General features: G+C 67.5%; 107 protein-coding genes and 1 riboswitch (1 of these 108 only partly in view). Of the genes, 37 read left to right on the top strand and 70 right to left on the bottom strand.

The features are described 5' to 3' along the window. Together AC5WS7_RS10010 and AC5WS7_RS10015 are read left to right on the top strand one after the other, a co-directional pair. Positions 1–1,283 carry the 3' portion of a malate synthase G gene (locus AC5WS7_RS10010; RefSeq protein WP_495954136.1) on the top strand. 901 nt of this gene lie to the left of the window's left edge, so 1,283 of the gene's 2,184 nt are visible here — the last part of the coding sequence; the start codon falls outside the window, past its left edge; its stop codon occupies positions 1,281–1,283. Positions 1,284–1,392: 109 nt separating this feature from the next. Beyond that, entirely contained in the window at positions 1,393–2,373 is a 981-nt protein-coding gene (locus AC5WS7_RS10015; RefSeq protein WP_495954137.1) for an esterase/lipase family protein, read from the top strand. A 3-nt stretch (positions 2,374–2,376) separates the two neighbouring features. On the opposite strand, the gene AC5WS7_RS10020 is transcribed toward AC5WS7_RS10015, so the two are convergent. The 4 genes from AC5WS7_RS10020 to AC5WS7_RS10035 all read right to left on the bottom strand — a co-directional run bounded on the left by AC5WS7_RS10020 (position 2,377) and on the right by AC5WS7_RS10035 (position 5,989). Then, complete coding sequence (locus tag AC5WS7_RS10020; RefSeq protein ID WP_495954138.1) at positions 2,377–2,682, bottom strand: DUF3349 domain-containing protein; 306 nt, start codon at positions 2,680–2,682, stop codon at positions 2,377–2,379. A 263-nt stretch (positions 2,683–2,945) separates the two neighbouring features. Next, positions 2,946–3,239, bottom strand: coding sequence for a hypothetical protein (locus tag AC5WS7_RS10025; protein WP_495954139.1), 294 nt, complete (start codon positions 3,237–3,239; stop codon positions 2,946–2,948). Between the two features lie 11 nt (positions 3,240–3,250). After that, on the bottom strand, positions 3,251–4,447 hold the full coding sequence (locus AC5WS7_RS10030) for an inorganic phosphate transporter (protein WP_495954140.1): 1,197 nt from the start codon (positions 4,445–4,447) through the stop codon (positions 3,251–3,253). A 231-nt stretch (positions 4,448–4,678) separates the two neighbouring features. After that, positions 4,679–5,989: a lipase family protein gene (locus AC5WS7_RS10035; protein ID WP_495954141.1), complete on the bottom strand. Its 1,311-nt coding sequence runs from the start codon at positions 5,987–5,989 to the stop codon at positions 4,679–4,681. Positions 5,990–6,416: 427 nt separating this feature from the next. Here AC5WS7_RS10035 and AC5WS7_RS10040 point away from each other — a divergent pair, with 427 nt between their 5' ends. From AC5WS7_RS10040 to AC5WS7_RS10055, 4 genes are all read left to right on the top strand, one after another. Beyond that, on the top strand, positions 6,417–6,539 hold the full coding sequence (locus tag AC5WS7_RS10040) for a hypothetical protein (protein WP_495954142.1): 123 nt from the start codon (positions 6,417–6,419) through the stop codon (positions 6,537–6,539). 58 nt (positions 6,540–6,597) lie between these two features. Further along, complete coding sequence (locus tag AC5WS7_RS10045) at positions 6,598–7,158, top strand: HNH endonuclease (RefSeq protein WP_495954143.1); 561 nt, start codon at positions 6,598–6,600, stop codon at positions 7,156–7,158. Positions 7,159–7,183: 25 nt separating this feature from the next. Next, on the top strand, positions 7,184–7,444 hold the full coding sequence (locus AC5WS7_RS10050) for a WhiB family transcriptional regulator (RefSeq protein ID WP_495954144.1): 261 nt from the start codon (positions 7,184–7,186) through the stop codon (positions 7,442–7,444). Between the two features lie 112 nt (positions 7,445–7,556). Next, positions 7,557–9,221 (top strand): VWA domain-containing protein, encoded by a 1,665-nt coding sequence (locus tag AC5WS7_RS10055; RefSeq protein WP_495954145.1) that lies wholly within the window; start codon positions 7,557–7,559, stop codon positions 9,219–9,221. A gap of 71 nt (positions 9,222–9,292) precedes the next feature. Here the strand turns inward: AC5WS7_RS10055 and AC5WS7_RS10060 are convergent, their stop codons facing one another. From AC5WS7_RS10060 to AC5WS7_RS10135, 16 genes are all read right to left on the bottom strand, one after another. Beyond that, a complete protein-coding gene (locus AC5WS7_RS10060; protein WP_495954146.1) occupies positions 9,293–10,396 on the bottom strand; it encodes an MSMEG_0565 family glycosyltransferase in 1,104 nt (367 codons plus the stop codon). 29 nt (positions 10,397–10,425) lie between these two features. Further along, positions 10,426–11,274: a carbon-nitrogen hydrolase family protein gene (locus tag AC5WS7_RS10065; protein ID WP_495954147.1), complete on the bottom strand. Its 849-nt coding sequence runs from the start codon at positions 11,272–11,274 to the stop codon at positions 10,426–10,428. 125 nt (positions 11,275–11,399) lie between these two features. Then, on the bottom strand, positions 11,400–12,845 hold the full coding sequence (locus AC5WS7_RS10070; protein ID WP_495954148.1) for an MSMEG_0567/sll0787 family protein: 1,446 nt from the start codon (positions 12,843–12,845) through the stop codon (positions 11,400–11,402). Between the two features lies 1 nt (position 12,846). Beyond that, positions 12,847–13,905, bottom strand: coding sequence for an MSMEG_0568 family radical SAM protein (locus AC5WS7_RS10075; RefSeq protein ID WP_495954149.1), 1,059 nt, complete (start codon positions 13,903–13,905; stop codon positions 12,847–12,849). Next, the gene (locus AC5WS7_RS10080) at positions 13,902–15,194 is read right to left on the bottom strand and encodes an MSMEG_0569 family flavin-dependent oxidoreductase (RefSeq protein ID WP_495954150.1); all 1,293 of its coding nucleotides are present in this window, start codon (positions 15,192–15,194) and stop codon (positions 13,902–13,904) included. Before AC5WS7_RS10080 ends, AC5WS7_RS10075 begins: the two co-directional genes overlap by 4 nt. Beyond that, complete coding sequence (locus tag AC5WS7_RS10085; protein ID WP_495954151.1) at positions 15,191–15,496, bottom strand: MSMEG_0570 family nitrogen starvation response protein; 306 nt, start codon at positions 15,494–15,496, stop codon at positions 15,191–15,193. Before AC5WS7_RS10085 ends, AC5WS7_RS10080 begins: the two co-directional genes overlap by 4 nt. Continuing rightward, the gene (locus AC5WS7_RS10090; protein ID WP_495954152.1) at positions 15,489–16,385 is read right to left on the bottom strand and encodes a carbon-nitrogen hydrolase family protein; all 897 of its coding nucleotides are present in this window, start codon (positions 16,383–16,385) and stop codon (positions 15,489–15,491) included. Before AC5WS7_RS10090 ends, AC5WS7_RS10085 begins: the two co-directional genes overlap by 8 nt. 30 nt (positions 16,386–16,415) lie before the next feature. Beyond that, positions 16,416–16,940, bottom strand: coding sequence for an MSMEG_0572/Sll0783 family nitrogen starvation response protein (locus tag AC5WS7_RS10095; protein WP_040823293.1), 525 nt, complete (start codon positions 16,938–16,940; stop codon positions 16,416–16,418). Positions 16,941–17,128: 188 nt separating this feature from the next. Next, positions 17,129–19,960 carry an aminomethyl-transferring glycine dehydrogenase gene (gcvP, locus tag AC5WS7_RS10100; RefSeq protein ID WP_495954153.1) on the bottom strand — a complete coding sequence of 944 codons (2,832 nt, stop codon included), beginning with the start codon at positions 19,958–19,960 and terminating at the stop codon, positions 17,129–17,131. A gap of 165 nt (positions 19,961–20,125) precedes the next feature. Beyond that, positions 20,126–20,221, bottom strand: a riboswitch (glycine riboswitch). Positions 20,222–20,348: 127 nt separating this feature from the next. Continuing rightward, positions 20,349–20,522: a CsbD family protein gene (locus tag AC5WS7_RS10105; protein WP_495954154.1), complete on the bottom strand. Its 174-nt coding sequence runs from the start codon at positions 20,520–20,522 to the stop codon at positions 20,349–20,351. 98 nt (positions 20,523–20,620) lie between these two features. Then, complete coding sequence (locus AC5WS7_RS10110) at positions 20,621–21,232, bottom strand: MerR family transcriptional regulator (protein ID WP_067894457.1); 612 nt, start codon at positions 21,230–21,232, stop codon at positions 20,621–20,623. A 151-nt stretch (positions 21,233–21,383) separates the two neighbouring features. Beyond that, positions 21,384–21,857 (bottom strand): bifunctional nuclease family protein, encoded by a 474-nt coding sequence (locus tag AC5WS7_RS10115; RefSeq protein WP_040823298.1) that lies wholly within the window; start codon positions 21,855–21,857, stop codon positions 21,384–21,386. Positions 21,858–21,940: 83 nt separating this feature from the next. Continuing rightward, entirely contained in the window at positions 21,941–22,741 is an 801-nt protein-coding gene (gene ftsR, locus AC5WS7_RS10120; protein WP_495954155.1) for a transcriptional regulator FtsR, read from the bottom strand. Positions 22,742–22,754: 13 nt separating this feature from the next. Further along, a complete protein-coding gene (gene odhI / locus AC5WS7_RS10125; RefSeq protein WP_040823302.1) occupies positions 22,755–23,231 on the bottom strand; it encodes an oxoglutarate dehydrogenase inhibitor Odhl in 477 nt (158 codons plus the stop codon). Positions 23,232–23,407: 176 nt separating this feature from the next. Next, positions 23,408–23,806 (bottom strand): glycine cleavage system protein GcvH, encoded by a 399-nt coding sequence (gene gcvH / locus AC5WS7_RS10130; protein WP_495954156.1) that lies wholly within the window; start codon positions 23,804–23,806, stop codon positions 23,408–23,410. A 48-nt stretch (positions 23,807–23,854) separates the two neighbouring features. Next, positions 23,855–24,481, bottom strand: a complete 627-nt coding sequence (locus AC5WS7_RS10135; RefSeq protein WP_495954157.1) for a CDP-alcohol phosphatidyltransferase family protein — start codon at positions 24,479–24,481, stop codon at positions 23,855–23,857. Positions 24,482–24,635: 154 nt separating this feature from the next. On the opposite strand from AC5WS7_RS10135, the gene AC5WS7_RS10140 reads away from it, so the two are divergent. Then, a complete protein-coding gene (locus AC5WS7_RS10140; protein WP_495954158.1) occupies positions 24,636–26,330 on the top strand; it encodes a GMC oxidoreductase in 1,695 nt (564 codons plus the stop codon). A 388-nt stretch (positions 26,331–26,718) separates the two neighbouring features. Then, a complete protein-coding gene (locus tag AC5WS7_RS10145; protein ID WP_495954159.1) occupies positions 26,719–27,591 on the top strand; it encodes a nuclease-related domain-containing protein in 873 nt (290 codons plus the stop codon). On the opposite strand, the gene AC5WS7_RS10150 is transcribed toward AC5WS7_RS10145, so the two are convergent. After that, complete coding sequence (locus AC5WS7_RS10150) at positions 27,573–28,214, bottom strand: phosphatase PAP2 family protein (protein WP_495954160.1); 642 nt, start codon at positions 28,212–28,214, stop codon at positions 27,573–27,575. The genes AC5WS7_RS10145 and AC5WS7_RS10150 overlap by 19 nt on opposite strands. A gap of 57 nt (positions 28,215–28,271) precedes the next feature. Continuing rightward, positions 28,272–30,191 (bottom strand): acyl-CoA dehydrogenase family protein, encoded by a 1,920-nt coding sequence (locus AC5WS7_RS10155; RefSeq protein WP_495954521.1) that lies wholly within the window; start codon positions 30,189–30,191, stop codon positions 28,272–28,274. A 278-nt stretch (positions 30,192–30,469) separates the two neighbouring features. On the opposite strand from AC5WS7_RS10155, the gene AC5WS7_RS10160 reads away from it, so the two are divergent. Further along, complete coding sequence (locus AC5WS7_RS10160) at positions 30,470–31,873, top strand: threonine/serine exporter family protein (protein WP_495954522.1); 1,404 nt, start codon at positions 30,470–30,472, stop codon at positions 31,871–31,873. 29 nt (positions 31,874–31,902) lie between these two features. On the opposite strand, the gene AC5WS7_RS10165 is transcribed toward AC5WS7_RS10160, so the two are convergent. The 4 genes from AC5WS7_RS10165 to asnB all read right to left on the bottom strand — a co-directional run bounded on the left by AC5WS7_RS10165 (position 31,903) and on the right by asnB (position 37,817). After that, positions 31,903–32,664 (bottom strand): TetR/AcrR family transcriptional regulator, encoded by a 762-nt coding sequence (locus tag AC5WS7_RS10165; protein ID WP_495954161.1) that lies wholly within the window; start codon positions 32,662–32,664, stop codon positions 31,903–31,905. Positions 32,665–32,688: 24 nt separating this feature from the next. Next, on the bottom strand, positions 32,689–33,915 hold the full coding sequence (locus AC5WS7_RS10170) for a cytochrome P450 (RefSeq protein ID WP_495954162.1): 1,227 nt from the start codon (positions 33,913–33,915) through the stop codon (positions 32,689–32,691). 204 nt (positions 33,916–34,119) lie between these two features. Then, a complete protein-coding gene (locus AC5WS7_RS10175; RefSeq protein ID WP_495954163.1) occupies positions 34,120–35,682 on the bottom strand; it encodes an FAD-dependent monooxygenase in 1,563 nt (520 codons plus the stop codon). A gap of 290 nt (positions 35,683–35,972) precedes the next feature. Then, complete coding sequence (gene asnB, locus AC5WS7_RS10180) at positions 35,973–37,817, bottom strand: asparagine synthase (glutamine-hydrolyzing) (RefSeq protein ID WP_495954164.1); 1,845 nt, start codon at positions 37,815–37,817, stop codon at positions 35,973–35,975. Between the two features lie 461 nt (positions 37,818–38,278). On the opposite strand from asnB, the gene AC5WS7_RS10185 reads away from it, so the two are divergent. From AC5WS7_RS10185 to AC5WS7_RS10195, 3 genes are all read left to right on the top strand, one after another. After that, complete coding sequence (locus tag AC5WS7_RS10185; RefSeq protein WP_495954165.1) at positions 38,279–38,944, top strand: biliverdin-producing heme oxygenase; 666 nt, start codon at positions 38,279–38,281, stop codon at positions 38,942–38,944. Positions 38,945–39,274: 330 nt separating this feature from the next. Beyond that, a complete protein-coding gene (locus tag AC5WS7_RS10190) occupies positions 39,275–41,278 on the top strand; it encodes an SDR family oxidoreductase (RefSeq protein WP_495954166.1) in 2,004 nt (667 codons plus the stop codon). A 156-nt stretch (positions 41,279–41,434) separates the two neighbouring features. Next, a complete protein-coding gene (locus AC5WS7_RS10195; protein ID WP_495954167.1) occupies positions 41,435–43,123 on the top strand; it encodes a bifunctional metallophosphatase/5'-nucleotidase in 1,689 nt (562 codons plus the stop codon). Here AC5WS7_RS10195 and AC5WS7_RS10200 read toward each other — a convergent pair whose 3' ends face one another. The 3 genes from AC5WS7_RS10200 to AC5WS7_RS10210 all read right to left on the bottom strand — a co-directional run bounded on the left by AC5WS7_RS10200 (position 43,124) and on the right by AC5WS7_RS10210 (position 46,148). After that, positions 43,124–44,053: an alpha/beta fold hydrolase gene (locus tag AC5WS7_RS10200; RefSeq protein ID WP_495954168.1), complete on the bottom strand. Its 930-nt coding sequence runs from the start codon at positions 44,051–44,053 to the stop codon at positions 43,124–43,126. It abuts the gene before it with no gap. 87 nt (positions 44,054–44,140) lie between these two features. After that, complete coding sequence (locus tag AC5WS7_RS10205) at positions 44,141–45,031, bottom strand: expansin EXLX1 family cellulose-binding protein (protein WP_495954169.1); 891 nt, start codon at positions 45,029–45,031, stop codon at positions 44,141–44,143. 115 nt (positions 45,032–45,146) lie between these two features. Next, positions 45,147–46,148 carry a zinc-binding alcohol dehydrogenase family protein gene (locus tag AC5WS7_RS10210; RefSeq protein ID WP_495954523.1) on the bottom strand — a complete coding sequence of 334 codons (1,002 nt, stop codon included), beginning with the start codon at positions 46,146–46,148 and terminating at the stop codon, positions 45,147–45,149. Between the two features lie 66 nt (positions 46,149–46,214). On the opposite strand from AC5WS7_RS10210, the gene AC5WS7_RS10215 reads away from it, so the two are divergent. Beyond that, positions 46,215–47,066 carry an LLM class F420-dependent oxidoreductase gene (locus AC5WS7_RS10215; RefSeq protein WP_495954170.1) on the top strand — a complete coding sequence of 284 codons (852 nt, stop codon included), beginning with the start codon at positions 46,215–46,217 and terminating at the stop codon, positions 47,064–47,066. A 65-nt stretch (positions 47,067–47,131) separates the two neighbouring features. On the opposite strand, the gene AC5WS7_RS10220 is transcribed toward AC5WS7_RS10215, so the two are convergent. The 8 genes from AC5WS7_RS10220 to xylA form a co-directional block, all read right to left on the bottom strand. Next, the gene (locus tag AC5WS7_RS10220) at positions 47,132–48,727 is read right to left on the bottom strand and encodes an AMP-binding protein (protein WP_495954171.1); all 1,596 of its coding nucleotides are present in this window, start codon (positions 48,725–48,727) and stop codon (positions 47,132–47,134) included. Positions 48,728–48,803: 76 nt separating this feature from the next. Next, positions 48,804–50,030: a cytochrome P450 family protein gene (locus AC5WS7_RS10225; RefSeq protein WP_495954172.1), complete on the bottom strand. Its 1,227-nt coding sequence runs from the start codon at positions 50,028–50,030 to the stop codon at positions 48,804–48,806. Then, positions 50,027–51,310, bottom strand: coding sequence for a cytochrome P450 family protein (locus AC5WS7_RS10230; protein WP_495954173.1), 1,284 nt, complete (start codon positions 51,308–51,310; stop codon positions 50,027–50,029). The genes AC5WS7_RS10225 and AC5WS7_RS10230 overlap by 4 nt, the downstream gene beginning before the upstream one ends. Continuing rightward, positions 51,307–51,924 (bottom strand): GTP-binding protein, encoded by a 618-nt coding sequence (locus AC5WS7_RS10235; RefSeq protein ID WP_495954174.1) that lies wholly within the window; start codon positions 51,922–51,924, stop codon positions 51,307–51,309. Before AC5WS7_RS10235 ends, AC5WS7_RS10230 begins: the two co-directional genes overlap by 4 nt. Next, positions 51,905–52,276: a DUF742 domain-containing protein gene (locus AC5WS7_RS10240; protein WP_495954175.1), complete on the bottom strand. Its 372-nt coding sequence runs from the start codon at positions 52,274–52,276 to the stop codon at positions 51,905–51,907. Before AC5WS7_RS10240 ends, AC5WS7_RS10235 begins: the two co-directional genes overlap by 20 nt. A gap of 10 nt (positions 52,277–52,286) precedes the next feature. Then, a complete protein-coding gene (locus AC5WS7_RS10245; protein ID WP_495954176.1) occupies positions 52,287–52,697 on the bottom strand; it encodes a roadblock/LC7 domain-containing protein in 411 nt (136 codons plus the stop codon). Continuing rightward, positions 52,694–54,154 carry a sensor histidine kinase gene (locus AC5WS7_RS10250; RefSeq protein ID WP_495954177.1) on the bottom strand — a complete coding sequence of 487 codons (1,461 nt, stop codon included), beginning with the start codon at positions 54,152–54,154 and terminating at the stop codon, positions 52,694–52,696. Before AC5WS7_RS10250 ends, AC5WS7_RS10245 begins: the two co-directional genes overlap by 4 nt. Before the next feature lie 450 nt (positions 54,155–54,604). Beyond that, a complete protein-coding gene (gene xylA, locus AC5WS7_RS10255) occupies positions 54,605–55,771 on the bottom strand; it encodes a xylose isomerase (RefSeq protein WP_495954178.1) in 1,167 nt (388 codons plus the stop codon). A 116-nt stretch (positions 55,772–55,887) separates the two neighbouring features. On the opposite strand from xylA, the gene xylB reads away from it, so the two are divergent. Then, on the top strand, positions 55,888–57,339 hold the full coding sequence (xylB, locus tag AC5WS7_RS10260; protein WP_495954179.1) for a xylulokinase: 1,452 nt from the start codon (positions 55,888–55,890) through the stop codon (positions 57,337–57,339). 232 nt (positions 57,340–57,571) lie between these two features. After that, positions 57,572–58,834 (top strand): ROK family protein, encoded by a 1,263-nt coding sequence (locus AC5WS7_RS10265; protein ID WP_495954180.1) that lies wholly within the window; start codon positions 57,572–57,574, stop codon positions 58,832–58,834. On the opposite strand, the gene AC5WS7_RS10270 is transcribed toward AC5WS7_RS10265, so the two are convergent. Next, positions 58,831–59,493 (bottom strand): hypothetical protein, encoded by a 663-nt coding sequence (locus tag AC5WS7_RS10270; protein WP_495954181.1) that lies wholly within the window; start codon positions 59,491–59,493, stop codon positions 58,831–58,833. The genes AC5WS7_RS10265 and AC5WS7_RS10270 overlap by 4 nt on opposite strands. A gap of 380 nt (positions 59,494–59,873) precedes the next feature. Between AC5WS7_RS10270 and AC5WS7_RS10275 the strand changes: the two genes are divergently transcribed. Continuing rightward, positions 59,874–60,236 (top strand): DUF1304 domain-containing protein, encoded by a 363-nt coding sequence (locus tag AC5WS7_RS10275; protein ID WP_495954182.1) that lies wholly within the window; start codon positions 59,874–59,876, stop codon positions 60,234–60,236. A gap of 30 nt (positions 60,237–60,266) precedes the next feature. Here the strand turns inward: AC5WS7_RS10275 and AC5WS7_RS10280 are convergent, their stop codons facing one another. Genes AC5WS7_RS10280 through AC5WS7_RS10295 form a run of 4 tightly spaced genes read right to left on the bottom strand, consistent with a single transcriptional unit; the run spans position 60,267 to position 63,429 of the window. Next, positions 60,267–60,818 carry a GNAT family N-acetyltransferase gene (locus AC5WS7_RS10280; RefSeq protein ID WP_495954183.1) on the bottom strand — a complete coding sequence of 184 codons (552 nt, stop codon included), beginning with the start codon at positions 60,816–60,818 and terminating at the stop codon, positions 60,267–60,269. A gap of 54 nt (positions 60,819–60,872) precedes the next feature. After that, entirely contained in the window at positions 60,873–61,634 is a 762-nt protein-coding gene (locus AC5WS7_RS10285) for an SDR family oxidoreductase (protein WP_495954184.1), read from the bottom strand. 32 nt (positions 61,635–61,666) lie between these two features. Beyond that, positions 61,667–62,848 carry an NADH:flavin oxidoreductase gene (locus tag AC5WS7_RS10290; RefSeq protein ID WP_495954185.1) on the bottom strand — a complete coding sequence of 394 codons (1,182 nt, stop codon included), beginning with the start codon at positions 62,846–62,848 and terminating at the stop codon, positions 61,667–61,669. Next, a complete protein-coding gene (locus AC5WS7_RS10295; protein WP_495954186.1) occupies positions 62,845–63,429 on the bottom strand; it encodes a TetR family transcriptional regulator in 585 nt (194 codons plus the stop codon). The genes AC5WS7_RS10290 and AC5WS7_RS10295 overlap by 4 nt, the downstream gene beginning before the upstream one ends. Positions 63,430–63,792: 363 nt before the next feature. On the opposite strand from AC5WS7_RS10295, the gene AC5WS7_RS10300 reads away from it, so the two are divergent. The 6 genes from AC5WS7_RS10300 to AC5WS7_RS10325 all read left to right on the top strand — a co-directional run bounded on the left by AC5WS7_RS10300 (position 63,793) and on the right by AC5WS7_RS10325 (position 72,257). After that, positions 63,793–65,151: an MFS transporter gene (locus AC5WS7_RS10300; RefSeq protein ID WP_495954187.1), complete on the top strand. Its 1,359-nt coding sequence runs from the start codon at positions 63,793–63,795 to the stop codon at positions 65,149–65,151. 103 nt (positions 65,152–65,254) lie between these two features. Next, on the top strand, positions 65,255–65,731 hold the full coding sequence (locus AC5WS7_RS10305) for a helix-turn-helix domain-containing protein (RefSeq protein ID WP_495954188.1): 477 nt from the start codon (positions 65,255–65,257) through the stop codon (positions 65,729–65,731). Between the two features lie 267 nt (positions 65,732–65,998). Beyond that, on the top strand, positions 65,999–66,463 hold the full coding sequence (locus AC5WS7_RS10310) for a hypothetical protein (protein ID WP_495954189.1): 465 nt from the start codon (positions 65,999–66,001) through the stop codon (positions 66,461–66,463). 189 nt (positions 66,464–66,652) lie between these two features. Further along, positions 66,653–67,417 carry an amino acid hydroxylase gene (locus tag AC5WS7_RS10315; RefSeq protein WP_495954190.1) on the top strand — a complete coding sequence of 255 codons (765 nt, stop codon included), beginning with the start codon at positions 66,653–66,655 and terminating at the stop codon, positions 67,415–67,417. Continuing rightward, entirely contained in the window at positions 67,414–71,355 is a 3,942-nt protein-coding gene (locus AC5WS7_RS10320; RefSeq protein WP_495954191.1) for an amino acid adenylation domain-containing protein, read from the top strand. The genes AC5WS7_RS10315 and AC5WS7_RS10320 overlap by 4 nt, the downstream gene beginning before the upstream one ends. Positions 71,356–71,525: 170 nt before the next feature. Next, positions 71,526–72,257, top strand: coding sequence for an O-methyltransferase (locus AC5WS7_RS10325; protein ID WP_495954524.1), 732 nt, complete (start codon positions 71,526–71,528; stop codon positions 72,255–72,257). Positions 72,258–72,413: 156 nt separating this feature from the next. Here AC5WS7_RS10325 and AC5WS7_RS10330 read toward each other — a convergent pair whose 3' ends face one another. The 4 genes from AC5WS7_RS10330 to AC5WS7_RS10345 all read right to left on the bottom strand — a co-directional run bounded on the left by AC5WS7_RS10330 (position 72,414) and on the right by AC5WS7_RS10345 (position 76,154). Continuing rightward, positions 72,414–73,343, bottom strand: a complete 930-nt coding sequence (locus AC5WS7_RS10330; protein ID WP_495954192.1) for an alpha/beta fold hydrolase — start codon at positions 73,341–73,343, stop codon at positions 72,414–72,416. A 942-nt stretch (positions 73,344–74,285) separates the two neighbouring features. Beyond that, on the bottom strand, positions 74,286–74,768 hold the full coding sequence (locus AC5WS7_RS10335; protein ID WP_495954193.1) for an SRPBCC family protein: 483 nt from the start codon (positions 74,766–74,768) through the stop codon (positions 74,286–74,288). Then, positions 74,765–75,100 (bottom strand): ArsR/SmtB family transcription factor, encoded by a 336-nt coding sequence (locus tag AC5WS7_RS10340; protein WP_495954194.1) that lies wholly within the window; start codon positions 75,098–75,100, stop codon positions 74,765–74,767. The genes AC5WS7_RS10335 and AC5WS7_RS10340 overlap by 4 nt, the downstream gene beginning before the upstream one ends. 139 nt (positions 75,101–75,239) lie before the next feature. After that, positions 75,240–76,154: a hypothetical protein gene (locus tag AC5WS7_RS10345; RefSeq protein WP_495954195.1), complete on the bottom strand. Its 915-nt coding sequence runs from the start codon at positions 76,152–76,154 to the stop codon at positions 75,240–75,242. 401 nt (positions 76,155–76,555) lie between these two features. Here AC5WS7_RS10345 and AC5WS7_RS10350 point away from each other — a divergent pair, with 401 nt between their 5' ends. Further along, on the top strand, positions 76,556–77,446 hold the full coding sequence (locus tag AC5WS7_RS10350; RefSeq protein ID WP_495954196.1) for an alpha/beta fold hydrolase: 891 nt from the start codon (positions 76,556–76,558) through the stop codon (positions 77,444–77,446). 396 nt (positions 77,447–77,842) lie between these two features. On the opposite strand, the gene AC5WS7_RS10355 is transcribed toward AC5WS7_RS10350, so the two are convergent. Further along, positions 77,843–78,499, bottom strand: coding sequence for a hypothetical protein (locus tag AC5WS7_RS10355; protein WP_495954197.1), 657 nt, complete (start codon positions 78,497–78,499; stop codon positions 77,843–77,845). Between the two features lie 214 nt (positions 78,500–78,713). Between AC5WS7_RS10355 and AC5WS7_RS10360 the strand changes: the two genes are divergently transcribed. Then, entirely contained in the window at positions 78,714–80,327 is a 1,614-nt protein-coding gene (locus tag AC5WS7_RS10360; protein ID WP_495954198.1) for an alpha/beta fold hydrolase, read from the top strand. A gap of 157 nt (positions 80,328–80,484) precedes the next feature. On the opposite strand, the gene AC5WS7_RS10365 is transcribed toward AC5WS7_RS10360, so the two are convergent. Further along, complete coding sequence (locus AC5WS7_RS10365; RefSeq protein ID WP_495954199.1) at positions 80,485–81,204, bottom strand: MerR family transcriptional regulator; 720 nt, start codon at positions 81,202–81,204, stop codon at positions 80,485–80,487. A gap of 41 nt (positions 81,205–81,245) precedes the next feature. Continuing rightward, positions 81,246–82,670: a serine hydrolase domain-containing protein gene (locus AC5WS7_RS10370; RefSeq protein WP_495954200.1), complete on the bottom strand. Its 1,425-nt coding sequence runs from the start codon at positions 82,668–82,670 to the stop codon at positions 81,246–81,248. Between the two features lie 125 nt (positions 82,671–82,795). Between AC5WS7_RS10370 and AC5WS7_RS10375 the strand changes: the two genes are divergently transcribed. After that, positions 82,796–83,611: an AraC family transcriptional regulator gene (locus AC5WS7_RS10375; protein WP_495954201.1), complete on the top strand. Its 816-nt coding sequence runs from the start codon at positions 82,796–82,798 to the stop codon at positions 83,609–83,611. Between the two features lie 8 nt (positions 83,612–83,619). Here the strand turns inward: AC5WS7_RS10375 and AC5WS7_RS10380 are convergent, their stop codons facing one another. The 3 genes from AC5WS7_RS10380 to AC5WS7_RS10390 form a co-directional block, all read right to left on the bottom strand. Next, complete coding sequence (locus AC5WS7_RS10380; protein ID WP_495954202.1) at positions 83,620–84,483, bottom strand: TIGR03619 family F420-dependent LLM class oxidoreductase; 864 nt, start codon at positions 84,481–84,483, stop codon at positions 83,620–83,622. A gap of 72 nt (positions 84,484–84,555) precedes the next feature. After that, complete coding sequence (locus tag AC5WS7_RS10385) at positions 84,556–84,933, bottom strand: MerR family transcriptional regulator (protein WP_495954203.1); 378 nt, start codon at positions 84,931–84,933, stop codon at positions 84,556–84,558. A 155-nt stretch (positions 84,934–85,088) separates the two neighbouring features. Further along, complete coding sequence (locus AC5WS7_RS10390; protein ID WP_495954204.1) at positions 85,089–86,810, bottom strand: hypothetical protein; 1,722 nt, start codon at positions 86,808–86,810, stop codon at positions 85,089–85,091. A 72-nt stretch (positions 86,811–86,882) separates the two neighbouring features. Here AC5WS7_RS10390 and AC5WS7_RS10395 point away from each other — a divergent pair, with 72 nt between their 5' ends. Further along, positions 86,883–87,056 carry a hypothetical protein gene (locus AC5WS7_RS10395; protein ID WP_495954205.1) on the top strand — a complete coding sequence of 58 codons (174 nt, stop codon included), beginning with the start codon at positions 86,883–86,885 and terminating at the stop codon, positions 87,054–87,056. A 157-nt stretch (positions 87,057–87,213) separates the two neighbouring features. Here AC5WS7_RS10395 and AC5WS7_RS10400 read toward each other — a convergent pair whose 3' ends face one another. Then, the gene (locus tag AC5WS7_RS10400) at positions 87,214–87,774 is read right to left on the bottom strand and encodes a TetR/AcrR family transcriptional regulator (RefSeq protein WP_495954206.1); all 561 of its coding nucleotides are present in this window, start codon (positions 87,772–87,774) and stop codon (positions 87,214–87,216) included. 97 nt (positions 87,775–87,871) lie between these two features. Between AC5WS7_RS10400 and AC5WS7_RS10405 the strand changes: the two genes are divergently transcribed. Beyond that, a complete protein-coding gene (locus AC5WS7_RS10405; RefSeq protein WP_495954207.1) occupies positions 87,872–88,306 on the top strand; it encodes a DoxX family protein in 435 nt (144 codons plus the stop codon). Positions 88,307–88,392: 86 nt separating this feature from the next. Here the strand turns inward: AC5WS7_RS10405 and AC5WS7_RS10410 are convergent, their stop codons facing one another. Together AC5WS7_RS10410 and AC5WS7_RS10415 are read right to left on the bottom strand one after the other, a co-directional pair. Next, positions 88,393–89,976: a GMC family oxidoreductase gene (locus AC5WS7_RS10410; protein ID WP_495954208.1), complete on the bottom strand. Its 1,584-nt coding sequence runs from the start codon at positions 89,974–89,976 to the stop codon at positions 88,393–88,395. A gap of 91 nt (positions 89,977–90,067) precedes the next feature. Continuing rightward, complete coding sequence (locus tag AC5WS7_RS10415; RefSeq protein WP_495954209.1) at positions 90,068–90,916, bottom strand: oxidoreductase; 849 nt, start codon at positions 90,914–90,916, stop codon at positions 90,068–90,070. A gap of 76 nt (positions 90,917–90,992) precedes the next feature. On the opposite strand from AC5WS7_RS10415, the gene AC5WS7_RS10420 reads away from it, so the two are divergent. After that, positions 90,993–91,610: a TetR/AcrR family transcriptional regulator gene (locus AC5WS7_RS10420; protein WP_495954210.1), complete on the top strand. Its 618-nt coding sequence runs from the start codon at positions 90,993–90,995 to the stop codon at positions 91,608–91,610. A gap of 577 nt (positions 91,611–92,187) precedes the next feature. Here the strand turns inward: AC5WS7_RS10420 and AC5WS7_RS10425 are convergent. The 3 genes from AC5WS7_RS10425 to AC5WS7_RS10435 all read right to left on the bottom strand — a co-directional run bounded on the left by AC5WS7_RS10425 (position 92,188) and on the right by AC5WS7_RS10435 (position 94,038). Next, positions 92,188–92,610: an organic hydroperoxide resistance protein gene (locus AC5WS7_RS10425; RefSeq protein WP_495954211.1), complete on the bottom strand. Its 423-nt coding sequence runs from the start codon at positions 92,608–92,610 to the stop codon at positions 92,188–92,190. Position 92,611: 1 nt separating this feature from the next. Continuing rightward, positions 92,612–93,061, bottom strand: a complete 450-nt coding sequence (locus tag AC5WS7_RS10430; protein WP_495954212.1) for a MarR family winged helix-turn-helix transcriptional regulator — start codon at positions 93,059–93,061, stop codon at positions 92,612–92,614. A gap of 107 nt (positions 93,062–93,168) precedes the next feature. Then, positions 93,169–94,038: an NmrA family NAD(P)-binding protein gene (locus AC5WS7_RS10435; protein WP_495954213.1), complete on the bottom strand. Its 870-nt coding sequence runs from the start codon at positions 94,036–94,038 to the stop codon at positions 93,169–93,171. A 95-nt stretch (positions 94,039–94,133) separates the two neighbouring features. Between AC5WS7_RS10435 and AC5WS7_RS10440 the strand changes: the two genes are divergently transcribed. Together AC5WS7_RS10440 and AC5WS7_RS10445 are read left to right on the top strand one after the other, a co-directional pair. Next, positions 94,134–94,718 (top strand): TetR/AcrR family transcriptional regulator, encoded by a 585-nt coding sequence (locus AC5WS7_RS10440; protein ID WP_495954214.1) that lies wholly within the window; start codon positions 94,134–94,136, stop codon positions 94,716–94,718. Positions 94,719–95,160: 442 nt separating this feature from the next. Further along, the gene (locus AC5WS7_RS10445; protein WP_495954215.1) at positions 95,161–95,658 is read left to right on the top strand and encodes a beta-class carbonic anhydrase; all 498 of its coding nucleotides are present in this window, start codon (positions 95,161–95,163) and stop codon (positions 95,656–95,658) included. A 196-nt stretch (positions 95,659–95,854) separates the two neighbouring features. Here the strand turns inward: AC5WS7_RS10445 and AC5WS7_RS10450 are convergent, their stop codons facing one another. From AC5WS7_RS10450 to AC5WS7_RS10475, 6 genes are all read right to left on the bottom strand, one after another. Then, positions 95,855–96,625, bottom strand: coding sequence for a hypothetical protein (locus tag AC5WS7_RS10450; RefSeq protein WP_495954216.1), 771 nt, complete (start codon positions 96,623–96,625; stop codon positions 95,855–95,857). A gap of 92 nt (positions 96,626–96,717) precedes the next feature. Next, positions 96,718–98,103, bottom strand: coding sequence for an ABC1 kinase family protein (locus AC5WS7_RS10455; RefSeq protein ID WP_495954217.1), 1,386 nt, complete (start codon positions 98,101–98,103; stop codon positions 96,718–96,720). A 182-nt stretch (positions 98,104–98,285) separates the two neighbouring features. Continuing rightward, positions 98,286–99,284, bottom strand: coding sequence for an alpha/beta hydrolase (locus tag AC5WS7_RS10460; RefSeq protein ID WP_495954218.1), 999 nt, complete (start codon positions 99,282–99,284; stop codon positions 98,286–98,288). 131 nt (positions 99,285–99,415) lie between these two features. Next, on the bottom strand, positions 99,416–100,636 hold the full coding sequence (locus AC5WS7_RS10465) for an esterase/lipase family protein (RefSeq protein ID WP_495954219.1): 1,221 nt from the start codon (positions 100,634–100,636) through the stop codon (positions 99,416–99,418). A gap of 337 nt (positions 100,637–100,973) precedes the next feature. Beyond that, positions 100,974–102,017 (bottom strand): alpha/beta hydrolase, encoded by a 1,044-nt coding sequence (locus AC5WS7_RS10470; protein WP_495954220.1) that lies wholly within the window; start codon positions 102,015–102,017, stop codon positions 100,974–100,976. Positions 102,018–102,492: 475 nt separating this feature from the next. Beyond that, positions 102,493–103,884, bottom strand: coding sequence for a lipase family protein (locus AC5WS7_RS10475; protein ID WP_495954221.1), 1,392 nt, complete (start codon positions 103,882–103,884; stop codon positions 102,493–102,495). Between the two features lie 507 nt (positions 103,885–104,391). On the opposite strand from AC5WS7_RS10475, the gene AC5WS7_RS10480 reads away from it, so the two are divergent. Together AC5WS7_RS10480 and AC5WS7_RS10485 are read left to right on the top strand one after the other, a co-directional pair. Further along, positions 104,392–105,222, top strand: coding sequence for a hypothetical protein (locus AC5WS7_RS10480; protein ID WP_495954222.1), 831 nt, complete (start codon positions 104,392–104,394; stop codon positions 105,220–105,222). Between the two features lie 440 nt (positions 105,223–105,662). Further along, positions 105,663–105,914 carry a hypothetical protein gene (locus AC5WS7_RS10485; protein WP_067894314.1) on the top strand — a complete coding sequence of 84 codons (252 nt, stop codon included), beginning with the start codon at positions 105,663–105,665 and terminating at the stop codon, positions 105,912–105,914. A 113-nt stretch (positions 105,915–106,027) separates the two neighbouring features. Here AC5WS7_RS10485 and AC5WS7_RS10490 read toward each other — a convergent pair whose 3' ends face one another. Together AC5WS7_RS10490 and AC5WS7_RS10495 are read right to left on the bottom strand one after the other, a co-directional pair. Beyond that, entirely contained in the window at positions 106,028–106,918 is an 891-nt protein-coding gene (locus tag AC5WS7_RS10490; protein ID WP_495954223.1) for a Sco1979 family transcriptional regulator, read from the bottom strand. A 92-nt stretch (positions 106,919–107,010) separates the two neighbouring features. Further along, positions 107,011–107,244, bottom strand: a complete 234-nt coding sequence (locus AC5WS7_RS10495; RefSeq protein ID WP_051193176.1) for a DUF397 domain-containing protein — start codon at positions 107,242–107,244, stop codon at positions 107,011–107,013. A 434-nt stretch (positions 107,245–107,678) separates the two neighbouring features. Between AC5WS7_RS10495 and AC5WS7_RS10500 the strand changes: the two genes are divergently transcribed. The 4 genes from AC5WS7_RS10500 (at position 107,679) to AC5WS7_RS10515 (ending at position 109,678) form a co-directional block, all read left to right on the top strand. Beyond that, positions 107,679–107,876, top strand: coding sequence for a hypothetical protein (locus tag AC5WS7_RS10500; protein WP_495954224.1), 198 nt, complete (start codon positions 107,679–107,681; stop codon positions 107,874–107,876). A 125-nt stretch (positions 107,877–108,001) separates the two neighbouring features. Beyond that, entirely contained in the window at positions 108,002–108,283 is a 282-nt protein-coding gene (locus AC5WS7_RS10505; RefSeq protein WP_495954525.1) for a hypothetical protein, read from the top strand. 61 nt (positions 108,284–108,344) lie between these two features. Next, positions 108,345–108,911 carry a TetR/AcrR family transcriptional regulator gene (locus tag AC5WS7_RS10510; protein ID WP_495954225.1) on the top strand — a complete coding sequence of 189 codons (567 nt, stop codon included), beginning with the start codon at positions 108,345–108,347 and terminating at the stop codon, positions 108,909–108,911. 119 nt (positions 108,912–109,030) lie between these two features. Continuing rightward, positions 109,031–109,678 carry a hypothetical protein gene (locus AC5WS7_RS10515; RefSeq protein ID WP_495954226.1) on the top strand — a complete coding sequence of 216 codons (648 nt, stop codon included), beginning with the start codon at positions 109,031–109,033 and terminating at the stop codon, positions 109,676–109,678. Here AC5WS7_RS10515 and AC5WS7_RS10520 read toward each other — a convergent pair whose 3' ends face one another. Together AC5WS7_RS10520 and AC5WS7_RS10525 are read right to left on the bottom strand one after the other, a co-directional pair. After that, a complete protein-coding gene (locus tag AC5WS7_RS10520; RefSeq protein WP_495954227.1) occupies positions 109,679–110,581 on the bottom strand; it encodes a class I SAM-dependent methyltransferase in 903 nt (300 codons plus the stop codon). A gap of 34 nt (positions 110,582–110,615) precedes the next feature. Continuing rightward, positions 110,616–111,830 carry a PucR family transcriptional regulator gene (locus AC5WS7_RS10525; RefSeq protein WP_495954228.1) on the bottom strand — a complete coding sequence of 405 codons (1,215 nt, stop codon included), beginning with the start codon at positions 111,828–111,830 and terminating at the stop codon, positions 110,616–110,618. A gap of 379 nt (positions 111,831–112,209) precedes the next feature. On the opposite strand from AC5WS7_RS10525, the gene AC5WS7_RS10530 reads away from it, so the two are divergent. Continuing rightward, on the top strand, positions 112,210–114,207 hold the full coding sequence (locus AC5WS7_RS10530) for an APC family permease (protein WP_495954229.1): 1,998 nt from the start codon (positions 112,210–112,212) through the stop codon (positions 114,205–114,207). Here AC5WS7_RS10530 and AC5WS7_RS10535 read toward each other — a convergent pair. After that, positions 114,191–114,448, bottom strand: coding sequence for a hypothetical protein (locus AC5WS7_RS10535; protein ID WP_495954230.1), 258 nt, complete (start codon positions 114,446–114,448; stop codon positions 114,191–114,193). The genes AC5WS7_RS10530 and AC5WS7_RS10535 overlap by 17 nt on opposite strands. A 119-nt stretch (positions 114,449–114,567) precedes the next feature. Then, the gene (locus tag AC5WS7_RS10540; protein WP_495954231.1) at positions 114,568–115,272 is read right to left on the bottom strand and encodes a histidine phosphatase family protein; all 705 of its coding nucleotides are present in this window, start codon (positions 115,270–115,272) and stop codon (positions 114,568–114,570) included. Positions 115,273–115,343 lie beyond the last annotated feature (71 nt).

Genomic DNA, 115,343 nt, shown 5'->3' on the forward strand with positions numbered 1-115,343 from the left:
CCGAAGAGGTCAGCAAGGGCGGCAAGACCTTCACCCGCACCATGAACCCGGACCGCGTCTACACCGGCTTGGACGGGAAAGACGTTGTGCTGCACGGTCGTTCGCTGCTGTTCGTGCGCAACGTCGGACATCTGATGACCAGCGACGCGATCCTGGACGCCAACGGCGACGAGGTTCCCGAGGGCATCCTGGACGCGCTGTTCACCTCGCTCACCGCGATGCACAGTCTGCGCGGCGAGGCCAAGGTGTCCAACTCGCGCACCGGTTCGGTCTACATCGTCAAGCCCAAGATGCACGGCCCGGACGAGGTCGCCTTCACCAACGAGCTGTTCGCCCGCGTGGAAGGTGTGCTGGGCCTGCCCGCCAACACGCTCAAGGTCGGCATCATGGACGAGGAGCGCCGCACCACGGTCAACCTGAAGGCCTGTATCGATGCCGCCCGCGACCGTGTCGTCTTCATCAACACCGGCTTCCTGGACCGCACCGGCGACGAGATCCACACCTCGATGGTGGCCGGGCCGATGGTCCGCAAGGCCGATATGAAGAAGCAGCAGTGGATCGCCTCCTACGAGGACTGGAACGTCGACACCGGCCTGAGCGCGGCGCTGCCGCACAAGGCCCAGATCGGCAAGGGCATGTGGGCGATGCCGGATCTGATGCACGACATGCTCGAGCAGAAGATCGGCCACCCGCGTTCGGGCGCCACCACCGCCTGGGTGCCCTCCCCGACCGCGGCGACCCTGCACGCCACGCACTACCACCAGGTGAACGTGTTCACCAGGCAGGCCGAGATCGCCCGCGGCGGCACCCGTGCCACGGTCGACCAGATCCTGGAGATCCCGCTGGCCGCGAACCCGAACTGGTCCGCCGAGGAGATCGCGAACGAACTGGACAACAACTCCCAGTCCATCCTCGGCTACGTGGTCCGCTGGATCGATCAGGGCGTCGGCTGCTCCAAGGTGCCGGACATCAACGATGTCGCGCTGATGGAAGACCGTGCGACCCTGCGCATTTCGAGCCAGCTGATGGCGAACTGGCTGCGGCACGGCATCGTCACCGCCGATCAGGTCGTGGCCAGCCTCGAGCGGATGGCCCCGGTGGTCGACCGGCAGAACGCCGGGGACGCGAACTACCGTCCGATGGCTCCGGACTTCGCCGCCAGCGTCGCGTTCCAGGCCGCGAAGGAACTCATCCTCGAAGGCTGCGACCAGCCCAACGGCTACACCGAGCCGATCCTGCACCGGCGCCGTCGCGAGGCCAAGGCGCTGGCCGCCAAGGGCTGAGTCTCGAAACGGGCACCGAACCAGCCACAACCGGGACACAACCCCACCGATCCCCCGGCCGAACGCCGTTCGGCCGGGGGATCATCGGTGTCCGGGGGAAGGCGTGGGCATGGGTGCGATCCGGAAACTTCTGTTGTGCGTCGGCGCCGTGTGCGCACTCGCGTGCGTCGGCGCACCCGCGGGTGCGGATATCGGCTCCGGCCTGCCCCTGCCCACCCGTGGCGTCGACGGCACGCCACCCGGTGCGAACGACTGGAATTGCGTTCCCGCACAACAACATCCACGACCAGTCGTATTGCTGCACGGTACCACCGACAACGAGGGCGCGTGGGCGGCGCTGTCGCCGGAACTGGCCGCCGACGGGTACTGCGTCTACACGCTGGACTACGGCCGGGACACCAGCACGGCGGCCGACGCCGCACTCGGCGCGATTCCGGGCGTCTACGGTCTGGGCGACATCGCCGCCTCCGCCGGCGAGGTCGCGGCCTTCGTCGAGCGGGTGCTCGCAGCGACCGGGGCCCGTCAGGTGGACCTCGTCGGCCATTCCCAGGGCGGTCCACTCGCCCGGCAGTACCTGCGCTTCGACGGCGGCGCCGATCCCGCGAATCCGGCGCGGAACCGGGTAGCGCATCTGATCACCCTCGGCGGGACCAATCACGGCGTCCCGCTGCCGGGCCTGGCCGCACTCGGCATCACCGGGGCGGCCCTGGAGCCCGGCACACTCCCCGGCAGCGCGGCCCGGACCCTGATTCCCGTCGCGGCCCTGCAGCAGGTGGCGGGCAGCGACTTCCTGACCCGGCTCGACGCGGGCGGCGACACCGAACCGGGCGTCGCCTACACCGCGATCGCGACCCTGTACGACATCACCGCCATACCGCCGCAGGCCACCTTCCTGACCGCCGGTCCCGGCGCGAGCGTCCGGAACGTCTGGGTGCAGGATTTGTGCCCGGCCGACATCGTGGAGCACGAGATGCTCCCCTTCGATCCCGTCGTGCGCCATCTCGTCGAAACCGCCCTGGACCCGGCCTATCCGGCCGGTCATCCGGTGCCGTGCCCCGGCCGGGAGGCGAGCCGGCCGGTCTCGAGGTGAGCGTTACCTCTCCGACCAGTCGTCGTCGACGGGCCAGCCGTTGGCGATCAGGTGCGAACGGACGCGGTCGAGATCGGATTCCCGGGGCAGCTCGTCGGTGATCTCGGTGATCACGACCCCGGCGTCGACCCGATCGGCGGGCAGCGCGCCGGCCTCGATGAGCGCGTCGGTCACCTGACGGATCTCTTCCTTCGTCAGACGCCGCGCCAGCAATGCCAGCAACGGAATGTAATCGTGCTCCGGGACGCCCTGCGGATAACCGGCCCGCAACCAGTCCACGATCTTCGTCACCATCTCGGATAAGGCCATGCTCTACCAGTTCTGTCGGGCCGGGGCGGATACCGCTTCGTCTGTCCGTCCCGCCGGCCACGGCACGGCCGGGACGGCGACTGCGCTGTCATCGTCGTGCCCCGGCTACGTGAGCGCAAGCCGGGGCACCTGCCGCGATCGTTATGCGCGCCAACCGATTACACGAGTTGGGCCGGGGCCACCGTAACGGTGTGCCCCGGCCGGCCGGAACGACAGACTCATCCGATCGCCGGGCCAGGTCCAGCTCGCCCGGCGATCGCTCGTCACTTCTTCGGAGGCTTCGCGCCGAACAATTGGACGTCGAAGGTGTGGCTGATGAAATCCTTTGCGATGTAGATGATTCCGAGCAGCACCGCGATCAGCACGATCGCGAAGCACACGTACGCGACCGCCTGGAAGACGGTGTTGCGTCCCCCCGGCGCACCGTTGACGGTGGCGGTCTCGATCGACCAGAACCGCACCCCGATCGAGAAGATCAGCGGGATACCCACACCGAGGAGCAGTGCGATCAAGGTCACCTCGCCGAGCGAGGTCGCAATGGCGTTGAAGGTATGCATCGGAACCTTCCTCAGACGGCCGTGGTGGCTTTGTCGGCGGTGGCGACCTCGGACGGCGGGGTGAGCCCGCCCTCCCAGTCCTCGTTGACGTTGCTGGTGTCGACCTTGTTCTTCCGCGAACGCAGGTAGATGTAGCCCGATGCGGCGACCAGGATCACCGCGTCGATCAGCACGCCACCCAGTCCGGGAACCAGGTCGGTGATACCCCAGCACACCGCGCCGACCAGTGCGGCCAGCGGCAGGGTGATCACCCAGGCCACGGCCATCCGGCCGAGCACGCCCCAGCGCACCTCCGCGCCCGGCTTACCCAGGCCGGTGCCCAGGATGGAACCCGTCGCCGCGTGCGTGGTGGACAGCGGCAGACCGAACTGCGCCGAGGTCAGGATGATCGCCGCCGAGGACGCCTCGGCCGCGAATCCCTGCGGTGCGTCGATTTCCACCAGGCCCTTGCCCAGGGTCCGGATGATCCGCCAGCCGCCCAGGTAGGTGCCCAGCGCGATGGCCAGCGCACAGCAGACCTTGACCCACAGCGGGATCTCCTGGCTGTTGTTGGCCGAGCCGTACGCGACCAGGGCCATGAAGATCACGCCCATGGTCTTCTGCGCGTCGTTGGTGCCGTGTGCCAGCGAAACCAGTGCGGCCGAGCCGATCTGGCCGATCCGGAAACTCTTGCGCACCTTGACCTCGTCCGAGGTCTTGGTCAGCCGGTAGACGATGTAGGTGCCGATACCGGCGACGATCGCCGCGACGATGGGCGCGAGCAGGGCGGGGACGACGACCTTGTTGATCAGCCCGGTCTTCTCGTTGCCGGTCCAGATCACACCGGACACGCCGAGGGCGGCCATCGCGGAACCGATCAGCCCGCCGAACAGCGCGTGCGTGGAACTGGACGGGATGCCGAACAGCCACGTGATCAGATTCCACAGGATGCCGCCGACGAGACCGGCGAACACGATCTGCAGCAACGCCATACCGTGCACATGGTCGATACGTAGCAACCCGGACGAGACTGTCTTGGCCACCTCCACCGAGAGGAACGCGCCGATCAAATTCAGCGCACCGGACATCGCCACCGCCGTACGCGGCCCCAGCGCACCCGTGGCGATCGAGGTCGCCATCGCGTTCGCGGTGTCGTGGAAGCCGTTCGTGAAATCGAAGGCCAACGCCGTGACTATAACTATGAGAAGGACAATGAGTTCTGCGCTCACTCGACCAGTTTCGTCCCGGCAAGCCCCACCCACCACCGCACGGCGAGCTGTTCACCTGACGTTCAGCTGATCATCCACTTGTGGTGGTACGGCGGAGTGCCGCAGGTCACGTGATGCGTCATCATGACGTGCGTAGTGTAGTTCATCCACCGGTGGTTCGGGTCACCTCGACGGCACCTTCGCGCCGCGGCTCGACGGCCGCGCGGTGTCCGCCGAACACCGCGCGGCAGTTCAGCATTCGTCCGGTGCGGGCACCGCCCGCAGCCGCTGATCCAGCCAGTCGATCAAGCCGGGCCAGCCGGTGTCTCCCGCCAGGAAGTGCTCGCCGGGGACGTCGCGGTAGATCGCGGTCACGCCCAGGGCGCACTGCTGGCGGTACAGTTCGCGGGCTCCCGCGGCCGGGATCCAGAAATCCTGCGCGCCGTTGTACACCAGCAGCGGCATGGCCGATTTGCGCGCCGAGATGTCGGTGGCCTCGAACACCTTCTGCGCCACCGCACTGTGCAGCGGATCGGCGATATTCGCGGCGATATCGATCGGCGGCGTGATCACGCCGGGCACCTCGATCAGATTCATGCACACGTTCCGCAGCGATGAGGTCGTCACCTGCTGGGCCAGGTTGTTCATCGAGGCGAGGACCTCGGGATGCTCACGCCCGATGCCGAATACCGCGGCCATGAAGACGCCCGTGGCGATATTGGCGTTCATCGTGGTCGAGAGCATCCGGTAGTCGGCCGGCACGCCACCGAGCGCGGCGCCGACCGCCGATGCCGCCAATTCCGGTGCGTACTCGGACATCAGCACCGCCGCGGCCCGCGTCGCGATCGCACCGCCGGAGTACCCCGTCATCGCGAACCGGCCCGAACCGAGTTCGCCGGGGAACAGCTTGCGCGCACCGCGAATGGCGTCCAGTACCGCGTGCCCGGCCACATACGGTTCGGCATAGGCCATGTCCGGGCCCTCGTGATCCGGAACGAGCACCGCGTATCCGCGCAGTACGGCCAGTTGCGTCAGCGGCGGGAAGAAGTCGGCGCTGTTGGTATTGGCCGAATAACCGTGCGCGAGTGTGTAACTCGGCGTGCACTGCCGTCCCAGACCATCGATCGCCAGATTGTTCACCAGCATCGGCCGATCCCCCGGACCGGCCCACGCCGCGGCGGGCAGTACCAGCGAGGCCGTCGCGAAGGTGGGCTCGCCGTGCGCGCCGGTGGTGCGGAACTTCAGCTGCAGCACCTGGCGCACCGGCACCGTCAGCAGCGGTGCGGCCGTCGCGGTGACATCGCGGGTCTCCACGACGTCACCGGGCGCCAGGCTCGCCAGGTTCGGCGGCCGCACATCGAACATCGGATCACCGATGTCGGACGGCAGTACCGCGGCGCGCAGAGCCTCCGGATCCGTTGCGGCACTGGACGACCGAGCCTGAGCGGAGGCCTTGGGAACCGACGTCGGCTGGGTGAGTTCCGGACGCGGCACCACCGCATCGATCCACTGTTGCAGATCGGTGATGCCGAGCCCGTGCGGCACCGGAATCGTGGGTATCACAGGAGGATCGGGCGGCTGTGCCCGCGTGACAGCGGCGACACCGCCGCAGGAGACGACAACGGCCAGAACGACGACACACCGAGCCCACACGAGCCACCCCGCAATCCATGCGTACCGAAACGACGGCGGTGGCACCAGCTTCCAACCCCGTGCCACCGCCGCGAATTATGCCGCCGATCGTATAGCTCCCCAGGCCGGAGAAATCGGCGTTTCTCGACACCGTGACCGGATCGGATCCGGAAACGTATGCGGGAATAGTTCCGGCGCGCGGCACGTTGAAATCGGCGGCACACAGAACCGTCGCGTGCGAAAAAAATGACCCGACAGCGGTGGTAACGCTGTGTCACCATGAGGACGATGTAACAACCGCCTCGGCCTGTTTCCGGCCGGGGCGCGACTTTCGGCGAATACGGAGAGGAGGTGGCCGATGCCTTCGATGAATACCGATGTCCCGCAGCAGTTCTGCGTGTTCCGGGAACGGTTGTCGAACAGCCTGTCGCGTGATGCGCACAAGGGCATCACGTTCGGCCGCCTCACCGTCGTGGCCTGACCGCGCCCTCCCCGATTCCGACCCGAAATCCGCATTTTCACGAAACATGGTGACGCCCATGCCATTCCATCCTGCCGCTGGCGCGGCCATCGACCCGGACAACTGGATACACACCGAGGTGCTGGTGCTCAACGCCTCCTACGAGGCGCTCACCGAGGTCGGCGCGGACCGCGCCGTGGTGCTGCTGATCAGCGACGCCGCGGAAATCGTCGTCGAGCGCGCGCCGCGCTTCCCGATCCGTTCGCAACACGTGGAAATCGCACTGCCGGAGACGATTCGGCTGCGCCGCTACGTCTACCTCGAGCATCGGGTCCTGGTGCACGACGAAAGCCGAGCCACGCTCGCGGGCGTGCTGCGCCGCGATGCGCACCGGTGCGGGTACTGCACGGGGTGGGCCCGGACCGTCGACCACATCCTCCCGCGCAGCCGGGGCGGCACGAACACCTGGTCCAACCTGATCGCCGCGTGTGCGGACTGCAACACCCGCAAGGCCGATCGCACGCCCACCGAGGCGGGCATGCGACTGCTGTGGGAGCCCAAGGCGCCCACCGATCTGGCCCGCGCCCAGCGGCAGGTCTGGAAGAGCCTCGCGACCACCCATCTGACCAACACCACATGACACAGCACACACGAGGAGTTTCGCCATGACCAACGCAGTGCAGGAGCCGACCCTGATCGACCTGTTCCCGCTCTCGGACGCCAAGGACTGGCAGGCCGCCGCCTGCCGGGGTGACCCGAACCACGACGCGTGGTTCCCCTACCCGTCGCAGGACTTCGCGTACGCGCGCGGAATCTGCGCCGGGTGCCCGATCCGGCGCGCCTGCGGCGACTTCGCCACCCGAACCGGTCAGTCCGGCGTCTGGGGTGGCCACGAGTACGATCGCGGCCGGATGATCCGGGAGTGAGGAGCCGCCCCGGCATCACCGGATGCCGGGGCTGTGACCCGCGTCACCGGCCGCCGGGCCCAGCATCGGGCGCGCGAAGCGGCACATATCGGGTGCTCATACACTGAGCGTCGTGGGTACACATCGCAGCATCGGCGGAACACGAGGCGTCAGCAAAGGTTTGGTTATTTCCGTGGTAGCGGTGCTGTTATTCGCGGTGGCCGTCGTCGGCTGGTTCTGGCTCGGCCGCCACTCCGCGGCCCAGAACCGCAATGCCGCCGCCGAATGCGTCGAGGGTCCCGCGACCCTGGCCGTCACCGTCGATCCGGCCGTCTCAGGGCCCGTACGCAGCGCCGCGGACAGGTTCAACGCCACCAAACCCCACGTTCGCGACCACTGCGTCACCATCTCGGTGAACCCGCAGCCCTCGGCGGCCATGGTCGCCGGATTCACCGCGAAGTCCTGGGACACCAAATTGGGCGCACCGCCCGCGCTGTGGATCCCGGACTCCTCCCGCTCGGTACAGTCCATGCGCATCCCGGGTGTGATCGAGGGCACTCCCGAACCCGTCGCGGTGAGCCCCATCGTGCTGGCCGTGCCGGATCAGCTGCGCCAGGCCCTCACCACCGCCAAGACCTCCTGGGCCGACCTGCCCACGCTGCAGACCTCGATGAGCAAACTCGGCCTGGGCAGCTGGGGCGGGCTGCGGATGGCTCTGCCGGGCGGGGACGGCTCCCTGGCCGCGGCCACCGCCGTCGGCGCCGCGGTCTCGGGCTCGGATCCGCTGACCGACGACTCCGCGCACTCCGGGCAGGTGATCTCGGCGATCTCCCGCCTGGCGCAGAACGCACCGCAGTCCGCCGACGTCGCCAGCGCGATGAACACCGTCGCGACCTCTGCGGGCAATGCCGCCGCCGCACCGGTGCACGCGGTCGCGGTTACCGAACAGCAACTGAAAGCCAATGGCGGCCTTGCCGAATACCGTCCCGCCGGGTCGGCGCCCGTCGCCGATTTCCCGGCCGCACTGCTGACCGGATCGTGGGTGGATCAGACGCAGCAGGTGGTCGCCGGAATGTTCGCCGACTACCTGCGGGCCCCAGCGCAGCAGCAGCAGTTCACCGCCGCCGGCTTCGGCGCCGCTGCGCCGCAACCCGCCCAGGTTCCCGCCAAATCCGTTCTCGAACAGGTCCATTCGGTTCTGGCCAACCCGGTGCTCGGCGTGCAGTCGACAGTCCTGATCGACACCTCCGCGGCGATGGCCACGAACGACGGCACGATGACGCGGCTGAACAACACCGTCGGAGCCGTGGAGTCGACCCTGGACACCATGCCCGCCGACTTCGGCGTGGGTGTGTGGACCTATGCGGGCGATTCCGGCGGCAGTCCCTATCGCATCGTCTCCAAAACCGGGCCGCTGACCGACCAGCATCGTTCCGAACTGGCTCAATCGCTGGGCAGTATCTCCGCCACCAGCTCCCAATCGGACCACGCCTATCCGGCGCTGGAGGCGGCGTACAAGAGCGCGGTGAGCGGATTCGCCTCGGGCCGAACCAATTCCGTACTGCTGATCACCAGCGGCCCCAACGACAACTCCTCGGTCACCGGACAGCAGCTGATCGCCGACCTCACCGCCGACCCCTCCCACCACGTCCGCGTCGACGTCATCGTCATCGGCGGCCAGGGCGCGGCGACGCTGCAAACCCTCGCCCAGAAGACCGGCGGCACGTACACCAAGGTCACCACCTCCGACGATCTGTCCTTCGGCACCGCGGTCAACAAGGCCCTCACCACCCCCTGACCGTCGGTGTGTCCTCGCCGGTGAACACCGCCCCGGGCACATCCGCCGGCGAGACGCCGGGCGGGGGCGGGTCATGCAGCGCCGGACAGCGCGTGCGTGCGATAGAAGTCGAGATGTGCGCGGGCCGCGACATCCCAGGTGTGGGCGGCCGCGAGCGCGAATCCGGTTGCGGCGCGGGCCGAATCGGCAACCAGCGCCTCGGCCAGTCGATCCGCGAGGTCGGCGACGTCCACGGCGTAGCCGACGGTGTCGCCGAACACTTCCCGAAGCACCGGTAGATCACGTGCCACCACGGGACGGCGAGCGGCGAGCGCCTCCATCGCGGCCAGGCCGAATCCCTCCTGCACGGACGGGAAGGCGAACACGTCGCAGGCAGCGACCAGCGCGGGCAGATCGTCGTCGGCGACGGCGCCGAGCACTACCGGTTCGATCCCGAATTCGCCACGGCGGCGGTCGAATTCCGCGCGATAGTCGCGGTAGTCGAACAGGGTCTCGCCGCCGGCGAAGACCAGGGCCAGATCCGGGCGGCGCCGGCGCAGCAGCCGATAGGCCTCGAGCAGATCGATACTGCCCTTGCGTGGTTCGATCCCGCCGACGGCGAGAACGTAGGGCCCCAGGCGGTCTCGCCACCGCCGCCGGGCCGCGGTGGCCCGCGGCGTCGAAGCGGCGGCCGCGGCGAACCGGTCGGCCCGCACGCCGTTCGCGATCACCGTCGGCTCGAATCCCCACCCGGCCCGCACCTCGTCCGCGACCGCTCGCGATACGCAGATCCGCGCATACGGTGCGGCGATCGCCCGCTCGTGACACTGCGCCAGCACCGGAGTGGTGAAGTGATCGAGATGGTGGATGGTGCGCACGCATCGGCCGACCGCGTTGGCACTGATGCAGTCCTGCGCGTGCACCACGTCGTACTCGGCGGCGGAGAAATTGTCCCGCAGCGCCTCGATGGAGCGCACGATCCGGTCCGCGACCTGCTCACCCGGCACCTCCGGGAACGGCACCAGCCGCAGTCGCACCCGGTCGTCCACCGCGCGGAAGAACCCCTGGTCACCGCCGCGCGCCAGCGACCAGACCGTCACCTCCACACCGAGATCGGTCAGCGCCTCGGCCAGGTTCAGGGTGTGCACCACACCGCCGCGCGGTTTGGTCGAATAGGTCAGCAGGGCCACTCGCACGGCACGCCTCCTCCTGGTTCAGCGGTGAATCACCTTGTACGAGAAGGTGATTCGAGCAGATACGTATCGGTCCGGCGCTCGGCGAGGTGGTCGAGAACCCGCCGCGCCCGGACTATCTCGGCCTCGACGTCGACGGTGGCCACGGCCAGCCCGCCCTTGGACCTGGTGGTGGCGAGAATGTCACCGCCCGGACCGACCACCTTCGCCTGGCCGAGGAACCGCAGCTGGCCCTGCACTCCGGTCTGATTCGAGGACACCACGAAGACCTGGTTCTCGGCGGCTCGTGCGCAGTCGTACAGGTCGAACAGCCGGGACTGACGGTCCGCGGGCAGCCGGGCCGCGCGATCGGTGACGCTGGCGGGCCAGGCCGACAGCGCCGCGATGACGCTCGCGCCGTCGAGAGCGAGGGACCGCGCCGACTCCGGAAAGGTCTTGTCGTAGTCGATCAACATCCCGAGCCGGCCGACCGGGGTGTCGAACGCGCCGAAGACATCTCCCGCCGCATACGCCAGATGCTCTCCGGCAGGCTGATGCACCTTGCGGTGGGTGCCCAGGACGCCGTCCCCGCACAGGCACACCGCGGTGTTGTACCGCAGGTCACCGGCCGCTTCGGCATATCCGACGCATACCGTCACCGGACCGGCCGCCGCGATCAGGGCGGCTATCTGCGGACTGTTCGGATCGAGCGCCGGGGGCAGGTCGTCCAGCGCCGGACTGCGCAGATCGCCGAGGTATCCGCCGAGCGCCGCGTCCGGGAACACCAGCAGGTCGACGCCGTCGCGCACAGCGGCTTCGATCAGCCCCAGCGCCTTGTCCACCCCGCGTTCCAGATCGCGGCCGAAGTGGCCCGCGACCGCGCCCAGTGTCACCATCGGCATATCCGCACTCCTCGTCCGGCAGCGTCGTCCGACCAACTCCCGTCGACCATCCTGCCCCACCATTTCGCCCCGTCGTGCACTCCTCCAGCAGCGTCGACGGCCCGGCGGGCGATCGTCCGACCGCGTCAGGCGGCACCGAGACCGGTCACGCCGGAGTCGAGTGCCACCGTGATCGTGCCGTCCGGCCAGCGGAACCGGACACCCGGTTCCGCGGTCAGCCGTCCGCACGCCGCGGCGGTGAGCGGGGCCGGAACCGTGTGCACGGGTTCGGGATCGGCGACGATCATGGCGAACCCGGGGAAGCACCCGAGCCACGCGCCCATCGAGGCCCCGGCGGGCCGCGGGATCGCCGCGATGTCGAGTTCGGCACCGGTGCCCGACGCCTCGGCGAGCATGCCCAGTGTTCCGGCCAGGCCCGCCATGCTGACATCCTTCGCCGCCGCCGGACGCAGCCGCCCGATCACCTCCGCCATGCCCCGCAGTTCGCCGCCGCTGCGCCGACTCGTACTGTCCCACTGCCGATCTCGGTATCCCGGCCGCCACTGGCCGCCGAGATCGGCGATCAGCGAGACCCGGTCCCCGGCCTTTCCGCCGCCCGCCCGCACCGGCGCAGGCGTCGTCCCGAGCGCGGTGACCGCCAACGCCGCCGGTACGCCGAGTTGGGTATGCCCGCCCAGAACCGGCACGTCCCAGGCATCGGCGGCTCTGGCCAGACCGCGCACGATCCGGTCCAGCTGCCCCGCGGTGGGTGCGGCAACCGCATCGAGCAGACCGACCGGGCGCGCACCCATCGCCGTGAGATCGTTGACGTTCACCAGCACCGAACACCAACCCGCCCACTCCGGATCACGTTCGACCATCGACGGCAGGATCGCATCGCACGCCGCGACCACGTCCGTCCCCGGCACCGGAGCACCGTCGTCGCCCCGGAACCCCTTGGGGCCCAGTCCATCCGGTTGCCGCAGAAACGGTGTGAGCAACGTCCCGAGCGGAGCCTTGGTGGCCTCGACGGCGCGTCGCACGAGCCCCACCGGCCACCGCATGCGGCGATGCGCGCGGCCGCCCACGACCGGCCCGGGACCGGTGTCGTCCCAACCCAGATGCCGGAACAGGGCCACGTGACGGTCCTGCACGGTGGCGTCGAAACGCAGCGCACCGGCCGATTCGACATGCGCGCACGCCGCACGCACGAGTGCCGCACCGATTCCCCGGGCGTGCCGGCTGTCCACGACCGCGAGCCTGCTCCCCGACCACCAGCCGATATCCGCCCCGGTGGCCGGGTCACGATGCGAGACCAGCCGGACCCCGCCGAGCACCACGCCGTCCGGTGCCACCGCGACCAGGGTGATCGTCTGCGGGTCGGCATCGAACTCGTCGAGATCCGATCGCGGGAAGAGCTTCTGCCGCTCGACGAATTCGCGATGACGCAGGCGCAGATGGTCCCGCCGGGTGCGTGCGTCCGCCACGGTGACGAGGAATTCGGGTCGCCGGGCGGGCGGCTCCCCCGCCAGGATCGACAGAGCCGAGGCCGGCGCTGCCGGAGAAGCCGAATACGAAGTGCCGTCGAGCATGTCAGGCTCCCATCACCTGAAGCAGGCTGCACGCACCGCAGGCCGCGCAGCCGGCCTGCTGTGCGGATCCGCGCATTCCGATGCGCCGCAGGTGCTCCGCCACCGCGCGGGTCACCCGTTCCAGCACTGCCGGATCCGGCGCCGTCGCCCGGTCGACGTCGACGGCCAGGGTGCCCGCGTGCGGACGGAACGGCACCACGAAGGGATACACCCCGGACTCCGCCAATTCGATTGCCCCGGTGACCAATTCGTCCGGATTCTCACCGAGGCCGACCAGCAGGTAGGTCGACACCCGGTTGCGGCCGAACACTCGCACCGCCTCGCTCCAGGCCCGGCGGTACTCGGCCAGTGGCACGGTCGCCTTGCCCGGCATCCACCGCCGCCGCACCGCGTCGTCGAGCGACTCGACGTGGATCCCGATGGCATCGGCCCCCGCCGCTCGCAGGTCGGTCAGGACCGACAGATCCGCGGGCGGCTCGCACTGCACCTGAATCGGCAGATCCGGAACCGCCTCCCGCACCGCCCGCACGCACCGGGCCAGATGACGGGCCCCGCGATCCGCCCCCGCCGAGGTGCCGGTCGTCATGACCATCTGCGTCACGCCGTCCAGATCGACTGCGGCGCGGGCGACTTCGGCGAGTTCACCGGGTTGCTTGACCGCGGTGGTGGCTCCGGCGCGCAGCGATGCCTCGATCGAGCAGAATCGGCAACGCTGATCCTCCCGGTATCGGATGCAGGTCTGCAGCACCGTGGTCGCGAGCACGCTGCGGCCGTGCAGCTTCGCGATCTTCTCGTAGGGCACGCCGGCGGCCGTGGTCCGATCGTAGAACCGCGGCCGCTCCACGGCGGTGACCTCGACGCCGGTATCGGTGCCGTCGAACAACACCCGGTCGCCGTCGAAGACGTACGGGCTGTCCGGATTTCGCGGCACCGCGGCGGGCAGGCCGTCGATCAGCAGGTGACCGTCGTCGCTCGGCCCGGCCCCTCCGGTGCGGTGCACCGGTGGCGTGCCGCGAATGCCGATGAGCGTCAGATCCACTCGGGTCGAGGGGGTGTTCACAATCGAACTCCGTTCTCGGGCAGGGCATCCGGCACCGTTGCCGAGGACAGCGTGGTGACGACGGACTCGGCGACGTATCGCGCATCCCGGTCGATGCCCAGGAAACGTCCCGAACCCCACGTGTGCATCCAGGGCAGACCGACGAAGCTCAATCCGGGCACCTCGGTGATGCCGCGGGTCTGCATCGGACGACCGCCGCCATCGAATGCGCTCGCCTCGATCCAGCGGTAGTCGGGCCGATAACCGATGGCCCACACGATGCTTCGCACTCCCGCCGCGGCCAGATCGAGCCCGGTCGGATCCGCGGCGGGGGCCCAGACCGGCTCGTAACGAGACGGCGGCGGCGCGTCGATCCCGGCGTCCTCGATATAGCGATCGATATCCGAGCAGATCGAGTTGTACACCGAATCGGCCCGATCGAGTGCCGCGGTCAGCGAGGGAGCGAAGGCCAGCTCGGTGTCCTTGCCGCCGACGAGCCTGCCGTACAACGTCATTCCCTCGACCGCGAAGCGGCGCAGATCCACGTCCCGGCCGCCGTCGCGACCGGTGACGTAGTGGTTGGTCTTCTCCTGTGCCGCCTTACCGCCCGGATACTGCTGGGCGGGTGTGTCGTACACGCCCATGTCGGCGAGCCAGGTCATGCAGTCGCGGCCACGGTAGCGCCGCGCCACCCGCGGTGCGCCGCCGACGGCGAGGTGCACCGACCGGCCCGCCAGATGCAGATCCTCGGCGATCTGCGCGCCGGATTGCCCGGTGCCGACCACCAGCACGGCCCCGTCGGGCAACTGCTCGGGATTGCGGTACTGCTCCGAATGCAGCTGCGCGACAGCGGGATCGATCGCGGCGGCGAACGGCGGCAGGATCGGCAGCGGATATCCGCCGGTCGCCACGACCACCTGTGCGCAGCGGAGCGACTCGACACCGGACGCGGATTCCAGCGTCAGCTCGAAACCGTCCGCGGTACGGCGTAATCGACCGACCTTGGTATGCGTGCGCAGTGGTGGGTCGAAGGTGTCCAGCCATCCGGCCAGCCACTGCACCACCTCGTCCCGGGTCATGAACCCGTCCGGATCACCGCCTTCGTAGCGGTAGCCGGGCAGTCGGCAGTGCCAGTTCGGGGTGACGAGTGTGAAGTTGTCCCAGCGAGTGTCGGACCAGGCGTGCATCGGCGTCCCGGATTCGACCACCAGATGCTCGATCCCGGCCCGGCCCAGATACCAGCTGACCGACAGCCCGGCCTGCCCCGCGCCCACTACCACGACCGGAACGTGATTCGCCGCCGTGGTCATGACGGCGTCCGCTCGGGTAGCGGCGGTTCCAGTGTGAGGACCTCCACCAACGCGTCCGCCGGGAAAGCGCTTGCGGCGAAGCGGATCTGCGCCGCGGTGGCCCGAGCCGAGGTGCAGGCGAACCCGAACTTCGCCCGCACCCGCTCGGTCGCGTGGTCCAGTGCGGTGATTGACCGGTGCACGAAGTCGCCGACGGTGTATTGCGTTCCGGCCGTGAGGAAGTCGTGAACGACCAGACTCGGCGAGTAGTAGCCCACCGGAGCGCCCTCGGGCCACCGGACGGTGAACGTCATCTCAGGCATGCGCGATCTCCCGCCAGGCAGCGGCTGCGGTGTCGTCGGCGACCAGCGGCCCGTACACGTCCGGCCGACGATCCCGCAGGTGGAACATGCCCGCCCGCATGGCCGTGAACGTGCCATCGACATCGACCTCGGCGACCGCCAGTCCGCTGTCCAGGGCGGTCGTGTCCAGGACGTTGCCGCCCGGGTCGACGATCTTGGCATTGCCCACGTATCGCAGCGAGCCGAAGCTGCCCGACTGATTCGACGCCACCCAGAACACCTGATTGTCCAGTGCCCGAGCGGTATCGAACAGATTGAACCGGTAGGTCCACCGGTCGTCCTGCAGGTTCTCCGCGGTGGCGGTACGGGCCGCCGGCCACGCGGACAGACTGGCGATGATCTCCGCTCCGCCCAGCGCCATCATGCGCGCGGCTTCGGGAAATGCCTTGTCGTAGCAGATCTGCAAGCCGATCCGCCCGACCGGCGTATCGAAGATGCCGTAGCCGTCACCAGCCGCATAGGACATGTTCTCACCCAACGGCTGATGCACCTTGCGGTAGCTGCCGTAGATCCGTTCCCCGTCCAGCAGAACCGCCGCGTTGTACCGGGTTTCGCCGTCCTCGCCCAGTTCGCAGAAACCGATCGCGACGATCATGTCACCGGCTATTTCGCGGACCCGGGCGAGTTCGGGGCCGTCGAGCCGGATCGCCGGGGGCAGTGAGCGTGTCGTGGTCTTGACGGTGTCGCCGTGATTGCCCAGGCTGGACAGATAGCCGCCGATCGCGGCCTCGGGAAAGACCAGGAAATCCACACCGCGACGCCTGGCCCGCGCGACGAAATCGGCGATGGTGGCGAAATTCTGTTCCAGATCCCGGGTGAAGTTGGCGGCAACCGATCCGATGGTGACCATGTTGTACCTCGTTACCGAAGAAATACGGGATCACACCATGTAGGTGGAATTGATGATGGCGCCCTTGCGCGCGTAGTGGATGACCGCGTCCTGCACGTCCAGTGGATGCGCCGGGACGACACCGGTGATCAGATCCTCTTCGCGGGCGCCGTGCAGGGCCAGGCCGAAACGGCAGCAGAACACCGTGCCACCTTCGGCGATGAAGGTCGCCAACGCGTCGTTGATATTCTGCTCACCGGGGAATCCGGAATCACCGGTCTTCGGAAATCCGCGGGTGGCGAGGCAATTCAGCGCACCAGGTCCGTAGAAATAGATCGCCGACTCGAACCCCTTCCGCAGCGCACGGGTGGCCTGCAGAACCGCCACGAACGCCACCGAGGATTCGTGGGCGATACCGTGCACCAGGGTGAAATAGCTCTCCCCGTTCTCGGCCTGGTAGTCGGGGAATATCTTCGTGCCGCCGTACAGATTCGAACCGGCGGGCAGCGAGGGGTGTGGAATCTCGGCGAGGGACTTCTCGATATTCTCGGTGATGGTGGCGTCGAATACGGACATGGGGCACTCCCGGAATGGTGGAGAACGGCTACAGTTAGATTTCACGCTCGCCGTATTGCGCAATGGTTACCGATGGAATAAATGCCCCACCGAATTCTGTAACATGGTGTGCCCCAGGCCCTCTCCGGCCGAATGACGCCGGCTGTGCCGCGCAGTCCGCGAACCGGAGAGGCGCCGGGTGTGCTCGATCAGTCGGTATAGGCGTCCAGCGGCGGGCAGGAGCAGACCAGGTTGCGGTCGCCGTAGGCGCCGTCGATGCGGCGGACCGAGGGCCAGATCTTGGCGCGGGCCGCGGCCAGACCCTGTGGGTAGACCGCGGTTTCGCGGCTGTAGGGGTAGGTCCATTCACCCACGAGACAAGCTGCGGTGTGCGGGGCGCCGCGCAGCGGGCTGTCCGCGACGGGCCACACGCCCGCGGCGACCTGGTCGATCTCGCCCTTGATGGCGATCATCGCGTCGACGAACGCGTCCAGCTCCTCGAGATTCTCACTCTCGGTTGGCTCGACCATCAGCGTGCCCGCGACCGGGAAACTCATCGTGGGAGCGTGAAACCCGAAGTCCGCCAATCGTTTCGCCACATCGTCCACGGTGACGCCGGTGCGCTTGGTGATCTCGCGCAGATCCAGAATGCATTCGTGCGCGACCACGCCGTCCGCACCCGTGTAGAGCACCGGGAAATGCGAATCGAGCCGCCGCGCAAGGTAATTCGCCGAGGCGATGGCGGTCAGCGTGGCGCGGCGCAGCCCGTCCGCGCCCATCATGCGGATATAGGCCCAGGTGATCGGCAGAATCGAAGCCGAGCCGTACCGGGCGGCGGACACCGCGTGTGAGCCCGTTTCGAGCGGGTCGCCCGGCAGGTACTTCGCCAGATGTTCGCGCACAGCCACCGGGCCGACGCCCGGACCACCGCCACCGTGCGGAATACAGAAGGTCTTGTGCAGGTTCAGGTGTGAGACGTCGCCGCCGAAGCGGCCCGGACGGGCAAGTCCGACAAGGGCATTCAGATTCGCCCCGTCGACGTACACCTGGCCGCCCGCATCGTGCACCAGGGCGCACAGCTGCGCGACCTCGTGCTCGTACACCCCGTGCGTGGACGGATAGGTGATCATGATGCAGGCCAGCCGATCGGCGTGGTCGGCGATCTTGGCACGCAGATCGTCCAGGTCGATATCGCCGTTCTCGCGGCACTTCACCACTTCCACGCGCAGCCCGGCCATCGCCGCCGACGCGGCATTGGTGCCGTGCGCACTGGAGGGAATGAGGCAGGTGTCGCGCCGGGTGTCGCCGCGATCGAGGTGATAGCGCCGAATCGCCAGCAGCCCAGCGTATTCGCCCTGACTTCCCGCATTGGGTTGCAGGCTGACCCGGTCGTATCCGGTGATGGCCGCGAGCCACGCCTCCAGATCCTCGATCACCCGCAGCATGCCGGGGACATCCTGAACGGGAGCGTACGGGTGCAGGCGGGCGAATCCGGGCCAGGTGATCGGTTCCATCTCCGCGGCCGCGTTGAGCTTCATCGTGCACGATCCGAGCGGAATCATGCTGCGGTCCAACGCGATATCCTTGTCCGAGAGCCGGCGCAGATAGCGCAGCATCGCGGTCTCGGTGTGATACCGCGTGAAGGCCGGATGCGTCAGATACTCCGACCGCCGGTCCTCGATACCCGGCAGCGGCGCGCGTTCCGAATCCGCTGTCGCACCGAAGGATTCGAGCACGATACCGACATGTTCGGCGGTGGTGGCCTCATCACACGCCACCGAGACGTGGTCCGCGTCGACCAGGCGCAGATTCACCCCGCGCCCGTGCGCCTTACCGACCACGGCCTCCGCGCCGCCGGGCACCCGCACCAGCACGGTGTCGAAGAACCGTTCGTGCACAACGGCTTCCCCGAGTCCAGCGGCCAGGTCCTCGGCGTGCCGGTGCACCTGGCGCGCGATCGCGCGCAATCCGTCGGCACCGTGATACGAGGCATACATCGCCGCGACGATCGCCAGCAGCACCTGTGCGGTACAGATGTTCGAGGTGGCCTTTTCCCGGCGAATGTGCTGCTCACGGGTTTGCAGCGCGAGCCGGTAGGCGGTGCTGCCGTCGGCGTCGACGGACACCCCGACCAGGCGGCCCGGCAGCTGGCGCGCGTGCGGGGTGCGCACCGCGAGATAACCGGCGTGCGGCCCGCCGAATCCGAGCGGCACACCGAAACGCTGTGTGGTGCCGAAACATACGTCCGCGCCCTGTTCACCCGGTGGCGTGATCAACGTCAGCGCGAGCAGATCCGCGCCGGCGGCCACCAGCGCACCTCGCTCGTGCGCGGCCTCGATCAGCGCGGTCCAGTCCACGATGCGCCCGGACGCGCCGGGGGTCTGCACCAGCACGCCGAAGAATTCACCGTCCGGCAACCGGGGCGGGCTCGCGGGCATGTCACTGCTCAGATCCGCCTCGACGATCTCGATACCCAGCGGTTCGGCGCGGGTGTACAGCACGGTACGGGTCTGCGGGAACAGATCGGCGTCGATCAGCAGCCGCGCGGACTTGTTCGCCCGATTCGCCCTGCGCAGCAACGTCATCGCCTCGGCGGCGGCGGTCGCCTCGTCCAGCATGGACGCGTTCGCCACCTCCATACCGGTCAGGTCCGAGACCATGGTCTGGAAGTTCAGCAGCGCTTCCAGGCGTCCCTGGCTGATCTCCGGCTGGTACGGCGTGTACGCGGTGTACCAGGCCGGATTCTCGATCAAATTACGCACCAGCACCGGCGGGGTCAGCGTGTCGTAATAGCCGAGCCCGATCATGGAGGTCGCGACGGTGTTGGCGTGCGCGAGTTCGGCGAGTTCGGCGAGCACCTCGTGCTCGGACGCGGCCGGAGGCAGCACACCGAGCCCGGTATCGGCGGCCGGGTCCAGGATCGCGGCGGGAACGGCGCGTCCGGCCAGCTCGTCCAGCGAGCGCACGCCGGCGACGTCGAGGATATCGGCGAGGGCGGCGGAATCGGGACCGATATGACGGTCGGCGAAGGGACGGGTCACGGCAGCTCCCAGGGGTCGGGCGGGCGTCGACGGGGCGGGTCGACAACGTCGGGCCCTCCCCCTCTGTCGTGGCGCCTGAGAGATTCGGGGCACGCGCGCGGCGGACCTTTTCCCCATGGGCGGCTGGTCCGCATTGTGTGCGGCCAGCTCTTTCCAGAGGCGCCCACTGCCCGCACGGTCCCTTGTGCCTGAGAGATTGACGGGGAGGTGCTGCTCCTTCGGCGCCCGGGACGGTACCCGGAACTCTCCCGCACGGCATCGGCGCACCGTCAGTCTAGTCGGACGTGTGTGTCACCTGTGTTTCCGCCCTGGGTCGGGCTGCGTCGCCCGATACACGCCGATGGCCGGCCACCCGAGAACGGGCGGCCGGCCATCGGAAAGCATTCGATCAGTTGTCGAAGGCGTCCTTGACCTTCTCGCCGGCATCCTTCAGATTGGATTTGGCCTGATCACCTTTACCCTCGTTGCGGGTATCGCGATCACCGGTGGCCTCGCCGAGCTTTTCCTTCGCTTTGCCGGTCATCTCGTCCAGCTTGTTCTTCGCCTTATCGGTGGCACTCATCATGCACTCCTTCCGGTCTGGGCGCTGACGTATCCGGCTCTACCCGGCACCACCGCATCGAAACCCGGACCCGGAGATCGCCACCGGCGCGGACCGGATCAGCCGGTCTTGCGGTTCTCCCGAACCTTCCGGCGGAACGCCAGCTCGTCCTCGGGGCGCTCGGAAGCGGTGTGGCTCTCGGCCCGCTCGGCCGGGAAGGCCGCGATCGCGCCGGTCAGCTCCCGCATCGCGCCGCTGACCGCGATACCGAACACACCCTGCCCGCCCTGCAGTAAATCGACGACCTCCTCGGGCGAGGCGCATTCGTATACCGTCGCGCCGTCGGAGAACAGGGTGATACCCGCCAGATCCTCGACCCCGCGGCTGCGCAGGTGGTCCACCGCGATGCGAATGTTCTGCAGCGAGATCCCGGCGTCGAGCAGGCGCTTGACGATCTTCAGAACCAGGATGTCCTTGAACGAGTACAGCCGCTGGCTGCCCGAACCGGTGGCGCTGCGAATGGACGGGACCACGAGGCCGGTGCGGGCCCAGTAGTCCAACTGCCGATAAGTGATTCCGGCCACCTGACACGCACTGGGCACCCGGTAACCAACCAAATCGTCGGGCACCGTGTCGTCGGGGAACAGTCCGGGCTGTACCACCGCGGCGGACCGCGCATGTTCTGCCGGGGCGGGCCGCGCCTGAGATGTCTGCTGCGGTTGGTCTCCCACTGACTACTCCCTCACTGCATCGCCGAAGAGAACAACGGCCTAACTGTCGAGGCTACTCCCCCGATTGTCTCGGCAGCACAGGCATCGAACCAAACTCCGCGCGCGGCGTGTTTCTCGACCTCAACTAGAGGTCGAGGGCACATTCCGGGGTCTAACTGTCGGTCGCCTTGAAGTCGTCCGGGGAGACCGATTCGAGGAACTCCTTGAACTTCTCGACCTCGTCCTCGCGCTCGTCCGGCATCACCAGCCCCGCCTCCTCGAGCACCGGCTCCTCGGCGTAGATCGGGCAACCGACCCGCAGCGCGATGGCTACCGAATCCGAGGGACGCGCCGAGATCCGCAGATCGTTCTCGAACACCAGGTCCGCGTAGAAGGTGCCCTCCTGGAGATCGACGATCCGGACCTCTTTCAGGGTGTGCCCCAGATCGTGGATCAGGATCTTGATCAGGTCGTGGGTCAACGGGCGAATGGGTGTGACGCCCTCCTGCTCGAGGACGATCGCCGTGGCCTCGGCCTGGCCGATCCAGATGGGTAGGTACCGGTCACCGGCCACCTCACGGAGCAACAGCACGGGCTGGTTCTGGGGTTGCTCGACGCGGATGCCGATCACACGCATTTCAGTCATGACTCGCCACTGCCTCCCATACTCGCGGCCCGTCCAGCGTGCCACTACGAAACCGGCCGTATCACCGAGTCTAGGCGAAGATTTCAGCCGCCGAGGGCAGCGCGCACCGACGTCTTCACCAGGCTGGTGTGCAACGTCAGCGAGAGCGCCGCAAGTTCGCGGACAGTTTCCTCCGCGCGAGCGCGCGCATCGGCGTCCCGGCTCTTGGCGATGGGGGCCACGATCTGGGCGATCATCGCCGCCTCGCGATCGGCGGCCAGTTTGAAGGCCCGTAGATGCCGCGCTTCCAAACCGAATTCGCTCATCGCCTTGGCCGCGCGCGCCAGCGTCACGGCCTCGGTGTCGAAGTATCCGGCCGCGCCCGGAGTGATCAGGTTCGCGCGGATCAGCTCGGTGAGGAATTTCTCATCGATACCGGCCTGCTCGATCAGATCCGCACGGGTGATACGGATTTCGCTGTCGAACCGGAGTTCGTCCGGTGTCACCTCACCGGGCACGACACCCAGCCGCCGGGGCGGGGTCAGAGCGCCGGCGGGGCGGACGGACTCGGGCGCACGCCCCGTCCCGTCGACCCCGTCCGCCCGGGCGCGCGCCTCGCGCACCCCGAGCGTCGCGGCACCGCTGTCGATCGCCTCGAGCTGCTCCTTGATCACCTTCAACGGCAGGTACTGATCGCGCTGCGCGGTCAGGACGAACCTCAGCCGCTCGACGTCCGCGACCGAGAACCTGCGGTAACCCGAAGGCGTGCGCTCCGGGCTGACCAGCCCCTCGGATTCGAGGAACCGGATCTTCGAAATGGTGATGTCCGGGAAATCCGGACGCAGCAGATCCAGCACGGAGCCGATCGACATCCCTCCGCGGGTCCACTGCGCAGCGCCTGTCATCTCGTACCGGCTCCTACAGTGCGCCTGCCGCATCGCTCGCGGCGGGGCGCGGACCGGTCAGGAAGACCAACCGGAACTTGCCGATCTGCACCTCGTCACCGTTCTGCAGCTCGGAGGAGTCCACCGGTTCGCGATTGACGTAGGTTCCGTTCAAGCTGCCCACATCCACCACCTGGAAGGTGTCGTCGTCCTGCCGGAACTCCGCGTGGCGCCGGCTGACGGTGACATCGTCGAGAAAGATGTCGCTGTCGGGATGACGCCCCGCCGACGTGGTCGGCTGATCCAACAGGAACCGCGACCCGGCGTTCGGGCCGCGCTTGACCACCAGGAGGGCAGCACCCGCGGGCAGGCCCTCGACACCCTGCACCGGCTGTTCGCCGGTCTGCTCACCGGAGCGCGACGCGTCGACCTCGTTGAGGAAGTCAGCGCGGAATACCGACGTCGTCTCGGCCGCGCTCTCCCCGTAACCCGGGTCTTTGTTCTCGCTCACCCTTGCTCTCCTCCTCGAACCGATTATCCGTACAAGCATCCGATTCCGGATTCCATCACCCAGCGCGACCGGCTGTCGCGCCCTTGGACATTCCGGCACCGGTCGCCGGCACATCTGTTGGCATTGACCGTACCCTGCCAGGGCGATCCCGTGCAGGTAGAACTGTGAAGGCCACTTCAGCCCCCGATAACTCCTTGATAACCTGCGGCATCGAGCAGTTCACCGAGCGTTGCGTCCAGTGCCGCGGCGTCGGAAACCTCCAGCTCGAACATCCAGCCCTCGCCGTACGGATCACTGTTGAGAGTCTCCGGCGTGGAATCCAGAACCTCGTTCACCGCAACGACTTTCGCGCTCAACGGGGAGTAGATGTCCGAGACGCTCTTGGTGGATTCCACCTCCGCGATGCTGTCCCCGGCCGGTGCGTCGCTGTCCAGCGCGGGCAACTGTACGAACACGATGTCGCCGAGCTGCTGCTGGGCGTAGTCGGTGATGCCGACCAGCACGCGCGTGGGACCCGTGCGCCGGACCCACTCGTGCTCCTCGGTGTAGCGCAGATCCTCGGGAAGGGCGGTCAATGCTCATGTCCTTTCACGGGGCGTCCTTTCACGGGCGTGGCGATCACTCTAATCGCGGGGTGCGACAGGCGGTGTGGCCGGGATGGTCCGGGCCACCGCGAGGGCCTTGCCGAGGTAGAGCAGTCCCGTCCAGACATAGACGGCCGTGCCCCAGATCAGGAATGCCCAGCCGAAGGCGCGGCCGAAACCTGCCAGCGGCCAGTGCATCTCGCCCGCCAGCAACCACGGCAGCGCCGACATCAACGCGAACGTCGCGGCCTTGCCGAGATAGATCACCTCGGGCGGATCGAGGTGGCGGCGGCGGTAGATCGGCAGGGTCGCGGCGAGGATCAGATCGCGCCCGATCAGCACGACCACGAACGGCCACGGGAGAATTCCGCGCACCAGCAGGCCGAGCACCGTCGCCACCAGATACAACCGGTCCACGAACGGATCCAGCAGTGCGCCGAGCCGTGAGTACTGATCCAGCAACCGGGCGAGTTTGCCGTCCAGATAATCGGTGACGCCGCTGGCGATCAGCAGTGCGAACGCCCACCCGTCCGCCCGCACGGCCAACAGCAGCCAGAGGAAGACCGGCACCCCGATCAGCCGCAGCACGCTCAGCACGTTGGGCAGGGTCAGGACGCGGTCCTCGCGCCGCGGGGCCGGTGGGGCGCCACCGGATTGGCTCGTCACAGCCTGTTGCTTACCCGAATCGGCCCGGTGTCGCCATTCGGGCACGCCGGACGGGGTGCGCGAGATGTTCCGGGCCGAGTTCCGCGCCGGCGCGGCGGTGAGGAGAATGATGCCGAAAGCGTTTCATGCGATGTGCTCGTTCGGAAGGAAGACCATGCCCGACTTCGATTACGACGTCGTAGTGATCGGCTCCGGGTTCGGCGGCAGCGTGAGCGCGCTGCGGCTGACCGAGAAGGGCTACCGGGTGGCGGTCCTGGAATCCGGTCGGCGCTGGCCTGCCGAGGCCATCCCCAACACGAATTGGAATGTGCGCAAATCGATCTGGGCTCCGCGCCTCGGCCTGACCGGTCCGCAGCGGATCAGCGTGCTGGGCAAGTGCGCGGTGTTCTCCGCCGCCGGGGTGGGCGGCGGTTCGCTGATCTACGGCAACACCCTCTACGAACCGCTGCCGAACTTCTACGAGGACCGGCAGTGGGCGCACATCACCGATTGGCGCAGCGAGCTCGCGCCCTATTACGACCAGGCCAAGCGCATGCTCGGCGTCGCCCAGAATCCGCGCACCACGCCGGCAGACGAGGTCATCCGCTCGATCGCCGACGATCTTGGCGTCTCGGACACCTTCCACCCGACCGATGTCGGTGTCTTCTTCAACGAACAGGATCCCGGCACCGAGGTCGACGACCCGTACTTCGGCGGCGCCGGACCGCGCCGCAGCGGCTGCGTCCACTGCGCGCGCTGCTTCACCGGCTGCCCGCACAACGCCAAGAACACCACTCCGACCAACTATCTCTACCTGGCCGAACAGGCCGGAGCGCACGTGTTCGAACTCACCACCGCGAGCAAGGTCCGGCCGATGATCGGCGGTGGCTATGCCATCGAGACCCGTCGCTCGGATCGCTGGATCCGCAAGCAGCGCAAGACATTCACCGCCGAGCAGGTGGTGTTCGCCGCGGCCGCGCTCGGCACCCAGAAGTTGCTGCACAAGATGCGCGACGAGAAGGTGCTGCCGCAGTTGTCCCCGCGGCTGGGCGAGCTCACCCGCAGCAACTCCGAGGCGATCCTGAACGTGGTCAGCCGAGACCGGCGTGATTTCGCCGAGGGCATCGCGATCACCTCGTCGATCCACCCCGAACCGGATACCCACATCGAGGTCTGCCACTACGGCAAGGGCCAGAACGCGCTGTTCCCGATGTCGGTCCCCATCGTGGACGGCGGCGCGTTCCGGTTCCTGCGCTTCCTGCTGGCCATATTCGCCCGGCCGATGGTGTTCCTGCGCAGTCTCAACGCCCGGCACGCCTCGGAGAAGTCGGTGATCCTGCTGGTCATGCAGTCGCTGGACAACTCGCTCACCTCGTTCCGGCGCTGGGGCGGCCTCAAGACCAGGCAAGGCACGGGCGCGCCGAATCCGACCTGGATCCCGATCGCGCACGAGGTCGGCCGCCGCTTCGGCGAGAAGGTCGACGGCGATGTGCACGGCCTGGTGATGGATGTGTTCAACATCCCGGCGACCGCGCACTACATCGGCGGATGCGTCATCGGCGAAAGCCCCGACACCGGCGTGATCGACCCGTACCAGCGCGTCTTCGGGCATCCGGGCCTGCACATCGCCGACGGCTCCGCGGTCACGGCGAACCTGGGCGTGAATCCGTCGCTCACCATCACCGCGCAGGCCGAACGCGCGATGGCGTTCTGGCCCAACAAGGGCGCCCCCGATCCGCGCCCGGCCCTGGGCCGCCCGTATCGGCGCATCGACCCCGTGGCCCCGATCCAGCCGTCCGTCCCGGTGTGGGCCCCGGGCGCGCTGCGGCTGCCGATCACTCCCGCCGGGCCCGCCGTGCCCACCGCCTGACCGAAAGCTTCGGGCGGGCAACACATCTTGCCGAGAGCCGACGGCATCGGAGGCGAGACCGGAACTCTCCCAACTTCATACGCGACCGATCCGAGCACAGCGTTCCGGAAGAGCCGGTGCCGTCCACCACAACCGCTCGAAATTCCCACTCTCCCAACTCGATACGGGCACCCGGACGCAGGCGAGGCGTGCGCTGCCGGGTGACCGGCCGAGCCCGCGTACACGGCCGAAGCCCGCGAACCGGGCGCACGGGAGGGGTGAAAACACCGAAGTCGCGCGGCCGCAACCGGACACAGCGGCGAATTGAACTCCCCGATCCCGCGCGGGCGCTTATGCTTTGCGGTGACGAGTATCGACGGGAAAGGGCGGGTCGCCAATGCTCGTGCGCGTGCAGAGTTCCGCGGGGACGCAAGCCGAGCGGGTGCTGATCGACTGGCTGCGCACCTGGAAGGGGCCGGGTGATCCGCACGGCGTCGCCATGGTCAATTGCAGCCTGTTCTTCGACAATCGGCTGCACCAGTTCGACGCGATCGTCTGGACGCCGACCGGCTGCGTGATCATCGAGGCCGAAGCACTCGTGGAGCGGGTGTCCGGGGAACTGGAAGTGCCGCTGGACGGCCCCTGGCGGGTCGGCAGCCAGCTGGTCACCCTGGAGGGCGGCCGGAGCAACCCACTGGACGCGTCGCGGGAGCACACCTACGCGTTGCAGGCCTGGCTGGCCGAGCGCGGGCTCGGGCAGCGAGTGGTGCAAGGCCTGGTGCTGGTCGTGCCGCCGCAGGGATCGAATGTGCGGCTGCGCCAGCTGTGGAGCGATCCCGGGCTCCAGGTGGCGATCGGCGATCGGCATCTGGCCGAATACCTGCACGCCCTGGCATCGCTGGGCCGTGCGCAGTGGACGGCCAACGATGTGGCGATGGCCTTTCGCGGGCTCAATCTGCTGCCCTATCTGCCGTCGCCGCAGGATCTGGTCGCCGAGGGTTTCGGCGGTACGGTGGACACCACGCTGTGGCGCGGCGGACCGCAGCAGGCGCAGGCCGAGGCCTTCCGCGAGGAGATGGCCGATTCCGAAGCGGCCGCGGCCAGGCCGACCTCGATGGCCATGCCCTGGTACAGCCCGTGGCAGCTCTATCCCAACGAGCCCGGCGAGATGGATCTGCGCCAGAGCGTCATGCGGGCGTTACTCGCGGTCGGAATGCTCGTCGCGGTGGCGTGGGTGCTGTGGTTCGTGATCACCGCGGCCATTCAGTTCGGGCCGGGCTGAACACGTTCCGGATTCCACCGCAGCGCGCCCGGGAGCGCCGCGTACATCGCGGTCACCAACGCGAGCGCGATGGCGGCGCCACCGAGCATATCGGTCGGATAGTGGTAGCCGGAACCGACCATGCCGATCGCGATCGACGCCAGTAGTACCAGAGTGAGCACCGTCGCGCCGATCCGGAGCCGGGGCGTCGGCACGATCAGCACGAAAGCCGTTGCGATGGCGACGAATTGCACGGTGTGGCCGCTCGGGTAGGCCAGGTAGTGGTGAAGATGCCGGTGCCACACGTATTTCAGCGCGTAGGTGTTGATCGCGACGACGAGTTCCGGTGCCACGAGCAGGAATCCGGCGCGCCACCAGTCCCGGCGCCACGCGTACCAGAGCACCCCGATCAGCAGTACGGCCAGTGCGACGGGCGCGTCGCTCGGCGTCACCGAGACCGTGTAGACGGTGTGATGCGTATCGAGGGCGGAATGAATCCGGTCGTCCACGACGCGATCGAATCCGGTCGGCCCGCCGCCGGCCGGAAAGGCCAGCGGCAGCAGGACGGTGATCAGGACCCCGAGAAACACCACCGTCGCGAGCGGAACGACCCGATAGGACGGCAGAGCGGACACGCGTTTCACGGCACGACCTTATCCGCGCCCGCCCGCGTCGCCGTGCGGCGGTTTCACCCCGCCGGCTCATTCCCCCTGGTGCGAACTCGCATCGTCCAGCAGGGCGGCGCGCAAAGTGCTCTCGGGCACGCCCAGGGCCTCGACCAGGGTCAGCGCGTGCGGGCGCAGCCGGTCGACGAGTTCGTTGACGCCGCGGCGCACGAGTTTGGCCCGCTCCACCGACATGAACCGGTGCATGATGTACCAGGCCTGGTTCTGTTCCAGCGTGGAGTAGACGTACAGATCGCAGACGGTCTCGGCCAGCGCGCGGGCCTGCTCGTCCTCGATGTCGGCGATGCCCTCGATGAACGTCTCGAGTATCAACCGCTCGATATGCGCCTCGCCGGCCATCAGGATGTGGTCCTGGGCATTGTTGAACGCCTCGAACGGCCCGGTCTCCTGGGCGCGGGCGCGCAGCCGGTACGCGGCGGTGCGCACCAGATAGTCCTCGCGGTCGGCGAACAGCGCCAGCTGCACCTCGCGACGGGACAGATCGCCGTCTTCGAGCGAATCGCCGCCGCGGTCCCGCAACCGCTGAATCAGTTGGCGCACACCGGAACTCTCCCGCGCGACGTCCAGTGCCATGGTCGCGGCGAATCGCACCCAGCCCAGTGCGTCCAGATCGCGCACCTCGTCGGCGTAGGCGGTGAGCAGCTCCTTGGCGACCAACTGGGTGAGCACCACGTTGTCGCCCTCGAACGTGGTGAACACGTCGGTATCGGCCTTGAGCGTCACCAACCGGTTCTCGGTGAGATACCCTGCGCCGCCGCATGTTTCGCGGCACTCCTGGATGGCCCGGGTGGCGTGGCGGGTCTGTGCGACCTTGAATCCGGCCGCGCGCTTCTCCAGCGCGCGCTGGGCTCCGGGATCCAGATCCTGGCCGGTCTGCACCAGATGCATCCGGCGGACCAGATCGTTCTGCGCGAAGGACAGCGCGAACGCCCGTGCCACATGCGGCAGCAATCGACGCTGATGACTGCGGTAATCCAGCAGGACGACCTCTTCGCCGGTATCGGGGTCTTCGAACTGACGTCGCCGCTCGGCGTAGCGGATCGCGATGCTCAGCGCGACCCGCGCGGCCGCCGCGGCCGCACCGCCGACGCTGATCCGGCCGCGTACCAGCGTGCCGAGCGTGGTGAAGAAGCGCCGGCTCGGATTCTCGATATCGGAGCTGTAGGTGCCGTCCGGGGCGACGTCGGCGTACCGGTTGAGCAGGTTCTCGCGCGGAATGCGGACGTGGTCGAACCGGATGCGGCCGTTGTCGACGCCCGGCAGGCCGCCCTTGAGCCCGCAGTCCGAGGTCGTCACGCCGGGCAGATCGTTGCCGTCGGCGTCGCGCAGCGGCACCAGGAAACAGTGCACTCCCCTGCCCTCGCCACCGGTGATCAACTGGGCGAACACCGCCGCCATCCGGGCGTGTTCGGCCGCGCCGCCGATGTAGTCCTTGCGGGAGGATTCGGTCGGGCTGTGCACGACGAATTCCTCGGTCGCCGGATCGTAGGTGGCGGTGGTCTCGAGCTTGGCCACATCGCTGCCGTGCCCGGACTCGGTCATGGCGAAGCAGCCCAGCAGATCCAGCGACATCAGCCGGGTCACCACGTCCCGGTGGCGTTCGGTGCCCAGATTCTCCACCGCACCGCCGAACAGCCCCCACTGCACACCGCTCTTCACCCACAGCGACAGATCGGTGTAGGCGAGCATCTCCAGCCCCGTCACCGCACCGCCGGGATCGGCGGTACCGCCGTGCTCGCGCCGGAATCCGAGTTCGGCCATACCGAATTTCGAGACCAGGTGCATCTGTTCGAGCACCCGCGCCCGTGCCTCGTGACAGTCCAGGTTCGGATCCGCGAACAGACGCTCGTCATCCAGTCGCGGCCGTACCTGCTCGCGCACCTCCCGCCAAGGACCGTCGAGCGCCGCACGAAGGATTTCCGCTGTCTGATTCACGGGATTGGCCATTCCCCGACCCTAGCCACCTAAACCGGCCGCGCCGGGTGACCGGGCTCACCGTGCGGATGTGCCGGGGTGTTCGCGTGGCCACAGATCTGCGAGCCAGGCTGACACGAGGGGCCGGCACCCTTTACCTTGCTGTGTGTGAGGGTACGGAATACCGCCGCACCGTCTGCCGGGCAGGTGCGGACGTGAGTGAGCAACTCGAGACCGAGGCCGTGGAGGAACCGGAGAGCCCGCGGCCGCGTCGACGCTGGCGGCGCGCGCTCGACTGGGTGACCGACCGGATCGTCGCCGAGCGCATCGCCACCGTGGACGCGGTCGTCGAGGCGCCGGCTCCACTGCAGCCGATCGATCTGTCCGACGACGCCGCCGTGACGCAGGTGATGGAACTCGCCGAACGGGTCGGCGAGGTCGTACTCGCCTCGGGAACCGCGGTCACCGATACCACCACCCAGGTCGAATTCATCGCCGCCACATACGGTTTGTCGCAGTGCGATATCGACGTCACCTACAACTCGATCCGTATCTCGGCCGATCGCGGCCCCACCATGCCGCCCGCGTCCACCATGCGAGTGGTCAACTACCGCACCCTCGACTTCACCCGCCTCGCCGCCGTCGACCGGCTCACCCGCCGGATCCGCCGCGAGGTGGTGCCGCCCGAGGTGGCGCACGCCGCGCTCGACGAGATCACCACCGCTCCGCACCCCTACAACCGCTGGGTGGCGACCGCTGGCTGGGCGCTGCTGGCGGCGGCCATCGGCCTGCTGCTGGGCGGCGGCCCGATCGTGGCCGCGACCAGTTTCGTGGCGACCGCCGCGATCGACCGCACCAACCGGGCGCTGAACTACCGCGGACTGCCCTCGTTCTTCCAGGCGATCGTCGGCGGCGCGATCGCGACCGTACCCGCGATCCTGCTCGCCACCTTCGCCGGGCGGGTGGAGACGAGTCCGTCGTTGATCGTCGCGGCCGGAATCACGGTGCTGCTGAGCGGATTACAGCTCGTCGGCTCGGTCGAGGACGCGATCACCGGCGCACCCATCACCGCGGCGGCGCGCATGCTGGACCTGCTCATGATGACCGGCGGGATCATCGCCGGGGTCGCGCTCGCGCTGCGGGCCGCGGACATGTTGCACGCGGTCGCGCCGTCGATCGATATGAATTCCTCGGCCAACATCACCAACCTGCCGCTCAAGCTCATCGCCGGCGCCGTGGCCTCGCTGGCCTTCGCGCTCGCGTGCTACGCCGAACGCCGTGCACTCGCCGCGGCGGCGGTCAGCGGCGCCGCGGCGACGCTGTGCTACCTGCTGGTGCAGCGGTCCAGTTTCGGGCCGGTGATGTCCTCGGGTGTAGCCGCCTGCGTGGTGGGTCTGGCCGGTGGTCTGATGGCCCGCCGCGCGCTGACGCCGCCGCTGGTCGTCGCGGTTGCCGGAATCACCCCGTTGCTCCCGGGTTTGAGCATCTACCGGGGGCTTTCCGCGCTGCTCAACGATCAGCAGGCCACGGGCCTGAATCAAATGCTCGCCGCGTTCGGCGTCGGCTGTGCGCTCGCGGCCGGGGTCACCCTCGGTGAGTGGGGCGCGCGGTTCCTGCGGCGGCCGCGAATTCTGCTGCGCTTCCGCGGGATTCACCCGCCGACGTTCGCCACGGGCGAGATGCCGAGCGTGCCGCCGCCGTGAGCCGGCCTCGTATTCGGTTGCCGCGCTCCTCAGGCCCCGATGCTGCGCGCCAGATCCTCGAGCGTCGCGTCGAACAAGATGTCCGGATCCCGCACGGCCATCGGGTAATTGCCGAAGACCTCCAAGGTGACGTGGCCGTAGATGCGCGCCCAGAAGGTGGTCATCAGATAGGTGACGCCCAGGTCCAGCTTCTCGGCCGGGAACTCCTGGCCCGATTCGGCGAGTACCTCGAGCAGGTCGGCCTGGAATCGCTTCAGATCCGGGCACAGTGCCTCCGGGATCACCTCGGCCGACGGGGTCACGATGTCGTAGGTGGTCAGCAGCAGACCGGCCGCCTGCAGGAAGATGCGGCCGAAGGGTTCGTCGAATTGCCGCATGGCACTGGTGTTCTCCCCGGCGGGCGAGGCGAACACCAGGGTGAACTCGGGGGCGTGGTCCAGCGCCCAGCGCCGGAAGCCGCGGCATACGGCCAGGAGCTGCACCACGCCGTCGTCGGGGAGTTCGGCGACCTGCTGGGCGAGTTCCTCGGCCAGATCCGCGCAGATGTCCCGGCGCAGGGTCGCCACGAGATCCTCGCGCGAGGCGTAGTAGCGGTACAGCGCCGGGGCGGTGATGCCCAGTGCCCGCGCGATCGCGCGCAGCGTCACCGCCTCCGGACCCTGTTCCGCGAGAAGGGATCTGGCCACCCGCCGGATGTCCGCGTCGTTCACCGCGGGCGCCCGCCCCCGGCGCGCGGGGACGTGGGCGGTGGCTTGTCCACTGATCGACCGGGGCCCGTTGTGGTTGGGCACGTTACCTCCTCCGGGCCCGACCGCTCATTCGTAAGCAACCTGCCAGCTCTTGATTCCGTTCAACCACCCTGAGCGTAGCCGCACCGGCTCGGAGATTTGACGCAGGTTCGGCATCACGTCGGCGATGGCGTTGAAAATCAGGTCCAGTTGCAGGCGGGCCAGATTCGCGCCGACGCAGTAGTGGGTGCCGGTGCCGCCGAATCCGACGTGCGGATTCGGGTCGCGCAGGATATCGAATTCGAAGGGCTTCTCGAACCGCTCCTCGTCGAAATTGGCCGAGGCGTAGAACAATCCCACGCGCTGTCCCTTGGCGATCGGCTGACCGCCGATCTCGGTGTCCGACAGGGCGGTTCGCTGGAACGCGATGACCGGGGTGGCCCAGCGGACGATCTCGTCCGGCGCGGTGCGCGGGCGCTGCTGCTTGTACAACTCCCACTGCTCCGGGAAGTCGATGAACGCCTTCATCCCGTGCGTGGTCGCGTTGCGGGTGGTCTCGTTGCCCGCGACCGCCAGCAGGATGACGAACCAGGCGAATTCGTCCGAGCCCAGCGATTCGCCGTCCACGTCGGCGGTGACCAGCTGGCTCACGATATCGTCGGCCGGACAGCCGCGCCGCTCCTCGGCCAGATTCCAGGAGTAGCCCATGACCTCGGCGGTCGCCATCTTGTGATCGCCGCCGAATTCCGGATCGTCGTAACCCATCATGGTGTTGGACCACTCGAACAGCTTGCCCCGGTCGGACTGCGGGACGCCGAGCAGTTCCGCGATCGCCTGCAGCGGCAGTTCGGAGGCGACCTCGGTGACAAAATCGCCGCCGCCGTTGCGCTTGGCCTCGTGCACGATGCGCTCGGCGCGCTCGCGCAGGGCGTTGCGCAGGCTTTCCACCGCGCGCGGAGTGAAACCCCGGGAGATGATCCGGCGCAGTTTGTCGTGCGAGGGCGGGTCCTGGTTGACCAGCATGCCGCGCTGGATGTCGATCTCCTCGCGGGCGATGTCCTCGTAGAACCGGATCACCGCGGTGTTCTCGAAGTTGGAGAACACGTCGGGCTTCTTGGAGATCTCCTTGATGTGGTCCAGCTTGCTGACCACCCAGTAACCGTCGTCGCCGAAGCCCGCGACGTTGTGCGGCTGGTCCACCCACCACACCGGTGCGGTGCGGCGCAACTCCGCCCACTCGGCGACGGGCAAACGACTGGCGAGCAGGTCCGGATCGGTGAAGTCGAAGCTGTGCGACAGAGAGGGAGCGGACACGGTTACCTCCTTTGGAACACGTTTCGATGAGTGAACCACACCACACCAGTTTTGTGAACACCTATTATTAAACTCCGTAAACATTTCACTCGGAAGGGCCGCGCGGAACGGGCCCGGAACACCCCGCACACCCTGGGGCTCCGCATCGCACGCTGGGGCGGTCCGGGCCGAAGGACTCGGCGGACCGTCCGCCTGGCGGAGCAGTCAGGCGCAATGCCGGGTCAGCGCGCCCCAGACGGCCGCGGCCAATCGACCGGCCGCATCGGGCCCGTGGTCGCCCGCGCGCCAGGCGATCACGTGGTCCGGTCGCACCAGCAACGCGCCGCGCTCGCCGATGCCGAACGAATCATCCTGTGCCACTGTGAGTTCGGCGGGCAACGCGACCGCGTCCAGGAATTCGCCGGGCCGATCGAGGGCGCGCGCGGCCCGCAACCACGGCTCGCCGTTCGCACCGGTGAGCAGCAGGTAGCGACCGCCGCGCACCAGGTCGAGCGTCGAACTGCCCGGGTCGCCGGGCAGCGGCCGGTGCGCGAGCCGGGTGCCGGCCTCACCGCGCCAGCGCTGCGGCTCATCCGCCGGCGGCAGCCCCGGATCGGGTCCGGGCATCGGGTAGCGGTAGCCGATCGCCACGGCGGTCTCACCGAGCAGGCCGGATTCGTCCCCGTGCCCCGCGCGTGCCATTGCCTGCGCGACCGTCAGCTCGCCCACCGCGCGCCGCTCCGGCTCGTAGTCGTCCAGCAGGGCGGGATGGGCGTCGCCGCGCAGCACCGAGACCAGCTTCGTACTGAGATTCCAGGCGTCCTGAATACCGGTGTTCGCGCCGAAACCGCCGGCGGGCGGGGTGACATGGGCCGCGTCGCCGAGCAGGAACACCCGGCCCGCGCGGTACCTGTCGGCCACCCAACCGCCCATCTGCCACGACCGGGCGCCGGTGATCGACAGCCGCGCGGCGGGTATGCCGAGCACCCGGGAGACCATCGCCGCGTTGCGGGGACCGTCGAAGGCGGCCGGGTCGATTCGGGCGGGGTCGTAGTTCACCGAGACCACGCCGCGGTCGTGGGCGGTATTCCAGGACAGGTACGCGCGTTCGGGCGCCTGGGTCCACGCCATCGCCAGCCGACGCCCGGCGAGCGCGGCGCGCAGGTCCGCCGTGTAGCCGATCTCCATGACGTGCGCGACCGCCGGATCGCCGGATCGCCCGATACCCAGCCGCTCGCGCACCCGGCTCGCCTGGCCGTCCGCCGCCAGCAGGTATTCGGTCTCGACCCGATACTCCCGGCCGTGCGGACCGGTGATCCACGCGCACACGTGGTCGCCGCGGTCCCGGAATCCGATCAGGCGGTGTCCCCAGCGCAGGTCGGCCCCCGCGGCACGGGCCTGCGCCCGCACGATCCGCTCGACCTCGGATTGGCTGAGAAGTGCACTCGGACAAGGAGATACCGCGCCGAGATCGGCCGCGGCGGGCAGTTGCCAGCGGCACAGTTCCGGTCCGGCCAGGGAGACCACCCGGGCGGCATGGTCGGCGGGTGGCAGGGCGGCCTGACGCGCGTAGATGTCCTTGTCCGCTCCGACGGATCGGTACGCCTCCATGGTGCGCGGGTAGAAAACCTTGGCGCGCAGTCTGTTCGAGATATTCTCGTGTTTCTCGACCAGCACGGGAACGATGCCGCGCGCGGCGAGGAACAGGGCGGCCGATGCCCCGACGATGCTCCCGCCCACGATCAATACGGGGATCCGAGGCGTCTCGAACCGCTGTTCGATGGTCATGCGCCCATCGTGGGTGCGGGCGTGGAACAACTCCAGCCAATCGCCAACCGCCGCTCGAAACCGCCACCGGTGACCGACGGTTGCGGGCAATCCGCCATCTCGGGCGACGCTGCGGCAGAAGTCCGCCGGGTACACCCGGCATTACCAAGGCAAGCGAAACCTGTTGTGCACCGGTACCTATCCGGATTCGTGGCACGGGCGATGATGTTCCGAGGAATCGCCTCCGGCGGCACACGTCGGCCGCCCCGGCGAAGTGGCCCGGGGCGACCGAGGCGACAGGCCGGGTTCGATCAGTCCAGAAGCAGTTCCGGCGAGTAGATGTCGAGCCAGGTGTACAGGTCGACGGTGCGATCCAGATTGCCGCGGGTCATCGCGTCGATTTGCAGCGGGTCCCGGGTCACCGCGTTCTGCAGCCAAGCCTTGTCGACCAGCTGGAAGACCGGCGAATCCTTCTCGGCCAGAATCTCTTTCGCGATCTGCTGCAGATTCGCCGCGTAACCCGGATCCTGCGTCGAGGGGTACGGGCTCTTGACGCGCTCGACGACCGATTGGGGCAGAACGTGTTTCGCGGCATGCCGCAGCAGGCTCTTCTCCCGGCCGTCGAAGGTCTTCAGCGCCCACGGCGTGTTGTAGACATAGCCGACCAGCCGGTGATCGCAGAACGGCACCCGGACCTCGAGTCCGACCGCCATCGACGCGCGGTCCTTGCGATCCAGCAGAGCCCGCACGAAACGCGTCAGATGCATGTGGCAGACGGTGCGCATGCGGTGCTCGACCTCGGACTCACCGTCGAGATGCTCCACCTCCGCGGCGGCCGAGGCGTACTGATCGGAGATGAAGTTCTCCAGCTGAAGACGTTCGCGCAGTCGCGGTTCGAGCATCTGCCAGCGCCCCTCGCCGGTGATCGAGTTGTTGAACGCCAGCCACGGGAAGGTCTCCTCCTTCAAGGCGACCTCGTCGTGGAACCAGCGGTACCCCCCGAACACCTCATCGGCCGACTCACCCGACAGCGCCACCGTCGACTGCGCGCGAATCGCCTTGAACAGCAGGTAGAGCGAGGAATCCATATCGCCGAGCCCGGCCGGGATGTCGCGCGCGGTGATCACCGCGCGGCGCACCGCCAGATCCGACAGTTCCGCCGGATCGAGCACGACGTCCTCGTGCGCGGAGCGGACCAGTGCGGCCACCTCGCGCACGTACGGCGAATCCGGGGTGTCGCGCATCTCGTCGGGAACGAAATTCTCCTCCTGGTTCGCGAAATCGACCGAGAAGGTGCGCAGCTGCTCGCCGTCGCGGGCCAGCCGCGCGGCGGCCAAACCGGTGATCGCGCTGGAATCCAATCCGCCGGAGAGCAATACGCAGCGCGGCACGTCGGAGATGAGCTGGCGGTCCACGATGTCGGTGAGCAGCTCACGCACCTTCGCCACGGTGTCCTCCTGGCTGTCGGTGTGCTCCACCGCATCCAGACGCCAGTAGGTGCGCTCGTGAATCCCGTTGCGGTCCACCGTGATCAAGGTGCCCGGCAGGACTTCGTACATCCCCTTCCACAGCGACCACTTCGGCTGCTTGGTGAAGGCGAACAGCTCGCGCAGCCCGTCGTTGTCCACGACCTTGCGGGCGATCGGATTCGCCAGGATCGCCTTGGGCTCCGAGCCGAACAGCACGCCGTCCGGGGTCGGGTAGTAGTAGAACGGCTTGATACCCATGCGATCCCGGATCATCACCAATTTCTCGGTGCGCTGATCCCAGATCGCGAAGGCGTACATGCCGTTGAGATAGTCGACCACCGATTCGCCCCACTGCAGGTAGCCGTGCAGGACGACCTCGGTGTCACTGTCGGTCCGGAAGGTGTGGCCCAGCGCGGTCAACTCGGCGCGCAACTCGTGGAAGTTGTACGTCTCTCCGGAGTACACCAGTCCGATATCGCCGGACGGGGTGCGCAGGCTCATCGGCTGCGTGCCGCCGGGCAGGTCGATGATGGCCAGGCGGCGGTGCCCCAGCGCACCGTGTGTCCGCACGAACGTGCCCCGGCCGTCGGGCCCGCGACAGGCCATCGTCTCGGTCATAGCGTCGAGGACACGCTCTTGCTGGGTCAGGTCGGAGTCGAACGACACCCAGCCCGCGATTCCGCACATATTCACGCCCTCTCGATTAGTTAGCAACAACAACTACACGTAACTCCGTTGTAACACGGGCACATTCGCCCCCGCTAGGCCTCCGGGACGGGAAAGAAATGCGCCCGTGTCGCAGACGCCGGGCGCGTCGCCATCCCTGCCCCACCGACCTCGCCGAACGCCGAATCGCACAATCGGAAACAGCGCGGTTCTGGACCATTCACATTGCCGCGAAAGCACTTTGGTGCGACCGTTCGGCAGCTCACTTTCGGGCCCGGCGCACACCGCCCAGGACCCAATGGACCGGTGACGGTCAACGGGTAGAAGCGCCCCCTGGGCCATCCGCAGATACCCCCGGAGGGCGCTGTCTCGTCCGAAAGTTTGATTCCACGAGCCGTGCGACCAGGTATCGTCATGGGAAAGTTAGGTAACCCAAAGCAGGCCGGAGCGTTGCCCGGGAACGAAGTGAGGACAGCAGCACCATGCCCGACACCGCCACTCCCTTTTCCGCGCAGATCCGCACCGCTACCGAACGGCAACACGCGGATGCGGAGAACTCGACGTTCATGAGCGATATGCTCGGCGGCGAGCTGGGGGTTGTGGCGTTCTACCGGTACACCGGGCAGTTGTGGCACGTCTACCGCGCGCTCGAGGAGCACAGCGAGGCATTGGCCGCCGATCCGGTGGCGGGCCCGTTCGTGCGGCCCGAGCTGGCTCGGGTGGCGCATCTGGAGGACGACCTGGCCCACCTCGGCGGCGAAGACTGGCGCGCGGATCTGGATCCGCTGCCCGCCACCGCCGCCTATGCCGACCGGGTGCGCGAGTGCGCTCGGCACTGGCCCGCCGGATATGTCGCGCACCACTACACCCGGTACCTCGGGGATCTGTCCGGCGGACAGGTCATCCGCGGCACCGCCGAGAAGTTGTGGCAGTTGCCCAAGCGCGGCGACGGCGTGCGGTTCTACGTCTTCGACCAGATTCCGAACCCGGCGGCGTTCAAGCGCGAATACCGCGAACTGCTCGACGTGCTCGCGGTGGATGATCTCGAGAAGCAGCGAGTGCTGGGCGAATGTCAGCGCGCGTTCGATTTCAATTCGGCGATGTTCCGCGAACTGGCCGCGGAGTTCCCGACTCGGCAACAGGGCTGAGCCGACCGCACGGTACCGGATGCCAACAGATAACCAATCCCTCCGGAAGTTATCTGAAAACCTTTGACACAGATACCAATCGACGCCCTCACGTGGTGATACGACACACACTACGAAGGGCGCGGCATTGTTGCGGAAACAACGGAACGCCCGCTAAAGTTACTCATCAGTTAGGCACGACGGTGTTCCTACCTCGGCCCGACGTCTGCTAGCGAGGCAGTCCTCAGCGGCCGATTCTCACGTCCGCATCCACCGGCGAATGTCGGACGGACAGTGTTATGCGCAACCGAAGTCGTTGCGCCACAGCATGTTCGACATCCAGGAGGGGCGATGGTTTCGTATATCGTGACGGGCGGCACCGGATTTCTCGGCCGGCGGGTGGTCCAGGATCTGCTCACCAGCGATCCGGACGCGGTGATCCACATCCTGGTGCGCGAGGCCTCCGCGGCCAAACTCGCCGAGCTGACCGCGAGCTGGCGCGCCACCGATAGGGTTTTCCCGCTGATCGGCGATCTGACCGCGGAAAACCTTGGGCTGCAGGATCTTCCGCCGCAAGCCGAGCACGTGATCCACCTCGGCGCGGTCTACGACATGACCGCCGACGAGCAGACCGCCTACGCCGCCAATGTCACCGGCACCCGCGCGGTGATCGAGCTGGCCACCGAACTCGGCGCGGTCCTGCATCACGTCTCGTCGGTAGCGGTCGCGGGCGATCACCGCGGTCAATTCTTCGAGGACGACTTCGACCTCGGCCAGAATCTCGAATCCCCTTACCACCGAACCAAATTCGCCGCCGAGAAGCTGGTTCGCGAAGCCCGGGGACTGCGCTGGCGGATCTATCGCCCGGCCATCATCGCCGGCGATTCCACCACCGGCGAGATGGACAAGATCGACGGTCCCTACTACTTCTTCGCCGCCATCGCCCGGCTGGCGGCACTGCCCTCGGAACTGCCGATGATGCTTCCGGATCTGGGCTGCACCAATATCGTTCCGGTGGACTACGTGGCAGCGGCCATGGTCCGGTTGATCCGCCGCCCTGGCCTGAACCGCCGCACCTTCCACCTGGTCAATCCCGAGCCCCAGCCGTTCGCGGAGGTCTACGCCGCACTGGCCCGCGCCGCGGGGGCACCCGCCGGACGGGGCACACTGCCCGGCAGCCAGGGCGCGTTGCAGCTGCTCGGCCGGATTCCGGGTGTGCCGCAGGCCCGCGATTACCTGTTGCGGCAGTTGGGGATTCCGGCCGAGGTCGCGCCGCATGTCACCTTCGCCTCCGAATTCGTCTCCGACTTCACCCGCGCGCAGCTGCGCGGGCTGACCCCGCCGGCATTCGACGAGTACGCCGGAACGCTATGGGAGTTCTGGCGCGGCCGCCTGGACCCGGACCGGGCACGCCGCACCGACGGCGATCCGCTGCGCGGGCGGATCGTGCTGATCACCGGCGCCTCCTCGGGCATCGGGCTGGCCACCGCACACGCGGTCGCCCGCCGCGGAGCCACGGTGCTGATGGTGGCCCGCAGCACCGACGAACTCGACGCCGCCGCGGCCGAGGTGCGCGCGAAAAGCGGTGCGGCACAGGCGTATTCCTACGACATCACCGACGAGAAGGCCGTTCAGCTACTGGTCAAACAGGTGCTCGCCGACCATCACCACATCGACTACGTGGTCAACAACGCGGGCCGTTCGATCCGTCGCTCGGTGCTCAACTCCACCGACCGGATGCACGATTTCGAGCGGACCATGGCGGTGAACTACTTCGGCGCGGTACGGCTGATCCTCGCGGTGCTGCCCGCGATGCGCGAACGCCGCTTCGGACATTTCGTCAACATCTCCTCCATCGCCGTGCAGACCAAATTGCCGCGCTTCGCCGCGTACGTCGCGAGCAAATCCGCCCTGGACACGTTCAGCGAGATCGCGGCCGTGGAGAATGCCGACGCCGGAATCGGTTTCACCTCGGTGCGGATGCCGCTGGTGCGCACCCCGATGATCGCCCCGACCGATCTGTACCGCTCCATCCCGGTGCACACGCCCGATCAGGCCGCGGCGATCGTGGTGCGCGCGTTGATCGAACGCCCGGCTCGCATCGATACCCCGATCGGCACTTTCGCACAGGTCGTGGATACCGTGATGCCCTCGGTCAAGAAGGCGATCCTGCACCGCGGTTTCCGGATGTTCGGCGAGTCGGCCGCCGCCACGTCCGGCGCCGCGCGTCCGGACACCGGCGCGACCGAAAGCCGGAGCCCGCTGCTGGCGCTGGCCCCGATCGTGCAGCCGCTCATGGGAATGCCGGAACCGGCCACTCGGATCACCAACCGGATCCCCGGCCTGCACTGGTGAGGACCGTCATCCGTGCCGGGGTGACCGATCACGTCGGCACGGAGTCCGCGGTCGCACCGGAATCGGTCCGGCACAATCACACTGCGGCCGCAGCTGCGCCGGAAATTCACCCGGGCGCAGCCGGCACGCCGTATCGGTCTGCCAGAGTCGAGGGTTATGAAGCTGCGCCGCCGCCTGATCGAAGCGATGATCGCCGTCCTGGGCATGGTGTCGTTGGTCGGCTGCGGGGGTCACGGTACCGCACCGTCGAACTCCTCGCATGCCAACGCGATACCGCTCATCTCCACCGATGACCTGCCCGCGGCACAGCCTGGCGAGGTGCATCTGTTCGGGATCAACGATCTGCACGGCAATCTGGAACCACCCGAGGGCGGCAACGGACGCGTCGGCGCGTACCAGGCCGGCGGCGCGGCATATCTCAGCGCTCATGTGGCCAAGCTGCGGGCGGCCTATCCGGCCGGCGCGGTCCTGTCCGCCGGCGACAATGTCAGCGCCAGCCCGCTGCTGTCGGCGCTGTTCCACGACGAGCCCACCATCGACTATCTCGATTCGCTGGGAGTGGCCGCCTCCGCGGCGGGAAATCACGAATTCGACCATGGCACGGCCGAATTGACGCGGTTGCAGGAGGGCGGTTGCGCCGCCGACGGCTGCTCCCCCGGACAGCCGTTCACCGGAGCCGCGTTTCCCTATCTGGCCGCCAACGTCACCGATGCGTACGGTCAGCTCCCGCCCGGTCTGAAGCCGTGGACGATGCTGCAGGTGGGCGGCCACAAGATCGGCGTGGTCGGCACGGTCACCCCGACGACCGCGCAGATCGTGATGCCCGACGCGATCCGCGGCTACACCTTCGGCGACGAGGCCGACGCGGTGAACAAGTACATCCCGCAAATGCTCGCCGCGGGTGCGGAAACGGTGGTGGCGCTGGTACACGACGGCGGCGCACAGCAGACGCACGGCGCGCCGGTCGACTACAACGGCTGCGCGAATATCAGCCCGAATGTCACCGCCCTCGCCGATCGCCTCGATTCCCGGGTGAAGGTACTGCTCACCGCGCACAGCCATCAGGCCTACAACTGCACCATCGCGGGCAAGGTGGTGACGCAGGCCGCGTCCTACGGACGCCTGATCACCGATGTCACCCTGCGCTTCCACGACGGCACCGTCGATGCGAAGGCGGTCAACCGCGTGGTCACCCGCACCGTGACACCCGACCCGGCCGCGGCGAAACTCGTCGGATTCTTCGCCGATCAGGCCCGCCCGCGCGCCGCGCAGGTGATCGGCACCAGCGACGGTCCGTTGTCCAACGACCCGACCCCGGGCGGTGATTCACCGCTCGGCGATGTGATCGCCGACGCCATGCTCGCGGCCATGGCGCCCGACCACGCCGTGGCCGCGTTCATGAATCCCGGTGGCGTGCGGGCGGATCTGAGCGGCGGCGCGATCACCTACGAACAGGCGTACACCGTGCAGCCCTTCGGCAACGAGGTGGTCACCGTCGCCCTGACCGGTCAGCAGATCCTGAATCTGCTGGAGCAGCAATGGGATAACAAGACCACGCCCGGTGTGCTGTCGGTGGCCGGCATCACCTACTCCTATTCCGACACCGCGCCCAAGGGCCACAAGATCCTCGACGACACCGTCCGGATCGCGGGACAGGCTCTGGATACCCGTGCGGTGTACCAGGTTTCGACGAACAACTTCCTGGCCGCGGGCGGAGACGGGTTCACCGTCTTCACTCAGGGGCAGCAGAGCGCGGTCGGCCCGGACGACCTCGCCGCGTTCAACGGGTATCTGGCCAACCACGCGAAGATCGAACCGCCGGCCGGCCGCGTCCAGCGGCGCTGATCACAGCCGGGCGGCCACCGCGGCACACCCGTCCAGCAGTGCCGGGACGAAGGCGTCTGCCTCCAGCACGCAGCCCGCATGTCCCGCCCTGGCCAGGAAGATCTCCGCACCCGGAATCAGCGCGGCCATCTCCAGCTGCCGACGCACCGGCAGCACCCGATCGCGCGTCGTGATGACCACTGCCGCAGGGGCTTTCAAGCTGTCGAGCCAGGACGAGGAATCGAACTTCCCGAGTTCGGCGATTGCCTCCGCCATACCCAAGCTGCTCACACTGTGCAGCTCCGACAACGCCCAGCGATCCAAACGTCCGGTCTCCCACGAGATCTCCGGCACTCCGGGCAGGCGCTCCCCGATCCGGATCACCCGACGCGAGGCCGTCTCCGAGGCAAGGCCTGCCAATGCGGCCAGACCGCCGTGAAAGGCGCGTTCGCGCCAGGTCTCCCGGAAGCGATAGGTGGTGGCGCACAACACGATTCCACCGACGCGTTCGGGGAACCGGTGCGCCACGAGCTGGGCGACCATACCGCCCATGGAGTATCCGGCCAGGATCGGGCGCTCGACGCCGAGCAGATCCTGGACCGCGATAACGTCCTCGGCCAGATCGTCCAGAGCGAAATGCTGCGAACGGATTCCGTGGCCGTGCCAGCGTTGGTCGAACAGCACCACGCGGTAGGCGCGGGACAGCTCCTCGAGCGCGGGGAACCAGTTGAGCATCGCGGTGGCGACCAGGCCGTGCAACAGGATCAGCGTGGGCGCACCCTCGGGACCCGCGATGTCGGTCAGATAGGTCCGGCCGCGGCCGGGCAGCTCCACCATCGTCCCGGCGGGTACCTCGTGCAGCCGCGTGACCCGGTCGCTGAGGCTGCGCATCGGCCGCACCGCGGAGAACCGCGCGGCCGCCCTCCGGTTCGCTGTGTTCCGATCGGCCATCGCCTGCCTCCTGGTGCACCGCCCACGACGGATGAGAACGTGTTCCGGCCGATGATCGCATACGCCCGGGCCGCCGCGCTGCCCGCCTCAGGAGCAGACGGCGACCGCCGAGGTCAGCGCGGAGGATACGGGCCGCGAAACACTCACCGCCGGAACCTGGGTGGCAGGTGCGTAGAGACTGCGACCGGCGTGCCGCGATCGCCCCGGCTCCACCACGATTCCGGGCACGATGACCTGATGGCCCTCCGCATCGGTCACCAGCGCGGTGAACGGCCCCGCACCGGCTCCCGAGATCGTCCAGAAGTTGTCCATGCGCCGCGTCAGGATATGCCCGGCCCCGCCCGCCGCCGACCGAATCTCGACTCGGCGCAACGGATTTCCGGTATCGGTGAACTGCAGCCCCAGCCAGTCCGGCGAGGACCCCTCCTCGATCCGGTACACCAGGTCCGGCGATGGCGAAGGGTTGTGCACACGGCTGACGCCGATCTGCGCGACGCCCGCGCGGGGATCGGCCACCCGCGCGAAGGCAGCGGCGCTCAGATCGTATTGGCGCGCAGCGCATCCCGGGCAGCGATCCACGATCTGCGCGCGCACCGAACCCAGCGGTCCGTACAGGTCGACGTACTGCCCGCAGGCCGCGCTGCCGTCGTATTCGTCCGTCGGCACCCCGACGTAATAACCGTCCGTCGGCAGGTCCGGGTACGAACACGCCACGTCCGCACCGAACTCGTAGTAGCGCGCTTGCGTGAGAATCGGTGGATCGACCTGCTCGGTGATCGGAATCCTCTGGAAATACGGCATATTCGGCACACTCATCGTCGCCGGGCGGGGTCCCGCATCCGGCGACGGGGTCCGGCAGGCGGACGGGTCCGGACGCACCGCCCACACCGCTGCCGCGATCACCGTCACCGCTGTCAGCGTCGCCCACAACCACGGCCGCGCGCTACGAGCATGGTCCTGCTGCGATACCCGATGCATCGACTTCGCCTCCACCCTCTACTCGCCGTGTACAGCTCCAGCAAAGCATCAGATACCGAGACAAAGAGGGTGAATCGCGAACTCCGGCTAGGTTACTCGGCGTGTCACCGGCGTGTCAGGGGATGAGCGCGGCGGCGCCCGCAAACTGCCCGTTTGCTAGATCCGAAAGGGCGCGGTCCGCAAACTCCAACCCGTACGGGTGCACCGTCACCTCGAGCCGGTGTGCACCGGCGAAGGCCAGGAATTCGCGTGCATCGGTTCGGGTATTGGCCGTCACCGACCGAATCTCTCTCTCCTGGAACAGATGTCGTTGATAGTTCAGCGCCGGAACAGCACTGAGATGAATGCCCGCGATCGCCAGCACCCCGCCGCGGTCGAGCGCCGCCATGGCCGGCGGCACCAGAGTACCGACCGGCGCGAACAGGATCGCCGCATCCAGCGGCACCGGCGGCGGGTCCGCCGCGCCCTGTGCCGAGGCCGCCCCGAGCGCGACGGCCAGTTCGCGCGCGGCCGGATCGCGGGTCATGACATGCACCTGCGCACCGCGCGCCAGCGCCACCTGGGCGGCCAGGTGCGCACTGCCGCCGAACCCGTAGATGCCCAACCGCCCGCCCTCGGGCAGCGCGGCCCGCTGCAACGCCCGATATCCGATGATGCCCGCGCACAGCAGCGGCGCCAGCTCCGCGTCCGTATATCCGGACGGCAGCGGATGCGCGTAATCCGATGGCACCGTGGTGAATTCGGCGTATCCGCCGTCGGCGTCCCAGCCGGTGTAGCGCGAATCCGGGCACAGATTCTCCGCGCCGCGACGGCAGAACCGGCACACCCCGCAGGTGTGCCGCAGCCATGCGACGCCCACCCGGTCCCCCACCGCGAACTCCGCGGCGGTGTCAGCGCCGCGCGCGACCACCTCGCCGACGATCTCGTGTCCGGGAATCACACCGGGCCGATGCACCGGCAGATCTCCCTCCGCCACATGCAGATCCGTGCGACACACCCCGCAGGCCAGCACCCGGACCAACAACTCACCCGCGCCCGGCTCGGGAATCGGCACCCGCGCTCGCCGCAACGGCCCGCCGGAGATCGGCCCCGGCCGGGTGACCTGCCAGGCGGTCATGCCTCGCGATGACATTTCCGCAGGCTGCTTGACATGGAGCACACTCCAGATCGTAGCGTTGCACCCATGCGATTCGCCTTCAAAACCTCACCGCAGAACACCACCTGGGCCGACATGCTGGCGGTCTGGCGGGCCGCGGACCAGATCGAGGTGTACGAGTCCGGCTGGACATTCGACCACTTCTATCCGATCTTCTCCGATTCCACCGGCCCCTGCCTCGAGGGCTGGACGACGCTCACCGCCCTGGCCCAGGCCACCACGCGGCTGCGCCTGGGCACCCTGGTGACCGGCATCCACTACCGGCACCCGGCCGTGCTGGCGAATATGGCCGCGGCGCTGGACATCATCTCCGACGGACGTCTCGAACTGGGCATCGGCGCGGGCTGGAACGAGGAGGAATCCGGCGCGTACGGCATCGAATTGGGCACCATCCGGGAGCGGCTCGACCGTTTCGAGGAGGCCTGCCAGGTGCTGATCGGCCTGTTGAGCCAGGAGACAACGGATTTCGACGGCAAGTTCTATCAGCTGAAGGGCGCTCGCAACGAGCCGAAGGGCCCGCAGCAGCCGCACCCGCCGATCTGCATCGGCGGCAACGGCGAGAAGCGCACGCTGCGCATCACCGCGCGGTACGCCCAGCACTGGAACTTCGTCGGCGGAACCCCCGACGAGTTCGCCCACAAGCGTGACGTGCTCGCGGCGCACTGCGCCGACATCGGCCGCGATCCGGCGGAGATCACCCTGTCCGCCCACCAGCGGCTGGAGCCGGGCCAGAGCTACCCCGAATTCCTCGAGCAGATCGCCGCCTTCGAGGAGAAGGGCCTGGATCTGGCGATCATCTACATCCCCACCCCGCACGATCCGGCGGTGCTCGAACCGCTGGCCGAGGCCATCCGCGATTCGGGGCTGTGGAAGTCCTGACCGCTCACGCGACTGTGCGCCCGTCCGAATCAGGCGGGCGCACAGTCGTTTCCAGCTAGGGTCGGTCAGTTGACCTGACGACCGGCGCCCTCCCAGTAGCGAGCGCGCAACGCCTTCTTGTCCGGTTTACCCAACGGGCTCAACGGAATACTGTCGGCGAACTCGACCGTCTTGGGCGAGTACACCGCGCCCTTGTGCTCCTTGACCAGCGCCTGCAGTTCCTCAGCCGATACGCTCTGGCCCGACCGCAGCACCACGATCGCGGTCACCGACTCGCCCCACTTCTCGTCCGGCACACCGATCACCGCCGCGGCGGACACCGCGGGGTGGGCCGACAGCACGTCCTCGACCTCGCGCGGGAAGACGTTGAATCCGCCCGAGACGATCATGTCCTTCTTGCGGTCGACGATGTAGAGGTAGCCCTCGTCGTCCTTGCGGGCCACGTCACCGGTGTGCAGCCAGCCGAACTTGGTCGCCTCGGCGGTCTGCTCGGGCTTGTTCAGATAGCCCCGCATGATCAGCGGCCCGCGCACGCAGATCTCGCCCGGCTCGCCGTCCGGCACCTCGTTGCCCTCGTCGTCCAGCAGCGCGACGTGCAGCCACGGCACCGGCCGCCCGCAGCTGGCCAGCCGCTCGGGACGGCTCAGATCGTGATCGGCCTTGCGCAGCGCCGAAATCGCCATCGGGCATTCGGCCTGGCCGTAGAACTGGAAGAAGATCGGGCCGAACCGCTCGATGGCCTCGGCCAGGCGCGCGGGAGAGATCGCCGACGCGCCGTAGAAGACCGTCTCCAGGCTCGACAGGTCGTACTTGTCCAGATCCGGGTAGTCCAGCAGGGCGTAGAGCATGGTCGGCACCAGCATCGTCGCGGTGATCTTGTACTTCTCGATCGCCTGGCACAGCTTCTCCGGGTTGAATCCGGGCAGCACCACGATCGAGCCGCCGCGCATACTCGTCGGGTTCCAGAACGCGCCGCCCGCGTGGCTCAGCGGCGTGCACACGAGAAACCTTGTCTCGCTGGGCCATTCCCACTCGGTCATCTGGATGCGCAGCATGGTCGCGGTGCCGCGGTTGCTGATCTGCACGCCCTTGGGCTTGCCGGTGGTACCGCCGGTGTACGCGAGGCTGAACACGTCGTCCATGCCCGAGCTGGGTCCGACGAGTTTCTGCGGCTCGAACTTCTCCGACTCGGCCAGCAGGTCGGTGCCCGCCTCGGTGGGGCCGAAGGCGAGCAGATTCTTCAATCCGGGAACCCGCGGCGCGAGCTGGGCGGCGCGCTCCTCGAAGGCGCTCGGATCGTAGACGAGGGTGTCGATGCCCGCGTCCTCGAGGACGTAGGCGTGATCGTCCAGCGACCCCATCGGGTGCAACGCCATCGACCGGATCCCGGACAGTGCGTTGGCGCCCTGGGCGATCAGCACCTCCGGGCGATTCGCGGACAGGATCGCGATCGCCGAACCGGATGCGATGCCCAGCGCCGCGTATGCCTGGGTGAAACGGCTGATCTGATCACGGACCTGCCGATAGGTGAGCTCGTCGTCCCCCACGTACATCGCCGTCCGATCGGCATAGCGATCCAGGGACCGGATCAGGATGTCGACCGGCAGCGGTTCACGGTGCAGGTAGTCGGGCTCGTCGTGCTGCGGGATGACAGGTGCCATCGGTCATGCGCCTTTCGCTGGGTACCGGACACCTCCCAAGTTAGAACACGTTCCAGAAATTGCCTAGTGGAACCGTTCAGACAGCCGTCAGACGCACCGGAAGCGCGGCCACGTCGTTCTGCGTGAGCACCGGCAGGTTCCGCAGTTCCCCGACCGGAACGGCCAGGTCCAGGTCCGGGAAACGCTCGAAGAGGGCGGGCAGGGCGATCGCGGCCTCGAGCCGGGCCAGGGCCGCGCCGGGGCAGATGTGCGGACCGTAGCCGAAGGAGATGTTGCGGTGCGCGGTCGGGCGGGTGATGTCGAAATCGTCGGCGTCCGCGCCGTGCACCGCGAGATCGCGCCCGATCGCCCGGTACGACATCACCACACCCTCGCCCTTCTCGATCACGGTGTCGCCGACGGCGATGTCCTCGGTCGCGAATCGCATGAGCAGGTGGATCACCGGGCCGTCCCAGCGCAGGGTCTCCTCGATCACCTGTTTCCACTCGACCTCGCCGCTGCGCACCAGTTTCAGCTGGTCCGGATGGGTCAGCAGCGCCCGCACGGCCGAGATGATCACGCTGACCGTGGTCTCGTGCCCGGCGGCGATCAGGGCGCGCAGATTGCCCTCGACCTCCTCCTCGGTCAGCGGCTCACCACCCTCGTCGGCCTGGATGAACGCGCTGGTCAGGTCGTCGGTGGGGTGCGCGGTGCGCTCGCGCACCATGGTCGTGAAGTACGCGATCATCTCCTCGATGATCCGCAGCCGATCCTGCTGCGGGGTCAGCAACGAGAAGAACGCCTTCCAGCGCTCCAGCAGCATCGGATGGTCGGCGCGATCCACGCCCATCAGCTCGCTGATCACCCGCATCGGCAGCGGATAGGCGAAGACCGCCTTCAGGTCCACGACCTCGCCGTCACTCCCCGCGGCGGCGAGATCGTCCAGCAGTTCGCCGGTGAATCGTTCGATCATGGGCCGCAGCGCCTCGAGCCGCCGGGGCGTGAGCGCCTGGGTGGTCTTGATCCGCAGCCGCCGGTGTTCGGGCCCGTCGACGGTGAACATCGATCGACCGGCGTCGATCATGCCGATCAGCGGCCACTCCCGGGTGACCGTGCCGGAGGTCCACAGCGACCAGGAGCCGATGTCCTTGACCAGGCGCGGGTCGACAAGCAACTGCCGGGCGATCTGGTGATCGGTCACCGTCCACGCCGGAACGCCCAACAGCTCGATCCTGGTCAGCGGGCCCTCGTCGCGCAATCGCGCGGTTTCCCCGGCCAGATCCCCGATCATCGGGTCGACGACGAGGGGACATTGGTTGCTCACGACATACCTCCGACTGCACGAACCGGTGTGAAATTGACTGGGAGCGAAGACATTCCACGAAGGAATGGCGACGGCCGGCGCACCAGCCGGTCCGGCGGCACGGCGAGATCGATATCGGGCAGCCGATCCAGCAGCACCTCGATACCGGTGCGGGCGATGATCTCGGCGATCTGCTGCGCCGGGAACGGGCACCGGTATTCACCGTGGCTGAACGCGAAATGCGCGCTGTTACCCGCGTGCACGAGATCCGCGCCATCCCCCAGGTGCGCGCGCACGTGCGGGTCGCCGTTGGCCGCGCCCAGACCGAGCAGCAGCATGTCGCCCGCGCGAATCACCTTGTCCGCCAAGCGAGTGTCGCGCGAGGCCCAGCGGCCCGCGAGAATCTGATTGGGCGCGTCCTCCCAGAGTGCCTCGTTCATGGCCTGATCCACGCTGCGCCGCCCGCCGCCGAACGCGACGGCGAAACGCTCGTCGGTCAGCATCAGCCCCAGCGAGTTGATCAACCAGTCCGCCGTGGTCAGATGTCCCGCGGCCAGTACCGCCTGCACGTCGTAGCCGTACTCCTCGGCCGTGAACGGCTCCGGGAATTCGATCATCGCGGTGATCATGTTGTGGCCCGGATGTTCTCGTTCCCGATGCACCCTTCCGTGCGCGAGTTCGGTGAACCGCTGATACGCCGCCTGCGCCTGAGCGCCGCCGTCGGCGAGAGTCTTCATCGCCCACGCGAGTTCGGGCGCCTCCGCCTCGGAGAATCCCATCAGCCGCGCCAGCGCGAGCACGGGCAACGGTTCGGCGAATTCGGAAACCAGCTCGGCCTCGCCCCGGCCGCAGAACACGTCGATCATCCGATCGGCGAGATCCTCACAGGTACTGCGCAATTCGAACGGATCGATCGATTCCAGCGCGGGTTCCACCATCGCCACGTGCCGCCGGTGCTCGGCGCCCGCGGTGAAGTAGATCGAGGGAATGGGCTGACCGACCATCGGCAACAGGGGCCAGTCCGGCGGAATGTTCGGCCACTGATTCCACAGGGCGACGTTGCGCGGGAACAGATCCGGATCGCTGGTCACCTGATGCAGTTCCCGGTAGCCGATGACCAGCCACGCCGGAATCCCGCCCGCCAGCTCGACCGCCACCACCGGGCCGTGCGCGCTGCGCATCTCCGCGTAGAGCCGATGCGGATCGGTATGGAATCGCGGTCCGCTCAACGGCACCACCGAGGAGTCCGGGTGCACCGGGCAGCCCGCGATGTGGTCGTAGCCGGCTTCGGGCGTTGTCATGGCGCGGACTCCGGGGTCGGGGCGGCACCTGCGTAGAGATGCTCGACGAGGGTGATCAGGACCTGCTTGCCCGAATCCCGGGACCGGGCATCGCATTGCACCAGCGGGACGTGCGGATCCAGATCCAGTGCGGCGCGCACCTCCTCGGGATCGGTCACCCGGGTGCCGAAGTCGTTGCACGCCACCACGAACGGCGTGCGCTGATATTCGAGCCGGTCGATGGCGTACCAGCAGTCGGCGATCCGGCCGGGGTCCACCAGCACGATCGCCCCGAGAGCGCCGGTGAACAGCCTGTCCCACAGGAACCAGAACCGCTCCTGACCGGGCGCGCCGAACAGATACAGCACATGTTCGGCGTCGATGGTGATCCGGCCGAAGTCGAATGCCACAGTGGTGGTGGACTTCCCGGGCACGGCGGACGGATCGTCCACGCCCGCGGCGGCATCGGTCATGGTCGCCTCGGTGTCCAGCGGCCGGATCTCGCTGACCGACCGGACCATGGTGGTCTTGCCGACCCCGAAACCGCCCACGATGACGATCTTCAGCCCCTGCTGCACGGTGTCCTGCAGCGGTGCGTCCGCGCGGGCGGGCCGATCAAAGTTTGCGGAGTCCAACGAGCACCTTCTCGAGGGTGGAGGCATCGGCGACTCCGGTCCACCCCGCATCGCGGTCGGTGGAGCCGGAATACGGATGCCGCACGGTGATTCGGCCGGCGTGCAGCAGATCCGACAACAGGATCGTGACGATGCCGACCGGCAGACGCAGTTCGGCCGCGATCTCGACGACCGCGGTCGGGGCCCGGCACATGTCCAGGATCGCGACGTGTTCGGATTGCATGCCCGAGGTGGGAGCGCATTCGCTGACCACGAGGGTGACCAGGTCGAACGCGTCGGAATCGGGTTTGCTGCGGCCACCGGTGAGCGTGTACAACCGGTCGGGCCCCTCGTCCCGGACGGACCGGCTCATCGCGAATACCTCACGCCGCGCCCCCGTTTCGTGGCTGCGCGACCAAGTGGTGGCCGAGTTGTTCGACCAGTTCGGCCATGTTGTGCCCCACCAGGCCCGCGTCGGCCTCCTCGTTCGCGACCACCGCGAGATGCGTGCCCAGTCCGGACTGGACGATGAACAGGATTCCGCCGTGGAATTCGGTCATCGATTGGCGCACACCGCCTTTGGCGTCACCGAACTCGACCGACGCACCGTGCGACAGGCTCTGGATCCCCGCCGCGATCGCGGCCAGCTGATCGGCCTTGTCGACGGTCAGCTCCGGCGTATGGCACATCTTGAGCCCGTCGCTGGACAGCAGCAGCGCGTGACGTGTCTGCGGGGTGCGAGACAGCAGCTGTTCGAGCAGCCAGCCCAGCTGGGACGGCGCGGATGTCGTCATTGTTCGTTCTCCACGGTCGGGGACGGATCGGTGGTGTCCGCGCTGTCGCGTCCGCTGATCGCGCGCTGGAAAGCCCCCAGCGCAGCGGGTTTCGGCGGCGGGGAGACCGGCGCGCCCGGCGGTTCCGCGGACTCGCCCAGTCCTTCGGGATGCACGGCGGCCAGGGTGCTGCCCTTGCGTCGTTTCGGCAGCGGCGAGGCGGTGGGTGCGGTGGCGGTTGCGGTTCCGTTCGATTCGGCGGCCGCGGCGATCGCGTGTACGGCGGTATCGAACCGGGCGGCGGGCAACTGCTGGAATTCGGTGCGGGAGGAGGCGATCGAAACCGTCGCGGGCGCACCACGATCCACTCGGACGATCAGATCACGCGGCACCACCACGACCACGGCGGTGCCGCCGATCGCCGACGGGCGGTACGACACTCGCAGGCCGTGCTTGCGGGCCAGATGGCCGACCACCGCGAGGCCGAGCCGAGTTCCGGTGAGCGAGGACAGATCCGAGCGCTCGCCCGTCCCGGTGCCCGATACCGCCTCCTCCGCGCGACGCAGCGCCGACTCGCTCATCACCAGGCCGCTGTCCTCGATGGTGACCACCACGCCCGCGGGCACTTCGGCGGCGTAGACGTGCACCTCGGTGGTCGGCGGGGAGAAGTTGCAGGCGTTGTCGAGAAGTTCGGCCAGCGCGTGCATCACGCCCTCGGCCGCGTGTCCGGCGACGCCGATATCGGCGATGACACGCAACCGCACTCGCTGATATCCGGCGATGCGGCCCATCGAGCCGCGCAGAATCGACTCCATCGCAATGGGTTTGGCCCAGCGTCGCCCGGTGCGCGCACCGCTGAGCACCGCGACGCTGTCGGCGAGGCGACCGGCCTGTGCGGTGCGGTGATCGAGTTCCAGCAGGTCGGCCAGGACCTTCGGGTCGCCGTGGCGGTGTTCCATCTCGCGCAGTTCGGCCAGCATGCTGGTGGTCATGGCCTGCATCCGCCCGGCCGCGCCCGCGAATGCGGCCAATGCCGAGGCACGGCGGCGCTCGCTCTGCCGGGCCTGCGCGGCCCGGTCGGCCACGGCCCGCTCGGCGGCCTCGATCCGCAGCGCGGCATCCTCGCCCACCGCGACCAACTGCGCCGAAAGTTCCTCGCGCACAGCGCTCACCCGCGCCGAAGCCTCCCGATGCACGGCCTCCAGGGTGCGCTCGGATTCCTCGGCCAGCGTCCGGTACCGGCGCGCCTGCGTCGCGTAGTAGACGCCCGTGGCGGCGATCGCACACACCAGGACGGCGGCCGCACTGCACCCGATCGCCATCGACAACCGTTCATCGACGGGGGTGACGAACACCGCGCCCATCACCGCGACCGCCGCGACGACCGCGCACGCGCCGAACGCGCTGCCGGCCGCGCGCAGATCTCGATTGCCGGAAGCGGTAGCCTGACCGTTCTGCGAATTTACTGATACGGCCAACTTCTACACTTTCCGCTTCGTAACCGACCATTAATCGAAACAGCACGGGTGTACACCCCGTATACACCCGAATCCCCTGTTGGAGGCCCCGATTCATTACGCGCTGCAGCATAGCCCGGCGGACACGGCGTCGCCACCCGACGGGATGTGACCCGGTCGAGTTACGGTCCAGCATTACCTGCCGGATGAAAGATTCATATTGAAGTTCGAACCATAAGTACCCCGGGACTGCACGGCGAAAACCTAGGACTTCCGAACATCTTCAGCCGACGTTCGACATTCCGAAATCCGCCGATCACACCCCGATCACGCACCGATCACGGTGTGGCACAGCGAAGCTCGCGCGGAGCCGCTTCACCTCACCCCGCGCGCGGGCAGCCCTCGCCGGAGCCGCCCACGCCCGCAAGTTACCGGCGCATCACCACCGCGGCCCACCGCCGCGGCGGCCGGTCAGCGAGCACCCAGCAGATGCTCCAGAGCCAGCTGATCGAGCCGCTCGAAGGCCATCCCGCGCCGACCGGCGGCCTCGGGATCGAATTCCTCGAAGCTGGCGCGGTCGGCCAGCAGCCCGGACAGACCGTCGGCCGCGGTCGGCACCGCCAGTTCGTCCACCCGCGAATCTCGCAGCGCCTCTTGCACATCCGGATCGGCCCGGAATGCCTTGGCGCGGTCGGCCAGGATGAGATAGTTCCGCATACACCCGGCCGCCGCAGCCCAGACCCCCTCGAAATCCTCGGTGCGCGCCGGCTTGAAATCGAAATGGCGCGGGCCCTGATAGTCACTGCGTTCGAGCAGGTCCACGAGCCAGAATGCCTGGCGCACATCACCCGCGCCGAAACGCAGGTCCTGATCGTATTTCGGGCCGGTCTGACCGTTCAGGTCGATATGGAAGAGTTTGCCGTGCCACAGTGCCTGAGCTATGCCGTGCGGGAAATTCAATCCGGCCATCTGCTCATGTCCCACTTCAGGATTCAGGCCGAACAGTTCCGGGAATTCCAGCTCGTCGATGAAGGCCAGGGCATGGCCGATCGTCGGCAGCAGGATATCCCCGCGCGGTTCGTTCGGCTTGGGCTCGATGGCGAAGCGGATTCCATAGCCCTGCTCGCGGACATGCGTGGCGAGCAGGTCGAAAGCTTCCTTCAGCCGATCCAGCGCGAGGCGCACATCCTTGGCCCCGCCGGATTCGGCCCCGTCCCGGCCACCCCAGGCGACATAGGTGGACGCGCCCAGCTCAACCGCCAGATCGATATTGCGGAGTGTCTTGCGCAGGGCATAACGCCGCACGTCACGGTCGTTGGCGGTGAACGCGCCGTCCTTGAACACCGGATGGGTGAACAGGTTGGTCGTGGCCATCGGCACGGCGAGGCCGAACTTGTCCAGCGCGGCCCGGAAACGCGTGATGATCTGCGCCCGTTGGGATTCCGATGCGTCCAGCGGAATCACATCGTTGTCGTGGAAGGTGATGCCGTACGCGCCCAGTTCGGCCAGGCGCTCGATCGATTCGACCGGATCCAGCGCCGGGCGCGTCGCGTCGCCGAACGGATCGCGGCCCTGCCAGCCGACGGTCCACAGGCCGAAGGTGAATCGGTCGGCGGGGGTGGGAGTGAACCTGCTCATGCGCGGCTCCGAACTCTGCGCGGGACGAATCCCTATTTGTTAAGTCGAAAAACAAATATAGTGGGCGGTGACCGGGATGGGAAGACCGTCCGCACGACCACGGCAGGAGCGTGACCATGACTGTTCAACGCGTCGTCCTCGGCGTCGACAGTTCGACGCAGGCGACCAAGGCGCTGGCGGTCGACGCGGATTCGGGGAAGGTGCTCGGCGAGGGGCGCGCACCGCATGCGGTCAGTCCGGGCCGGGCTCGCGAGAGCGATCCGCGGCAGTGGTGGTCGGCACTGTGCGCGGCGGTCGAGCAAACCGGGTATTCCGCACGGGCCGAGGCGATTTCGATCGGCGGACAGCAACACGGCCTGGTGACCCTGGACGCCGCCGGCGAACCGGTCCGCCCGGCGCTGCTGTGGAACGACGTACGTTCGGCGCCCCAAGCCGAGGCGCTGGTCGAGCGCTTCGGCGCGCGGTGGTGGGCCGAGCGCGCGGGCTCGGTGCCCAATGCCTCCTTCACCGCCGCCAAGTGGGCATGGCTGCGCGAGAACGAACCCCGCAACGCCGAACGCGTTGCGGCCGTGCGACTTCCGCACGACTACCTCACCGAGCGGCTGACCGGCATCGGCGCGACCGACCGGGGCGACGCCTCGGGCACGGCCTGGTGGACGCCCTCGGGATACGACCAGGAGGTGCTCGCGGCGATCGGACTGGATTCCGCGACGCTTCCCGCGCTCGCGCCGCCGGACCGCGCGGTGGGCCCGTCGCGCGCGGACGGACCTGTGCCGCAAGGGATTCCGGTCGCGGTAGGCACCGGAGACAATATGGCCGCGGCGCTGGGCCTGGGGCTGGAGGCGGGCACACCCGTCCTGAGCCTGGGCACCTCCGGCACCGTGTACGCCCGCACCCTGGCACGCCCGGGTGACCCCACCGGAGTCGTGGCCGGATTCGCCGATGCCGGGGGCGATTGGCTGCCCTTGGCGTGCACGCTGAACTGCACCCAGGCCATCGACCGCGTCGCGACGCTGCTGGGTCTGGACCGGGAGCAGGTGGAGCCGGGCGGCAGCGCGGTCGTTCTGCCGTATCTCGACGGGGAGCGCACCCCTCGCCTGCCCTCCGCGAGCGGCTTGATCCACGGTCTGCGCCACGACACCACCCCCGGCCAGATTCTGCAAGCCGCCTACGACGGAGCGGTGTATTCACTGCTCGCAGCGCTGGAATCGGTTCTCACACCCGGCGCCGCGTCGCCGGACCGGGACACTCCGCTACTTCTCATCGGCGGCGGGGCCCGTGGAACGGCTTGGCAGCACACGGTTCTGCGTCTGTCCGGCCGCGCGGTCCGGATCCCGCCCGCCGGGGAACTGGTCGCTCTCGGTGCGGCCGCCCAGGCCGCGGCGCTGCTGACCGGCGAGAACCCCTACGCGGTCGCGCGACGCTGGGGCACCGCCGAGGGCCCACTGCTGGAACCGGTTCCGCGCGACAGCAGCGCGGCCGACCGGATCGCCGAGACACTTCGTTGCGCCGCACCGCTTTTCGGCGAAGGCGCAGCCGACTCGGCCACATCCAGGAGCGCCGGATGAACACGAAACTCCTCGCCATCGTCCACCGGCTTGCACCGGATGCGACACTCGAACCGGCGATCGCTCGCCGCGCCGGGCGTGGGCGCGCCGGGAAAGGCATCGTCCGCCCCAGCGAACGCCTCCCCCGCGTACAGCGACGCACGACCGGCGCCGCCCGTCACCGACGATCGCCGGTCACACGGCCGACAGCGCCGTCCGGTCCTGCGCGATCCCGCGCCACGGGTGCCGGCGCATGACCGAAATATCACGCGGGGCCCCCGACTCTCGCAACGTACGACACGACCACAGCGGAACCGCACATCGGGAGATCGCGCCCGCGCACTCCCCGGGCCGGGCCGCATCCCAACTGGGGATGCGCAGGCAGAATCTGGCCGTCGTCCTGCAAACCGTGGCAGCGCATCCGGAATTGTCCCGCGCCGACGTGGCCGGGCGAACCGGCCTCACCCGTGCGGCGGTCTCCAGCCTGGTCGACGAGCTCATCGCCGCCGAACTCGTGCGCGAGGGGCCGACGGCATCCTCGGGACGCGCGGGCCGTCCGGGGCGCACGCTGACGCTCAACGACAGCGGACCCGCCGGATTCGGACTCGAGATCGGGGTGTGCCACCTGGGCGCGTGCGTGGCCGATCTACGCGGCGAGGCGCGGGTATGGCGGCGCGTCGAACGGGCGAACGCACATCACGATCCGACCGAAGTCCTTGCCGCACTGGCGAACCTGGCCCACGAGGCCCGGTCCGAAGCCGAAACCCTGGGCCTGCGCCCGCAGTCCCCGATACTGTCGGTACCCGGCCTGCCCGGACCCGGACCCGCGATACTCACGCACGCACCCAATCTCGGCTGGCACGACGTACCGATAGCCGAACTCTGGCCCGGGCCAGCGACACCGGAACTGGCGAACGAGGCCAATCTCGGTGCCCTCGCCGAACTCTGGACCGCACATGCCCCCGGCAACTTCCTGCACGTCTCCGCCGAGGCCGGAATCGGCGCGGCCCTGGTGATCGACGGACGGCTCTACACCGGATCACGCGGTTTCGCCGGAGAACTCGGACATATGCCGGTCCACCCGGACGGACCGGAATGCAGCTGCGGCAGTCGCGGATGCCTGGAGCTGTACGCGAACCAGGACGCGGTACTGCACGCGGCCGGACTGCCCGAGCCGACCGCCACGGACCCGGTCACCGTTCTCGCCGAACACGCCCGCGCGGGACATCCGGGCGCCCTGGACGCGATCGAACGCGCAGGTGACGCACTGGGTATCGCCCTCGCCGGTGCGATCGGCCTGTTCGACCCCGCCGCGGTGGTGGTCGGCGGAGCCTACGCCGAACTCGGCACCTGGCTGCTGCCCCGCATTCGCCGGCAGCTTCGAACCCGGCTCACCGTAAGGCCTTTCGACCCCCAGGCGGTCACCGCCTCACCGCTGGGCCGGCGCGGGCCGGTGCTCGGTGCGGCTCTGCACACGATCCAGGGGATTCTGCGAAATCCGGGCGGGCCGAGTTAGGCCCGCCGCATCGTCGCGGCGACGTCGTCCGGACGAAATACGTTGTGCGCATTCGCGATAACGCTCCGGCCGAAGGTGAGGTTACCCGCGGCCCCGACCACGGCGCCGATGCCGATCGGCAATGTCTTGCCGAACAGGAGCACGCCGCGTCTGACGATGAACTGCACGATGAACCGTTTCGCCATGGCGTTGTCGATATTGCGCACGATCGGGAGTTTGTCGGCCACCACATTGGCCCAATCCTTGGCCGACTGACTGGCATTGCGGCCCAGCAACGCCATACCGCTCTCGCCGAGCACCACACCGACGACGCGAGCGCGCTGCTCGTCCGGCGGCAACGTCTCGATGCCGTGCAGCGCGCCCACCGAGGCGGCGTACAGCGCGGAGGCTTCGAGGAAGAAGACGGATTCGATACCGCTGGCGGCCAGTCCGATCAGCGTGCCCACCCCGGGCACGACGGCCGACAGACCCGCGATGGTGCCGCTCGCGGTGACGACGATCAGGTAGTTCGACTCCAGCTTCTTCTCGATATCCTCTGAAGAACGGTCCGGATGCCGCTGCCGCAACCGGTCGACGTATCTCGCCGCGAACGGCACCTGTACACCCGTTCCGCCGCGCAAGAGCATTTCGACGGACTTCTGTATCGTGCGTTCGAACAAGACGGCGTTCCCTTCCCTGGCCCGACGTGCTGGTCTCGATACTGCTCCCGGGAGCATATCCGAGCGCGATCGCGACGGCGGTGGCGTCGAGTCCGGTTCGTCACGTCGTCACCGCTCGGCGACCGTGATACCCGCGACCCACGACTCTATGCGCCCGCCCTCGATGAATTCGGAAACCTCTTGCGGTCCCGGTAGTTTCGCCCGGCAAGTGCGATTCCGCCTGGCTTCCATCCAATTCCCGGCACCCCGCCCGCGCCACCCGGCCGCCCGTGAACCCGGCGCGCTCGGTGAATGAACGGCGCGTCTTCCCGCATCGCGTTCGCCGGACCCGGCATGCTGTGCTGCGAGACGGGCGGACTCCGTGAGAAAGGCGTACCCGCATGCGAATCGTGGCCGATATTCTGGTCGGACTCCTGGCGATCCTGCACATCTACATCGCCGTCATGGAGATGTTCCTGTGGACCACCCCGCGCGTGCGTGCCTCCTTCGGCAACACCGCCGAATTCGCCGCGCAGACCAAGGTGCTGGCCGCGAATCAAGGCCTGTACAACGGATTTCTGGCCGCGGGCCTGATCTGGAGCCTGATCGCCGCCGACCCCGTCGGTCACGACGCGGCGATCTTCTTCACCGCCTGCGTCGTGGTCGCGGGGCTTTACGGCGGCTTCACCGCCGGACGGCGCATCCTGCTGGTTCAGGCGTTGCCGGGCGCGATCTCCCTGATCGCGGTACTGCTGGCGAGCTGATATCGCGAGTCAGGCCGCGCGCGGGCGCGATCACGACGCCGGGACCGCGAATTGCGCGGGCGCGAAGGTGAATACGTGATACCGCCGCTCCCCCAGACTGAATCCGGGTACTTCGTTCATTCCGTAATGACGATGCACGGCAAGCGATTTGCGGTTCGCGTCCTCGACGAACGCCACACCGAGATCGAACCGGTCGCGCAACTGCTCACACAGCCCCCGCAACAGCAGGGTCAGCACACCGCGACCCTGGAACCGCGGATCGACCGCGGCCGGTCCGTACAGGAACAGCCGCCGGTCGCCCACCGCGGCCCGCGCGGCCTCGGCGGTCCGGCGCGGCGGTCCGTCGGGCGGGTCGAGGGCTTGGGAGGTCATCGCGAAGCCCGCGAGCCGATCGCCCTCCTCGGCGAGGAATACGCCGGTACCGGCCTCGAACCGGGCGAGCACATCCCGGTCCATCGTGCCCTGCACGAAGCCGCGTTCGGCGCGCTCCTGCGGCGAGAGCCCGTCGCCGCGCGACGCTTCCATCAGCCGCAGTATCGCGGCCCGATCGTCCGGCCCCGAGCGGCGTACTTCGATTGTCATGACCCCGATCATCGCAGCACCGAGGCCCGGAACCGAGTAGCGCCTTCCCAGCGATCAGCCGATGGTCGACCCGGCCGTCATTCCGCCGTCGGCGACGAATTCCGCGCCGTTGCAGTAACTGGACTCCGCCGAGGCCAGGAAGACCACGAGAGCCGTGATCTCCTCGGGAAGACCAAGTCGTGCAAGGGAATTCGATTCGACGTCCACGGCCGGAGCAGCGCCCGGTTCGGCGACCGGCGCGCCGATCATCGGGGTCATGATGCCGCCCGGATGTACGGAGTTGACCCGCACACCGTGCGGAGCCAGTTCCAGCGCGGCGGATTTGGTGAGCCCCCGCACGCCGAATTTCGACGCGGTGTACGCGTGCATCCCCGCGACTCCCTGAATGCCCGCGGCCGAGGAAATATTGATCACCGAGGACGGGCGCGATTCAACCAGCGCGTCGCGGGCCGCGCCAAGGCCCAGGAACGGCCCGGTCAGATTCACCGAAAGTACACGCTCCCATTGCTTTTCGGTGTAGACGCCCAAGGGCCCGCCGTCCAGCAGGCCGGCATTGTTGACCAGAACGTTGAGGCCGCCGAACCGCTGGACCGCGGTGTCGACCGCCGCCGCCCAATCGTCCGCGCGGGTCACGTCGAGGTGCACGTAGACCGCCCGCTCGCCGAGTTCGGCCGCCAGCCGCTCACCGGTGTCGTCGGCGATATCGCCCAGCACCACCGCCGCGCCCTCGGCGACGAAGGCGCGCGCGTGCGAAGCGCCCATACCTCCGGCCGCGCCGGTGATCAGCGCGATGCGTCCGGTCAATCGTCCTGCCACAGTTGCAAACTCCTCGTTCGGTCGGTCGCGGTTCAATCTGCGGCGGCGGGCTGATCCAGGCGCAGCACGCACCGCGTGGTGGTGTAGATGGTCGGCATACATTCGTTGCAGTGAATGCAGGCCGATCGGGTCGCGGGATCGGATTGGATGCGCCGCAACAGGTCCGGCTCCCGCAACAGCGCGCGGCCCATGGCGACGAAGTCGAAACCCTCCGCACGGGCGAGCCGCATCGTCTCGAGATTCGTGATGCCGCCCAACAGGATCAGCGGCAGCGACAACTCGCGGCGGAACTGCCGGGCCAGGTCCAGCAGATAGGCGTCGCGGTACGGATATTCGCGCAGGAACTTCTTACCCACCACACGAAAACCCCATCGCGCCGGCCCCGGCAGCGTCTTCGCGAACGCGGCGCGCGGCGCGTCACCGTGGAACAGCAGCATCGGGTTGAGCAGTGAACTGCCCGCGGTCAACTCCAGCGCGTCGAGGCAGCCGTCCTGTTCCAGCCACCCGGCGACTCGCAACGACGCGGCCGGCCCCAGACCGCCGCGCACGCCGTCCGCCATATTCAGCTTGGCCGTCACCGCCAGCCGCCCGCCCACCGCCTCACGGACCGCGCGGGCGATCTCACGGGCCATCCGGGCGCGATTCTCCTCCGAACCGCCGTATCGATCGGTGCGCCGGTTCAGCAACGGACTCAGGAACGAACTGGCCAGATAGTTGTGCCCGAAATGGATCTCCACCGCGTCGAATCCGGCCTGCTCGGCGCAGCGGGCCGCATCGGCATGTGCCGCAACGAGTTCGGCGATCTCCGACTCGTCGGGAACCTTCATCATCCGCATTCCGAGCGGACTGAACATCCGGCTGGGCGCGAGCGCGGGCAACCGGTTGGACGCCGCGTTCGCGACGGGTCCGGCATGACCGAGCTGAGCGCTGACCGCCGCACCCTCGGCATGCACCGCGTCGGTGAGCCTGCGCAGTCCGGGCAATGCCTCCGGGCGCATCCAGATCTGATGCCGATCGGTGCGGCCGCCCGGAGCGACGGCGCAGTAGGCGACGGTCGTCATACCCACACCGCCGGCGGCGATTTCGCGATGGAACCCGATCAGCTCGTCGGTCACCAAGGCGTCGGGGGTGCGCCCCTCGAAGGTCGCGGCCTTGATCACCCTGTTGCGCAAGGTGATCGGGCCGAGCTTCGCGGGGGCGAAGATGTCGTTCATCGATTCTCTCCTGTGGGAGCGGTCAATCCGGCCACGACGAAATCGCGCAGTGTCGCCACCGCACCCGTGGACAGTTCGGAACCTTGTGATTCGACGCTGCCGAATCGCATGATGATCAGGTCGAAGGCGAGCATCCACCGGCGACGGCTCTCGCGTTCGCTCACGCCCGGTAGCAACCCGTCCCAGGTATCCAGGCGGAACCACGGCCGGCTGAATCCCACCGGGCGGCGGCCGAGCACGAACTGCGCCATCAACCGCAGGTGCAACCGCCCCACCGGATCGGCCGCCAGCTCGACGAACGGCTCGATCACCGCGTCGACGACCTCCGGCACCGCGGCATGCCGCGCGGTCAATTCGGTGAGCCGGGTATCCCACAACGCACCGAGACGATCCTCGATCAGCGCCGCGACGAGCGCCTCCTTGGAGCCGAAATGGTAATGCACCGCAGCGGAATTCGCGCCCGCCGCCGCGCAGATCCCGCGCACGGAAACCTCGTCGTACCGCCCGGTCAGCAGCAACTGCTCCGCCGCCGCGAGCAGCCGCTCACGGGTACCCGCCGCGTTCTCGACCTGCTCAGCCATGTCACCGAGTCAAACATATTTCAAACGATGATTCAATCACTGATTGAACAGTCTGGAGGGTCGCGGCTCGCCTCGGCCGCACCGGACTACAGGACAGCTACGTCAATGATTGTTTTACAAGATGCGGAGCCGACTTGAAGCGCTCCAGCATTGCCACGCGAAGCATACGCCGATCGACTGCGCAAGCCTTGTGGCGCCTACGTCGGGATGTTAACTTCGACATCCAGATTGTTCGACAATCATGTGCGCATGGTGTGGACACCGAGCCCGGACGCGCGGGACCTCGCACCGCGGCGCGCTCGAACGCCGGACAGGTCGCTGCTGCGGGTCTGTTGTGCCCGTAACCAGTTCGAGGAGACGAAGATGTCGACTGTCCAGGACGATCCGACGCCCGACGCACACGATTCCCGGCGAACGCGCAATGCGGTATTCGGTGCGGCGTTCGGGTTCTTCGTCGATATGTACGACGTGTACCTGCCGACGGTGACGCTCGTGCCCGCGATGATCTACTTCATTCCGGCCGATATGCCGCCGAACACCAAGGCCGTCACCTCGGCGCTGGTTTTCGTCGCGACCCTGCTCGGCCGGCCCGTCGGCTCGATGATCTTCGGCTACTTCGCCGATACGGTCGGGCGACGCCGGGTGACGCTCTGGGCGGTGGCCGGATGCACGATCGCGACCGCGCTGATCGCCGTCCTGCCCGGCTACGCCGATATCGGCCTGGCCAGTACGGCACTGCTGATCGTGCTGCGATTCGTGGACGGGGTGTTCATGGGCGGCGGGTACACCGGGTCTACGCCGCTCGCCATGGAGGCATCGCCGAAGGGGCGGCGCGGATGGTACGGCGGTTTCATCGGCGGCGGCTCCGCCCTCGCCAACTGCGTCATCGCCGTGGCGACCCTGGTCGTGCTGCAATTCGCGCACGAGGGTGGTCCCCATGCGGCATATACGGTGTGGGGCTGGCGAATTCCGTTCGCGTTCGGCGCGGTGCTGTCGATCGTCTTCCTGATCTACTACGCGCGGTCCGTGGACGAATCGGCGGCCTGGACGTCGACCCGGAAGACGAGGAATCCGATCCGCGAGATCGTGCTGGGATCACAGCGTCGCGACTTCGCGCAGATCTTCGTGCTGATGACCGGAGTGTGGTTCGCGTCGAGTATGGCCTCGGGCATCCTGCCCACCGCGCTGCACGAGGACAGCCACCTGACCGCCACGCAGGTCACCGGCGTGCTGGTGATCGCGCAGGGGATCCACGCGCTGTTCTTCCCGTTCCTGGGACAGCTCAGCGAAAGGATCGGCAGGCGCCGCTTCATCGCATGGAACGGAGTCGCCGTCGGTGTGATCTGCGCGGGTAGTTTCGCGCTTCTCGCGCTGGGCCGGTCGAGCGGATTCTTCGCACTGGTGTTGGTCGCGTTGGTGATTCGGATGACCGGCGGCAGCGTCTTCGCGGTGACGCCGTCCTACCTGTGTGAGCGTTTTCCCGTCGCGGCCCGCGGCACCGGCTTCGGACTCGGTTACAGCACACCGCTTTTGATCACCTCGTTCTACGCCTATTACCAGAACTGGCTGGGGCACTTGATGCCACGCGATTTCAGCCCGGCCGTACTGCTGGTGCTCGGTGGCGTACTGATCACCGGCGGCGCGCTCCTGGGTCCCGAGACCCGCCATGCCGACCTGTCGGACGACTCGGGACGCGTCGGGAAGAACATCGCGGTCGGCTGAGTCTCGGTAAGCGGCACCGGACTACCCACGCACGCCGCGGCAACCTCGCCGCCTTCGCCGCACCGCGCAAACCGCCGACACTCACCATGCGAACGGAGAGGCCGTGACGACGAACGACAGCAGCGATGACAACTCGACCACATTGCCGCGACGGCAGCTGGGCCAATACCTCGAGGAGAACCGATCGGCAGCCGGACTGAAACTCGAAGACGTTGCACCACTGATGCAATGGTCCGCATCCAAACTGTCACGTATCGAAGCGGGCAAGTCCCCGAACGTGCGGGTCGTGGATGTCGAGGCGCTGTGCAGGATTTACGACATCGAGGACGAGAAGGTGATGGCGGGTCTCATCGGCCTGGCGAAACAGAGCGCCGGGAAGAGTTGGTGGCAGGCCGTGGCATACGCCCGGTATCGGAGCAAGCTGCTCATGTTGTCCCGCGACCTGAGCGCCGGGACCGTGGCCGGCACGCCGATTCACTTGCTTGGTCCCGACCCGGTCTGCCCTCGGTACGGTGCGCACGCCGGGGCGGTGGGCGTTCGGGACCGCTACCTTTCCGGTACCGCACCAAGTCGCCGGTGATACGAGACCATTCGAGCCAGCTCTGAAACCCACCGGTCTCCTGGCGTCCAGGTGATGCGGGCCGACCGAGGTGCGGCTGCCCGTAGCGTGGCGCCTGCCACGCAAGCGTGCCCTGACGTACCGTTGCACTTCGAGCTTCGATCGCCGCTGCCCCTACCGTGCGGAAGAGCAACCGCTATGGATAAAGCAGGCCCCTACACGCCCGCAGAGCGACAGAGAATTCGACGTGACCAGCAAGATCCGTCCTGGACGGCCTGGCTGGCCCGCATGGACGAGCAGATCGAGACGTTTCTGAACACGACCGTGCCGGACATGCCATCCGACCCCTGGACAGTCGACGGACTGCGTCACGCCGAACGGGCTGCGCTGCAATTGTTTCCCAGCGGCACGGCGGGAAATTCGCAGGCGCTCATGCGGGTGACCGACCAGTTCCATCGGTATTTCGGCGAAGTGTTCCGCCGCAATTTCGCTGGAGAGTGGTTCAATGCCCCCGCGGACCGATCATCCGTTGGCGTGATCGCACCGATGCTGAAGGAACCTTACAAGCCGGTATATCTGGACATCCTTCCGATACTGGCGGCAGCGCTGGTGCTGGGCACCGGCGAGGTGTGGCGACAGATTTTCACGTGGTCCGAACAGGAGTATTTGGACTGGAAGTTCGCCGGGCAGGCGCCGATCACCAGGTGGGTCCACGCCCGCCAGGACGGCCCGGGCCCAGGCGGATTCGGCTGATCCACCGGGACGCGAAACATACTCGAGAAATACGCTGCGCCAAACCACTTTCCACCTCACGAGCCGGCGTTGCCATGTGTTTGCGGGCAGTGTTCGCGGGTACTCGCGCTGAAAACGGGTCAGAGCCGATCGATTTCGAGCGGTGACGGGCTACGCGGCCCAGGCAGGTCGACGAGAGGATTGATTGCGATGACGGTTGGTCTCGACGTTCGATCCGAGCGAAAGCGCGTTGCCCGCGCATGCCGCCCGGGTCGGCCCTTGCCCGATTTCGCCTACAGCAACGACGAGAACGCGCTGTGGTCGCGTGTCTTCGCGACGCTTCGCGCCATGCACGAGCAACTCGGTTGCGCGCACTATCGTTCGGCCGCTCGCCGGATCGAACTGCCCGCCGCCCAGGTGCCACAACTGAGCGAGGTCTCCCGCACGCTTCGTTCGCTGACCGGCTTCGAGCTCGCGCCGGCCGTCGGGAGCCAACCGGGTCGGCTGTTCTACGGCTCGATGGCCGACGGCATCCTGCACGCGACCCCGGATGTGCGGCCCCTGACCGAGCAGGCGTTCTCGCCGGACCCCGACATCATCCACGAACTGGTCGGACATGCGGTGATGCTCGCCGATCCGGAATTCGCGGAACTGTATCGCTGCTTCGGGCGCGCCGCCAACCGCGCCGACTCGGATGAGTCGAGGACAGCGATCGCGCGGTTGTTCTGGTTCACCCTGGAGGTCGGCGTGGTCGCCGAGAACGGGAGGCCACGCGCGTACGGAGCCGCGATCTTGTCCTCGGTCACGGAAATGGAGTCCTTCGTGAACGCGGATTTGCGGGAGTTCCGAGTCGAGGACATCATCGCCAGCGGCATCGACGACAGCGTTTGCCAGCCAGTCCTTTTCGTCGCCGATTCGGTCGGCCGCATGATGGACGAGGTAAAAGGCTTCCTCGGGGAAAGCGTCGCTTCGTGACGGCCCTGCCTGCTGCTGTCAGCGCGACTCCGGAACCGGACTTCTTCGAATTATCGGTCGCACAGTACGAACTGTGGCTGGCACAGCAATTACATCCGGAAGTTCCGTTCACCATCGCGCAATACACGGACGTGCGGGGCCATCTCGACCTCGAATTGCTGCAGCACTGTGTCCGGGAAGCCGGCCGCGAATTGCAGTCTCCGCACGTGCGATTCGCGATTGTCGATGGCCGGCCTCGGCAATACCTCGACCGCGACCTGGACACCGGGTTCGACTGCGTGGACCTGAGCGATCACCCCGACCCCCAACGTGCCTCACAGGTCTGGATGAGCCGCGACCATCAAGCCGGTATCGACCTGACGGACGCCGAGGTGACGAAGACGGTGCTGTTCGTCCTCGGCCCCGATCGATACCGCTGCTACGCGCGCAGTCATCACATCGCGGTGGACGGCTTCGGCGCTGCCCGAGTTCTCCAGCGAACGGCCGAATTACATCGCGCCGCGACCGAAGGCCGGACCGCACCGCCGTGCCGTGCGGTGTCCCTGACCGAGATCGTTGCGGCCGAGCAGCGGTATCGAACCTCGCCGCGTTTCGCGGCCGACCGCGTGTACTGGGCAGAACATCTCGCCGGTCTCGATCACGTGACACGGCTGAGTGCCCGGTACGCCGCACCGTCGGCGCGGCCGCATCTCGCGCATGCCACCGTCGACGCGGCGGTTATGGCCCGGCTCGCCGCGGCCGCCGAGCGGTACGGCACCGGTATGGCCGAGATGCTGGTCGCGGCGGTGGCCGCGTTTCTGGCGCGAATGACCGGTGACACCGATATCACGGTCTCACTGCCGGTCGCCGGTCGCACCACCGCGGCGCTGCGGCAATCGGCGGGGATGGTTTCGAACGTGGTGCCGTTGCGGGTTCGGGGCGTGGCCGACAGCTCGGTCGGTGAGCTGGTCCGAAAGGTCCGCCTGAGCATGATCGGCGCGTTGCGCCACCAGCTGTACCGGCACGAGGACCTGCTGCGTGACCACGGCGTGGGGCAGGCCGGCCGCCACGGTTACGGCCCGCTGGTCAACGTGCTCACCATGCCCGGCAGCATCGCCTTCGGCTCCGCCCGCGGACGAGCGCAGCTGCTTTCGGCCGGACCGGTCGAGGATCTGGCGATCAGTTGCTACCGGTTCGGCACCGAGCCCTTCACGATCGATTTCCATGCCAACCCCGGCCTGTACGGAGCAGAGGAGGTAGCGGGGTACCAGCAGCAGTTCATGAACTGCCTGCCGCGGTTCGCGGGCGCTCACGGCGAGGACAAGGTGTTCGCGGCTGTCGCCGGTGAGCACACGATCGCTGCCCCACGGCAGCCGAGCCGGCGGCGGTTGCTGCCGGAGTTGCTCGCGAGCGGGATCGGTTCCGGCGAACGGATCGCACTGCGCGGCCCGGACCGGTCGGTGACCTATGGCGAACTGGACCGGACGAGCGCACAGTGGGCGCGCGAGCTGATCGCGCACGGCGCCGGGCCGGAAGTTGTTGTCGCGGTGGCCTTGTCCCGGTCGGTGGAATCGGTCATCGCACTGTGGGCGGTTGCCCGTGCCGGCGCGGTGTACTTCCCGGTGAACCCCACCGACCCCCCGGTTCGGGTGGCGAGGCTGATCTCCGATTCGGGTGCGGCGCTGGGACTTACTCGCAGCGAGTGGCGAACTCCCCTGGCGGACACGGCGATCGACTGGCTGATGCTCGACAGCGCCGAGTTCACCGCCGCCGCTGGATCACGGTCCACCGCCGCGGTGACCGACGCGGACCGGACGACACCGCTGCGTGCCGCTCACTCCGCCTATCTGATCTACACATCCGGATCCACCGGAGAGCCCAAGGGGGTGCTGAGCACCCACGAGGGCCTGGCCACACTGGCGGACGATTTGCGCACCCGCAACCGCATCAGCAGCGAATCAATAGTGGTGCAAGCACATTCGCCCTTCTGCGATGCGTCGATGCTGGAATATCTGTCCGCATTCGCCGCCGGGGCGGCCCTGGTAGTCCTGGCGCCGGACATCGTTGCCGGACAGCGGCTTGCACAGGTGATGCGGGACGACGCGGTCACGCACCTGGTGGTCACACCGGCGATTCTGGCAACGCTCGACCCGGACCGATTGCCGGCGCTGCGGACCGTCACCGTCGGCGGCGACAAATGCCCGCCCGGACTGGCCGCACGATGGGCGAGCCGGTTGCCGATGTTCAACTCCTACGGCCCCACCGAGGCCACCGTCGTGGTGACGCAAACCGATCCGCTCGACCCGGACGCGACGATCACGATCGGCCGGGGACTGCCGGGAGTGCAGACTCTCGTGCTGGATTCCCGGCTGCGCCCGGCTCCTCGCGGCGCCCGGGGCGAACTGTATCTGGCCGGTGCCGCGCTGGCGCGCGGGTATCTGGGACGGCCCGGGATCACCGCGCACAGTTTCGTGGGAAATCCCTACGGGCAGAATGGAAGCCGGATGTACCGCACCGGCGACGTCGTCCGCGAGCAACCGGATGGAACGCTCGAGTACCTCGGCCGGGGCGATGTTCAGATCTCGCTCCGAGGACAGCGCATCGAGCCATCCGAGGTCGAGCGCGCGCTGGCCGCGGACGACGCGGTCGATCAGGCCGTGGTGCGGGTGTGGGCGTCCGAGACGCTCGGCGACCGGTTGATCGGCTACGTCGTGCCGGCAGCGGCGGCGAAGGAGCACTTCGACCGCGCCGCCGTATCGGCCCGGTTACGGACGGTCCTGCCGCCCGGCATGATTCCGGCAGTGCTGGTCCCGTTGACCGAGATACCGATCAATCCGAGCAGCGGGAAGACCGATCGATCCGCTCTGCCGGATCCACAGACGCTGCCGCGCCCGGCATTTCGCGCGCCGGCATCGCAGATCGAGCGCACGGTGGCGGACACGATCGCCGAGGTGACCGGGCAGACTCGGATCGGCTTGGACGACAACTTCTTCGAACTCGGCGGCAACTCGTTGCTGGGAGTCGAACTGTGCCGGCGACTATCGGAACGGACCGGCACCACAGTGCCGGTCGCGTCGCTCTTCACCCCGACCGTGCGGACGTTGGCTGCCGCGATCGAATCCACCGCCGCGGGCGCGAACAACGGTATGCCCCTCGGCGGGTCGGCGCTGCAGCCGGTTCTTCCGTTGCGGGGCAACGGTTCCGGGACGCCGTTGGTATGCCTGCATTCGGCTGTTCCGCTGTCATGGTGCTACTCGGGCTTGCTGCGATATGTCACCGACCGGCCCGTCTACGGGCTGCAATCCCCGGCCATTTCCGGGCAGTCGCGGCGATATCGCAGCGTCGAGGAACTCGCCGAGGTGTATCTGGACGAACTCGCGCGCGTGCGGCCCGAGGGTCCATACCATCTGCTGGGCTGGTCCCTGGGCGGGCAGCTCGCGCACGCGCTCGCCCTCGGGCTGCGCGACCGAGGGCAGCAGGTGGATCTGCTGGTCATGCTCGACAGCGTGACCTTCGGCGACGGCGCGCCCCGGCCCTGCCCGCCTACCGTCCGCGATCTGGTCACCCACCTGCAGGGCAATGAATCAGCCACTCCGGACACCCGGCCGCTCACTCTCGATGAAGCGGTCGACCTGCTCGCCACCAGCACCGGGCCCGGACACGGGCTGACCCGCCGGCAGCTCGAGCGCCTGCACCAGGGCTATGTCGACAGTGTGGCGATGTCCGCGTCCTACCGGCCGGGGTCGTACGATGGCGATCTGCTGTACTTCTCGGCGAGCAAAGGCATCACCGGCGAACTGACCGCCGATATGTGGCGACCGTATTTCACCGGACAGATCACGCAACATTCCGTCGACGTGACTCACGCCCAGATGACCAACCCCGAGGCGCTCGCGGTCATCGGGCCGATCCTGGAAGCCGAACTGAATCGGCGGCAGGGCGAAGGGAAGGACATGTGAGCAAGCATTCGGCTGCCATCACGGCATCGGCAGTATCGGTCGCGTCGTCGATTCTGCTGAGCGCGCGACGGCCGAGAGTGCTCGGTCTGCCTCTGCCCCGGTCGGTGCTGGCCGCCATCGCCGCACTCGCCCTGGCAGTCGCCGCGAACGAGTGCGCCGGCAAACCGGTGATGTTTCTGCGCTGGTCGTATGTGCGGTTCCTGTTCGGCCTGCGGCACATGGGCGCCACCTGGCAGGTCGGCGACGGTCGCGAACAAGCCCTGGCCGACTACGTGTGCGCGCATGCGCGCAAGGACGATATCGACGACGTCATCCGGACCATCGACGAGTTCTCCTACACCAAGAGTTACCTGATCAACATCGGTGACGAGAAGGGCAGGATTCTCGATCGCGCCGTCGCCGCGGCACATCCGCACCGCCTGCTCGAGCTCGGAACCTACTGCGGTTACAGCGCATTGCGGATCGCACGCGCGATGCCCGCCGACGCCGTGCTGTACTCGATCGAATTCAGCCCGGCGAATGCCGCGGTCGCCCGGCGGATCTGGGATCACGCGGGCATCGGCGAGCGCATCGTCGTGATCGTCGGCACCCTGAGCGACGGAAAGACTCTCGACACACTGCGCCGCGAACATGAGTTCGCGCCCGGCACAGTCGATTTCGCGTTCCTCGACCATGAGAAGGACGAATACCTTCCCGATCTCCGCCGGATCCTGGACCGCGCCTGGCTGCACCCCGGTTCGGTCGTCGTGGCAGACAACGTCAAGTACCCGGGCGCCCCGGAGTATCGCGCATTCATGCATCGCCATGAGGGCACCCACTGGCACACCCGAGAACATCGCACGCACGCCGAATACCAGAAGGTCCTCAAAGACCTCGTCCTCGAATCGACCTATCTCGGCTGATCGGACGATGCGGCCCGCTCAGTAGCTAATCTCCGGTCAGCCTGGGTGCATCACTCGCGGGCGGCGGGCCAGGCTTCGCGCCCGCCTGGTCGGCGTTCGATGCGTTCGGCGGACCTTCGGGCCGCCCTTCGAGTGGACGACCAGTTGTCTCGCAGCTCAGTGCTGCGCGGCGAAGTCGTCGATCAGGGTGCCGGTGGGGCCGGGCTCCTCGATCATCGGCGTGTGACCGCAGTCCAGGGACACGATCCGGACGCCCGGGACTCGCCGGTAGTCCTGGTAGGACGTCGGCATGAAGCGCTTGTCCCCGGAGCCGTAGATCACCATGGTCGGCACATGCAGCGCCACGAGCCGGTCCGGTTCGGACTCGGCCCGCAGGTAGGCATCCGACGCGTTCGAGGTTTCGGTGAGGCTGCGGTACGTCATGCCCCGGACCGCGGCGACGATCGGGGCGGGAATCGACACGTCGCGAGTGAAGGCACTGCTCAGCAGGTACCGAATAGCGGCGTCCGGCAGCAGCGGCCACAGCGGTTGCCCGATCGCCGGGTTGAAGAACAGACCGCTGACCGGGCTGTTGTCGGTGTACGCGTCGAGCCGGGCACCGGTATCGATCAGCCCGAGCGCCGACACCAGACCACGGCGCTGTTCCGCCAACGAGGTCGCCACATAACCGCCGGTGGAATGTCCGACGAGAACCGCGTGGCGCACGCCGAGCCCATCGAGTACCTCGCCGACCCGCCTCGCCTGCTCGGCCATTTCGTAACCGCTGTCGGGCTTGGCCGATTCACCGTGCCCGAGCAGATCGATCCGCACCACGTACCGATTCCGCAGGGCGGGCATCACCTGGTCCCACCATATGGTCGATCCGGCCAGCCCATGCAGCAGAACCACCGCATGCGCGCTGGGTACCCCGCTGGCGACGACATGGATATCGCCGCCGGGGAGATGGACCATTCGATCCGCGGATGCGGGCGGTGCGGCTGTCGCGACGCCCGGCATGTTGCCCGCGAACATCGCGGCCGACACCGCGGCGATCATCAGTGCGATCCGTCGACGCCGTGTCTTCGCGGTGGTGGTGGTCTCGTCCATCGGTCCTCCTGCGGTCCGTTCGTGAGACCACCACCCTGCTGGCAGACGACGGCTTGCGTCTTGAAGAAATGTCAGGGTCTCGGTACCGGCTGACCGATTCGGACAGGCGATCGTTGCACAGTGGCCTATGGTTCCGGTCACAATCAGTCCGCTGCTCGGTCCCGGGATCCGTTCCTGTGTTCACTGTGTCCCCGGCAGGACGCAAATATGAGCAACCTGAAAAACACCTGGTCGTCGCAGGTTTGCATCGGGTCCGAGACCGCGATCTGACGCGGGCAGGCCGACCGCTGTGACGCGACTGGGTGGCCGTCGAGGTGCTTCCGCCCCCGACCGAGCCCGTGTGGCCGGCGGGAACGGCGTATTCGGTGCCAGCGGTCAGTATGGCGTGGGCCGCGCTGAACACCGCAGCCATCGGGTGAGGGTGTGGATCGCGGCCAGGTAGACACACTATCTGCGGTAATTCGCGACAACCTGGGCATACGCATTAGCGGGTGATCCCGCGTTGGCTTGACTCAATTGCACGACGGTTCAACCACCACGGAACCAACATCACGAGATACGCTTCTGGCACAACGGTTTTGCCCACCAGCCACGCCCGTCGGGAGGCAGTCCCCTCGGACCGGTCCGAGGGGCCGCCGCCGAGTTGGACGGAGTAGAAGATCGATACCTGCTCGGAGGCGGAGTGCGGCGGATGTTCCGGGCCGAACAGCGGGATACCTCGAGGCGCGCGAAGCGGGCGGTGAAGCGGCCTCCGGTGTTGCTGTAGCACAGGCACATTGCCAGGTCCGTGTCGATCCAGCAGGTGTCGATCGTGTGCAGCGCGTGGGGCTGGCGCGAATACCACACCACGTTCTCGGCGACCGCGATCGCCCAGCGCTGCCGGTCGCCGGGCAACAGATCGCCGTAGAGCGAATCAGACAGCCGCTCACCACCATCGGCGGTTCATGCGGCGGAGGCGGGCTTCGCGTAGCCGTCCTGCAGCGCCGGCCAGCCGCCATCGGAGCCGACCGCGTCGCGCATGGATTGCCAACCCTCGCCGTGGTTTTCGAATCCGGAATGCACCAATGTGACCGCGGTGCGCCCGCTGTCGACAGCGGTGAAGGTGACATCGACCCGGCTGGTCTTGGCCTGGTCGGGCTGGAACTGCCAGTCCAGGGAAATGTCCCAGGAGAAGGCGAAGTAGGTGGGGCGATCCCATACCAGCACCCGACCCCACGGGCATTCGGTGCCGTCGGTCTCACGGCCGAACAGCCGCCCGCCGACGCGAGGCTCGACGACAGCCTCGGCGAGAGCGCCCGCCCCGATGTGATGTTCACGCGGCCACCAGCTGTTCATGCCAGTGGTGAACACGTCGTATGCCTTCTCGATGGGCGAATCGACGGTGAACTCGACGCGTACTTCATTGTCGTTCGACTGCTGTGTCATGACTGCTCCTCAGGTTCGCCCGTGCGGGCCGGTTTGTTCACCTCGTCGCGAAAAGCCGACATCGCTGTCGACCAGAAGTGGGTGAAGTACGTGCGCAACGCCTCGATTCCAGCCGGGTTGAGCCGGTAGAGCCGGCGGGTGCCCGCCGCTTCGTCGACCACCAAGCCCGCTTGCTTGAGCACCTTCAGATGCTGCGAGACCGCGGGCCGGCTCACCGGCAGTTCCGCGGCCAGTTCGCCGACCGCGCACGGCCCGCGGCCCAGCCGCTCGAAGATCGCCCGCCGAGTCGGATCGCCCAGCGCGTCGAGAGCGTCGTTTTGGTAAGTCCCCACGAACCGTAAGTCTATACTTACCGATGTCGGGCACGCAACGCCCTGGAATCCGGCCTTTCAGCACACTGACAACCGTCGTTGTGGGGTAGACGGATTGCGCGCGTCGACCGCTGCCGCGACCGATACCGCGTGGGCCCGCTCAGACGCCGGGAGTCGATTGCTTGCGGGCCCGTTCGACGCGGCGTTCGACACCCTTCAGGTGTTTCCGCGCACGCTCCAGGGCCTCGCGAGCCGAACGCTCGGTGGCGGCCGTGAATCGGTGGCGGTGTTCGGCTTCGGTCAGCTCGGCACGCAGAGCTTGGATGCGGTCGTCGAGATCAGCGAGATCGGCGGCCGCGGTGTCGTGGTCTGATCGGGCGGAAGTCACAGCGGCGCGGGCGGATTCGACTTCGGAGAGCATCTCCTCGAGCTCGCGCCGCGCCTCGGCCTGCGGATCGGGGGCGGGCTTGTCGGCAGCGGCGGGATCAGCGCGGCGACGAGTCCGCGCGGCCGAGTCCTCAGTGCGATCCTCGGTGGGATCGGCTGTCGGCGAGCGTGTTCCGAGGCCGCGGTGCTCAGCGCCGGGGACCGCGGTCAGCGCGGCGGGGCCGAACCCCTCGTAAGTGGCTGCGGCAGTGAGGGTTCCGGCGCGCAGCTTGTCGGCGACCGACTGATCCGCCAGTGCTGCCTGCAGGCTCGTGCCGATATCCCGTAGGACGGGCTCGGTCAGGCGCTGGCCCCGGCCCCCGGCCAGCTCGGCGGCCTTGCGGGTGACGGCGGTGACCACTTTTTGCCGCTGCGGAGTGAGGGCACGCAGCTGTTCGGCCGACAGTCGGCGCTGGGCATCCCGCAGGGCGTCGCCCACCTCCAGCAGTGCGCGGACCTCATCGCTCGCCTCACGAGACAGCAGATTCAGCGCCCACGCGGCGACCGTCGGCCGCCGGAGCTTGCCGATGGCGGCGGCCAGAGCCTTGTCCCCGGCGTCGCGGGCTTGGCGCGCCCGCTCGGTGCGGGCGGCCACGAACTCGGCGGGCGGGAGCCCGTAGAGTTCGGCCACAACCTGGTCGAGCGTCATACCGCCCTAGCGTACGGGCACGCTCACCGCCCGCCCGTGGGATGCCACGGGCAGCGATTGACCGGCCCGGAACCGGGCCGCGACGACCCAGCCGCCACCGCCGCCCGCACAGCGGTCTGCCTCGTAGTGGCGCTGAGCGAGCGGTCTACGTGGTGAGATCGACTGTGGTGCAGGACATCCGCTCTTGCCGAGTGGCATGCGTTCTGGATGTTGTCATCGGGCGACCGGTCTTCGTGCGTGATCACGAACTTGTCCACGACACGCGCGCCTTGGAGCCGCTATGCTCGGCGACGATCAGTTGATGCTCGACGTGTCCCGAGGAGGCGGTACCGACATGCTGGTATCGCATCGCATATATACAGCGGAGATGATGGCGATGTCGATGGCGCCCAGGCGCGCTCGTGCAGCCCGGTGACCGCGGGCCGGCATTGCGCGCGCCGGTGCCCGATGGAGCGACATCACGCTATGCGGCGGTCAACGGCGTGCGGCTCCATTACGTGATCGCCGGCAGCGGCGATCCGGTTCTGCTGCTTCATGGTTGGCCCGAGACCTGGTATGCGTGGCGCAAGGTCATCCCGGTACTGGCAGCCCGGTTCACCGTGGTCGCGCCCGATATGCGCGGCTACGGCGATTCCGAACGCCCCGCCGACGGCTACGACAAAGTGACGGTCGCAACCGACCTGCACGAACTGATGCGATCGCTGGGATTCGGCCGCGTTCACCTCGTCGTCCAGGACATGGGCGGGCCCGTGGGCTTCGCTTATGCGGCAAGCTTTCCGGCGGATGTGCGCGACTTCGTCTTCATCGAGAGCGCTGTTCCGGGGTTCGGCCTCGAAGCGGCGATGGATGTAGCCCACGGCGGCAGCTGGCACATGGGTTTCAACATGGCCCATGGGATCAACGAGGTGCTGGTCGCCGGGCGCGAGCGGCCGTTCATCGAGTATTTCTACCGCCGCGGCACACTGCAGCCGGACGCGCTGACGCCGGCCGACATCGACGAATACGCGCGCAGCTACGCCGCAGGCGGCCTCGTGGCGAGCTTCAACTATTACCGGACGCTGCTCGACGACGCGAAAGTCAACCGCGACAAGCTCGCCGCGAAACGGCTCGCCCTCCCAGTGCTCTCCCTCGCAGCCGAAAACGGGTTCGGTGACCTCTCCCACGCCTCGATCGCGCAGGTCGCCGACCACGTCGAGCGCCAGACCATCGCCGAGGCGAAGCACTTCCTGGTGCAAGATCAGCCACAGGCGGCCGCGGAAGCGATTCTCAGCTTCTTGACGCGCACAGAATAGGACGCCGCAACCGAATAAGCGGCTGCACAGACGCATCCGGCCACCTCGGCACCAATGCGCTGTCCGGCGGATTGGGACTTCACGCTTCGGCAGCTGAGTCGGCGATGGGATCGCCGGTGCCGCAGTAGGCAACTACTGCCCGTTCAATATCCCGGTCGGCCTGGGGCCGACGCCAGGTCCGCCGGCGTCTACCGGTTCCGCTGGATGGAGGACTTTCCGTCGGCCGAACTTGCCGGTGCCCCAAGGCATTCCGAACCGAGGCCACGGCCGAGAACAAGGCTGATTCCGAGACCGGCCTACAGGCGACTTCGGAGCGTCGGTGTTACTTTCGGAGTCGCCTGCACAGATGTCCGAAGTCCTCTGCACCCGCGTTGATGGGTGGCCAAGCGCACGCAGCTAACTGAGGATGATTCTGAGTCCGATGGCGGCTGCGGCAACGGCGGCGACGATGAGGATTGCCGCGACGACCCGCGATGTCATCGGCAGTGCTGCCTGCAGGTGGGCGAGCATGCGGTGTCCGGCCGTGGTGGGACAGAGCAGTAGCGCGATCGTGAGCGCGGTGACGGGCGCAACCGCGATCACGACGAAGACCGTGGACAGTCCCAAGCGCGAGGCAATGGTCTCATTGGCCATGACGGCGATGGCACCGTAGAACGGTGCCGAGGTCAGCGACTGGGCCGTCCAGGTGATCAGACCGAGCGCGCTGGCTGCGACCGGGTGCAGATCGTGGTGCACCGGCAGCGACATCGGTGGGCGGAGGAACCCGTGCACCGCCACACCGATGACCAGTAGCGCGACGACCACCACGATCACCGCAACAGCCGTCGGAGACAGAGAGTTCAAGGCCCGGTGCACAAGTTGCAGGATCACCGTGAACGAGAACACCAGGGTCAGCGCCAGCCCGCAGATCCCACCGATCATGAACGACACGGCTGTCCTCGCATACGCCCACCGCGACGCGCTCGATATCCACGCGAACGAGACCGCAAGCAACGCCAGGACATTCGCGGAGTCCACCACCGCCAGCGGAACGATCGAGAACAACGAATTCATAGCCCCGTGATTGTGCAGCAGCACGCTCACAACCGGCTCGATGACCCCCCGCCCGGATCACCTGCCCCCTCACGCCAGACACTCTGCGGGAGGCGATACGCAATCCAGAGCAGCTGCACGGGGCCCACCGCCCGGCTCGCTATCTGCCGGCCGAGGTTCGCCGGCAGGTCCGAAAACACCGGACGGCGGGTCCGGGTCGCGCAAGGATGGCCGCATGACACTGCCTACCCTGCCCGAGGAGTCCTTCCGGCGTGTGCTCTGCGTCGTCGCGCATCCCGACGACATGGAATACGGCACGTCCGCGGCCGTCGCACGCTGGACCGCGCGCGGTATCGAGGTCGGTTATCTGCTGCTCACCCGCGGCGAGGCAGGCATGCCGAACCCTCCCGCGGAGACCGCACGCCTGCGCGCCGCCGAGCAGCAGGCGGCCTGCGCCGTCGTCGGTGTCGAGCACCTGACCGTCCTCGAACATCCCGACGGCGTGCTCGTCTACGGCCTCGACCTGCGCCGGGACATCTGCAGGGAGATCCGCCGGTTCAAGCCCGACGTCGTACTCGGCAGCGGATACGACATCGAGACGCCCTACGGCTTCGACCAGGCCGACCACCGCGCGGCCGGACTCGCGACCCTCGACGCGGTGCGCGACGCGGGCAACCGGTGGGTCTTCCCGGAGCAGATCGACCACGAAGACCTCGAACAGCACTCGGTGCGCTGGTACATCGTCCCCGCACTCGCCGGCTCCGCGACCCACGGCGTCGAGGTCACCGGGGAGCCGCTGCGCCGCGGCGTCGCCTCCCTGAAGGCGCACGCCGCGTACCTGGCCGCGCTCCCGGACCACCCCGCCCCCGAGGACTTCATCCCGCATTTCACCTCGATGAGCGGCAAGACCATGGGCGTCGAGCACGCCGTCCTGTTCCGCGCCCACGACCTGCAAGCGCCGCCGGGACTCGCCACCGACGACCCGCAGGACGCAGACGAAGAGGTCCCGACGAACCCGTCGAGCAGCGGTCACCTGCCACTCAACGGTCTGAGCATCTACTACGAAGTGTATGGAGAACTCGGCCCGTCGGAAACGTCGCCGCTGCTGCTCATCCCCGGCGGGTTCATGGCCACCGACTCGATGAAGTCGTGGGTGTCCGCGTTCGCGAGCACGCGCACCGTGATCGTCTTCGATCAGCAAGGGCACGGCCGCACCCCGGACACTTCGCGCGAAATGTCGTACGAGCAGTTCGCCGACGACGCCGCGGCGTTGCTGCGCGCGTTGCAGATCGAGCGCGCGGACGTGCTGGGCTACTCGCAAGGCGGCGGGGTCGCAATACAACTCGCGCTCCGCCACCCGAATCTCGTCGGCAAGCTGGTCTCGCTGGCGGCCACCTACCGCGCCGACGGCTGGTACCCGTCCGCGCTGGAGGGCATCGGAGGTCTCAACGCGGCAGCGTTCGCCGGTACTTCCGTCGAGAAGGCGTTCAAGCAGCACACTCCCGACCCCGCGGCCTTCGACGCCTACCTGGAGAAGATGAAGCGCCTGGCGATCGACGATCAGAACATCAGCGACGCGCAGATGCGTTCGATCTCCGCGAAAACGATGGTCATCGCCGGTGATACGGATGCGGTGAAGCCCGAGCACGCGCTGGCGATGTTCACACTGCGTGGTGGCGGCGACGAGGAAGCCGCAGCGTCAGGGACGCTACAGAGAGTTCCGGCCGCGCGCTTGGTCATGCTGCCGGCGACGTCGCATCTCGGCGTCTTCGGCCAGTCGGCGGTACTGGCGCCGATGGTGAACGCGTTCCTCGACGATGTGCTGCCGACCACACCGAGACTCTTCTAGGCTCACCTCGCACGCAGCAAGCGAGGTCGTCCACCGGTCATACAAAGCATCCGCTCACGCCGCTGGACGGGCGGTCCGCACGCCGAGATCGAGCTGCCGCTGAGATGTCCGCACAGAGCGTTGGTCTGGCCATTTGCGCGGTCCCGCACCAATGAGGCTAGTCACTGACGAGTTGGGCCAGGCGGTCCCAGGCCGGGGATGAGGCCCCGGGCTGGGATCGTGCGACGAACCGGGCGGCGGACGGGTTGTGCACGGGCTGGGTCTCGGATCGGCTGTGGTGGTTGGCGAACCAGTTTCGGATGCGCTCCGCGAGGGCGGGGAGGCGCGGATCGTCCGGCGACCAGTCGTAGGCGGCGTCTTGTTCCAGGTAGATGGCACGGAACTCGGGATCGGTGATGAGTTCGCGTTTTTCGGCTATCCACATGGCGGCGTCCTCGGGTGAGGCTGTTTGCATGAGGATCCAGCCGTCGCGTTCGAGTTGGATGTGGCGTTCGCTGATGCCGAGTTCGCGCAAGTCGTCGAGATGGTCGGCGACGTCCGAGGAGACGAAAAGCCGGTCGCCGCCGCGCAGTTGGGTGAGCCGGTCGCGAGTTCGCCGCAGTTGCGCGATGCGATCTCGCAGGTCACGGTCGATCTCGGCGATGGCCGCGGCGAGCGCGTCCGGGTCGCTGTCGAGGAGATCCTTGATGCGGGCCAAGGGCACGCCCGCATCGGCCAGGGTTCTGATCTTGACCAGGTCGATCGCGTCTTGGGCGGTGTAACGCCGGTAGCCGGACGAGTCGCGGTCCGGTTCGGCCAGCAGACCGCGCTCGTGATAGTGCCGGATGGTTTTGGTGGTCACCCCGGCGTAGTCCGCCAGCCGGCCGATCGTGATCATGGTGGAGATCCTTCCACTCGGCGGCGGGCCGCACCGGATGGTCAGGCCCGCCTGGTCAGACGACCGCCGCCGTTGCGGAATCGCGCCTGACCATCTCGGATGTCGTGGTAGGACACGAGCAGCAGGCGCAGGTATCCATCGAACCCCTCGAGCGGGAATCCTGCGGGCGCGAAGAGACCCGGCCGGATCGGCACATAGCGCCGGGGCGGGCCGGAGGTCGCGCCGCCGGCGAACGCGGTGAAGATCCGCTCCTGAGATTCGTCGGCCGGTTCGTAGGTCATCCGTTCCTCGAGTTCACCATCGACGATGCCGACGTCGACACGGAGCTGATCGGATCGATAGGTGCCAACATACGGGGTGAGGTCGACGCCGGATTCCAATTCGGTTATCAGAGTGGGGATCTCGATGCCGAGATGGTCGCTCAGAAGCCACTGCAGGATCTGGTCGTGCAGCATCATCGCCCCGGAGGTATTGCCGAAGGCGGTGAAGACCAGATCGTGTTCGGGCACGACGCACAGGATGGACACGCCGCCGGGCGACGCTCCCGACATGGCCAGGACGGTTGTATCGCCGAATGGATACAGCACCCAGCCCAGGCCCATCGGGGGGACGTTCGGGCTGCCCATATCGAAGCAGACCTGCCGCATCAGCGCGGTCGACGCGGTCGTGAGAACCCGTTCCCCGGTGGGCGACACACCGCCCGCGAGATGTGTGCGCCCGAAGGCGAGCAGGTCTGCGATCGTGCCGATCGGCGTGCCGCCCGCCGGCCCCCAAGTGTCGGGCAGCGTGAACATGGCTGTCGGCTTGGCCGCCATGGTCTCGGGGTCATTGAAGTGGCCGACGGCGGTGCTGCGCAGGATGGCCTGCTCGGCCGAGGTGCTGGAGTCGCGCATGCCGACCGGAGCGTAGATATCGCGCTCGAGCAGTTCGGCGAACGGCAGGCCGGTCACCGCTTCCAGCAGGCGTCCCGCCACGATCATGCCGCCGTTGGAGTAGCTGACCTGCTCACCCGGTTCGAACAGGGTGCCGCAGCTGCCCGCGAGGCCCTCGACGTAGATCGTCAGGGCGTCGCGGCCCTCGGCATCGGGGAAGAACAGGTCCGCGTCGATGCCGTTCGTGTGCGAAATCAGATGCCGGACAAGGACTTTGTCCGCGGCACCGGGTACGGTCAGGGCGAATTCGGGGAGGTACTTCACGACCGGTGTGTCGAGGTCCAGCACTCCGCGCTCGACCTGTTGGAGTACCAGCGTGGTGGTCATGACCTTGGTGACGGAACCGAAGAGGAATCCGGTGTCCTCGAGCATCGGTGCGCCGGTAGCGACGTTGGCGGTGCCGTGGGCGATGACGGTCTGTTCGCCGGCGTGGTAGACGCCGGCGACGAACCCGGGAACGTTGTTGGACTCGCAGTAGCCGGCGACCTGCTCGCGGATCTGAACGCCGACGGTCTGCAGTGCGTTGTTGTTCATGCGAACCATCCTCGAACCTTGCCCCTGGGGCAAGGTCAAGCCGGAAACGGAGAAAGCAAGGGAGCACTTCCCACCTGGGCGCCGCCCAATGGCTGCCCATCCTGGACGCCTCGTATGATCGCGATGTGGTTTGGGAGATCACGCGACCACTGCGGACACCCGCGCTGCGCGGCGTCGACATGGCCGGATTCCGCGTTCACGACGACGGCCCAACTCTGCTGCGCGTCATACCGCATCCGGCTGTCACGGTGGCGGTCACCATCGGTGGGGACCGCTTCGAGATCCGGGACCCGTGGGGGCGAACCCACAGCGGCGATCTGGCCCTCGGCCTGACCGACGCCCCCTGCGCGGTGCGCTTCGACGACATCGAGTGTGTGCAGGTCCGCCTCTCACCGCTCGCCGCATCGGCCGTTCTCGGGCTCCCACTCGCCGAATTGGCCTCGGGCGCAGTCCGTCTCGATGATCTGTGGGGCCGTGACGCGACACGCCTCAGCGAGCGCCTGAACGAAACATGTAGCTGGCCCGGACGATTCGCGCTGATCAGGGCGGCGTTAGCGGCACGGCGGTGCGACGACCGCCGCCGCGCCGCGCCGGAGGTTGCCTGGGCCTGGCACCGAATCGTCTCCGGCAGAGGCCGATTCCGCGTCGAACACCTGGCCGCAGAGGTCGGCTGGAGCCGGCAACGGCTGTGGTCACGCTTCAGCAACCAGATCGGCCTCAGCCCGAAACGCGCCGCCATGTTGGTCCGATTCGACAACGCCATGCATCGACTGGTCCGGGGCCTGTCCCCCGCGCAAGTGGCGGCCGACACCGGTTACGCCGACCAACCCCATCTCCACCGCGACGTGCAGCGATTCACCGGTAATCCGCTCACCTCAGCGGCAGGCGAACCGTGGCTCGCGGTGGACGACGAGGCCTGGCCCTCGAGCACTGCGGACTGAAACAGACCTCACCGCCGCGGCGAAAGACCGAAACGTTCGGCGAATTCCGACATTTCGTCGTGTTGCCGCGCGGGATCGGCGCCGGCGAAGCCGACGACGATCCGGTCCACGCCGTGCTCGGCGAATTCCTCGCCGCGTTCGACGGACATGTCGGCCGACCCCCAACGGGTGTACTCGATTTCGGCTGGATCACGGCCCGCGTCGATGGCGGTCTTGCGAGCCAGCTCGATTTGGCGGTCACGTTCGTGTTCGGTCAGCATGCCGCCGGCGAAATACCCGCTGCCGCGTCGCCCGGCGCGCTGCGCCGCTGCCGCGCTGGAGCCGCCGATGTGGATGGGTAGCGCCGTCGTCTCGTGTGGTTTGGGGTAGCTGCACAGGTTGTCGAAGGCGAAGAATTCGCCGCGGTGGCAGACCCCGTCCGGACCGCCCGCCCAGAGCAGCCGCAGCACGTCGATGGCCTCGTCCGCGCGGCGACCCCGGCTCCGGAATTCGACACCCAGCGCGCGGGCCTCGCCGGGCAAGGCACCGAGACCTACGGTGAGCAGCCGCATCCTGCCTCGGGACAGCACGTCGATGGTGGCCAGACGCTTGGCCAGGACCACCGGATGCCGGTACGGCAGCAACAGCACGCCGGTGCCGAGCAGAATCCGATCCGTTACCGCGGCAACGAAACTCAGGCAATCCAGCGGATCGAAGTACGGCAACGTCGGCGGCAGCTCGCCCGCGCCGTAGTCGGCGCCGGGATACAGCGCGATATGGTCCTGGACATACAGTGCCTCGAAACCCAGGTTTTCCGCGTGCCGGGCGAACGCTACGAGGCGATCGGGGTCGGTGCCGTTGAACGCCGTGTTGTAGCTGGTCGCGAACCGCATTGCGAGGATTCCTTCCGGGTACTTACAGTGAGCCGGCCGTCGCCCTGCGGACTCGACCGTGGGACGGCGGTGCTAGAGGGAGAACTCACATTTCGGGGCCGGCTCGCCCACGGCGCTGATCCGCGCGCTCACCTGTCGCCGCACCGCGGAGAGCTTGTCGATCGCGTCGTCGATCTCGGCGAGCTTGCGGCGCAAGGAATCCACCGATTCCGGGCATTCGTCGCCGGACCGGTGGCCGGTGCGCAGACAGGTCACGAACGGCCGGGCATCGGCCAGGTCGAAACCCAGCTCCAGCAACGCCCTTATCTTCCGCACGATTTCGAGTTCGTGCTCGTCGTACACGCGGTAACCGTTGGCCGACCGCTCGGGTTGCACGAGTCCGTGCTGCTCGTAGTAACGCACGGTGCGCGCACTGGTACCGGCACGCTCGGCCAGCTCTCCGATCAGCATGTGAACTCCTCTCGAGACCGCTGCGGCAACGGTAAACCTTGTCACCGGCGTCAAGGCAATACCGCGTGCGGGTATCCACCGCAGCCGGCTCCGCACTGCGGCGAACCGTCAGCGGTCGACCACGCACCTCGCCGCGGCCGAACCTCGACCACGGTTCAGTGGAAGGTCACCGTCTGGCCCGGCCGAAGGACCGTTCCGCATTCACCCGCCTTCTGATAGTCGGGCAGCAGGTGTGGCAGGACACTGCCCGAGTACTCGCGCAGTTGCCGGAGTTGCCCGTCGCCGCGAACGACGTCTTTGCGGACCCAGTCCTCGTCCGGGCTCGAGGTGTTCTGGGACTGCTGGATGCGGTAATAGTCGCGTGCCATACGCGGATCGAGGGTAAGGCCGTTGCCCATCCAAATCCCGTGGCTGTGAACGAAAGTGGGGCGGAGGTCCTCGAATACGTAATCGGCGAAACCGATATCGGCCTTGCCGGCGTCGATGTCCGCGATCCGCGCGTCGGTGAGTCCGGCCATATCGACCAGGCGCAGACGGGATGTGAGCGAACTTCCGCCCATGTCGGGGGCCAGCAGTGTGCCCTTGTCCAGGCCCAGGATGTCCGCGTAGCCGTTGAAGTAGCGCCCGAATCGAAGGGCGATCCAGCACAGCGGCACATCCGAATCGGCGCGGTAGGCCTTGGCGTCGCCCGCCCATGCGACGCCGGACGGGATCAGCGCGACGACCAGGATCAGCGCGACCAGCACCCGCCCGCGGGTACGCAAGTCGGTCAGCACCTGAGCCGCCGAGACCACGACGACGTATGCGCCCAGAGCCCACACCGGAGTGGCGAACCGGAACTGCGCCATCCAGTCCGGCCGCAGCACACAGTAGGCCAGGATCGCCAGCGCCAGCGGAACGAGCAGGGCGACAAGGCTTTCACGGCGCGCACGCGGTCCGGCAAGGGCGAGCCCCACGACCGCTAGGCCGGCGACAACCGCGGGTGCGCCCGCATAGTGCACCAGATCGAGAACCCTGGTCAGCTGGTGCAGGGTCGGTGACGCCTGATGCTTGGCGACCGCCGTGTTCGGGACGAGGCGGCCGAACTCGCTGATCCGCCACAGCAGGTACGCTCCGAACGGAAGCGCGAATGCCGCAACGGAATACAGCGAATGCCGAAGCGCGGTGAGCCACGTGGCACGCCGCGCCAGGAATACCGAGACCAAAGGGTATGCGGCCAAGTAGATCAGGCCGTCGGGCCGAGTCAGCGCCGCGAAAGCCGCGGTCGCCCCGACTGTCACCGCGACGGCCGGTGTCCACAGTCGCTGGTCCGCCACCGCCAGGAACATGCGGACGGCGAGAACACATACGGCCAGCGCGAACAGCGAGTTCTCCAGCCCGGAGAAACACCAGATCACGAACGACGGAATCAACGCCAGCACAATGCCGGTGGCGAGCGTGACCAGCGCGGGCCACCGCGTCACCCGCCGCGCGGCGACATGGCAGGCGACGAGGATTCCGGCACAGCACAGCAGCGCGATCGCCTTCGGATAGAGGGCGAAGTCCGGGATGCCGAAAAGGGAGCCGGAGTCGAACAGACGGCACCATTTGCCCACCACGAGCACGAGAAGCCAAGTGGGATCGGAGAATCCCTCGACCGGTTCCGCACCGGGCTGCAACACCGGCCCCAAGCCGGCGGCGACGCTGCGTGCGTAGGCGAACGTGATTCCGGCATCGTCCACCACCCATTGGCCGTATTGGGCCGCCCGCCACGCCAGCAACAGCACACCGCTCGCCACCGCGGCGAACGCTGCCCAACCCGACCGGCCACGCCCTTGCCGCACACCCTCCGACACCCCGGCGGAAGCTTGCGGCCGGGCTGCCACTACCTCGATCATTCGTCAGAACCCACGTTCGAAAGATGCTGCCAGGGAAGGCAACAGCCCTCGCGCCCGCCCCAGAATTTCCGATTGAACCGATTGATCCTGAAACACCCGTCCGCAGCTGTCAATTCGGTTGTCACCGACTCGGGTAACTTCGTCGAGGGCGAGCCGCAACGGCCTGCGAGCAGCCTGGAACAAGGCCTCGACCGCAGCCTGCTCGCCGACGCCCGCGGCGCGGGCGGGTCGATATCCTCCACCTGAGTTCTCCGATGTCCTTGTCGCAGAACACATGCGGCTCGGACCACGGACAGCAGGCCAGGACCGTTCCGGCCTGCCGCGCCGTGCGGGCGGCACGAGACGGCCGACCCGGTGGACGGCGGCTACCGATCCCGCAAGGCCGAGCCCCCGGCGGGACGACTCAGCCGAACTCGACAGTGGCGAGCATGCGGCGGGCGAGTTCTTCTGGATCCCCTTCGCCCAGTCGCGAATCCCGCAGTGCGCCCTCCCGGCACAACGACGCGTAACCGTGCACGAGCGACCAGGCGGCCAGCTCGACATCTCGGCGCCGGTCCGGGGGTACGCCGGTTCCAGCGACGCCCGCACGCAGGAACTCTCCGGAACGGTCTCGGGCACTGACCAATTGCTCATTGCCGGTATCGAGCAGATCGTGGCGGAACATGACCTCGAAGTGCCCGGGGTGCAGCCGCGCGAACCTGATGTACGCGACCGCGACCTCGCGGAAATCCGCTCCAGCACTGCGCAATTCGTCGGCGAGCAGGCCGAATCCCTCGATCGCGAGTTCGGTCAGCATGCCTTGGCGATTGCCGAAGTGGTGGGCAGGGGCCGCGTGCGAGACTCCGGCGCGCTGCGCGAGGGCGCGCAGCGAGACCGCGTCGATGCCCTCGGCCGCGATCTGTTCGGCTGCCTCGGCCAGCAGCACCGCCCGCAGGTCTCCGTGGTGATAGCGGTTCCTGGTCACACGATGATCATCGTCCATAATCTAGACATTGACAAGTTTCGCTCGCCGCCATAATCTAGACACCGTCAAGATTTAGCCGCTAGCTCAGGAGTCCCTGATGGCACCAGTTGTCGTTCTCGTCGTCGTCAGCGGCGTCGTCCGCCTCGCCGGTTGGCTTCTGCTCCCCGGCTGGCTCGATTCCTGGCCGCACGCTGTCCGCATCGGCCTCGCGGCGATGTTCGCGCTGACGGCCAGCGCTCATTTCCTGCAGCCCCGGCGCGATGCCCTGATCGAAATGGTGCCGCCCCGCCTGCCCAACCGGGCGGGCCTGGTCACCGCCACCGGAATCCTCGAATCGGCCGGCACCGCAGGTCTTCTCATCCCCCCGGTGGCACCGGTCGCCGCGATCTGCCTGGCCGTGATGCTGATCGCGATGTTCCCCGCCAATATCCGCGCGGCCCGCGCCGGCGTCGGCCTGAAAACCGTTCCGCTCCCGGCACGTACGGCATTACAGGTGTTGTTCATCGCCGCCTGCGTCCTGGCCGCGTTCTGAATTCCGTTCACCGAGTAGGAATCCGGCCTCGGGGCGATCGGCGAGCTTCGAACAGCAGCCGCCGATCACCCCCGATGTGCGAAAACTTATCCAGCCGTGAGGAATTCGGCTGCTTGCGCCCCGATGAACATGGCCGGCGCGTGTGTGTGGCCACGCACCAGCACGGGCATGACAGACGCATCGGCGACTCGCAGGCCCCGGACACCCCGGACCCGCAGCTGCGGATCGACCACACTGGCCTCGTCCGAACCCATCCGGCAGGTTCCGGCGGGATGGTAGAGGGTGTGCGAGTAGCCGTTGAGAGCCTTCGCCCGCGTCTCTTCCGATTCCGGCGCGCCGGGTGCGTCGGGCGGATAACACAGGCCGCGCAGTACCTCCTTCAGTGCCGCGGTCTCGGCCAGTTCGCAGCAGGCCGAGAGACCGGCCATGAGCGCGGCGCGGTCCCGCTCATCGCTCAGATACTTCGGGTCGATGATCGGTTTGGCCAGCGGATCCTTCGAGGCGAGGGTGATGGTGCCGCGGCTGTACGGGCGCAGCAGTACCGCGGCCAGGACCACGGCGTGCTCGGTGGGGTCGACGAGACCTTCGTGGAAGAACGGCGCCGGGGCGAAGACCAACTCCAGGTCGGGGTATCGGAGTTCGGGTGTGCTGCGGACGAATCCGTACGCCTCACCGACATTGGAGGTGAGCATGCCGCGATGCCGCAGCAGATAGTTCAGCAGTTGGACCGGCTTCTCGGCATCGAACAGGGAGTCGGAATCCACCCGGTAACCCAGGGCCGCGACGAGATGGTCCTGCAGATTGGCGCCGACCTCGGGGGCGTGATGACGCACCTCGATCCCGTGCTTGTCGAGTTCGGCGCGGTCGCCGATGCCGGAGAGCATCAGCAATTGCGGACTGTTGATCGCACCGCCGCACAGGATGACCTCCTTGCGCGCGGTGATCGTGTGCAGTGTTCCGCCGCGCGAATACTCCACGCCCACAGCACGATCCCCGTCGAACAGCACCCGGGTCGCGGTCGACTCGGCGAGCACGGTGAGGTTGCCGCGCTTCATGGCCGGACGCAGATATCCGTCGACGGTGCTCCAGCGGCGGCCACCGCGCTGAGTGACCATGGTCTGGGTGAATCCGCGCGGCTCCGGAAGGTTCGCCCCCTCCACGATGTAGCCGTGCTCGGCGACCGCCCGCAGGAACACCGACGTGGACGAACGCGGACTGCGCTGGTGGGAGACGTGCAGCGGACCCGCGCTGCCGTGATCGTCGCGAGCGCAACCCTCGACGTTCTCGATGGCGCGGAAATGCCTTACGGCCGAGGCGAATCCCCACTCGGCTCCCGCGGCTTGCGCCCAGTCGTCGTAGTCGGCCTCGAAGCCGCGCACCCACATCATGGCGTTCAGCGAGGAGGAGCCGCCGAAGGTCTTCCCACGCGGCCAGTACACCGACCGCCCGTCCAGACCCGGCTGCGGTTCGGTGACGTAATTCCAGTCGTAATCGCCCTGGAACAGCTTCGCGAAACCGGCCGGTATACGGATGAACTTGTCCTTGTCCGGCTTACCGGCCTCCAGCACCACCACCGACCGCGCCGAATCCTCACTCAGCCGCGCGGCGAGCACCGCACCCGCCGATCCGGAGCCCACGATCACATAATCCGCACCGACATCTTCGGTCACCCTGGCCGCCTTTCGTACGCCTAGTGAGAAGATACGAGAGATTCCCCGTCACCGCGGCACGAATGCGCCGTACCGATCCGCCGCGGCAGCATCAGCGAATCTGGGCTCCGTCGGGGAAGTCGGTGGAACGGGTCAGCGTTTCCCATGTCTCGATGTCGTTTTCGACGGCTGCGCGGCCCGCGGCAACCAGCCGCAGCGCATCGGACCCGAGCAGCAGATGCGCTGGCGGAGTGGGACTTTCGAGGACGGCCAGCACCGCCGCCGCGGCCTTGGCCGGGTCGCCGAGTTGATTTCCGCTGGCTGCCTGGCGCGCGGTGCGGATCGGATCGAAAAGATCGTCGTAATCGGCGATCGCGCGTTCGGCCCGGATCATCGAGCGCCCCGCCCACTCGGTCCGGAACGAGCCGGGTTCGATCGCGGTCACGTGGATTCCGAACCCGGCCACCTCCTTGCCGACGGTTTCGAGAATGCCTTCCAGTGCGTATTTGCTGCCGCAGTACGCGGACAGACCCGGCACGGTCATCAGCCCGCCCATCGACGTGACCGCCATGATGTGCCCGCGACGCCGCCGACGCATGCCCGGCAGCACTGCCCGGATGGTGGCCGCCGCACCGAAAACATTGACCTCGAACTGATTTCGCAGCACCGACAGCGGAGTCTCCTCGAAGACGCCCTCGACTCCGTAACCGGCGTTGGCAATCAGCACATCGATACCGCCCAGGGTGTTCTCGACCTCGGAAACAACATCGAACACCCGTTTCTCGTCGGTGACATCCAGCAGACGCGCATGCGCTCGCCCCGGCGCGAGCGCCTCGAACGCGGCCGCGTCATCCGGCTTGCGGACGGTGCCGCATACGGCGTGACCGGCCTCGAGCGCACCGACAGCGAAGGCACGGCCCAGCCCGCTACTGACACCGGTGATGAGAAAGAATTTCGCCATGTCACAAAGTCTACATAACGTTGATTTTTTTGCACGTGACGTAGATTATGCCGCTGGAGGCGGTATCCTCCTGAACATGGCCACCAGTACGTCCCGTCGGCGACACCGCGACACCCTGCGCAAAGGCGAACTGCGAGAGAAGGCGATCCTCGATACGGCGGAGTCCCTGCTGAGCGACCCGGGCCCCGACGCGATGACCGTCGAGGACATCGCCCGCGGCGCGGGCATCTCGCGCGGCTCGCTGTACTTCTACTTCGGCTCCAAGAACGAGGTCCTCACCGCACTCGTGGCCCGCACCCTCGAACAACTCCGGTCCACCGCTCTGGTGCCGACCGCCGATACCGAACTGCCGCCGCGCGAGGCCATCGCCATGGCGGTGACCGGCACCGAAAGTATGTGGCGCGAGCACGGATCGGTGATGCGCACCGCCGTCGAATACTCCGCGATCGTCCCGGAAATCGGCGAACTGTGGGCCTCGACCATCGCCGCCAGCCGCGACGCGCTGACCCTGATCCTCGTGCGCGCCGGCCTGCCCGACGGCCCCGGCCCCACCGACGCCCCCGCCCTCGCCGAAACCCTGTGCTGGATGAGCGAACGAACCTTCTACCGCACCGTCGTCGAATCCCCCGGCCAACTGCCCGCCACCGCCCGGACCTGCACCGAGATCTGGCATCGCGTGATCACGAACGCCTGAGTCCTTGACCGGACCAGGGCGCTGTCGCGCCGGAGTACGAGTATCGCGACACGATGGTCGTAGGTCGGCGGGGGGCGGTGCGGGTCGGCGACAGCGCTCGAAAGTTGTTGTACGACATGGTGTCTCGTGCACCGCTTGCTTGCCCGGCAGATTTCGCGCGAGATCGTCGGCCGAATGGGCATTTTCGTTCGCCGGTCAGGTTCTGATGCAGATGGGAGCGCCGTGGCAGTCGAACGAGCGAGACAGCCAACCTCGACGGCCGGCGGACAGGCGAGGGCTCCGTCCCCGCCCCCTCGAGCCGGGCCACGAATTCCGTAGTGCGCCTTCTACTTCACAGCACGGCGCAACTTGCCCGATGAACCCATGCATGGTCGACATCGCCGGCCGTACACGGTAGGCACGGCGGTTCCGATGAGCCCCTCACGTAGATATCCAGCGGAGCGGCTTCGGGCCGGCGACCAGCTGTTCGTTCTCGGTGTCGAGCAGGCCTCAGTGGAACATGATCTCGAAATGCCCTTTCAGAGAAGACGAAACGGACCGCATCGTCGACAACGATGCGGCCCGTAGGTCCGGCGGATCAGTCCTCCGCGACGACCACGCGGACATCGATGTTGCCGCGGGTGGCGTTGGAGTAGGGGCACACCTGGTGGGCGGCGTCGGCCAGTTCCTGGGCCTGCTCGCGGGACAGGTGCGGGAGCGAGACCTCGAGGGTCACCTCCAGGCCGAATCCGCCGGCGTCGTTGGAGCCGATGCCGACCCGGGCGCCGACGGCCGAGTCATCGATGTTCGCCTTGGCCTTGCCGCCGACCAGGCGCAGGGCCGAATGGAAGCACGCCGCATAGCCCGCGGCGAAGAGCTGCTCGGGGTTGGTGCCCTCGCCCGAGCCGCCCATCTCCTTCGGAATCGACAGCGACACATCGATTTTGCCGTCGGTGGTGCGGGTATGGCCGTTGCGGCCATCGCCGGTGGACAGCGCCTCCGCCGTGTACAGGACCTGCATCTCAGTTCTCCTTCGCGGTGTGGGCGCTCAGTGCGCCGTTGAGGCGCTGCAGCAATGCGTACAGCGTCCCGATATCTTCCGATGACATACCGGCGACCTCGCCGATCTCGGCAGGAATGCCGCAGGCCTTGGCGCGCAGCCGCCGACCGGTGTCGGTGAGGCGGATCTCGACGCGGCGCTCATCGGCCGCCGAACGATTCCGCGTCACCAAACCGGCCGCTTCGAGCCGCTTGAGCAGCGGCGACAACGTTCCCGAATCCAAATCCAGCGCCGCGCACAGCTCACCGACGCTGCGACCCTCCTTGCGCTCCCACAGCGCCAGCATCACCAGATACTGCGGATAGGTCAGCCCCAGCGCCTCCAGCTTCGGCCGGTACACCGCAGTCATCGACCGCGATGCCGAGTACAGCGCGAAGCACAGCTGCTGATCCAGAGCGAGTTGATCGGTCACACACAACAATGTAGTACACAACTAAGTTGTGCGCAATCTATTTCTGCGTGACTTCACCCCGGGCCCACACCGACCGCGCCCCCACGCCGGGCGGCTGCCGAATCACCTCAGCCGCTGACGACCGCGGACACGGCATCCAGAGCAGCGCGCGGCGTGCGGCCCAGAATTTCGGCGAGGTCGCCGGTGGGCGTCCCGGTCCATCCACTGCGGAACGCGCGGTACACGCCGAGCAGGGTCTCGGCCAATTCCCCCGGAACGCCTTGTCCGGCAACCACAGTCAGGAACTGCTCGTCCTCGACGGGTTGATAGTCGATCCGTTTCCCGGCGATCGCGGACGCCAGCTGTGCCAGATCGTTCCAATCGATACTGTCCTGCGCGGTGAGCGTGTAGCACCGGCCGCGATGGCCGTCCGTGGCGAGCACCCGCGCGGCAGCCTCGGCGAGATCGTCGATATGGGCCGGTGCGGTGCGGGCATCTCCCGCCGGAGCCGTCAGCCTTCCGGTCGCGATCGCCGTCGTCACATCCCGCCCGACCGTCTGAGCCAGTCCATAGGTGGTGCGCAGGATCGTCGCGTCGCCGGACAGGTTGCGCAACAACGCTTCCGACGCCGCGAAGTCGGCCATCATCGGCGGTTCGTACCGCTCCGGATCGGGCCGGCTCACATAGACGATGCGCGGCACGCCGGCCGCCACCGCGGCCCGGATCGCCGCGGCGTGCTGAGCACCCCGGCGTTCGGTGGCAGTGCCGTAGTTGGTGCCATTGATCAGCACGGCCGTCACACCGGCGAGCGCTGCCGCCATCGAGTCCGGCTCATCGAAATCGAAGCGGCGCGGCATAATTCCGCTCTCGGCCAATGCGGTCGCCGCCGCCGGGTCACGAGTCCCGGCGACGATGTCCGCCTCGGGAACCAGGCAGCGCAGTCGATCCAGCACGGGCCGACCGAACAGTTCACCACTGGCACCGGTCACGAGAAACATACGAACTCCTGTAATCTGCGAAAACGAACCGGGTCAACTGACCCGCTCCAAACTATACGGGTCAACTGACCCGGTTACCAGATCGGAATGTGCCGGTGACCGAACGTTCGCTGCGCGCCGACGCGCGCGACAACCGCGCCAAGATCCTCGCCGCGGCGCGCTCCGCCTTCGACGACCTCGGCCCGCAGGCGAATCTGCGCGAGATCGCCCGTCGCGCGAAGGTCGCCCAGGGCACGGTGCACCGCCACTTCCCCACCAAACAGGCCCTCTTCGCCGCGATCATCACCGACCGCCTGCACGAGCTGACCGAGCTGGCGCGAGGACTGCGAGCCGAGCACGACCCCGGCGGGGCGTTCCTGGCCTTCCTCACCGCCACCGTGGCGAACGCACGCGAAAACCGTTCCATGGCAGCGGTTTTCGAGCAGGCCGGCAGTACCGAGGAGATGCGCGAAGCCGGTCGCCGGATGGACGCCGAGCTCACCCTCCTGCTCGAACGGGCCCAAGCCCAGGGCGCCATCCGCGACGACGTCGACCTCGCCGACGTCCACGCCATCGCCGCCGCGCTCCTGGCCGTCGATGCCCATCACGCCGACAACGACACCGACCGTGCCCGCCGCGTCACCGTCGTCCTGGACGGCCTGCGCCCACCGCACCCGCCCGGCGCCGGCGCGACACTCTGACCTCTCGGCTCACGATCCGTTTCGCAACCGGATCCGACCAGATATCGGAGCCCTGCGCGCCGCCGGCCTGCGGGGCGATCGGAGCGTGCCGAACGCCCGCCCATTCGGTAAACGTTGCCGCACAACGTATCCGACTCGGCGCCAGGGACGATGCGGCCGGTCCCCGGTCGGCTACGGTCCGCTCACCACGTGGTCGTGCCCGCACCGAATTTCCCGGCCGACCGCATAGAGACGAGGGGGCTGAGCGTAACAACGCGCCTCGGTGTGCCAAGGTGTTGGAATCACATCGACTCCAACACTTCGAAATTCCGGTGTACAGGCGGTGTGATCTATGGCGTCACGAGATCAATGCCCCGGACTCACCTCGTTACCGAACCCGCAGTGGACGTACCGCACGCTTCGCCACCGTACCGACCATCCCGCGATCGAAAGGGTTCCAGCCATGACCGCAACCGACGACTTCCTCGCCAACAACGCCACCTACGCCGAAACATTCACCGGCCCGCTGCCTCTGCCGCCCGCCCGGCAGACCGCGGTAGTGGCCTGCATGGACGCCCGCCTCGACGTCTACTCCATCCTCGGGCTGCATCTCGGTGAATCCCACGTCATCCGGAACGCCGGCGGAGTGATCACCGAAGACGAGATCCGCTCCCTCGCCATCAGCCAACGCCTGCTCGGCACCCGCGAGATCATCCTGATCCACCACACCGACTGCGGCATGCTGACCTTCACCGACGACGATTTCAAACGCGCCATCCAGGACGAAACCGGCATCAAACCAGGCTGGGCCGCCGAATCGTTCACCGACCTCGCCGAAGACGTCCGCCAATCCATCGCCCGCCTCCGGGCCAACCCGTTCCTGGTGCACAAGGACAACATCCGCGGATTCATCTTCGACGTCGCCACCGGAAAACTCGACGAGGTCGTCAGCAACGCCTGATCGGATCGTCGATCCGCCGCGGCCCGAAGTGCCGGGTCACGGCACGCTGTCGCGCGAGCGCGCGGCAGGTCCGAACACCGCGATCGCCGGTCGATGCCGATAGGCGTCGGCCAGGCCAAACATGTACTGGCACAACGAGTTTCGTCGGACAGCCTGTCCCCGCCGAGCGCCCGCCCACGCCGATCCCGGGTAGCTCTCAGACCTCGGATGGCGGGATATTCGACAGCCGCTCCGCCTCGGCATCGACCGCGGCCGCATCCATATACGCCTCGGTGGTCAGCTCCAGCATGCTGGCCCACCGGGTGATGCGCGGACGCCAGCGCTGAATGTATGCGCGGGCGTGCGCGGCCTCGACGACGTTCCCGCCCGCCTCGGCAGCGGTTTGCGCCGCCATCGCCGCGGCTACCGTATTCTCGGCCAGCGCAAGCTGTTCGCGACAGTGGTCGGGAGTGAAGATCTCCTCGCGGACGGTATCGGCCTCCACCTGAAGATTGGTGATGAGACTGCGTAACCGTGGATCGAGCGGCGCAATGCTGGGCCGCCCGGCCTCGGCCGCGGCCTTGGCCCGCCGCGCGCGGCGCTCGGTGTCGCGGCGCTCCCACTCGGCCAGTTGCGCGCGGTAATCCTCGACCTCGGCCTCGGTCACCGAGCGATAGACCAGCCGCGCGGTCAGCGACATCCGCTCCACGCCTTCGTGATCGAAGATCACCGCGCCGATGTGCTCGACCGGCTGTCCGGGCTCGGGCCGGTCCTCCACCCGCGCGTCCAGCACATCGTGATAATGCTGTTCGGTGACGTCGTCGCAGGTGATGTCGAACAGCGCGGTGCCGACCTCCACATAGGTGCGGCAGATGCGGCCGGTGACCTCCTCCGGCGAACCGAATCGCCCCTCGCCGCGATCCACCCGGCTGGTGCCGTCGAACCTGGTGTAGGTGATTTCCCAGCTGTAGGAATCGGGCCCGTTCATCGCTGTCCTCCGTCGGCACATGATCGGTTGGCCTGCAGATCGATCCGGTACAGCACCGTAGCCCACGAGCAGGACCGACAGGCCGAGATCAATCAGTCGGCGGGGAGTTCGACGCCTTCCGCGGCGGCCTTGGCGGCAACCTCCTCGGGAAACACGTTGCGGAACAGGTAGAGGTCCTGTCCCAGCCGCCAACCCGGCGCCAGCGCAACCGCATAGCGTTCGAAATAGCCGAGCTGCTTACCCATCAGAATCAGCTGTTCGGGGCCCGAGGCGCCGCGCCGCTTGCCGAATTCGACCAATCGCGCGGCGACCTTGCCCATATCCAGCTTGGCGAGCTTGCCCGAGAGCACCGGCGCGAGCGCGGTCGCGAGCTGACGGCCGATGGTCGCATCGTCACCGGCGTCCGCCTCGACCAGATCCAGCTCTCGCAATGCCCGTGCGACAGGCCGGAAGTCGCCGTCGATGGCACTCGCATGGAACAGCGCGCGCACGAAATCCCGCCACGGCGGCGTCATCTTGCCGACGATGCCGAAATCGAGCATGGCCGCGCGGCCGTCGTCCAGCAGCCAGAGATTGCCCGCGTGCACGTCGCCGTGGAAAAGCCCATGCACCACAACGCTTTCCAGCCACGCCTTGACCAACCGGCGGATCAGCAACTCCGGGTCCGGATACACCGCGCGGATATCGTCGAACCGGTCCAGCGGCAAACCGCTCATCCGTTCCATGCACAGCACCCGCGGACCGGAGTATTCCGGATACACCTCGGGGATCACGACACCGGTGTTGTCGCCGAAGGCGCGCAGATTCTCCCGGGCGCGGATCTGATTATTCGCCTCGTTGCGGAAATCCAGTTCGGCGACGGTCGTCTCGTACAGATCGCGGACCACACCGCCGGCGTTGGCGATCCGGGCGTTCTCCGACCGACGCTCCATCATCCGCGCCAACCGGAACGCCGCGCGCAGATCCACGATCATGCGCCGGGCGATATCGGGCCGCTGCACCTTCACCACCGCGGGGCGGCCGTCGGCGAGAACGCATCCGTGCACCTGCGCCACCGAGGCCGCCGACAGCGGCGCGTCCTCGAATTCGCGGAACAGCTCGTCGATCGGACGGCCCAGATCGGCCTCGACGATATCGCGGGCGTGAATACCCGGGAATGGCGGCACATCGTCCAGACAGCGCAGGCAGGCGTCGGCGAGTTCGGGCGGGAACGCGCCGGGCGAGGAGGCGATCAGCTGGCCGAGTTTGACGAACATCGGACCCAGCGCCTCGAAACCGTCGACCACGCCGTCGGCCACGGCATGCCGCCGCCTCGCCTTACGCAGACCGCCGCGCACCACCCGGCGCGCGACACAGCCGCCGAGTACCGAACCGATCGCCGCGGTACGCCGGAACTCGGCGAATCCGAATTTCTCCAGCGCCGGACGCGCCACCTGCTGATCCGGCACGGCCGCGGTCGTCACCGATTCCGCCGTCATCGTGCGACCGCCGCGCCGGCGCCGCCGTTCCACTGCGCGCTGTCCGATATTGCGACCATCTCCTCGCTCGTCGTCCGCATCGCTGCGACCACCTCGTCCGTATCACTCCGAAGCGCCGGCCTCGAACACCGGCATCCAGATGTACGGCACAGAGTCTACGGCCCCGTCGCCGGGGTGCCGGTTCACACCGGCGCGCCGAGTCCGGCCGCCAGGACCGGCCAGGACCGCTTCAGCGCGTCCTGCCAATATCCCCAGGAATGCGTACCGGCCGGTTCGAAATCGAAGGTCGCGGGGATGCCCAGCTGCCCGAGCCGGGTCCGCAGATTGTGCGTGCACCAGTTCACCGCCGCCTCGATGACGCCGCCGATCACCATCTGGTCGGCGTAACCGGACACGCCCGGCAGCATGTGCGCGCCGTTGTAGGTGTCGTACATCCCCGGAATGCCCGACCCGCTCGAGATGAACAGCTTCAGCCCGCGCAGTCCGGCGGCGTGCAGGTACGGATCGTTCGCGGCCCACATCGGATCGTTGTCGGGCCCGTACATGTTCACCGTGTCCCCGCCGCCCCAGTCCTCCACCGCGAGTTTGACGAATTCGCGCCCGACCGGATCGCTGATCTGCGCACAGCCGCTGTACGCGGCCACCGCGCGATACAGGCCGGGTTTCGCGATCGGCAATTGCAGCACCGAGGTTCCCGAAGTGGACAGTCCCGCAATGGCATTCGCACCCGTGGTGGCGAACGTCGCGGAGATCAGCGGCGGCAGTTCCTCGGTGAGGAACGTCTTCCATTTGTACACACCGAGTTTCGGGTCGGGCGCGCGCCAGTCGGTGTAGTAACTCCACCGGCCGCCGACCGGCTGCACCACGAGCACCTGTTTACCGGACAGGAACCGCTGCACGTCGGTATTGCGCTGCCAGGTCGCCGAATCCTGCCCTCCCCCACCGCCGTTGAGCAGATAAAGCACCCCGGCTGGCGCTTTCGGATCGGCCGGGCGCTGGACGTTCACCATGATGTTGGTGTTCATCGCCGCCGAATACACGCGCAGCTGAACGGTATTCGCGTTCACCTGCCAGCTGCCCGTCACGGCCGAGCCGTCGGGGGCCTCGGCCAGGCCGGGCGCCGCGGTCAGCACGGCGGCCACGGCACTCACGACGGCCGCGAACACACCGCTGCGCAACATGTTTCGAATCATCGGAACTCTCTGTGCTGTTCCCGGCCATTGCCGGAAAAGGGGTACGACGCGCTCATGCCTGCCGGGCAGCGACATTCGCTGCGCCCGGCAGGCATGAACGTGGTGAACGGATCGGCCGGTCAGAGCTTCCCGCCGCCGCCCAGCAGCCACGGGTTGAAGGTGCACGTCAACGGCACGCTGGGGTCGAGGGTGTTGAGGATGATCGAGAGCACCCGCGGGGAGTACATCATCGTCAGGTGATCGGACAGATCCTGATCACAGCCGTCCTGCAGGGTGATGTTGCGCACCGTCGCGCCCGGTCCGGGCTGCAGGAAGGTCAGGTTGTACGGCGTGGTGACCTCGTCGTAGCGGGTGCCGACGACCGTGTAGTTCACTCCCGGCACGGTGTCGCCGCCGGCGTTGAGCTTGTTGACGAAGTCGGAGCCGACGGTCTGCTCGATGCCGGAGTGCCCGACGAAGATCTCGATCAGGCCGAGCACGTCGATGCCGAAGTTGTTGATGGCCCGGCCCAGTGCGCCGATGCCGTCCAGCGTGGTGCCGTGATTGGTTGCGCCGAAGGTCATCTCGTGATCGACCTTGGCCGCGCCGCCCTCGTACTTCAGGTACCACCGCGACATCGCGCCACCCTGCGAGTGCCCGACGATGTTCACCTTCGGCGCGCCGGTGGCCGCCAGGACGCGATCGACGAAGGTCGCCAGCTGCTTGGCCGAATCGGGGATGTTCTCGGTGCCGTTCGCGCCCGGAAGCACCGAGCCCAGTCCACCACCGGCCAGCAGATTCGACTGACCGTAGTTGAACGTGTAGACGCAGTAACCGGCGTTCTTGATCGGCTGGCTGACGTAGGCGAAGTTGTCGTAGGCGTTCTCCCACGTCCCGTGCACCAGCACCACCGGCTCGGGATGCTGCGCGGTCGGCTTGCAACTCCAGTCGTTGGCTCCCGGCGGGGCCACGTTCGGGTGCAGCAGCGAGTAGCCGAAGGCGGCCAGGAATGCCGTACTCGCCGGGCCGTAACCGACTGTGTCCGAGGATGTTCCACCCTGCGAACCCGAGCTCGAACCCGAACCGCCGTAGCAGTCACCCGATCCGTTGCCCGAACCGGCGCCGCTGCCCGAGGTGCACGCCGAACCCGTACCGGCGCTGCCGGTGTCGACGATGGGCTTGGCGGCCTTGTTCTTCAAGCCCTGGGCGATGAAGTCGGCCAGCGTCTGATCGGTCGGATGCGGGGTGGAAGCCGGCGCCGGGGCGGCGTTCGCCCCGGCGCAGCCGAAGCCCACGGTGAGCAGTGTGACCCCGGTGAGGACCACAGCACGCAACGACCGGGCACGGGTAGTTCGTCTCATTCCAAACCTTCCTGCAGAACCACGACGTTCTCGGTTTCGTTGCCCGGGAAGCGATTCCGGGCATTCGAACTGCGCTCACGCTAGGGCTGTCAGCAGGGGTTCGATACGGTCCGACCAGGGCTCTTCGAAATCTCACTAGCGTGCCCGTTACCGCCGGTGAGAGTGCACAATGCTGGGCGAATACGCCGGAGGAGCGCGATACGCGCATTCGTCCGTACGCCGGGAAACGATCACCGAGACGCCGGTCCGTACACGCCGATCACGGAACGATCACGGAGAATTCGATCCGCCCGCGGCGCAAGACGACCCCGTCGGCGCGCGCCGAAATCGTCGGCGGTCAGCGCTCCTGGATCTCGATCTTGCTGGCTTCGCCGTGGAACGCCTTCGCGATCGCTTGCCACGCCGCCGGAAGTTCGCCGCTGAAGGAAGGCCACGCGTGCGTGCCGGTCGGCTCGTACTCAACCGTCGCCGGAATGCGCAGTTGCGCAAGACGTTCCGCGAATCGCTGGGTGCATGCGAGCGCACCGGCCTCGAGTGCGGCGCCGCCGCCGGACTGCTGCAGCGCGGCGAGCACATTCGGGGCATCGGCGATGGCCTCGAGGTCGGGCACGCCGGGCACGCCGGTCGCGGCCGAGAGATAGATCGCGGTGCCGCGCAGTTTCGCCGCGCCGAGCAGACTGTCGTGCGCGAGCCATGCCGGGGAATTCGGCGGCCCCCAGAGGTTTTCGGGATTGCCGCCGCGCGAGGCCACGGTGATGCGGGTGACCGCCTCGCCGACGTTGTCTGCGGTGGAATAACATCCGCTGATCCCGGCGACGGCGCGGAAGAAGCCCGGATGCCGTTGTGCGAGCATCATCGCCCCCTGCGCGCCCATGGACACGCCCGCGACCGCGCGGCGACCGTCGGTGCGCAGATAGGACTCCACGATCGGCGGCAGCTCATCGATCAGGAAGGTCTCCCACCGGTTCAGGCCGAGGGTGCGGTCGTAATGTTCCCAGTCGCTGTACATGCTGCCGACGCCGTCACCGGTCAGCACCACGTCCACCGGTTTGCCCGCGAAGAACTCGGCGGCGTGACCCTTGGTCAGCCAGTCCGAGGTCGGCGAGCCGTCCACGCCGTCCAGAAGGTACAGCGCGGGATGCGGTCCCGGGCCCGCACCACGCAGCACGTCGACCGGTATCACCCGGCGCATCGAGGCCGAGCGCACGGACAGGCGCTCCCAGTGCGGTCCGCGAGTCTCGGTGCTCAGCAGGGCCGATCGGCTCGTCGCCGCACCCACCGCGGGCGGAGCGGCGGGTACCGGATCGGCGCGGACGGGCGCGGCGAGAATCGTTCCGGCCAGCAGCGCCGCCACCGCGGCGAGGGGAGCGCGAAGGGTCATAACGCGCCGGAACCGAGCCCGCGCGAATGAATCCGATCGGTCCAGGCGGTGCCCACACGTACTCCTTCGAGCAAAGCAAAGCGTCCTCGGCGGCCACAAGGGGAATGGCCTGCGCGCAAGCCCGCCGGACGCTGGGGTGAGGGTTGCGTCCGGCGGGTCGGATCCACACGCACACGCACCAGTGGCGGGAGGGGTTGGAAGTCCAGTTGCCGCGGTGCGGAGGTACGTTCACCGGGTGTGTGGTTTCGGGGCACCACCCGGCGGTGGCTGGTGTCACGACCGGACCGGGCGCACTCCTTCCTGTTCCGGGTACGGCACCGACACCTGTTCGCGGCGCCGACCGCGCAAACACCGGCGCCGCGTGCAGATCACGATACGGCTACGGAACCGGTGCGGGGCCGGGACGAGTTGATCCGATGACAATTCATGAACCGACCGCCGAGCACCTAGGGGCGGCGCACAAACGCCGAACTTCTCAGCACCCGTCGGGGGCCGGAATCCCTTGCAGCCGTTGGTCGAGCCAGGCCGCGGCCTCGGGGTAGCCGAGTGCGTCGGCGAGCAGATGTTCGCCCGGTACGCTCCGGTACGTCGCCCGCGCCCCCAGCGCGCACTGCTGCGCGTAGTAGTCGCGAGCGCCTTCGGCCGGGATCCAGAACTCCTGCTCGCCCTGATAGACATAGAGCGGCACAGGCGATTTCATCCCGCTCATCGCGGTGACGGTGTAGATCTGATCGGCCACCGGACTGTGCAGCGCATCGGGGATGTCCGCGGCGACGTCGGCGGGCAGCATCAGCAGGCCGACCGGCGCGAAGACGCTGGTACAGCTGTCCTTCAACGGTGAGATCGCCACCCAGCGCGCCAGATTGTTCATCCGGGCCAGGATCTCCGGACGTTCCCTGGCCACGCCGAACGTCGCCGCCAGGAACACGCCCGAGGCGAGATTCGCGTTCATACTGCGGGCCAGGATGCGGTAGTCGGCGGGTACGCCGCCCAGCGCGGCACCGGCCACCACTGTCGCCAATTCCGGTGCGTAGGAAGCGATCAGCCCGACCGCGCCGCGCGTGGCGATGGCTCCGCCGGAGTAACCGTGCATGGCGAAACGACTGGCTCCGAACTCCTCGGGGCGCAGATTGCGCAGCGCGCGAATCGAATCGAGTACCGCATGTCCGGCGACGTAGGGTTCGGCATAGGCCATTCGCGGCCCTTCGTGGTCGGGAATGAGCACCGCGTATCCGCGCAGGACCGCCAACTGCGTGGTCGGCGGGAGATCGTCACCGAAGCTGGTATGCGCGTTGAAGCCGTGGGCGAGCGAGTATCCCGGGGTGCAGGCTCGTCCGAGCGCATCGATGGCCAGGTTGTTCACCACCACCGGCCGCTCGCCCCGGCCCGTCCACGCCGCCGCCGGAATCACCAGTGTGGCCGTGGCGAAGGAGGCGCCGCCGTAGGCGTCGGTGGTGCGAAATTTCAGCAGCAGCACCTGCCGGACCGGTACCGCCAGCAGCGGAGCCGCCGTCGCGGTCACATCACGCACGGCGATGATCGCGCCGGGGGCTTCGGCGGCCAGGTCCGGCGGCCACTGGTCGAACATCGGGTCCCCGACCTGGGCGGGCATCACCGCCTGTTGCAGTAGCGCCAGATTCACCGAGGTCCCCGGCGAGGCCGCGATCGGATCCGCCGGCGCCACGATGGGCGGCGCGGGAACCACCGCATCGATCCATCGCTGCACCGTGGCCGCGTCGATTCCCGGAATCGCCGGGAGTGCGGGCGGATTCGGCGGGCCGGCGGGTATCGGACCGGCATGCGCGAAACCGGTCGCCGAACCGCAGACCAGCAGGACCGCAATGAGCAGGACACGCCAAGCACGCATCACACACCCCCAGGACGAACTACCCCGGAGCTTCCAACCACGCGCCCATACCCGAATATGGATTCGCTGCACCGAGTCGTTCGAGCGTACGTCCGCCGAATGCCGTGCCACGTCGTCGTTTTCCGATCGTATGCACCGTGAGTCCGGTTCGAGACGGGTCCGCACGACATCTCCGAAACCGAGCACCGCACCGAACCGCCGCCGAATCGTTGCGGGACCATCGCCACGGCAATACGCATATTCGGAGCGGAGACCGCAAGAGTCGAAAGTCGGCATATAGTCAGCGAATTCCCGGGCCAACCGACCGGTCGTTTGCGGAGCGTCACCGGAATTATCGACGCACACGCACTAACAAAGCTCTCACCTGCGGCGATAAATGCGATATGCAAACGAATCACTTGATTCTCGGCCCGGGACGCGAGGCGTATGTACATCCGATCGTGCATCAGCAAGTACGGATTCGGAGTTGGCTTGCCCGAGTGGCGAATTCGCGGTAGATCTTCGAGAGTGACAGTGGATCGCGTGCAGACGTCGCCGCTACGGCACAGCTGGGAGCAGATACCGGAGACCGCGCGCACCGCGGTCGAGGCATTGACCGGGCCCATCCTCCGAGTGGATCAGGTCAATGCGGGATTCAGCAGCCACCTCGCGGCCGTGATCGAGACCGCGCGGGAGCGAACCTTCGTCAAGGGCATTCCGCTGGACGATCCGGAGGTGTGGTCACAGCACCGTGAGGCGAACCTGTGGCCCCATGTCTCCCCGATCGGGCCGCCGATGCGCTGGCATGTCACCGCCGGAGGCTGGGATCTGCTCGGATTCTATTACCTGCCGGGGCATTTCGCTGATTACCGGATCAACGCGGACCTGGCGGCGACGGCCGCGACGATGAGCGCACTCGCCGAGCTGCCCTGCCCGCCCGACCTCGAGATCAACGACGCGGTCCAGCGGTGGGGCCGCTACGCGCCCGACCCCGCCGACCGCGCCCTGTTCGCCGGAACTACTCTGCTGCACACCGATTGGAACTACAGCAACGTCATCATCGGCGAGAACGGCACCGCCCGGCTGGTCGACTGGCCGTGGGCCACTCGCGGCGCGGCGTGGATCGACCCGGCGTGCTGGATCGTCTGGCTCGTACTGGCCGGGCACGAACCCGGGGAAGCCGAACGGTGGGCCGCGCGAACACCCGCCTGGCACACCGCGTCCCGGCATCAGCTCTGGGCGTTCTCCGCGGCGCTCGCGGGCGAATGGGAGACCACCGCACATCGCCGGCCGAACATCTGGACGCACAGCCTGCGCGACGCCGCGCGGCGCTGGGCCGATCATCGCGCCGTGTCCTGATCGCACGCCCCGCCCCGCAGCGGCCGATCAGAAGCGCGAGAACGGCTGCCTCAGCGGGCCCTGAGCCGACGAATCCTGCCCGTCCCCGGTGACCGGAATATTTCGATCTTGTTTCTCGGGGCAGTTATCCAGCCTTGTTACGAGATTGGCGTCCGAACGAATTCGCGACGATTTTGAACTGGCGTCCAGATAGCAACACAACTATGCGGTAACTATGGCACCCGCACGACAGCGGCGTCGCCGAACAGCAATCCAACAGCACCCGAAACGTGCACTGCGACTGAACAATCGATGTTGCAGATGTACTTGCATATGCGCGCTACACGGTCCTAGACTCGAACCGCAAGGCAGTACAGGGGACTACCAGACAGCCGTCGGGTGAACCAGGAACCAATTCCGGGTCACCGGCCCACCTGCGGCGTGGCGTCAGGGGCGTTCGAATGAACCAGCCATTGGACCTCGGCCGACTCGGAATCATTGATAGAAGCCGGACCGAGCGCAATGTTTATTCGCGGGAAACCGCAACTCGTTTCGTAATCGACGCGGTCGAGTCCACCGGCGCGGCTACACGTGACGATTTCGATGTTGAGCGGATCGTCAGCACCGCACATGCGATGGTGAACGATTGGAATTTCACGTCGTTGCAGCCAGAAGCATTCTGGCGCATCGCGTCGAGCTGCATCAAACAGTAATACAAATATTCGAGGAGTAGATAGACGGCGATGGGGCCACCGGGCGATACCGGCGGCCCCATCGCCGCTTTCGTATCTCATCGCCCGGGCCGGCACGGCCAAGGCTGTTCCAGCTATTTCAGCTTGGCCGCTTCCTCGGCCATCAACCGCCGCGACCGGTCCGGCGGCTCCGCCTGCACACTCAGCCTGTCCATCACCTGCCGGTACATCTCCAGGTCCTGCTGACGATCCAGATACAGCGAACTGGTCAACTGCTCCAGGTACACGATGTCGGGCAGTTCCGGCTCGGCGAAGCGCAGCATGGTGAACGAACTGCCCGCCGCCGCATTACCTCCCGCGGCGTACGGCAGCACCTGAATGGTCACATTCGGCCAGGACGAGACCTCGACCAGATGTTCCAGCTGAGCCCGCAGCACCTCGGTGCCGCCGATCGGCCGGTGCAACACCGATTCGTCGATGACCGCCCACAGCGTCGGCCCGCCGCTGCGATCCAGAATCTCCTGCCGACGCCGGCGCAATTCGACCCGGCGCGCGGTCTCCGCGCTCTCGTGACCGAGCGAGACCACCGCGCGGCTGTACTCCTCGGTCTGCAACAGACCGGGAACCAGCTGTCCCTCGAAGGTTCTGATCGACTTCGACGCGTGTTCGAGACCGAGGTAGGTCTCGAACCACGGCGGCAGAAGGTCGCTGTACCGATGCCACCATCCGGGCTGATTGGCCTTGTGAACGAGTTCGAGCAACGTTTCGCGCTCCACGGCATCGTTCACACCGTAGAGAGTCAGCAGATCTCGGATGTCACGCTCTTTGAAACCGGTGCGGCCCAACTCGAGACGGCTGATCTTGGCGTGCGAGCCACGGATGGCCTCACCCGCCTCCTCGCGCGTGATCTTCGCCTGCTCACGCAGTTTGCGGAGTTGCCCGCCGACCGCGATCCGTAGCGCCGTCGGACCACGTTCGGCGGCAAGCGATTCCACACGGCCGATGCGACCGGGTTCTGCGACCATGAAAACGACTCCGATGCTCGACGACCAACGGCAGCGCAGGTCTCAACCACCCCGTCGTCGCAGACCGATACCGCGCCAGGTAATGCTACAACTCACCCGGCCAGATCGTCGAACTCCCCGCTCTTAGCGCCGCGCAGGAACGCGTCGATCTCCGGACGGGTGTAGACCAGTACGGCGCCCTCCGGATCACGGGAGTTGCGCACCGCGACCAGACCATTCGCCATATCGGCAACTTCCACGCAGTTGCCGCTGGGGTTGCTGAAAGTGCTCTTGCGCCACGCCAGGTCGGACGTGCGACCAATGCCTGCGGCTGTGCTCTCGGCCATTTCTGTCTCCTCGCTAGACGATTCCGAACCCGCCGCCCTGAGCGGCCTGCCGGTGCTTGCAGATGTTCGCGCAAATGTTCTTGCAAATGAACCGACGATCTGACGATAGCACGCCGGTTGCCCCGGATCGAGGGTTCGCTCGATCGAAACGACAAGGGCGGCAGGAACTTTGCTCATGACACGTCAATCTGTGATGAACTGCGGATATCGGGCGGATAGCAACCGGTCGGTCTGGTAAAAACGCCTGGTTTGGTGAGATTTCACAAAATCCACGGGCCCGAAACACACCCTCACGACAGTGCAGATGTACTTGCATCTGCACTGAACGGCGTCTTAAACTCATCCAGGACGACATGGCCGGACGACGCCGGAGAGTTGGGCTCCCGCGCCAGTATCGCCACCGCAATGCACGAGCGAACGGCTAGAGGCGTCCCATGACATATGTGATTCAGCAGCAAGGCATCCGCGAGCAGGCCGGGAACATGGCGCCGCCGGGCGAATGCGGCGTGGAGCCACGGGAACTCACCTACTGGCGCGCCCGCGCCATCCTGCACGCGCACGACCGCCACCTCGGCTGCCGCCAGTGGATCGCCGCCGCGGCCTATCTGTCCGCGGGCCTGGACGACGAGTAGGCGTCAAGTCCGGTAGACACGAAAACCGCTACGCAGCAGGGCATTCCGGCGAGATTCGCCGAGTGATGCGTTCTACCATGGGATATGACGCATCATTCGTATTCGTCTCGTGGAACGAGGGCATCATGATCCTCACAGCCGTACACGAAGTGGTACTCGCCCAGGTTTCGAATCCGACGCCGCAGGCGCCGCCCCTGGCGAGCAAGATCATGCAATTGGTGCGCTACTGCACATGGTTCGCCCTGTTGTCCGGGACCACCGCGCTCATCTTCGCCGGCGGCCGCTTCGCGTGGGAGAAGTGGAACGGCGGGCCGCTGGAATCGCCGAAGATGGTGGCGGGGGCGCTGGTCGGCGGTCTCGTGGCGACCAGCGCGGGCACGCTGATGAATACGATGCTGGGGTCATGACTCGCCACCGTGCCGATACAGTCGGTGCCGTCCGGTCGTCGACAATGATGGGAGAGGCGCGGTGGCAGGTCGGCGCACCGACACCCGTGACCGAATCCGCACGGTCGCAATGGAGTTGTTCTCCGCGCAGGGCTACGACCAGACCTCCGTACGAGAGATCGCCGAGCGCCTCGGTATCACCAAGGCCGCGGTCTACTACCACTTTCCCGCCAAGGAGGACATCGTCGTCAGCCTGGCCGACGATCTGCGCACCGGCGTCGAGGAGATCCTCACCTGGGCCGCTGCCCAACCGGCCGGCCGGGACACCGCCCGGGAGATCCTGCGGCGCTACGGAATGGTGCTGCACGACACCGGGCGCGAGATGACCCGGTTCATGTACGAGAACCAGGCCGCGTTCCGCCGGCTCGGCGTCGGATCGGCGCTGCGGTATCAGTTCCGTCGGGTCGCCGACGCGGTCACCGGGCCCGATCGCGATCCGCTGGCGATTTTCCATGCCCGCCAGGCGCTTCTGGCGATCTCCTGGAGCGTGGGCATGATGGGCGATGTCGAGCTGACCGACGAGCAGTGCCGCGCAGCAGCTGTCTCGCTCGCCCTGGACATCTACGAGCGGTCCGCGAGCAACGCCTGAAACCCATGCTGGCCACCGCATTTCAACTTCACAGCAAACTGATCGCGTGTCCGGCCACCGTGTTTCCCGGCTATGCCGCACAATGAGGGCGCAGTTGCTCTTCGGCTAGAGGGAAGTACATGTTCGCGCGTAAGACCCTGATGATCTCGCTGTTCGTTCCGATTCTCGTCGCCGGTTGCTCCGCCCACACCACGAAATCGGTTACCCAGGCGGTCAAACCCGCCAATGCCAAATTCGCCACCTCGGTGCCGGTCGGTCCCGGACCGTCGGGCACCTATACGGTGCAGGCCCAACCCGCCCCCGGCACATGCCATTTCGGGAAGAGTTCGGACGGGCAACCGCTGCCCGATCCGAATTGCACTCCGGGAGCGACCAACCCGAAGGTCACCGCTGACAACCTGGCGCAGACCATCTGCCGCAGCGGTTACACCTCCTCGATCCGGCCACCGGCCAATATCACCGGCCGGGAGAAGGAAGCCAACGCGAAGTCCTACGGCTACACCGGATCCGAGCACGACGCAGAATACGACCACCTGATCTCCCTCGAACTCGGCGGCGATCCGAACGATGCGCGCAACCTCTGGGTCGAGCCGCCCTCGCCCGGCCACAAGGCCGGTGCGGGGCCGAACAACCCGAAGGACTCGGTGGAGAATCAGCTGCACTCGCTGGTGTGCTCGGGCAAGGTCGCGCTCACCGACGCCCAGAGTGCCATCGCCGGTGACTGGACCACCGCATTGGCGAAGGTCGGCTACCCCAACGGCAAGTGATCACGACCGGATCCCGGTCACCAGGCTGACCAGTGCGGGCACCAGCCCCTCCTGCGGATCCCGGTTCGGCACCGGGCGGCCGTGTGCCCGAAGGTAATCGGGCACATCGGTCCGCTCGGCCCGCCAGTCGTGCGCGGTGAGCCAGGCGGTGACCTCGCTGCGCGGCTCGTTGTAGATCAGCGCGGTCCACTGTCCGCTGCTGCCGGTCTCGGCCTCGTCGGGCATCTGCCCGATGGCCGCGGCCGCCTCCTCGGGGAGCGGGTCCATCTGTTCCACGGCCACCCGGCTGCCGGCGGTGCTGAGCGCATCGATGGTGTCGAACAGTTGCTCCTGCGCGGTGGCCGGGAGATAGATCAGCAGCCCCTCGACCAGCCAGGCGGTCGGCCGAGTGGGATCGAATCCCTGCTCGCGCAACGCCCTCGGCCAGTCCTCCCGCAGGTCGGCGACCACCTCACGGCGGTCGACGAGCGGCTTGTCGCCGTTGGCGGCCAAGGTCTCCCGCTTGAACTCGAGCACCCGCGGCCGATCGAGTTCGTAGACGATCGCGTCCTCGGGCCAGTGCAGCCGATACGCGCGGGCGTCCAGCCCCGCGGCCAGGATCACCACCTGGCGGATGTCCGAATCGATCGCGGCCGCCACGAAATCGTCGAAGTAGCGGGTTCGCGCGGCCTGGAATTCCTGGAAGGACCGGCCGAATTCGGATTCGGCGAGCAATTCGGCGGGTGCGCCGCCGTCCAGCATCGGGGACCACTCCGGGCCCGCCGCGCGAACGAAGACCTCGGCGAACGGATCCACGGCCAGGGCCGAGGGATCCCGCCCGGCCAGGGCGCGGGCCGTGGCGACGAACAGTGCGGTGGATCCGACGCTCGTGGTGATGTCCCAGGAGTCTCCCTCGGTACGCATGATCACCACCGTACCCATCGCGGCGGACCACCGCCTACGCTCGATAACTGCGTGCCACCAGGGCAGATCGCAGATACCACAGTCCCGAGGGCTGATTCGGGTCGAATCCGGTCAGCTGCCCCACCCGCTTGAGCCGGTAGTCGATCGTATTGGTGTGCACATGCAGTCCGCGTGCGGTGCGGCCGCGGTTGAGGTTGTTGGCGATATGGCGTTGCAGCGTGGTCAGCAGGTCCGGGTGGTTCTCCAGCGGGTCCAGCAGCGAGCCGAGATATTCGCGGCCGGGGCCGGGCCGGGTGAGCTGGTATTCCAGTGCCAGATCGTCGAATCGGTAGAGCCCGTCCACGCAGTCCAGCCGGTGCACGATGTCCAGTAGTTCGTGCGCGCGGTCCGCGCCGTCGGGGATCTCCGCCGGTTTCGCCCGCACCACGGTCGCGCGGATGGGCACCTGCGCGGCCCGCGACAAGCACTTCAGCAGTTCGTCGAGTTGCATACTGTCCACGGCGTTTTCGGGGATGAGCACCGTGCCGCCGTCGACGCTCAACAGCGAGAGCGCCGATTCGCCGCAGCGCGTGGCCAATTCGGCCTGCACCCGCCGAAGTTTGCGGCGGGCCACGACTTTTCCGTCCACGCGGGGATTGCGCTCCTCCGGATGCGCCGGAATCGACAGGGCCAGAACGTGGTACGAGGAGGCGATCTCGATTCCGCATTCGCGGGCCATGGTCGCGCTGGAGTGTCCGCCCAGCAGTGCGGAGGTGAGGGTGTGCACCGCGGTGTGGTGCTCACTGACCACCGCGCGGTATTCCTTGACGTAGGCCACCGACACCGTCGAGGTGAGCGTGCCCAGGATCTCCAGCATGCGCCGCGCGGTGGCCAGGACGGTGTCGTAGTCCGCGGCGGTGGCCTGCGCGAACACCAGATCGAATCCGATCTTGAAGCCCTCGTACATCGCGCGGTGGATGGTGTCGATCGGAATGCCCTCGCGAGCCCATTCGGCGGCCGCGGCCTGCACGCGCTCGGTCTTGACGGCGATATCGCCGCCGTCGAGCATGCTGGTGGTCATCTCCACGCACAGCCGGGTGATGGTGGCCACGTCACCGTGCAGGACGTCGTCCGGTAGGGTCCCGCAGGGCGCGACATTCGCGATGAAGTGGTCGACCATCTGCCGTGACAGGCTCCAGACGTCCTGCAGCGGCTGGGAGACCGGACGTCCGGAGACGGTCAGATCGACGGCCGGGGGTGTGACGGTCATGGTGGCTCCTTCCGCGCCCGCGGTAATCGCGCACCGATTACAGTATCGGGCTGGGCTTCTCACCTGAACAAACAAGCGGCGGCCTTGTCGCCCGGGTGTATCCGGCCCGGCCGCCGCTGTGACGGGTCACAATCGGCACCCCCACTACGCCGAAGGCGGCAACCAACCGCAACACACGTATACGCATGCGGCAGTGACTGAAGGTTAGCTCAGCGCGTGTTCCATTCTGCCCGCGCGCCGCGGGCGACCTACAATAGTGATTCGCTGAACCTCCGGGCTCGATACCGACGGGATCCGTACGGTTCGCACCACAATATTTATCCATCAACCTCCCTGCCGGTTTCCCAACAGCAACTGCTCCCGCTTAGGCTGGCTCATCGTGGTTTCACCGATCGATGTCGCGAAGCGATTAGTCCTCGGGCGCCCGTTCCGCAGTGATCGACTCGGTGAGACGCTGTTGTCCAAGCGCATCGCCCTGCCGATCTTCGCGAGCGACGCGCTGTCCTCGGTCGCGTACGCGACGCAGGAGATCCTGCTGATCCTCACCCTCGGCGGCGTGGTCTATCTGCATCTGGCCTGGTGGGTGTCCGCGGCGGTGGCCGTCCTGCTGGCCGTGGTCGTGCTGTCCTACCGGCAGGTGGTGCAGGCGTACCCGTCCGGCGGCGGGTCCTACGAGGTGGCCGCGGAGAATCTGGGTCCCGGTGCGGGACTCGTGGTCGCCGCGGCGTCGCTGGTCGACTACATCATGACCGTCGCGGTATCGGTGGCCTCCGGCGTGGACAACATCATCTCCGCGCTGCCGGGCCTGAATCCGTATCGGGTGGCGATCAATATCGGTTTCGTCGCACTGCTGACCGCGATGAATCTGCGCGGCGTGCGGGAATCCGGCCGGACCTTCGCGATCCCGGTCTACGGATTCGTCGTCGGCGTGCTCGCCATGACCGTCGTCGGACTGGGACAGACCCTGCTCGGGCATGCGCCGGTCGCGGAGAGCGCCCACTACCAGATCCGTCCCGAACAGATCGGGCTGTCCTCGGCCGCGGTGGCGTTCTTGTTGCTGCGTGCCTTCTCCTCCGGATGCACCGCCCTGACCGGGGCCGAGGCCATCTCCAACGGCGTCCCGGCATTCCGCAAACCGAAGGCGCTCAACGCCGCCCGCACCATGACCGCGATGGGCGCGCTGGCCATCGCGCTGTTCGCCGGCGTCACGGCCCTGGCCATGATCTCGCACACCAAGGTCACCGAGAACACCTGCGATATCACCAACTTCCCCGGTAACTGCGACACCGACGCGCAGAAGACGGTGATCGCGCAGATCTCCGCGGCGGTGTTCGGCGGGCACAGCATCGCGTTCTACTACCTGATGGTGACCACCGCCCTGATCCTGATCCTGGCGGCGAACACCGCGTACAACGGCTTCCCGCTGCTGAACTCGATCCTGGCCCAGCGCCGGTACATGCCGCGCCAGTTGCACACTCGCGGCGACCGGCTGGCCTTCTCCAACGGCATCATCCTGCTGGCGGTCGTCGCGGGCGGGCTCATCTACGCCTTCCACGGCTCGACCACGCGGCTGATCCAGCTGTACATCGTCGGTGTGTTCACCTCGTTCACGCTGTGCCAGGCGGGCATGGTGCGGCATTGGAACCGGGAGTTGCGCACCGCGAAGACGCCGGCCGAGCGGGCGCGCATCCATCGGGGGCGGATCATCAACGCCTTCGGATCCTGTTTCACCGGCGTGGTGCTGGTCGTGGTGATGGTCACCAAGTTCACCCACGGCGCGTATCTGGTGGTGTTCGCGATCCCGATGCTGGTCGCGATCATGGCGAGTATCCATCGGCACTATTCGCGGGTCCGGTCCGAACTCGACGTCGATCCCGAAGAGCTCGAGACGCTGCCGGGCCGCGTGCACGCGATCGTGCTGGTCTCCAGCTGGCACAAGGCAACTCAGCGCGCGGTGCAGTTCGCCCGCGCCACCCGGCCCGATACGCTCACCGCGATCTCGGTGAACGTGGACGACTCCGATACCCGCCAGCTGACCCGCGACTGGGAGGAGGCCGGAGTGCCGATCCCGCTGAAGGTCGTCGAATCGCCATATCGCGAAATCACCCGGCCCATCATCGAATACATCAAGCGGGTGCGCACCTCGCGCCCGCGCGACGTGGTCGCGATCTACATACCCGAGTACGTGGTCGGCCGCTGGTGGGAGAATTTTCTGCACAATCAGAGTTCGCTGCGGCTCAAGGCGCGACTGCTGTTCGTCCCCGGGGTGATGGTGACCAGCGTGCCCTACCAGCTGCGTTCCTCGCGTTCGCGGTCCTCGGAGCGAATTCAGCACAGCCCCGGGGAGATCCGTCGCGGCATCACCGGATCGAGTTGACGCACAACCAGTCCACCAGCAGACCGATCAGCAGGTACAGCGACGCGGCCGTGCGCAACCAGCGAGTGATCGCCTGCAGCCGCCGCTGCCTGCCGCGCGACAACCGGTAGTCGGCCGGGGGCGAATCCCGGTCCTCGGCTAGTTGCGCCGCGTCGCGGGCCTCCCGGGCCCAGGTCTCGGTGAAGAAGGAGGAGAACAGAATTCCGGTCGCCACCGCGACGACGAGCACCCCCCAGACCATGCGTCCTTTAAAGCACGTGGCCTGCTCGGCAGTCCAGCCGAGATGCTCCGGTCCAGGTCGGCGGCGTTCGTGCCGACGCCGGAATACGCTGCGACGCTGTGATTTCGGGCGCTGTCGCGTCAGGTGAGGGGCGCGGCGGACCGGGCGAAGGCCGGTCCCAGGTGGGCGGTGTCGTTGAAGCAGCGCACGATCCAGGAATCCGCGGTCACCACGATGTGCGAGATCGAGCCGTTGTCCGCGCCTAGAAAAGCGAACGGGCGAGAGCCGCTGGCCAGCGCCAGCACCTGGCCGATGACGCCGCCGTGGGTGAACACGGCCAGGCGTTGGCCGGGATGCGCGGCGGCGAGCCGCTGGACCGCGTCGCGGATCCGGGTGGCGAATTCTTCGGCCGGTTCGGCGCCGGGGATGACATCCCAGCGCTCCTGTGCGTGCATTCGCTGTGCCACCGGATCGCCTTCGGCGATCATCTTGCGCAAGAGTCCGCCCTCCCAGCTGCCGAGATGCACCTCTCGCAGGTCGCGTTCCACGCGCGCGGTGAGGCCGAGGCGGGCGATGAGCGGTGCGGCCGTCTGCACTGTTCGCCGCAATGTGGTGACGTAGACCGCGTCGATGCGTTCCGCGCAGAGCCGTTCGGCCACGCGTTCGGCGTGCTGTCGCCCCTCCGGGGCGAGTTCGGGATCTCCCTGTCCGTCCACCAGGGGGAAGGGCCGGTCCGGGTACGCGGGGGCGGACTCGCCGTGCCGGATCAGCAGCAGTTCGGTGGAGCCGGCCGGCGGTTGGAAGCGAGTTTGGCGGTACTCGGTCCGGCCTCTGGGAGTTGTCACAGCCAGGAATGCTAGCGACTCGGCCGCCGAATCGCTTTTCGTCGCCGACGCCGGCGTCGTTTCTACCGTCC

The organism is Nocardia sp. PLKS1-43, assembly GCF_059510335.1.

Excerpts from the sequence above, each read along its gene's own strand:
- AC5WS7_RS10015 (WP_495954137.1), top strand. The coding sequence starts at position 1,393 with ATGGGTGCGATCCGGAAACTTCTGTTGTGCGTCGGCGCCGTGTGCGCA.
- AC5WS7_RS10020 (WP_495954138.1), bottom strand. The coding sequence starts at position 2,682 with ATGGCCTTATCCGAGATGGTGACGAAGATCGTGGACTGGTTGCGGGCC.
- AC5WS7_RS10025 (WP_495954139.1), bottom strand. The coding sequence starts at position 3,239 with ATGCATACCTTCAACGCCATTGCGACCTCGCTCGGCGAGGTGACCTTG.
- AC5WS7_RS10040 (WP_495954142.1), top strand. The coding sequence starts at position 6,417 with ATGCCTTCGATGAATACCGATGTCCCGCAGCAGTTCTGCGTGTTCCGG.
- AC5WS7_RS10045 (WP_495954143.1), top strand. The coding sequence starts at position 6,598 with ATGCCATTCCATCCTGCCGCTGGCGCGGCCATCGACCCGGACAACTGG.
- AC5WS7_RS10050 (WP_495954144.1), top strand. The coding sequence starts at position 7,184 with ATGACCAACGCAGTGCAGGAGCCGACCCTGATCGACCTGTTCCCGCTC.
- AC5WS7_RS10065 (WP_495954147.1), bottom strand. The coding sequence starts at position 11,274 with ATGCCGATGGTGACACTGGGCGCGGTCGCGGGCCACTTCGGCCGCGAT.
- AC5WS7_RS10070 (WP_495954148.1), bottom strand. The coding sequence starts at position 12,845 with ATGCTCGACGGCACTTCGTATTCGGCTTCTCCGGCAGCGCCGGCCTCG.
- AC5WS7_RS10080 (WP_495954150.1), bottom strand. The coding sequence starts at position 15,194 with ATGACCACGGCGGCGAATCACGTTCCGGTCGTGGTAGTGGGCGCGGGG.
- AC5WS7_RS10085 (WP_495954151.1), bottom strand. The coding sequence starts at position 15,496 with ATGCCTGAGATGACGTTCACCGTCCGGTGGCCCGAGGGCGCTCCGGTG.
- AC5WS7_RS10090 (WP_495954152.1), bottom strand. The coding sequence starts at position 16,385 with ATGGTCACCATCGGATCGGTTGCCGCCAACTTCACCCGGGATCTGGAA.
- AC5WS7_RS10095 (WP_040823293.1), bottom strand. The coding sequence starts at position 16,940 with ATGTCCGTATTCGACGCCACCATCACCGAGAATATCGAGAAGTCCCTC.
- AC5WS7_RS10105 (WP_495954154.1), bottom strand. The coding sequence starts at position 20,522 with ATGAGTGCCACCGATAAGGCGAAGAACAAGCTGGACGAGATGACCGGC.
- AC5WS7_RS10115 (WP_040823298.1), bottom strand. The coding sequence starts at position 21,857 with ATGACTGAAATGCGTGTGATCGGCATCCGCGTCGAGCAACCCCAGAAC.
- ftsR (WP_495954155.1), bottom strand. The coding sequence starts at position 22,741 with ATGACAGGCGCTGCGCAGTGGACCCGCGGAGGGATGTCGATCGGCTCC.
- AC5WS7_RS10140 (WP_495954158.1), top strand. The coding sequence starts at position 24,636 with ATGCCCGACTTCGATTACGACGTCGTAGTGATCGGCTCCGGGTTCGGC.
- AC5WS7_RS10175 (WP_495954163.1), bottom strand. The coding sequence starts at position 35,682 with ATGACCATCGAACAGCGGTTCGAGACGCCTCGGATCCCCGTATTGATC.
- asnB (WP_495954164.1), bottom strand. The coding sequence starts at position 37,817 with ATGTGCGGAATCGCGGGCTGGGTGTCGTTCGACTCCGACCTGACCCAG.
- AC5WS7_RS10185 (WP_495954165.1), top strand. The coding sequence starts at position 38,279 with ATGCCCGACACCGCCACTCCCTTTTCCGCGCAGATCCGCACCGCTACC.
- AC5WS7_RS10190 (WP_495954166.1), top strand. The coding sequence starts at position 39,275 with ATGGTTTCGTATATCGTGACGGGCGGCACCGGATTTCTCGGCCGGCGG.
- AC5WS7_RS10195 (WP_495954167.1), top strand. The coding sequence starts at position 41,435 with ATGAAGCTGCGCCGCCGCCTGATCGAAGCGATGATCGCCGTCCTGGGC.
- AC5WS7_RS10200 (WP_495954168.1), bottom strand. The coding sequence starts at position 44,053 with ATGGCCGATCGGAACACAGCGAACCGGAGGGCGGCCGCGCGGTTCTCC.
- AC5WS7_RS10205 (WP_495954169.1), bottom strand. The coding sequence starts at position 45,031 with ATGCATCGGGTATCGCAGCAGGACCATGCTCGTAGCGCGCGGCCGTGG.
- AC5WS7_RS10210 (WP_495954523.1), bottom strand. The coding sequence starts at position 46,148 with ATGACCGCCTGGCAGGTCACCCGGCCGGGGCCGATCTCCGGCGGGCCG.
- AC5WS7_RS10215 (WP_495954170.1), top strand. The coding sequence starts at position 46,215 with ATGCGATTCGCCTTCAAAACCTCACCGCAGAACACCACCTGGGCCGAC.
- AC5WS7_RS10220 (WP_495954171.1), bottom strand. The coding sequence starts at position 48,727 with ATGGCACCTGTCATCCCGCAGCACGACGAGCCCGACTACCTGCACCGT.
- AC5WS7_RS10230 (WP_495954173.1), bottom strand. The coding sequence starts at position 51,310 with ATGACAACGCCCGAAGCCGGCTACGACCACATCGCGGGCTGCCCGGTG.
- AC5WS7_RS10240 (WP_495954175.1), bottom strand. The coding sequence starts at position 52,276 with ATGAGCCGGTCCGTCCGGGACGAGGGGCCCGACCGGTTGTACACGCTC.
- AC5WS7_RS10245 (WP_495954176.1), bottom strand. The coding sequence starts at position 52,697 with ATGACGACATCCGCGCCGTCCCAGCTGGGCTGGCTGCTCGAACAGCTG.
- xylA (WP_495954178.1), bottom strand. The coding sequence starts at position 55,771 with ATGAGCAGGTTCACTCCCACCCCCGCCGACCGATTCACCTTCGGCCTG.
- xylB (WP_495954179.1), top strand. The coding sequence starts at position 55,888 with ATGACTGTTCAACGCGTCGTCCTCGGCGTCGACAGTTCGACGCAGGCG.
- AC5WS7_RS10265 (WP_495954180.1), top strand. The coding sequence starts at position 57,572 with ATGACCGAAATATCACGCGGGGCCCCCGACTCTCGCAACGTACGACAC.
- AC5WS7_RS10275 (WP_495954182.1), top strand. The coding sequence starts at position 59,874 with ATGCGAATCGTGGCCGATATTCTGGTCGGACTCCTGGCGATCCTGCAC.
- AC5WS7_RS10280 (WP_495954183.1), bottom strand. The coding sequence starts at position 60,818 with ATGACAATCGAAGTACGCCGCTCGGGGCCGGACGATCGGGCCGCGATA.
- AC5WS7_RS10290 (WP_495954185.1), bottom strand. The coding sequence starts at position 62,848 with ATGAACGACATCTTCGCCCCCGCGAAGCTCGGCCCGATCACCTTGCGC.
- AC5WS7_RS10295 (WP_495954186.1), bottom strand. The coding sequence starts at position 63,429 with ATGGCTGAGCAGGTCGAGAACGCGGCGGGTACCCGTGAGCGGCTGCTC.
- AC5WS7_RS10300 (WP_495954187.1), top strand. The coding sequence starts at position 63,793 with ATGTCGACTGTCCAGGACGATCCGACGCCCGACGCACACGATTCCCGG.
- AC5WS7_RS10310 (WP_495954189.1), top strand. The coding sequence starts at position 65,999 with ATGGACGAGCAGATCGAGACGTTTCTGAACACGACCGTGCCGGACATG.
- AC5WS7_RS10315 (WP_495954190.1), top strand. The coding sequence starts at position 66,653 with ATGACGGTTGGTCTCGACGTTCGATCCGAGCGAAAGCGCGTTGCCCGC.
- AC5WS7_RS10325 (WP_495954524.1), top strand. The coding sequence starts at position 71,526 with ATGTTTCTGCGCTGGTCGTATGTGCGGTTCCTGTTCGGCCTGCGGCAC.
- AC5WS7_RS10330 (WP_495954192.1), bottom strand. The coding sequence starts at position 73,343 with ATGGACGAGACCACCACCACCGCGAAGACACGGCGTCGACGGATCGCA.
- AC5WS7_RS10335 (WP_495954193.1), bottom strand. The coding sequence starts at position 74,768 with ATGACACAGCAGTCGAACGACAATGAAGTACGCGTCGAGTTCACCGTC.
- AC5WS7_RS10345 (WP_495954195.1), bottom strand. The coding sequence starts at position 76,154 with ATGACGCTCGACCAGGTTGTGGCCGAACTCTACGGGCTCCCGCCCGCC.
- AC5WS7_RS10355 (WP_495954197.1), bottom strand. The coding sequence starts at position 78,499 with ATGAATTCGTTGTTCTCGATCGTTCCGCTGGCGGTGGTGGACTCCGCG.
- AC5WS7_RS10360 (WP_495954198.1), top strand. The coding sequence starts at position 78,714 with ATGACACTGCCTACCCTGCCCGAGGAGTCCTTCCGGCGTGTGCTCTGC.
- AC5WS7_RS10365 (WP_495954199.1), bottom strand. The coding sequence starts at position 81,204 with ATGATCACGATCGGCCGGCTGGCGGACTACGCCGGGGTGACCACCAAA.
- AC5WS7_RS10370 (WP_495954200.1), bottom strand. The coding sequence starts at position 82,670 with ATGAACAACAACGCACTGCAGACCGTCGGCGTTCAGATCCGCGAGCAG.
- AC5WS7_RS10380 (WP_495954202.1), bottom strand. The coding sequence starts at position 84,483 with ATGCGGTTCGCGACCAGCTACAACACGGCGTTCAACGGCACCGACCCC.
- AC5WS7_RS10385 (WP_495954203.1), bottom strand. The coding sequence starts at position 84,933 with ATGCTGATCGGAGAGCTGGCCGAGCGTGCCGGTACCAGTGCGCGCACC.
- AC5WS7_RS10390 (WP_495954204.1), bottom strand. The coding sequence starts at position 86,810 with ATGATCGAGGTAGTGGCAGCCCGGCCGCAAGCTTCCGCCGGGGTGTCG.
- AC5WS7_RS10405 (WP_495954207.1), top strand. The coding sequence starts at position 87,872 with ATGGCACCAGTTGTCGTTCTCGTCGTCGTCAGCGGCGTCGTCCGCCTC.
- AC5WS7_RS10415 (WP_495954209.1), bottom strand. The coding sequence starts at position 90,916 with ATGGCGAAATTCTTTCTCATCACCGGTGTCAGTAGCGGGCTGGGCCGT.
- AC5WS7_RS10420 (WP_495954210.1), top strand. The coding sequence starts at position 90,993 with ATGGCCACCAGTACGTCCCGTCGGCGACACCGCGACACCCTGCGCAAA.
- AC5WS7_RS10425 (WP_495954211.1), bottom strand. The coding sequence starts at position 92,610 with ATGCAGGTCCTGTACACGGCGGAGGCGCTGTCCACCGGCGATGGCCGC.
- AC5WS7_RS10435 (WP_495954213.1), bottom strand. The coding sequence starts at position 94,038 with ATGTTTCTCGTGACCGGTGCCAGTGGTGAACTGTTCGGTCGGCCCGTG.
- AC5WS7_RS10445 (WP_495954215.1), top strand. The coding sequence starts at position 95,161 with ATGACCGCAACCGACGACTTCCTCGCCAACAACGCCACCTACGCCGAA.
- AC5WS7_RS10450 (WP_495954216.1), bottom strand. The coding sequence starts at position 96,625 with ATGAACGGGCCCGATTCCTACAGCTGGGAAATCACCTACACCAGGTTC.
- AC5WS7_RS10455 (WP_495954217.1), bottom strand. The coding sequence starts at position 98,103 with ATGACGGCGGAATCGGTGACGACCGCGGCCGTGCCGGATCAGCAGGTG.
- AC5WS7_RS10460 (WP_495954218.1), bottom strand. The coding sequence starts at position 99,284 with ATGTTGCGCAGCGGTGTGTTCGCGGCCGTCGTGAGTGCCGTGGCCGCC.
- AC5WS7_RS10465 (WP_495954219.1), bottom strand. The coding sequence starts at position 100,636 with ATGAGACGAACTACCCGTGCCCGGTCGTTGCGTGCTGTGGTCCTCACC.
- AC5WS7_RS10470 (WP_495954220.1), bottom strand. The coding sequence starts at position 102,017 with ATGACCCTTCGCGCTCCCCTCGCCGCGGTGGCGGCGCTGCTGGCCGGA.
- AC5WS7_RS10475 (WP_495954221.1), bottom strand. The coding sequence starts at position 103,884 with ATGCGTGCTTGGCGTGTCCTGCTCATTGCGGTCCTGCTGGTCTGCGGT.
- AC5WS7_RS10485 (WP_067894314.1), top strand. The coding sequence starts at position 105,663 with ATGAACCAGCCATTGGACCTCGGCCGACTCGGAATCATTGATAGAAGC.
- AC5WS7_RS10490 (WP_495954223.1), bottom strand. The coding sequence starts at position 106,918 with ATGGTCGCAGAACCCGGTCGCATCGGCCGTGTGGAATCGCTTGCCGCC.
- AC5WS7_RS10495 (WP_051193176.1), bottom strand. The coding sequence starts at position 107,244 with ATGGCCGAGAGCACAGCCGCAGGCATTGGTCGCACGTCCGACCTGGCG.
- AC5WS7_RS10500 (WP_495954224.1), top strand. The coding sequence starts at position 107,679 with ATGACATATGTGATTCAGCAGCAAGGCATCCGCGAGCAGGCCGGGAAC.
- AC5WS7_RS10505 (WP_495954525.1), top strand. The coding sequence starts at position 108,002 with ATGATCCTCACAGCCGTACACGAAGTGGTACTCGCCCAGGTTTCGAAT.
- AC5WS7_RS10515 (WP_495954226.1), top strand. The coding sequence starts at position 109,031 with ATGTTCGCGCGTAAGACCCTGATGATCTCGCTGTTCGTTCCGATTCTC.
- AC5WS7_RS10520 (WP_495954227.1), bottom strand. The coding sequence starts at position 110,581 with ATGCGTACCGAGGGAGACTCCTGGGACATCACCACGAGCGTCGGATCC.
- AC5WS7_RS10525 (WP_495954228.1), bottom strand. The coding sequence starts at position 111,830 with ATGACCGTCACACCCCCGGCCGTCGATCTGACCGTCTCCGGACGTCCG.
- AC5WS7_RS10535 (WP_495954230.1), bottom strand. The coding sequence starts at position 114,448 with ATGGTCTGGGGGGTGCTCGTCGTCGCGGTGGCGACCGGAATTCTGTTC.